The following is a 112,480-nucleotide window of genomic DNA, read 5'->3' as shown; positions in this document are numbered from 1 at the left end:
GACGATGCAGCCTGAACGCATGTGGGCATGAGCGTCGAACGCACCCTTCACCACTTCCCCCTCGACCCGGCCTCCCGCCAGGTTCGCCTCGTGCTGGGCGAAAAGCGGCTGCCGTTCGCCGAGGTGCAGGTGCGCTACTGGGAGTCGCCGCCGGACTTCACCAAGCTGAACCCGTCGGGCCTGACGCCGGTGCTGGTCGAGACCCGCCACCAGCGCACCGCCGTGGTCTGCGAGAGCCGCGCGATCCTGGAGCACATCGAGGAGCAGGAGCCCGAGCCGGCGCTGCTGGGCCGCGAGGCCGGCGAGCGCGCCGAGGCGCGCCGCCTGATGCAGTGGTTCGACCGCAAGTTCGACAACGAGGTCAACGGCTTCCTGCTGCACGAGAAGATGGAGAAGCGTCTCCTGCGCATGGGCGCGCCGGACCTGTCGTCGCTGCGCCGCGGCCGCGACGCCCTGCGCGACCATCTGGGCTACATGGAAAGCCTGCTGCAGGCCCGCGACTGGCTGGCCGGCCGCCGCATGAGTCTCGGCGATTTCGCCGGCGCCGCGCACCTGTCGGTCATCGACTATTTCGGCGACGTGCCCTGGAAGGACTTCCCGGCGGTGCGCACCTGGTACATGAAGCTGAAATCGAGGCCGTGCTTCAGGCCGATCCTGGCCGACCGCTGGCCCGGCCTCGCGCCGGCCGCGCACTATGACGACCTCGACTTCTGACCTGACCCCCGAGACGATCAAGGACGAGATCCGCCGCGAAGCCCTCGCTCTGGGCTTCGACGCCTGCGGCTTCGCGTCCGCCGCCGACGCCTGGCCCAACGGCGACTGGCTGCGCCAGTTCGTGGCCGAGGGCCTGCACGGGGCCATGGGCTGGATGGAGGAGACGCTCGAACGGCGCAGCCACCCCACCGCCATGTGGACCGATGCGCTGAGCGCCGTCGTGCTGGGCGTCAACTACGGCCCCGACATCGATCCGCTGACCCAGCTGGAGCACCCGGACCGCGCCGCTATCAGCGTCTACGCCCAGGGCGACGACTATCACGAGGTGGTCAAGAAGCGGCTCAAGCAGCTGGCCGGCTGGATGCACCGGCGCTGGGGCAATGAAGTGAAGGTGTTCGTCGACACCGCGCCGCTGATGGAAAAGCCGCTGGCCCAGCGCGCCGGCCTCGGCTGGCAGGGCAAGCACACCAACCTGGTCTCGCGCCAGTTCGGCTCGTGGCTGTTCCTGGGCAGCGTGCTGACCACGCTGGACCTGCCGCCGGACGCCGCCGAAATCGACCGGTGCGGCTCGTGCAGCGCCTGCCTGGACATCTGCCCGACCGGCGCCTTCCCCGCGCCGCACCGGCTGGATGCGCGGCGCTGCATCTCCTACCTGACCATCGAGTTGGCCGGGCCGATCCCCGACGAGTTCAGGCCGATGCTGGGCAACCGCATCTACGGCTGCGACGACTGCCTGGCCGCCTGCCCGTGGAACAAGTTCGCCAGCCTGTCGGCCGAGGCCAAGTTCCACGCCCGCGAGACGCTGAAGACCCCGCCGCTGGCGGAGCTGGCCGTGCTGGACGACCCGAGCTTCCGGGCGCTCTTCTCCAAGAGCCCGATCAAGCGCATCGGTCGCGACCGCTTCGTGCGCAACGTGCTCTACGCCATCGGCAACAGCGGCGACGCCGGATTGATGAGCGTGGTCGCGCCCCTGCGGGCCGATCCCGACGCGACCGTGCGCGACGCCGCCGACTGGGCGGCGTCGCGGCTGGGCCGGCCCGCTAGCTAGAGCCGTTCAGAGCGCGTTGGTTCCGTAGGTGTAGGGGCTGACCAGGTCGGCCAGGACCGGCGCGGCCGCATCGCGGGCATTGGCGCTGAGCACGGCCTCCGGCAGGGTCCAGTCGATGCCGATAGCCGGGTCGTTGAAGCGCAACGTGCCCTCGGCCTGCGGCGCGTAGTAGCCCGTCACCTTGTAGAGCACCTCGCACTCGTCGGTCAGGGTGCAGTAGCCGTGGGCGAAGCCTTCCGGCACCAGCAGCTGCTGGGCGTTGTCGGCCGACAGTTCGGCCCCAACCCACTGGCCGTAGGTCGGCGAGTTCACGCGGATGTCGACGGCGACGTCGAAGATCGCGCCGCGCGCGCAACGCAGCAGCTTGGCCTGGCCGTGCGGCGGCTTCTGGAAGTGCAGGCCGCGCACGATTCCGCGGGTGGTCGAGCGGACGTGGTTGTCCTGGATGAACACCCCGCCGGTGAAACCCGCCTCCTCGAGGGCCGACTGGCGGAAGGTCTCGGAGAACCAGCCACGCTCGTCGCCATGGCGCGCAGGCGTGATAAGCAGGACCTCGGGAATCGCCGTCGGTGTGACCTTCATTTCAACAACCCTTCGAAAGTGAGCAGGCACGCATGGCCCGATCCACGGTCGCTGACAAGGGCGTCGCGCCGCTGTTCACCGTCATCGTGGTGGCCTACGAGAGCGGCCCGACCCTGCAGCGCTGCCTGGAAGGCCTGGCGGCCCAGACCTTCGGGGACTTCGAGACGCTGCTGGTCGACAACGCCTCGACCGACGGCGCACCGCAGGCGGCGGCGAAGGCCGACCCGTCGATCCGGCTGGTCGAGCCGGGCGCCAACACCGGCTTCGCGGTCGCCAACAACCTGGCCGCCCGCCAGGCGCGCGGCCGCTGGCTGGTGATGCTCAATCCCGACGCCTATCCGCGCCCCGACTGGCTGGCGCAGCTGGCGGCGGCGGCGCGGCGCCATCCCGATGTGCGCAGCTTCGCCTCGCTGCAGCTGGTCGCCGACGAGCCCGGCCTGATGGACGGCGCCGGCGACGTCATGACCTCGGCCGGCATCCCGTTCCGCGGCGGCTATCGCCGCAAGGAAACGCCCAAGGTGTTCGAGGGCGAGGTGTTCTCGGCCTGCGGCGCGGCGATGATGGTCGAGCGCGACCTGTTCCTGGGCCTCGGCGGCTTCGACGAACGCTTCTTCTGCTATTGCGAGGACGTCGACCTCGGCTACCGCCTGCGGCTGGCCGGCGAGCCGACGCTGCTGGTTCCGGACGCCAAGGTCGAGCACGTGGGCTCGGCGACGCTGGGCGTGCGCTCGGACTTCGCCCTCTTCCACGGCACGCGAAACCGGGTCTGGACCTTCCTGAAGAACACCCCCTCGCCGATGCTGTGGTGGAGCGCGCCGCTGCATTTCGGCGTGACCGCGGGCCTGTTCCTGCTGCACCTGCGCCGCAAGGACGCCGGGCCGGTGTGGAAGGGTTTCAAGGCCGCCTTCGTCAAGGCCGACCTCGATCCGATCCTGGCCTCGCGCCGCGAGATCCAGGCCGCCCGCAAGGCGCCGGCGATCGACATCCTGCGGGCCATGGCGCTGGACCCGGTGGCCTTCTTCGGCCGCCGGATCGTGATCAGGCAGTGGCGAGGTCGTCGATCATCCGCCGCATGAACTGGGCGCCGCGCTCCATCTGGGCGATCTCGACATATTCGTCGGGCTGGTGGGCCTGGTCGATCGAGCCGGGACCGCAGATGACGGTGGAGAAGCCCGCCCCCTGGAACTGCCCCGCCTCGGCGGCGTAGGGCGCCACGCGGGCCGGGCCGTTGTCGCCGGCCATGCGGCGGGCGAAGGTCTCGGCGACCCCGTCCTTTTCCGGCGCGAAGGACGGCGTCAGCGAGCGCACCTCGACCTTGACCCCGCCCTCGGGAGCCTTGGCCTTGACCTCGGCGTCGAGCCGCCCGGCCAGGGCGAAGAAGTCGGCCAGGATGGCGTCGGGATCCAGACCCGGCGGGGTGCGCAGGTCGAAGACGAACACGCACTGACGCGCCAGGATGTTCACCGCCGTGCCGCCGTTGACCTGGCCGATGGTCAGGGTCGCGCCCTTGGGCAGGAACGGCGAGGCCGGGTCGGCCTCGCGCTCCAGCCGCTCGGACAGCGCCACGAGGTGGCTCATCAGCTTCACGCCGACCATGTTGGCCGAGACGCCCAGGTGGGTGAGACTGGAATGGGCCTCGCGGCCGGTCACCGTCACCCAGTAGCTGGCGATGCCCTTGTGAGCCTGGACGGCGACCATGTCGGTGGGTTCGCCCACCACCACCAGGGCCGGGCGGGGCACGTCGCGGGCGATGACCTCGATCATGTCGGGCGCGCCCAGGCAGCCGATCTCCTCGTCGTAGGAGAAGGCCAGGTGCACGGGACGCTTCAGGTCGGACGCGACCAGGTCCGGCGCGGCGGCCAGGGCCAGGGCCAGGAACCCCTTCATGTCGCAGGTTCCACGGCCATAGAGACGGCCGTCGCGCTCGGTCAGCACCCAGGGGTCGCTGGACCAGGGCTGGCCGTCGACCGGCACCACGTCGGTGTGGCCCGACAGCACGACCCCGCCCTCGACGGCCGGGCCGATGCTGGCCATCAGGTTGCTCTTGGTGCCGTCGGCGTTGGGGACCCGCCGCGAGGCCACGCCCAGGTCGGAAAGATAAGCCTCGACCCATTCGATCAGGGCGAGGTTCGAGCCGCGCGAGGTGGTGTCGAAGGCGACCAGCTTGGCCAGGATGTCGACGGCGCGGACGGAAAGCGCTTCAGCGGAGGAAACCATGGCCAGAGCCTAGGCCGCGCCGCCCCGCTCCGCCAATCCCAAGTCGGCGATCAGGCAGGATCATGCGGCCTTGCGGAAAAACCTCGCGCGCCACGCAAGAAACGTCCCTGTCAGCGGCTTTCCTTCGCCCAGGCTAGGCTTTAGAGGAAGCGGACCATGATCCTGTCCCTCTCCTGCCCCGACCAGCCCGGCATCGTCGCCAAGGTCTCGACCTTCCTGTTCGAGCGCGGCTGCAACATCCTCGACGCCCAGCAGTTCGACGACCAGGAGACGGGCGACTTCTTCATGCGCGTCGTCTTCGATCCGGACGGCAGCGACCGCGACGCCCTGCGCGCCGAGTTCGAGGCGCTGGCCAAGGGCTTCTCGATGCGCTGGACCCTGCGCGACCCGGCCGAGCGCTACCGCGTCATGATCCTGGCCAGCAAGTTCGACCACTGCCTGGCCGACCTCGTCTATCGCTGGCGGATCGGCGAACTGCCGATGGACGTCACCGCCATCGTCGCCAACCACGCGGCCGAGACCTACACCCACGTCGACCTGTCAGGCCTGCCCTTCCATCACCTGCCGGTGACCAAGGAGACCAAGTTCGAGCAGGAAGCCGCGCTCTGGAAGCTGATCCAGGAGACGCGCACCGACATCGTCGTGCTCGCCCGCTACATGCAGGTGCTGTCGGACGGCCTAGCCGCGAAGCTGGCCGGCCGCTGCATCAACATCCACCACTCGTTCCTGCCGGGCTTCAAGGGCGCCAAGCCCTACCACCAGGCCCACGCGCGCGGCGTGAAGGTGATCGGGGCGTCCGCCCACTACGTGACCGGCGACCTCGACGAGGGTCCGATCATTGAGCAGGACGTCGAGCGCATCAGCCATCGCGACACGCCCGAGGACCTGGTCCGCAAGGGCCGCGACATCGAGCGCCGCGTCCTGGCCCGCGCCCTGCGCTGGCGCCTGGAGGACCGGGTGCTGCTGAACGGTCGCAAGACCGTGGTCTTCACCGACTGACGGCGGGCCGCGCATGAACCTCGACCCCGCCGTTCCGCCCGAGACCGGCCGCGGCCAGGTCCTGGTCTACATGCCCGATCGCGGCGTCGGCGACCTGACCTGGCACCTGCCGACCCTGCGCGCCATCGCCGCCACGACGCCGGAAAAGACCGTGCTGCTGGCCGCGCGACCGTCGAGCCGGGCACGCGACCTCTTGGGCGCGGAAACCTGCGTCACCGCCATCGACTATCTCGACTACCGCTCGGGGACCTGGAAGAACCTCCAGGAGATCGCCGACTTCCGCCGCCTGTGCCGGGCCCGCCGGCCACGCGCGGTGTGGATCCTGGAAAAGATCGACCGCCCGGCCATCGGCGCGGCCCTGGCTGGCGTGCCGGAGCGACGGGGCTTCGGCCTGGGACACGGTCAGCAGCACTGGCTGACCCACGGTCCCTACCTGCCCAAGGCCATGCGTCCGGCCCACCGCATCGACAAGCTGGCCGCCTTCGAGACGGCCCACGGCCTGGAGGTCGCCAGCCGCGAGCCGGCCCTGGTCCCCACTCCGGCCGCGCTCGATGTCATCGAGGCCCGCTTCGGCGCCCTGCCGCGTCCGTGGATCGTCTATGGCGTCGGCGCCAGCGAGGCGCGGCGGATGTGGCCGCTGGCTCGCTTCGCGGCCCTGAGCTCGGCGCTTTCCGACCTCGGCGGAACCCGCTTCTGGCTGGGCGGCTTCGAGGACAAGGCCCGTGTCAACGCCCAGTTGGCCGAGGGCTCGCCGGCCGGCGTCGCCGAGGTCAATGTCTGCGACCTGAAGTTCGACGTCGGCTCGGCCCTGATGTCGCGGGCCGACCTGTTCGTCGGCAACGATTCCGGGCCGATGAACCTGTCGGCCTCGGTCGGCGCGCCGACCCTGGGGCTGTTTGGTCCAGGACCGGTGCTGGACTATTCGCGCTTCCTGCACGCCCAGGCGACCGAGGATCTGGCGACGCTGGAGGCCGAGACGGTCGCCGCCCGCGCCCGCGTCCTACTGGCCTGAGGCCGGCTGTCCTGACGCTGGTTGGCCGGCGGCGATCCGCGTCAGGGTCGCCTCCATCCGGTCGCAGGCGCGATCCCAGGTGAACTGGGCCAACACCTCGCGCACCGCGCCGTTCAGCCTCGCGCGCAGCTCGGCGTCGGCGACTAGGCGCAGCAGGTTGTCGGCCAGGGCGCGGGGATCGCGCGGCGCGCTCATCAGCGCCGTCTCGCCGTCGACGGCGAACTCCCGGTGGCCCAGCACGTCGGTGATCGCCAGGGCCGCGCCGCACAGGGCCGCCTCGCACGGCGGCAGGCCCCAACCTTCGTTGTGGCTGGCCGACAGGAACACGGCCGAGCGGTTGTAGAGCGCCCGCAGGTCCGCGTCGGTGGGCGAGGCGTGATAGGTCACGTAGGGCGGCAGGCCTTCGGGCGCGCCGGGGCCGTACATCTCGACGGTCAGGCGCGGCTCGGCGGCGTGGGCCAGGGCGAGCGCCTCCAGGGCGTCGGAAAAGCCCTTGTAGCTGGCCCGCTGGTGGATCATCGCCACCCGCCAGGGATCGCGCCCGGCCAGCGGCGTGTCGAGGCCGAAGGTCTCGAACGCCAGGCCGTTGGGCACGAGCGCCGCCTCGACGCCGCGCTCGGCCGCCTTGGCCCGGATCGAGCGGGCGATGACGATCTTGGGCATCGGCGCGGACCAGGCGCGTTCGACGCCCTCGGCGTCGCGCTCGAAGCCGAAATCCCAGTGCTGGGCGAAGAAGACCTTGGCGCCATGGGCGGCGGGCAGGCGATCGACGGCCTCGACGGCGCTCCACACCGTCGCCACCACGACGTCGCCGGGCGGCGTCCACTTCGGCGAGAGGTCGAGGGTCCACAGCACGCGGACCTTGGGCGAGATGCTGGCCCAGGTCGGCCGCCAGCGGCCGTCGCGCTTCCACCGGCGCCAGCGCAGCCACAGGCGCACCTTCTTACCCAGGCGCGCGGCCGGCTTTTGCGCCGCCGGCAGGACGACGGTCACGTCGTGCCCGCGCTCGGCCAGCCGATTGGCGTGCTCATAGACGACACGCGTTCCGCCCACCGGGCGAAGGCTCGCCCCAGGCTCCACGAATACGATTTTCACGCGCCCCCCTGGCGGCTGGTCGTCGCGCCGGGTCCGAACGGACAGGCCGGCACTCTATTACAGCTTCAGCCCTTCGGCGCCTGCAGCTTGCTGCGCAGCACGTCGATCAGCTCGATCTTGAAGACAAGGGTGCTGCCCGGCGGGATGTCCGGCCCGGCCTGCATGTCGCCATAGGCCAGGTCGGCGGGCACGTAGAGCATCCACTCGTCGCCCGGACGCATCAGCTGCATGGCCTCGACCCAGCCCGGGATCAGGCCGCGCAGCTGGAACGAGGCCGGCACGCCGCGCTCGTAGGAGCTGTCGAACACCATGCCGTCCAGGCGCTTGCCTTCGTAGTGGACCTTGACCTCGTCGATCGGGCGCGGATGCAGGCCGTCGGCCGGACCCGAGCGCACCACCTTGTACTGCAGGCCGCTGGGCAGGGTGACCACGCCCGGCTGCTTGGCGTTTTCGGCCAGGAAGCCCACGCCGGCGGTCTTGTTGGCCGAGATCGCGGCCTGCTTGGCGGCGAGGTCTTCCTTCGACGGCCCACACCCGGCCAGGGACAGGCCGGCCAGGACGGCGATGACGAGGAACCGAGCACGCATGTGAAGTCTTTCCGAGGGCGAAACCGCGCCCTGAGCTAGCAGGCTTGGCGCGAACATCAATCATTCCATGCTTGGAACGCTTTCCAGACACCGTTGTCACGCAACGGTGGTGGCGCGTGCGGCTCCGAGCCCTTAAGACGCATCCATCAAGACGTAAAACGAGGCGTTCATGAAACCTGTCCGCAAGGCCGTTCTTCCCGTCGCGGGTCTTGGCACCCGGGTCCTGCCCGGCACCAAGTCGACGCCGAAGGAACTGCTCAACGTCGTGGACCGGCCGATCCTGTCCTACATCGTCGAGGAAGGCCGCGCCGCCGGCATCGAACACTTCGTGTTCATCACCGGCCGCGGCAAGGGCGCCATCGAGGACTATTTCGATCACCAGATCGAACTCGAGATGCAGCTCGAGGCCAAGGGCAAGCTCGACATCCTCAAGCAGCTGCGCGACGAGCTGCCCAAGCCGGGCGAGATGAGCTTCGTGCGCCAGATGGCCCCGCTGGGCCTGGGGCATGCGGTGTGGTGCGCCCGCGACATCATCGGCGACGAGCCGTTCGCGGTGCTGCTGCCCGACGTCATCGTCGATGCGCCGCAATCGGCCCTCAGCCAGCTGATCGAGGTCTATGACAAGGTCGGCGGCGGCAACATCATCGGCGTCGAGGAAGTGCCCGAGAGCGAGACCCACAAGTACGGCGTCGTCGCCCCGAGCAAGGTCGAGGGGCGCCTGGCCACCATGAGCGGCATGGTCGAGAAGCCCGCCAAGGGCACGGCCCCGTCGAACTGGGCCATCGCCGGCCGCTACATCCTGCAGCCGGAGATCTTCGACCTGCTGGCCAGCCAGGAAAAGGGCGCCGGCAATGAGATCCAGCTTACGGACTCGATGGCCAAGCTGATGCAGGACCAGGCCTTCCACGCCTATGTCTACGAAGGCGACACCCACGACTGCGGCGACAAGATCGGCCTGCTGAAGGCCAATGTCGCCCTGGCCCTGAAGCGTCCGGACCTCGGCGAAGCCGCGCGCAAGGCGATCACGGCGCTGCTGTAGGGTTCTCGGAACAAGAAACAAAAAGGCCCCTCATCACGCGATGAGGGGCCTTTTTCGTATCGCAACCCAACCTCGTCATCCCGGCCGCAGCGAAGCGGAGAGCCGGGACCCAGGGGACTGGGCGCGGCGACCGGGTCAAGCGCCCGGTGGTGGCGACTGCTGTGCGGCCGCCCCTGGGTCCCGGGTCTACGGTCCGCTGCGCGGCCCTTCGCCCGGGATGACGAGCTTTGGGAACCTTATGTGTCGCCTCACACCGTGCGCGGCGGGTAGCCGTGTTCGCGCAGGGCGTTCATGACTTCCTGGGTGTGCTGGGCGTCGCGGGTCTCGATGGTGATGTCGAACTCCGCGCCCTTGGCCGGCACGTCCAGCGCCAGGCGGTTGTGGTTCACCTCGATGATGTTGGCGCCCATGGTCCCGATCACGCTGGCCACGGTCGACAGCAGGCCCGGGCGGTCGTCGCCGACGATGCGCAGGGACACCAGGCGCTGGGCGCGCACCAGTTCGCGGGTCAGCACCGAGGCCAGCAGGCGGGTGTCGATGTTGCCGCCGCACAGGATCAGGCCGCACTTCTTGCCGCGGAAGCGTTCCGGATAGGCCAGCAGCGCCGCCAGCGAGGCCGCGCCGGCCCCTTCGGCGATGGTCTTCTCGACATTGCAGTAGAGCGAGACCGCCTGCTCCAGATAGGGCTCCTCCAGCAGCAGCACGTCCTCGATCAGCGGACGGGCGACGCTGTAGGTCAGTTCGCCGACCTGCTTGACCGCGACGCCCTCCGCAATCGTCTGGCCGCCGCAGTGGGCCTGGACGCCGCGCATCTTGGCGGTGAACGACGGATACATCGCCGGCTCGCAGCCGATGATGCGGATGTCGGGATTGATCGCCTTGGCCGCCGTGGCGACGCCGCTGATCAGGCCGCCGCCGCCGATCGGCACCGGCAGGATCTCCAGGTCGGGCACGTCTTCCAGCATCTCCAGGGCGATGGTGCCCTGGCCGGCCATGATGTCGTAGTCGTCGAACGGGTGGACGAAGGTCAGGCCCTGCTCCTCGCGCAGCTTGCGCGCATGGGCGTTGGCGTCGTCATAGGTTTCGCCCTCGATGACCACGTTGGCGCCGAAGTCGCGGGTGTGCTGCACCTTCACGAACGGGGTGGTCTTGGGCATGACGATGGTCACCGGCACGCCGAGGCGGGCGCCGTGATAGGCCAGGCCCTGGGCGTGGTTGCCGGCGCTGGCGGCGATGACGCCCTTCTGCTTCTCGGCGTCCGACAGCAGCAGCAGCTTGTTGAGCGCGCCGCGCTCCTTGTAGGCGGCGGTGAACTGCAGGTTCTCGAACTTCACCCACACCTCGGCGCCGGTAATCTTCGACAGCGTCCGAGAATAGCGACAGGGCGTGCGCTCGATATGGCCGGCGAGGCGGTCTGCGGCGGCGCGGATGGTGGTGATATCGAGGGTCATGGGTAAATGGGCCTGAACACTGCTTGATCTAGGCGTCGCCGACCACGGCGACGGATTGTTCGGTAAGGGCGTCGATCCCCGCGGCGTCGAGCACGTCGCGCATGACGCGCACGCCAGCCTCGACCGTGCTGGTCCGGCGGATGAAGTCGGTCCCGGCCGCCGACAGACGCGCCCACAAGGCCGGGTCGCCATGGACGCCCAGGATCCGGGCGCACAACGCCTCGGGCGTATCCGCGACGAGCACTTCGTCTTCGTACCGCAACCCCATGCCCTCGACCCCGATCGTCGTGCTGACGACCGGTACGCCATGGGCCATGGCGGAATAGATCTTGCCCTTTACCCCCGCTCCATAGCGCAACGGCGCCACGAAGACCCGCGCGTTCTCGAACATCGGGGCAAGATCGTCCACTCGACCCGGCACCACCACCCGATCGGAGGCCAGGGCCAGGATCTCGGGCGTGGGGTTGGCGCCAGCCAGGATCAGCCGGCCCGACTTCAGGCGGGCGCGCAGGCTGGGCCACAGGGTCTTGGCCAGCCAAAGGGCCGCATCGACGTTCGGGCTGTGCCCGAAGCCGCCGAGGAACACGACATCGCCGCGCTCGCTCCACGGGGCCGTCGGCGCGTGGTTGTCGACCATGAACGGCATGACGAAGACCGGCGGCCGCAGGGCCTCGGCGGCCAGCAGGTCGGCTTCGGTGCGGGAGGGCACGCAGACCACGTCGGCCTGGGACATGGCCTGCAGTTCAAGCTGCTTCAGCGCCGTCGCCTGCCGGACCAGCTGGGCCGATCCCTCGACCTCGCCCTGGCGCTCGATCCGCAGATAGTGCAGGTCCATGTTGTTGAAGACGATCTTCGCCTGCGGACAGTATCGGCGGATTAGGGCCTCGCATTCGCGCAGGACCGAGAACCGGAAGACATGAACGACCTCGAACTCGCGCCCCCGCGCCGCGAGCAGCGCCTCGATCCCCGGGAAGTACGGCGCGTAGAAGCACTCCACGCCGCGACGCATCAGGTTGGCCGTGTAGACCGGGTCGAACAGAAAATTATCGACCGGCGCGAAGCAGGCCTTGTAGCCCAGCGCCTGGAACACCTCGATCACCTTGACCGTCGTGACCGAGCCGGCGTCCTGGTCGGGCGTCGGCGTGGTCGCGTCGAGCACCAGCACCCGCCGCGAAACCGACCGCTCGCGTTCGAGGGCCGGGCTGTCGCCGTTCTCGCGGTGGGCGGCCAGGACCGAGCGCCAGCGCTCCAGGAACCGGACCTGGTTCGTCACCTGATAGGCCTTCACGCCCCGGCTGGTGTCCGTGCCCGAGGTCTTGCCCTCATAGTGGATCACCCGCGACAGCGGCTGCATCCAGACGCTCAGCCCGTTGCGTCGCACCCTGAAGGCCAGGTCGGAGTCTTCGCAGTAGGCCGGGGCGAAATGGTCGTCGAAGCCGCCAAGCTCGGTCCAGACCCGGCGGGTCAGGGCGATCGAGGCGCCGGAGATGTAGTCGACCTCGCGCGCGTGAGTGTATTGCGGGCGATTGGGATCGTCGTTGCGGCCGTAGTTCCAGGCCGAGCCGTCGCGCCAGACGATGCCGCCGGCTTCCTGCAGCTCGCCGTCGGCATAGAACAGCTTCGAGCCCGTCAGTCCGGCCCCGGGCAGGTTTTCCAGGCCGTCGCACAGCTCGTCCAGCCAGCCCTCGACCACGCGGGTGTCGTTGTTGAGGAAGACAAGGACCTGGCCGCGCGCCGCCTCGGCGCCGGCGTTGCACGAGGCGATGAAGCCGCCGTTGACCGGTCGCCGCAGGTGGATGACGCCGCCGATGCGGGGCAGCCAGCGAGACGTCTCGTCGGGCGAGGCGTCGTCGACCACGATGATCTCGAAAGTCCGGGTCGAGGCGTGTTCGACCAGGGAGTCCAGGCAGTTCAAGGTGAAGCCCAGCGCGCCGTAGACCGGGATGACGATCGAGACGACCGGGCTCGCCGGCGCGGCCGACAGCCGCCGCCCCAGGTCCGCCGCGGCGGCCTCGAAATCGGGCCGGCGGCCCAGCAGGTCGTAGGTCTGCAGAAAGGCTTCGCCTCGCAGGCCTTCGTGGATCACCGCGTCGTCGGGACGGCGGTCGTAGGGGTCGAGCGCGCCGGCGTCGAGGGCGGCCGACCGCGCCAGCGGCCAGGCGGCCAGCGGATCGCGCAGATCATCGGGGTGGCGCGGATCGGGGCGAACCTGGCCGGGACGCTGCACGCCGCTGCCGAACGCGCGGCGGCGCAGGCGGCGTGAAAAGGTGGCGCGGCGGCCCTCGTCGCGACCGGCCGCGATATAGTGAGAGTAAGCGTCGCTTCCAGCGGCCGCGACGTCGCCGTAGCGCTGGAAATAGGCCGCGGTGGAGAAGTCGGGCGTGGGATCCAGCCCCTCCGCGGCGCCGAACCGCAGATAGTGCTGCAGCGGATCCATGCTCATTCGCGCCAGGTCGGCGCGCTGGCTGACATAGAAGTCCGGATCGAAGTCGCCGCCGCGCCGGATGCGCCAGGCGGCCAGCAGAAGCCGCGCGGCGGCCTTGACGCCCAGGCCCGTCCGCATCGCCTGGAGCGTCGCCGCCAGATCGGTCGCCACGCCGCCGACCAGCCCGCCCCACCGCGCGATCGCCGTCGGCGCCGGCCGGGCCGCCGAGGTCAGGGCCAGGACCATCGCCGTGGACTGATCCATCTGGGCGACGAGTTCTTCCTCGAGAATGCCGACCCGGCGGCGCAGTCGTTCGATCTCGCCGTTCAGCGCGTCCAGGGCGGCCGCTTGCGCGGTCGGTTCGGCGACCCGTTCACCGGATGTCGCAGCCGCGCTTTTATCCGACGTATCCCTGCGCCGGCGCGACGAGGTCGTCGGCGATTTTCGCGTCTGATCAGCAGAAGACATGCCGCGTCCTATAAGCCGCGCGCACAGGCGCGTCGATGGCAGTTCAGGTTGAGCTTGCCAAGCCATACTCGCGGCGTCTTTAAACGCTGCATGTTCGCCTCACGCGTCACCCCGGGCCTCGCCAGGCCGCCCTTCCGCGCAAGCGCCTTCGCCACAGTCCAGGAGTGGACCGACCTGGAAGGCGCGCTGGAAAGGATCCTCGCCCGGCGACAGGCCATCGACGCCTTTCATCTCGAGGGCCCCCAGCCCCTGCTGATCGACGGAATCTGCCAGGCCTGCGGCGCGCCGCGACGCTTTCGCGCCGAGCCGCCGCAAGGGAGCGCCCTCACGGCCAGCGACTGGCCCGGTCGGCTGCGCTGCGTCGCCTGCGGCCTCGACACGCGGCAGCGCGCCTGCATCCACTTTCTTCTGGCCGAGACCGGGCGCGACCCGCGGGCCAGCGTCGTCCGTGTCGCGGGCGACGCGGCCCTGGCCGATTGGCTCGACGGTGTTCTGGAGACGGCGACCGCGCCGCGGCGGCCGTTTTCGGACGTGCTGATCTGCCCGGCGCCGACCCCGGACGCCGTCGCGCCGGACCTCAAGCAACTGCGTCCAGGCGGGCGATTGATCGCCGCGGTCGACGACGTAGAAGCGGCCTGGGCGCTCAAGGGCGTCCTGGCCAATCATGGCCTTGCCGACTGGCGAGGCCATCTTTATTGGAGCGAGGAGTTCGGCTATCTCGGGCGCAGCAACGTGCTCGTGACAGCCTCATTTCGTTAAAGCCTTCCTGGCCCGTCGAAATGATAAGTGATTAGGGTGAAGTTACTCAATTGCACTTCAGACGTTCCGCTCACTGACGCTTTGGGCCCTGCCCACTGGACAGCCGCAATGTCGGTTCAGCGTTAAAATACAGGTAGGGACACGTGAAAATCATCGTAACCGGCGGCGCTGGATTTATCGGTTCCGCGCTCTGCCGGCTGATCATCGACGAAAGCCAGGACAGCGTCGTCAACGTCGACAAGCTTACGTATGCCGCCAGCCGCTCTTCGCTGGCCTCGATCGAAAGCAGCGATCGCTATCACTTCGAGCAGGTCGACATCGCTGACGCCGAAGCCGTGGCCGAGGTGCTCAAGCGCCACCAGCCCGACGCGATCATCCACCTGGCCGCGGAATCGCACGTCGACCGTTCGATCTCGGGCGCGGGTCCGTTCATCCAGACCAACGTCGTGGGCACCTTCGTCCTGCTGAACGCCGCCCTGGACTACTGGCGCGCCCTGCCCCAGGAAAAGCAGGCTAGCTTCCGTTTTCAGCATGTCTCGACCGACGAGGTCTATGGCAGCCTGGGCGCCGAGGGCCTGTTCCGCGAAGACACGCCCTACGATCCGCGCTCGCCCTATTCGGCGTCGAAGGCGGCCTCCGACCACCTGGTCAGCGCCTGGTGGCACACCTACGGCCTGCCCACGATCATCTCGAACTGCTCGAACAACTACGGCCCCTACCACTTCCCCGAAAAGCTGATCCCGCTGATCATCCTCAACGGTCTGGAGGGCAAGCCCCTGCCGGTCTACGGCGACGGCTCCAACATCCGCGACTGGCTTTACGTGGAAGACCACGCGCGCGCCCTGCGCCTGATCCTCGACAAGGCCGCGCCCGGCTCGTCGTACAATGTCGGCGGGCGCAACGAGCGGACCAACCTCGAGGTCGTCGAGACGATCTGCGACCTGCTGGACGAACTGGCCGGCCCGCTGGACAGCGGCCCGCGCCGCGACCTGATCTCGTTCGTCACCGACCGCCCCGGCCACGACCAGCGCTACGCCATCGACGCCACGCGCATCGAGCAGGAGCTGGGCTGGCAGGCGCGCGAGAACTTCGAGTCCGGCTTGGCCAAGACGGTCCGCTGGTATCTGGACCGCCAGGACTGGTGGGAGCCGCTTCGCACCCGCTACGACGGCGAGCGTCTCGGCCTGACCGCGAAAAGCGAGGCGTCTTGACCTCCAAGCCCCTGCTCGTGATCGGCGAAAGCGGGCAGGTCGCCCGCGCCATCGCCGACGCCGCGCCGACCGGCTTTTCGGACCCGACCGGCTTTTCGGACGTCGTGTTCGCCGGGCGCGCCAAGCTCGACCTCGAAACGGTCGACGTGCGCGCCTTCGTCCGCGACCTCGCCCCCGCCGCGGTGATCAACGCCGCGGCCTATACCGCGGTCGACCGCGCCGAGAGCGAACCCGACGCCGCGGAACTGCTGAACGCCCGGATGCCCGGCGCGGCCGCGGCCGCCTGCGCCGACCTGGGCGTTCCGTTCGTCCATATCTCGACCGACTACGTCTTCGACGGCTCGAAGGGCGCGCCCTATGTCGAGACCGATCCCCTGGCTCCGCTGGGCGTCTATGGCGCGACCAAGGCGGCCGGAGAGCGGGCGGTCGAGGACGCCGGAGCGGTTTGCGCGATCCTGCGCACCTCGTGGGTCTATGGCCCGCACGGCGCCAACTTCCTGAAGACCATGCTGCGGCTCGCCGAAACCCGCGACGAGATCGGCGTCGTCGCCGACCAGCACGGCGCCCCGACCCGGGCCGAGGAAGTCGCCGAAGGCGCCCTGCGTTCGGTGCGCCGCCTGCTCGACGGCGATGCGGCCGCCCGGGGGATCTTTCACCTCGGCGGCGGCGGCGAAACGACCTGGGCGGGCTTCGCCGAGGCGATCTTCGAAGAATCGGCGCGTCGCGGCGGCCCCGCCGCCCGCGTGAAGCCCATCACCACCGAGGAATATCCCACGCCGGCGCGACGCCCCCGGGATTCCCGCCTCTCTACTGACAAGTTCTTCGCCATACACGGCTGGCGCCCCGGCCTGTGGCGAGACGGCCTCACAGAACATATGACTCGGACAGGATTCTGATCGATGAAAGGTATCATCCTAGCCGGCGGCTCCGGCACGCGTCTCTATCCGGTCACGCGCGCCATCTGCAAACAGCTGCTGCCCGTCTACGACAAGCCGATGATCTACTACCCCATCAGCACCCTGATGATGGCCGGTATTCGCGAGATCCTGATCATCTCGACGCCTCGCGACATCCCGCTGTTCGAGCAGATGCTGGGCGACGGGTCCGAATGGGGCGTGAAGTTTGAATACGCCGTGCAGGAGGTTCCGCGGGGCCTGGCCGACGCCTTCATCGTGGGCGAGGAGTTCGTCGCCGGCCAGCCGGTCGCGCTGATCCTGGGCGACAACATCTTCTTCGGCCACGGCCTGTCCGACCAGCTCAAGCAACTGGCCCAGCATGACGACGGCGCCATCGTGTTCGCCTATCGCGTCAGCGACCCCGAGCGGTACGGCGTCGTCGAGTTCGACGCCGACGGCCAGGCGCTGTCGCTCGAGGAAAAGCCCACCCAGCCGAAGTCGGACTACGCGGTGACCGGGCTATATTTCTACGACTCGCAGGTCACCCAGATCGCCCGCAAGGTGAAGCCGTCGCATCGCGGCGAAATCGAGATCACCGACGTCAATCGGATCTATCTCGAGCAGAAGCAGTTGACCGTCACCCAACTGGGCCGAGGCTATGCCTGGCTGGACACCGGCACGCACGACTCGCTGTCGGAAGCGTCGGACTTCATCAAGGCGATCGAACACCGCCAGGGGCTGAAGATCTCCTGCCCCGAGGAAATCGCCCTGGCGAACGGCTGGATCTCGGCCGATCACGTCGAGGCGATCGGCCGCTCGATGCTGAAGACCGAATACGGCCGCTACCTGATCGAAATTGCACGTGAGCACCGCCTGCAGGACTCCCAGGCTTAAAAACCAGCTCTCTCGAGAGACGGGATCTCCTCCGGAACCAAAAATGCAAAAACAAGTATCCAAAGCCGTCAACGACGTCAGCCGCGCCCTGAAGGCGTGGCACATCTGGATTTTCCTGTCCTGGCAGGACGTCATCTCGAAGTATCGGCGGTCGATCTTCGGGCCCCTGTGGATCGCCGGCGGCATGATCGCCACGTCGCTGGCCCTGTCCCTGACCTTCGGCGCCATCTCCGGCCAGCCGCTGCACGACTTCCTGCCGTTCGTCATGGCCGGCCTGCTGGCCTGGAGCCACTTCATCGGCATCAACCTGATCGAGGCGCCCGAGCTGTTCGTCGGGATGGCCGGCTCGATCCGAAACCATTCCTTCCCGTTCACCTTCTACGTCTTTCGCTTCACCAGCCGGCAGCTGATCCTGTTCGCCCACAACGTGGTGGTGTTCTTCATCGCGGCGGTCCTGGTCGGCGGCTTCAAGATCCCCCACTGGCAGGTCCTGCCCGCCCTGGTGGTGCTGACGCTGTTCTCGATCACCATGGGTCCGCTGATCGGCATGGCGTCGGCGCGCTTCCGCGACCTGCGCTTCATGCTGCCCTACCTGGCGCAGATCCTGTTCTTCGTGACGCCGGTGTTCTGGAACCCCGACTCGATCCACGGCCGCCGATCGATCATCGTGTCGGCCAACCCGCTGTTCCACCTGATGGAAATCCTGCGCGAGCCGCTGCTCGGCCGCCCCGCCCCGGTCCATTCCTGGGTCGTGTCACTCACGCTCCTGGGAAGCGTCATCGTGATCTGGTTCGTGAGCTTCGCGGCCTTCCGCCGTAAAATTCCGTTCTGGGTCTAGTAGAGAAAAGATCGACTATGTCTTCTCCTCTGATACGGCTGGACAACGTTCAGCTCATCTACCCGATCTATTCGGTACGGGCCCAGTCGCTTCGCCACGCCGCCATGAACCTGGCGGTCGGCGGGCGGATGATGAGAGGCGGCAACGACGTCGTTCACGTCAACGCGCTCGAAGGCGTCAGCTTCGAGCTGCGCGAGGGCGACCGCCTCGGCCTGGTCGGTCACAACGGCTCGGGCAAGACCACCCTGCTCAAGGTGCTGGCCGGGGTCTACGAACCCACCCGCGGCTCGATCGACGTTCGCGGCGACGTGTCCTCGATGCTCGACATCGGCCACGGCATCGACTGGGAAGGCACCGGCGTCGACAACATCCGGATCCTGTCGCGACTGCGCGGCCTGCGCGGCGCCGAGATCAAGGCCCGGATGGACTCGATCATCGAGTTCTCCGAGATCGGCAGCTTCGCCCACCTGCCGATGAAGACCTACTCGGCCGGCATGGCCACCCGCCTGATGTTCACCCTCGCCACCAGCTTCAAGTCGGACATCCTGATCCTGGACGAATGGCTGGGCGCGGGCGACGCGCAGTTCATCAACAAGGTCAGCACGCGGATGAGCGGCCTGGTCGACCAGGCCCGCTGCGTGGTCGTGGCCTCGCACAACTTCTCCCTACTGGAAGCGGTCTGCAACAAGCTGCTGGTGCTGGAGAAGGGCCGCGTGCGCTACTTCGGCCCCGTCGCCGACCTGCCCCCGGCGCTCCGTCCGTAAGAAAAAGGGCCGCCCGACCGGGTGACCCTTCGCGAAAGACGAAAAGGCCGCGCCCCCTGGGCCGCGGCCTTTTTTCTATGGCCGGCGCCCGTCGCCGCGCGGCGACGGGTCGAGCAGGCGATCGACCCCTTCGGCCAGCAGCTCCATGTCGACATAGAGCTCGACATGCTCGCCGCGGTCGGCATTGGAGAAGCACTCGCACCAGACATAGCCGACCGACTGCCCGCCCGCCGCGCCCATGCCCATGTTCAGCGAATAGACGGAGTCGTTGGGGTGCAGGATCAGCACCCCCGCTCCCTCGGGCGAGAACACCATGTTCGAGATGTTCGAGCCCATGCCGGCCACCACGTGCCGCGCCTCGGAAAACGCCACGACCTGGTCGGCCCACGACATTTCGCCCGGCCGGATCTCACGGAAGCCGCGCCGCTCCAGATAGCGGGCGACGTCGTTGACGTTGTGGGGGCGGCGGCGGTCCTTGGGAACCTCGCGCCGCAGCGTGAAGATCCTGTCGCCGAACTGCGCCGTCGAGACGCTGCGCGCCCAGCGGTAGACCTCGGAATAGAAGGTCCGGGTTTCGGGCGAGACCCAGTAGGCGAAGTTGTTCAGCGGATGCGGCGCCAGCAGCCTGTCGACCCGCACGCCCTTGCCGTGCGGCATGCGCACGAAGCGCTCGGGCCCCAGGCCGCTGGCCTGGCGGCAGATGTCGATCGCCCAGTCGGGCATGTCGGCGTTGATCAGGATCGGGGCGTCGGCGAATTCGGCCCACGCCTCCGAACGCACCGCCTCGAGCATCACGCGCAGGCGCGGCGCGATATCCAGCAGCACGTGGTGATAGTTGCCCGGGGCGGCCCGGGCGATGCTGATCGCCATCGGAAAATGGTCAGGCTCGGCCCGCAGGGCGGCGCACTTGTAGGCGCCCGGCTCACCCGACGGCTGCAGGTCCAGCTCGGTCCAGGGCGCCAGCAGCTGCGACTCCCCGCCGCCCACCGGAACCTGGCCGTGCAGCACCCGGTGATCGCTGGTGAAGATGATGCCCGCGCCGCAGACCGTGGCCCCGTCGAAGCGGTCGATGCGGATCTCGGGAACGAACAGCTTCTCCTTGACGAACACCTCGCGGGCGTTGTCCGGGATCGCGCCCTTCCAGAAGAAGGGCTCGATGCCGTCGACGACCACCTTGGGAAACACGTCGAACTGGCCGACCCGCTGGTCCACCCCCGCAACGTAGGTTTCGTAGTCTTCGCCGATCCAGTGCTCGATCCTGATCATTCCGCCTCTCAAGCCAGCGCCTGGCAGACGCAGATCGCCCACGGGCCTTCGGCGCGCTCGAAGCGGCGGATGCTGATCCGCATCTCCCCGAAGGCGTCCGTCATGTGACTGGCGAAGGCCTGGACGTCCTCGCCCTGGCCCATCGCGACGATCAACGCGCGCGGCGCCAGATAGGCCTTGTTGTGGCTGAGGTGAAACGCCCAGACCGAGGGTTCGGCGACGTTGTGGATCGCCACGACGCCCAGGCTTGCGCCGTCGGAGGTCAGGCTGCGCGCGCGGCTCCAGCGGACCGGGAAATGATTGTCCAGCCAGGCCCGCAGCGGGCGCTGGCCGCGGCCCAGCCCCTTGACCCAGCGCCGCAGGCCGTCCGCGCCGAGCGCGATCAGGACGTTTTTCTCTTCGTTGCCCGCCAGGGCGGGCTCCACCGGCCCGGCCGAGTCCGCGAAGACCAGGCCGCGCTGGGCGTGGCTCATGACGTGGAGGGCGAAATTGACGACGACGCCCCAGCCGAGATCGTTCTCGCTGGGACCCGAGCGCCAAAGAAACCGCCGGGGAGCGCCCGAAAAGCTTTCGACATAGCCGGATATCGATCGCACCGGGTGCCCAAGGACGGGAACGCGACGCCAACCGCGGTCAATCGTTTCGACCCGGAGGCCGTCGAGAAAGCCAAATATGTCCATGTTCACTTTAGCTTGCGACCGCGCTCAATAGACCTAGCGCATTTGGCCAAGTGTCGCTTTAGCAGCCGCTCGCCTTACGGATCAAGACGCCGCCAACTACAACCGAAAAGCCTTGCGCCTCCCGCGCGGTCTGGCTAGAGCAAGCCTAGTCGCAGGCCGTCCTAGAAGCCGTCAGGCGTCCCCTCGTTGGACCAAGATCAGCCTGGCCTCGCCAGGATTGCCTGCTCGACTCCTGGGCTTGCGGGGGCTTTAACAGCGCATGAGTATTTCGGTAGGTCGCTTGAAATCTCTGGCTAAACGGGTGCTGCGCAAGCTCGGCTCGACGCGCGCCCGACCGGCCGTGGACCCTGCATCCCTGCATCCGCTCTTCGATCTTCAATGGTACGCCGCCAAGTACCCCGAAGCCCGGAACAATCCCTGGGAACACTACAACACCGTGGGCTGGAAGATCGGCTACGATCCCAGCCCGCTGTTCGCCACCCAGTGGTACCTGGGCGAGAACCCTGACATTCGCGCCGCCGGCGTGAACCCCCTCGTCCATTTCGTGCAGTCCGGCTCCGGCGAAGGCCGCAGCCCCAACCCCGCCTTCTCGTCGCGCTGGTATCAGCGGCAAGTCTACAACGTCATCGACGGCAACGACTTCTGGGGCCACTACATGCGCGTCGGCGGCGCGATGGGCCTGAGCCCGCACCCGCTGTTCGACGGCAAGTGGTACGCGGCTCAGAACCAGGACGTCATCGGAACGCTGAACCCGCTCGTCCACTACCTGCATTTCGGCGCGAGCGAGGGCCGCGATCCGCGCCCCCTGTTCGACACCGCCTGGTACCGGACCAAGGCCGACATCCCGCAGGGCATGAGCCCTCTGACGCACTTCGCCATGCACGGCGAGCGCCAGGGTCTGGATCCCAACCCGCTGTTCCGCTGCGCCTGGTACCTGGAGCGCCACCCCGACGCCCGCGACACCGGCGGCGCCATCGCCCACTATGTCGACGGCGCCGTGCAGGACACCTTCCCGACGCCGCTGTTCGACAGCGGCTGGTATCGCCGCGTGCACGGCGATCTCGACAACTGGACGCTGACGCCGCTCGAACACTACCTGCTGCATGGCGGTTCCGAGGGCCGCTGGCCAAGCCCGCTGTTCGACGCCGCGCGCTATCTCGACCTCTATCCCGGCGTTCGCAAGGCTAACCGGGCGCCGCTGCTCGACTACGTGCTCGAAGGCGCCGACCTGGGCCGCAACCCTTCCGAACATTTTGATTCGGCATGGTACCGCCGGTCGTACATGGTGAGCGACGAGCTGCTCGTGACCCCGCTGGAGCATTTCCTGACCAAGGGCTGGTCCCTGAAGTACCGCACCGCGCCCTAGGCGCGCCGACGCGTAGACACCATCGACGACCTCTTCACTTTCGACCAAAGGCCAGCATGCGCGACTGTATCGTAATCACCGGCGGAGCGGGTTTCATCGGCTGCGCGCTTTCCGAACGCCTGCGCGACTGGGGCCTGGACGTCGTCGCCGTCGACAACCTGCACCCCCAGGTTCACACCGAGCCGGGCCGCCCCGAACGCCTGCCCGACTTTGTCGAACTGGAAGTCGCCGACGCCCGCGACCGGGCCTTCTGGGACAAGTTCCTGGTTTCCAACCGGCCCAAGATCCTGATCCACTTCGCCGCTGAAACCGGCACGGGCCAGTCGCTCACCGAATCTACCCGTCACGCCAGCGTCAACGTGGTCGGCACCACCGAGGTGCTCGACGCGATGACCGCCGCCGGCGTCAAGCCCGACCACATCCTGCTGTCGGCCAGCCGCGCGGTCTATGGCGAGGGCGCCTGGGCCGCCGAGGGCGACGCGCCGTTCTATCCCGGCGTCCGCTCCCATGCGGCGCTGGCCGAAGGCCGCTGGGGCTTCCAGAACAGCGCCGGCCAGGAAGCCGCCCCCCTGCCGCATCGCGCGGCAAGCGTTTTCCCGATGCCGACCAGCATCTACGGCGCCACCAAACTGGCCCAGGAACACGTTCTGCTGGCCTGGGCCGCGGCCATGTCGGTGCCGCTGACCAGCCTGCGCTTCCAGAACGTCTATGGCCCCGGCCAGTCGCCGTTCAACGCCTACACCGGCATCATCAACATCTTCCACCGGGTCGCCCGGGCCGGCGGCGCCATCGACATCTACGAGGACGGCCAGATCGGCCGTGACTTCGTGTTCATCGACGACGTCGTCGACGCCTGCGTCGCGGCGCTCGAAAAGCCGCCGGTCACCCATCGCATCCTCGACGTCGGTTCGGGCGTGGCGACGACCATTCTCGAAGCGGCCCAGGTCATCGCCGAAATGCACGGCGCGCCCAAGCCCGAGATCTCCGGCAAGTTCCGCAACGGCGACGTCCGCTGGGCGGTCGCCGAAACGGCCGATCTGCGCGACCAGCTGGGCGTCGAGGCGAAGGTCGACTTCGCCACGGGCGCGCGGGCCGTCGGCGACTGGCTCGTCTCCAAAGGCTTCGCCTGATGCCGGAAGGGGCGGTTGAACTTTCGGCGCCCCCCGCCGCGTCTCGCGACGCGGGGATCGTCGCGGTTTGCCGCCCGTCCACGCGGGCCGAGCGGCAAGCCCAGTTCGACGCCTGCCTGGCGCTGAGCGGCGTCGCCCGCGTGCTCGCCGCCACCTCGCCCGGCGCCAAGGGGCCGGGCCTGGCGCTTGAGGTCGAGCGAGCCCTGGCCGCCGGCGCCGAGCAGGTGCTGATCGCGACGGACGCCTTCGAGGCGCCCGCCAACCTGCTCGAGCGGGCGCGCGCCTGGATGAACGGCGACCCGCGCCTGGGCGTGACCTGCTTCCTGGCCAACGAGGCCGGGTCGCTGAGCCTCGACGTCGATCCCGCCGCGAGCGTGGACGAGATCAATGAGCGCCTGGCCGCCATCGGAGCCGATCGCCGCCCCGTTCCGATCGCGGCGACCGAAGGGTGCCTGTTCCTGATCGGCCGCAGCGCCCTGATGGCGGCCGACGGCCTCGCCCCAGACCTCGACTCCGATCCCTATCTTTCGGTGTGCGAGTTCGCCTTGCGCGCCTCGCGTCGCGGCTTCCACACCATGCTCGACGGACAGGCCTTCGTCCGCCGCGCCGGCGAGGCCGGCGAGCGGTCGCTGAAGTCCGACGAGGTCCTGCGGCGACGGCTGAACGCCGAGCACCCGTTTTTCCCGGCCCTGTACGACCTTCAGGCCTCGACCCCCTCCGAACCGTTGGGCGAGGCCCTGGCCCTGGCGCGCGCCGCCGGGCGCGGCCTGCGCCTGGCCATCGACATCTCCGCCGTCACCGATCGTTCGATCGAGGCCTCCGAGCAGGTGACCGCGCTGGTCCGCGCGATGACGGCCAACGCCAAGGTCAGCTGGCTGGGCCTGGTCACCGACCAGGCCGAGTCCGAACTGGCGGGCCTTGCCAGCGCCGCCAAGATCGAGGTGGTTCCGGCCGACATCGAAGCCCTCCAGCGGCGCGACATCGACGTCCTGCACGTGCCCAGCACGATCGCCTCGACCAAGCCGTGGTGGACCTGGCGCCCGGCCGCCCGCCGCACGGTCATCACCCTGGACCACGCCCCCTCGACGGCGGCCCGCACCTCGCTCGCCGCCGACCTGATCATCGCGGCCGGCGACGGCATGGTGGCGCAGCTGCGTCAGGCCCGCGCGCCCTTCCCGCTCGAACGGGTGGTGGTCATTCCGCCGGTCGCCCCGCGCCAGGTCGCCGCGCGCGTGCCCGCCTCGGTCAACGAGCGTGGCTGGGTCGCCGAACGCTTCGCGCTCTGCGTCACCTCGCAGATGAACAGCGGCCCCGTCCTGGCCGCCCAGAAGATCCAGGGCGCCCTGGTCGAGAACCGTCCGGGCCTGCGGCTGATCGTGATCGACGAGGACGCCCTGCTGCCCGCGCGCCGCGCCGACCCCCATCCCGACGCGCGCTCGCGCGACAACACCCTGCTGCTGGCGCCGCAGCTTTCACACGCCGAACGCACCTGGCTGCTCAGCCATGCCGAGTTCGTCCTGATCGATCCGAAACTGGCCGGCCAGGCTTGGCTGAGCGAGGCCCGCGCGCCCGTCTTCCCACTGGAACCCGCCCTGGACGCCTCGCATATTCTGGCCGCGATTTCCGACCCGGCGGTCGCGCGCCGCCTGTCCGGCGCGGCCGCCGGCGCGACCCTCTCGCCCGAGCCGACGTCGCTCTATCCCGTCTACCTGGACGCCCTGGCGCGTCCCCCGCGGAGAATCTGAAATGGCCACCACGCGCCGCTCCAAGCCCGCCGCCGCAACGCCGGCCCCCGCTCCCGCGAAAGCCGTCGCCGCCAAGCCGGTCACCGCCAAGGCGACCACCAAAGCCGCCGCCGCGCGCCTACAGCCGGCGACGACCCAGGCCGCCGTCGACGCGATCTCGCTCGCCCAGGCTCTTCTCGACGTCGAGGCCGCCAATGCCCGCGTCATCGACCTGACGCGCCGCCTCACCGCCATGAACCAGGAAATCATCGAACTGCGCCAGCAACTGGCCCGCGGCCCGGCCGGACGCGTCAGCGACCACGGCGCGGCTCGCGACCTGTTCGAAGCGCGGGCGGAGATCGCCGCCCTGCGACTGCAGTACTGCCAATAAGCCGGGTTCCATCTCGCTCTACTGGACATTGTCATGCCCAAGCCCCGCGTCCTTCATTGCATCACCGTCTACAACGGACGCGAGATCGTTCCCCGCGCCATACGCAGCGCGCTTAGGATGGACAGCTCCGTCGCCGACATCGACGTGCTCATCCTGGACGACGCCAGCCCTGAACCGGGCTGGAGCGAGGAACTGCGCGCCCTCTGCGAGGAACTCGGCGCGCTCTACTATCTGACGCCGCGCAACCTCGGCATTCCGCGGAACGTGACCCTGGGGCTGAAGACGGCGGTCGAGCACGGCTATGACTACGTCACCATCAACAATTCCGACGTGATCTTCCCCGAGAACCTGATCACCGGCATGATCGGGGCGATCCGGTCGAACGACAACGTCGGGTCGGTGACGGCCTGGTCGAACAACGTCTCGATCTACTCGGCCCAGAACGACGATCCCGACGCCCACATCTCGACGCAGGAGATGGTCGACTGGCTCTCCGAGGTCACCGACAAGGCCTTCGGCCACACGGTGCTGGACATCCCGGCGGGCATCTCGTTCTGCATCATGATGCCCATCGACGTGGTTCGACGCGTCGGCTTCATGGATCCGGTGTTCGGGCGCGGCTATTGCGAGGAAACCGACTGGAGCCTGCGCAGCCTGGCCATGGGCTATCGCCTCTGCCTGGCGCCCGGCGTCTTCGTCTATCACCAGGGTCGCGGCTCGAACCTGGCGGCCGGGCTGGTCTCGGCCGGGCACACCACCGTGCCGGAGAACGAAGCCATCATTGACCTGCGCTACCCCGAGTTCCGCAAGCAGGTGGACGAGTTCTTCCAGCGCGATCCGATGCACTGGCACCATTCCAAGCTGATCCACGACGTGATCGACCGCGCCGCCGAAGAAGGCGGCCTGCAGATCGACCTGGGGCAGCTGTCCTCGCCCCCCGCGGACGGCATCCTGGTCAATATCCAGCCCGAAGGCGAGAACGCCCGCACGACGCTCTCCTATCGCGGGTTCAAGCAGGTCTTCTGGGGTCGCTACGCCTCGGCCGCGCGCGAAATCATCAACCGCTTCCCAAACAGCCAGGCCAGCATCAACATGTACGACGCCTGTCCTCTGCATGAAGAACTGACCAAGGCCTACGGCGCCCAAACCAACGACTTGACCCGCGGCTATCCCTCCCGGGTCTAGCCCGCGGGCGCCTGATCGGCGCGGAACCGCCGCCAATGATCAGGCGCTGATACTGCGACAAGACGACACTTTCGATACCATCGTTATCCGTCGCCCCTATACTGAGCGGCGTCGAAAAATAGCCTCAATAAAGGTTGTTTCAGACGTCTAGTGAGATTTGGACACAAGGACCCATAAGGCAGCATGAGAAAGATCGCAGCTATCGTTCTGGGTCATAGCCACCTGTCCTCGGTCATCAACCATCTCATGGATCGCCAGGGCGAGTCTGGCGGAAAAGACAATTCCATTCAGTACTATATGTTCGACACTTTTCGGTTGGGCGCCGACTTTCAGTATTCTGTCGACCAGGACGGCGACTTCGTACTGAACCCAGTGCTGAACGAGATCGTCGAACGCCGCGTGCCCAAGGACAGGGAGCGCGTCTACGTTTCGATGTTCGGCGGCAACGCGCACAACGCCCTGACGCTGCTGGAACATCCGCGCCCGTTCGACGTGATTCTCTCCGAGAATCCCGGCTTGCCGCGGCTAGAGGGGACGGAATTGATATCCGAGGCGCTGCTCAAGCGCTTCATCGCCTATCATGCCCAAGTCTATCTGCTGAACATGACCACCCTTCGGCAATCGACGACCGACCCGGTGCTGCACATCGAGTCGCCGCCGCCGATCGGCGACAACAGCTTCGTTCTCTCGCACCTGGAGCGGTACTTCCAGGACCAGCAGAGCGACCCCCGCGTGGCGCCCGCCTGGCTGCGCTACAAGCTCTGGCGCGTGCACAGCGCGATCGTGCGCGGCTCGTGCGAGGCCAACGACGTTGCCTTCATCCCGAGCCCGCCCGAAGCCGTGGACGGCGACGGCTTCCTGCTTCCCGAGGCCTATGGCGGCGACTCCACGCACGCAGGCCCGTGGTATGGTGGCCGCATCCTTCGCCAGCTCGAGGAGCGCTTCAGCGCCTACTACGACGGCTGGGACTGGCTTTACTGACAAGGCCCGGCCAAAGGCGCGGCTTTCGCTTTCGAAACGCGCTCCAGGCCCGTCAGGGCGGACCGTCGGGCGCTGCGGCTTGATCAATCAGGCGATTTCGACGTCGCCGCGCTCTAAATGTTTGAAATGGAGCGCGTTCATGCGTTCCTGATGATCCAATCAGGAACGAACAGGCTCTAGCGGTAAGAGGCCTCTATGGCGAAACATCCCTACGTCCTGCAGCCCGGCACCGCCCGGTGGGCCAAGTCCGTCGCCGGCGTCAGCTATCCCGACCTTGACCCGGTCGTCGGCTTTCCGTTCCGGATCACCCCGAGCCAGAAGGTCGCCACGGCCGGCAGCTGCTTTGCGCAGCACATCGCCCGGCACCTGAAGAACAACGGCTTCAACTACTACGTGGTCGAGGAAGGCCATCCGTTGACGCACAGCGTCAGCGGCATCCTCGACGACTTCAACTACGGCACCTTCTCGGCCCGATACGGCAATCTCTATACGGCCCGGCAACTGCTTCAGCTCTTCAAGCGCGCCTTCGGGACCTTCACGCCCGCCGAGGCGCCATGGCCGACCAACGACGGCCACCTGCTGGATCCGTTCCGCCCGACCATCCAGCCCTCGGGCTTCTCTTCCGAGGCCGAACTGCTCGCCGACCAGGCCCAGCACCTGGCCGCGGTGCGCCACATGTTCGAGACGCTCGACGTCTTCGTCTTCACCCTGGGGCTGACGGAGAACTGGTTCTGCAAGGCCGACGGCGCGGCTTTGCCCGTCTGCCCGGGCGTTTCGGGCGGGGTCTTCGACTCCGAGCGCTACGGCTTCGAGAACCTCACCACCACCCAGATCATCGCCGACATGACCGAGTTCCTGTCCCTGCTGGCCGGCGTCAACAGCCAGGCCAAGGTGGTGCTGACGGTGTCTCCCGTACCACTGGCGGCCACGATGACGGACGTCCACGTGCTGGCCGCGACGACCTATTCGAAATCGGTGCTGCGCGTGGTCTGCGAGGAGCTCAGCCGCGCCCACGACCACGTCGCCTACTTCCCATCCTACGAGATCATCACCGGGTCCTATAACCGCGGCCGCTATTTCGCCAAGGACCTGAGGTCGGTGACCGAGGAGGGCGTGAGCCACGTCATGCGCCTGTTCCTCAAGCACGCGGCCGACACCACCGCGCAAGCCGCCCCGCCGGCTCCCGCCGCCCAGGACGAGTTCCTGGCGCGCATGGGCCATGTGGTGAAGACCACCTGCGACGAGGAACTGATCGAAGCTTCGCTGAAGTAGCGGCGCGGAAACGCCGAACCGCGTCGGCGGCGATCTCGCCGCCCGACGCGTCGTGGGCCTTCGTGGAAGACGTCATCGGTTTCTGGCGGCCAGAAACCGATGACCGGACCCTCAGGCCACCGAGACCTCTTTCCACACCGTGCCCGGATCCGGCGCGTGGCACACCGTGCGGCCGTACATGTCGAGGATGTCGTCGAACAGCACGTTGCCCGCCCGCATGCTCGAGAACGTCTCGCGGACATAGCGGCACAGCTCGCCGCTGCGGTCGTAGTCCGACACCCGCCGATCGTAGGCAGCCTGCAGGGCGCCGTACCAGTCACCGCCCTCGCGCACGATCGCACCGAAACCCGAGCGCTTCACGTGCGGGACATAGTCGGGGATGTGGCTGACGATCACCGGCACGCCGCGGGCGCCGGCTTCCATGAACTTCGTGCAGGACTTGCCGTAGTTGAACGTGCTGCGTTCGAACGGGGCGACGACGCAGTCGTGCTCGTCGATCACCTTCAGCATTTCCTTGTAGGGCAGGCGCCCCTTGAACCGCACGCGGTCGAAGCCGCGGAAGTCCTTGATGTTGACGTCGCCGAGCACGGTCAGGGTGACGTCCTCGCGCTCGTTGACGAAGCGCGCCAGCGCTTCCTTGACGACCTTGAAGTCCTTGCCGTGGGTCGGACTGCCGGACATGTACAGCAGGCGCCAATGCTCCTTGTCGACGGGCTGGCGACGGCGGATGCCGATGTCTTCCTCGTCCATCCGGAACGGCGCGTTGATCGTCTTGAACCCGTGGGTCCGATAGATCTTTTCCATGAAGCCGTTCGAGGTGATCACCGCGTCGGCCAGGTTGGCGGACACCATGCGCCCGCTCAGTTCCGCGACGAAGGCCGGATCGGTCGCCCGGCGGAAGCCCGAACGGATCGAGCCCATCTCCTCGACCAGGTCGGGGAAGGTGTTCAGGTCGTCGGTCTCGTAGAGGATCATCGAGCGGTTGACGCGGGCCCGCAGGATCGCGTTGACGATGTCGCCCGTGGCCGGAGCGCGCTGCAGGACGATGATGTGGAAGTTGTCGAACGAGTCCGGCTTGATCTCGGACTTGTCCATGATCACCACCTCGGCGCCGGACTTCCAGAGGACGTTGGAATGCAGGGCGGCGCGATAGTGCCGCGAGGCGTTGTTGGTGTCCTTGGTGTCGGTGACGATCAGGGCGCGGATGCCGGCGCGGCCGAAGAAGATGGCGTCCAGTCGACGGACATAGGGTCCCTCGATGGTGACCAGCTGCAGCTCCGTGGGAGCCAGGCGGTTGCGGAGCGGCAGCGGAACCGCGAAGCCGAACCGGCCGTCGCCATAGCCGGCGTCGGCCACTTCGCCGCGATAGCCGCAGGCCAGTTGGCGCGACACCAGGCGAGCACCGTCCCACAGGCCGACCACGGCGCGATGGTTGGTCGACCGCGGCTTGACCCAGCCGTAGACGTGATCGGTGCGCACGTGGTCGACGACCGCGGCGGCCGGCTTGCGCTCGACCAGCACGTGGCGCTGAATGTGCACGGGCTCGGCGCCATCGGCCCGGATCTCCAGGACGAAGTCATGCACGGCGTCGCGCCGGACGCTGTCGGGGATGGGGATGCGCCAATTGTAGTTCTTGACGCCCGAGACGCCCTCGGGCTCGCCCACCAGGGTCGCCGGATAGGCGCCGTGCGGCGCGCCGCCGATCGTCAGGAAGACCGTCGGCGTTTCGTCGCCGCTGAAGTTCGCCCAACCGACAAGAACCTTCTTGTCGATGCTGGAAAGATCGCCGCGAAGTTCGGTCATTGGACGCTAGCCAGAGAAGAATAGATTTGAAATGCGGTCAGGACTTCGTCTTCCTGGCCTTGGCGGGGCGGCGCGGTCGTCTTGGAGCCAGGCGCCGAGAGGCCCACGGCCGCGGCGAAGCCGACGGTGTCGAACTGCTTGGGCAGGCCGCTTTCGAAGCGCGCCGTCGGATCCCCGCTCAGGGCGCGCCGCATCAGGGCTACGGCCTGGAGGGGGCCGCGCGACAGGGCGCATTGGGCGAAGCCGTCGACGCTGCGCGCCAGGCGGCGGCTATGATGGGTGACGCAAGGCACCCCCGCCTGCTCGGCGTCCAGCATGGCCGTGGACACCGACGAGAACACCGCGTCCACACCGTCCAGGAAGTCCTCGACCGGCTGGGCCGAGATTTCGTCAAACGACAAGATCCTGAGGTTGGACTTCACGATGCCCAGCGAGTCGAAGGGCAGGAAGTGGCGGGCCTCGGCGTGGAACTTGTATTCGGCCGGGTGGGGCCGCCAGACGAACTCGTATTCGGGGAACTCGCTGGCCAGCGTCGCCACCGACCGCAGGAAGTTCGCCCGCTCCTTGCCGTCGTAGACATGCCAGTGAAGATTGCTGGAGATGCCGATCTGATAGTTCCGCGCCTCGGCCCGCTTCTCTTCGAAGGTCTTGCGGAACGGCAGCACCGGGCCGAACGCCGCCATCGAGATGGCCTTGTCGGTGAAGATCGTCGCGTCGACGATCTTGCCGTCGATGAACTCGTTGTAGCCGGACAGGATCAGGCCGTGCTGCACGTCGAAGCGCGGCTTGCCGAGCTTGCGGAACACCATCGACAACGAGAACGACAGCTGGTGGGCGGGGTGGTCGCCGGCGCCGAAGGTGATCATGCGATCGAACTTCGGCGTGTTGATAAGAACCTCCCGAATGTCGTCGAGAAGCACGAGATTGCCGAGCGCGGTCGCCGCCGCCCGGTGCAGATCATGGTAATAGCCCGAGATCTGATAGAATTGCTCGTGCGGGTAGCGCCGAACAAGTTCAAGAACCTGCCCATGGCCGCCCCGAGAAGGGGTTACGATCAGAGATGCCACGATATGTTCTTCTGAATTAAGCTGTGAAAATTTGGATGGACTGTTGAGCGTGCTCGTAAATGCTGAACGTCGTTCGAGCCAGTTCTTGCGCGTTCGCGCGCAGATCGTTCTTGGCTTTTACGTCGTTGATCAGGCGATCGAGCGAAGCCGCCCACTCCTCGACGTCGTCGGTCTCGCAGAAGGTGACGGCGCTCTCGGGCAGATCCTGATACGGATAGAACTTGGCCGCGATCGTGCTGATGCCCGCGCAGGTGTATTCCACCCACTTGGTGTTGGCCTTGCACTGATTGTAGGCGATCGGCCGCAGGGGGGCCAAGCCGATGTCCCAGTGCAGTCCGTTCAGCTTCTGCCGGAAGCCCATGTAGCTACCCGCCGACGGCGTGAGCGACCTCACGCGCGAGCCGTACTTCTTGGCGACCGGATTTTCGCTCCAGTCGAAACCGAAGACGGTGAAGGTCGCATTGGCGTTGTAGGTCAGGGCGCTGTCGATCGCTTCGCTGATGAAGTCGAGATCGTGCTGGTGCCAGCGACTGGCCATGTAGCCGATCCGCACCATGCCGTCCGGCTCCGGCCAGGGCGTGATCTCGCCCATGGTCGTCGAGCAATAGATCGGCGTGTGAGTGATGTCCCGGTGCGGATAGGCCGACAGCTGCCGCCGCAGCGCCGAGGTGGAGGCCACCACGCAATCGCATTCAGCCAGGGTGGTCAGCATCGCCTCGCGCCGATCGGGCTGGTTGTAGATCGCCGCGGCGTTCCCCCCCAGAATGTCGGGCACCTCGAGAAGATTGTCGTCCAGGAACACACGCGTCGGAACCGACCGTACGCGCGCGAACTTCAAAATATCCGACCAATAACTTCCGGTATAACGGCTGAAGACGATTGAAGCGATTTCAATGTCTTTGGTTATCCGGTCCATCTCGCGCACGCGAGCGCTAGAACTGATGTTCGAGAAAATCCGAAGAAGGTCGTTGTGGCTAAAAATCAGAAGCCCAAGGCCATAATCCTTCAACACATACCGCGACGGCCGGTAGAAGGAAATCTCTTGAGTCGGGTCGTACTGATCCGTGACAATAACGATAAACTTATTGCCATTCTCGGGCATCACCCGAACAACAGATCTTGGTAGCAAGGAATCCATATTTCTCGGCAATTCTTACGCGCGCAAACATAGACCACCTGCCAACACTATGGATCGACGAGAGGCCCCAACAGCTTTACAGCAACAACCTTTAGGATTTCCACGCTAAAGAGTAGAGGGGGCCACGTCAACCCTCGCCCCCGTTTGCTGGTCGCATAGCGCCGGTCAGCCGCCTTCGTTTAGCAATTCGTCGCAGATTATCTGCGTTCCGGCGCGCATTTCGCCCCGCAACGCCTCTTCGCTGCTCCGCGCCGCGGGCGCGACGCCCGCCGGCGCCTCGGGGCTCCCGCCCTCGCCCGCGTATCGCCGGAAGAACACGCCCATCACGTGCTCCACGCCCTCGGGCTTCACGTTGCGCAGGTCGCTTTCGAAATAGAGCCCGCCGCTCGAGGGCGCGGTGATGATCTCGTAGGAGGGGAAGTAGTGCACCTGGCCATTGCGGCGCGCGCACTGCTCTGCGGCGACCCTCAGCACCGACTTGCTGTAGGTCGTGGCGGCCAGGACGTGGCTGTCGGTATAGGTGGCGATCAGCGGCACCGGAGAGACCGTCAGGATGATCTGCGCCTTCGGATTGACCCGTTCGAGCGCGGCGACGAAGGCGGCCAGGTCGGACGCCACCTCGTCGACCTCCAGATTATGGAACTCGTATCCCTCCTGGTATTCGGGCCCGACCAAGACGCCGGGCGCCACGGGCGTGGCCAGGCCGTCGGCCTTCGAGCGCCAGATCTCGGTGAGGCCCAGGGTGAACACCATCACCTCCAGCGTCTCGAACATCGTGCGGACCGCCGCGAAATGGCGTTCCCGATCGTCCAGAAGCTCTTCCTCGGTCAGGAAGCCGCCCTCGACGATCTGCGGGCGCAGGGCGTCGATGAAGCGCCCGTCGGCGTTGAGCCAGACGTCCTGCACCGGCTTGAACTCGCCATAGGCGCGTTGGAACAGCTGGATCAGCTGCCGCGAGGAATAGATGTTGCCGTATCGGGCGCTGAACTGGCTGGCGTTCTGGTAGACCTCGGCGCGAACGTCTCCAGGCCGGATCGTATCGGTCACCATGTAGGTGTAGCCGCGGCGCTTCAGATTGGCGGCGATGTGCTGGGCGAAGCAGCTGCCGGCCGTGGCGATCCGCGTCGCGGGCGTCAGCCGCAGCGAAACGTCCGAGGTCGGATCGACCGCCGACGGTTCGGGCCGCGCGACGCTGCGGCTCCAGAAATGGCTGTCGGAAAGGTTCCGATACGGGTTGGCGGTCGCCGCCTGGCCGGAACGCGGCCGGAGCGGGCGCTCGCCGAACGTCAGGGCGGCGACGTCGTTGTAGCGGGGGTCGGCCAGCCGGCCGAAAACCAGCCCGGCCCCCGCCGACTGCTCATAGATCTCGAAGCTCTCGGCCACATAGGCCTCCAGCCCCAGACGCCGGGCCGGCTCGGCGGACCCCTGCGGACGAACCAGCCGGAACGAATAGTCGCCCTGCATGCCGAACCGCTCGGCCAGGCCCGGATAGAGCGGCCAGCCGATGAGGCGCTCGAACGGATCGGGCACGGCGGCGCCGTCCGGCAGGGCGGGATCGATACCGATCTGCCGCGCCAGACCCTCCGCCAGCGCCCGCAGCATCTTCGGCTTGGGGTGGTTGGGCGTATGAAGGAAGGGTGTCTCGGCCAGCCAGGTGGGGAAGGCCTCTTCCAGCGCAATGCCGCAGCTCTGGCCATGCTCCAGCAGCATCCTGCGGGCCATGTCGAAATGGTCGAAATAGCCCAGGTGCTCGAAGACCCGGGCGTTGAACAGCTTCACCGTGTCTTCGACGGTATAGCCTTTCATCCACCCGAACACCGCCAGGGCCGAATGGTTGGTGCCGGTCGGCGACAGGGCGCGGACCGCTTTGGGATCGGGATCGGGGTCGGGATAGACGGTGTCGGGGTGGTAGCCCGAGAAGAACACGGCCGGATAGGGCCGCACCTCGACCGGCCTGCCGGGCAGGCGGCCGGGCTGGTTGAAGTAGTCGAACGTTCCGCCCTGGGCCGCGAAGACGTGGGTGATATCGCCCTCGGGGGGCGACAGGTCGACCCCGTCCTGGATCAGCTTGCCGTAGTCTATCTCGTGCACGGGCACGCTCGGCGCCATGAGGCGCAGCCAGGCGGCGACGACCTGAGCCTGACAATTCCCTGCGACAAGGATGGCGGTCATGCGGCGGAAGCTCCTCGTGACTTACGTCCAGGCCTCGGCGCCGCCCGAAGGCTACGCTGAAGAACAAGGAACGCCACAAGCCCGGTTTCGAGCCGACCGCCCCCTGTTTCGAAGATTCGGAAACGACCGAACACAACCCTGGGCTGACAAGCAATCGTGCACGGGGCCGCCGCCGCGATCAAGTCACGGCGAGCCGAAACCTTCCAGAACCGCTCCGGCCGCCTTTTCGGCGCGCCTGAACCGGCCTCAGCCCGGGTTCGGAATCTTGCTCAGCAGGCTGAAATAGGCCTCGACCGACTTGGCGGCGGTGCCGTCCCAGGTCAGGTCGTCGAGCTTGCCCAACGTGCGCTGCACGGCCTGGCGGGCGAGGTCAGGATCGCTGATCAGCCGATCGCCGCGCTCGACCAGGGCCTCGATGTCGTAGGTCCGCGGCGCGTCGGGATCGTCGATCAGCTCGGCCAGCGGCCCGAAGGCCACGTAGAGGGCGGGCACGTCGAAGCGCGCGGCCTCGAACGGCAGCTGCCCGAACCCTTCGGCCGAGGTCGGATACATGACCAGGCTGGTCTTGGTCATGAGCCAGTCGCGCTCCGGGCCCGAGATGTCGGGCAGCTTGAGCACGTCGGCTTCGCCGGCCAGCAGGCGGGCCTCTTCGTAACGGGTCGATCCGCGCGGCACGTTCGCGCCGGCCAGGATCAGCTTGTGCGGATGGCCCCGCCTCCTGAGCCCCTGCCAGACCTTGATCGCAAGGTCGCGGTTCTTGTGGGAATAGGTCGCGCCCAGCACGAAGAAGAACGGCGCCTCTTCCCAGCCGCGCTCGACCACCGCCGGCGGCGGCCGCTTGAGGCCGCCCGGGTCGCGATAGTCGATGCCGTTCTCGATGACGAAGAGACGGTCGTCGGACACCTTGAGCCGCTCTTCGCGGATGGAATCGACGACGTCGTAGCTGATGCTGGCCACGCCGTCCGCCTGCGAGACCTGGGCCGCCAGGTTGGCGCGATAGCCCAGCCACTCGTGCGGCGACATGAAATAGGCCCCGTTCCGATAGGCGATCAGGTCCTGGATGGTGACCAGGCTGCGCTTGCCGACCGCCTTCCACCGATCCCAGGGGATCGGATGGTCGGGCTGATAGGGCCGGTGGATGACGTCCATGTTGTGGGCGCCGGGGAACTGCATGACGTCCGACGGCACCAGGCCGATCTTGGACAGCATGCGCACGTCCTGGACATAGGGCGGCAGGTTGTTGGGATCCGGAACCGCCAGGCAGACGGCTCGCACGTCGTGCCGGCGCGCCAGCGCCTTGGTCAGGGCCATGACCAGCAGCTGCGTCCCCATCTCCTGCGGACCCAGGCACGATCCGTCGATGAGGATGCGAAGCCCCTCGGCCTTGGCGCGCGCCAGGTCGAGCGCCTGCGAGACCGGCGCCACCAGCGACGAGCGATCGTCCGCGTACATGTCGGCGAACGACGCCTGCCTGTCCGACAGCGCCCGGAGCTGGTCCGGCGACAGGCCAGAGGCGGGCGGCCGCTCGGCCCATTCCCAGGGTTGGGCGATATAGGTTCCGGCGTCGAGGCAGTTGGAAAAGCCTTCGGCCGCCGCCGTCACCGCGAATTCGGCGACCGCCATGGCCGCGTCGGCGCCAGCCGACCCGGCCAGGCCGCCCGCGTGGCGCAGAACCAGACCCGACAGCAGCACGGCCGCGCCGGCCGGGACGGTGATCGGCACGGGTCCGGAGTCGGGCTGCTTGGTCCGCAGCGCGTCGGTCAGGGTGTTTTCGTCGTGCCCCTGGATGCCGTACGGCACCGGGGTGTTACGGTGGGGCAGGCTGAGATGGCCGGCGCTGTTGGACAGGAACGACACCGTCGCCAGGCGCAGGTCGCCAGCCAACCAGCGCGAGGCTCGCGACAGCATTCCGCGCGGCGCGGCGATCGGCGCGGTCACGACCAGGATCTGGTCGAAGCCCTCGGCCAGCAACTCGCCGACGGCCTCGCTCGGAGAGCTCGCGGCGGTGCGCGTCACCAGCGGCCCGGCCATGGACAGGCGCTGGAAGGCGGTCGCGTCGGTCGCCACGCGAACCGCGGAAACGCTGCCGGACGCCGACAGCGTCTGCAGCGTTTCCTGCCAGGCGCGCGCCGGCCCGCTCACCCATACGAGCGCGACGACGTCGGGCGCCGGCTGCGCCTGGGCCTCGAACGCCTTCGCGGACGTTTGCGCGCTACCGGTCATCATGGCTCAGGTCGCCATCCACGACGTGACGCCGGCGCCGGTGAAGCCGACGACATCGGCGTGTCCGCCCTCGTTCTCCAGGGCCACGATCAGGCGGCGACGCGCCTCCGGCGGCACGAGGAACATCATGAAGCCGCCGCCGCCCGCGCCCGACACCTTGCCGGCCAGGGCGCCGTGGGACATAGCCACGTCGTAAAGCCGCTCGATGAGCGGATTGGAGACGCCCGAGGCCGTCTTCTTCTTGGCTTCCCAGGACCGGCCCAGCACGCGGCCCATGCCCTGGACGTCGCCCCGCAGGAAGAAGCCCTTCATCTCCTGGGCGTCCGCCTTCAGCTGGTGCATCGCGGTCATCGCCGCGGCGCTGGCGTCGCTCTGGTTAGTCATGGCGCTGGTCTGCTGGACGATGATGTCGTGCGAGGCGCGCGACTGGCCGGTGAAGCAGATCGCCAGCGAGGCCTCGACTTCTTCCTGAGCGCCGGTGCTCAGGCGCAGCGGATTCACGATCACGCGGTCCTGGGACAGGAACTCGATGTAGTTCACGCCGCCGAAGGCCGCCGCATACTGGTCCTGGCGTCCGCCGGCCAGCTTCAGGTCGTTGCGCTCGATGTCCCAGGCCAGGTGCGCGATCTCGTAGCGGCCCAGCGGCAGGTCGAGATAGGTGCGGAACGCCTCGACCAGCGCCACGACCAGCGCCGACGAAGAGCCCAGCCCCGATCCGGCGGGCGCGTCCACCGTGCTGCGGACCGAAACCGGCAGCGGCCGGCCGCCGAGATAGTCGCGAACGATGCGCCGATAGACGCCCTGGTGCAGCACCAGCGCGGCCGGCTCGACCAGGGCCTGCTCGGCGTCGAAGGTTTCGATCTTGCCGATGTCCAGCGCCTCGAACACCACCGCGCCGTCGTCGCGCGGCGTCAGGAAGGCGAAGGCGTGCCGGTCGATCGTCACATTCAGCACCGCGCCGCCGAACTCGTCGCAGAATGGAGAGAGATCGGTGCCGCCGCCGGCGATGCCAAGCCGCAAAGGGGCCCGCGCCCGAACAGGACGGCCACTCGGATTCGCGCTCATAGCCCCCCTCTTGGGCGCACGTCGCGCCCCATCAGAAATCTCGCCACCCCTAGCGCTTGTGCCGATTTGATCCAAGCCGACTGCGGTGTCAACGACCTCGCGTCGGAGGCGAGAAAGTCATATTCCACTTGTCCTGGTCGCGCTCCCGGAGCATCTCGAAAAACATGATTCGCACGATCAGATTCGACGACGTCCACCGTTGGATTCAACGAGACGCCCTGCCGTTTTGGACGCAGAACGGGGTCGATCGCGCCCGCGGCGGCTTCGTCGAGCACCTCACCCTGGCCGGCGACGACGGCGGCGCGCCCTTCAAGCGTATCCGCGCCCAGGCGCGGCAGGTCTACTGCTTTTCGCACGCCGCGCTGCTGGGCCTGTCGGCCGACGCGGCCGACGTCGCCGACCACGGCTGGCGCTTCCTGACCGCCCGCGGCCGCCGCGCCGACGGCGCATGGCTGCGGCGGGTGGCTCCGGACGGCGCGACGCTGGACGCCACGTGCGACGCCTACGACATGGCCTTCGTGCTGTTCGCCCACGCCTGGCGCTATCGCCTGAGCCCCGACGCCGAGGTTCTGGACAGCGCCCTGGCGACCGTCGACGCTCTGGATCGCATCCTGGCCCACCCCAACGGGCTGGGCTGGCTGGCCGAGGAGGGCGACGCCGGGCCTCGGCAGCAGAACCCGCACATGCACCTGATCGAGGCGGCGATCGAACTGGCGCAGGCGACCCGCCACCAGCGCTTCTTCGAACTGGGCCTGCGGATCAGCGACCTGTTCAACAGCCGGATCCTCGATCCCTCGACCGGCGCCCTGCGCGAGTTCTTCCAGCCCGACTGGTCGCCGATGGCCGGCCCCCAGGGCGCCCTGGTCGAGCCCGGCCACCAGATGGAGTGGGTCTGGATCCTGCATCACGCCCAGACGACGTTCGGCGCCGACCAGTCGGCCCAGATGCGGCGGCTCGACGGCTTCGCGGAGGCGCACGGCGTCGCCGCCAACGGCCTGACCGTCGATCAGATCGACGTCGACGGCGCCGTCGTCTCGGCGCGCAGCCGCTCCTGGCCCCAGACCGAGGCGCTGAAGTCGAACCTGGCGATGTTCGAACGCTTCTCGCTGGACCGGAGCGACAGGATCGCGACCTGCGTCGATAACCTGCTCGACCGCTACCTCGCCCCAGCGCCGCGCGGCGCCTGGATCGACCAGCTGGACGCCGACGGCCGGCCCGCCGTCGACAAGATCCCGTCGACCACCTTCTATCACCTGCTGCTGGCCTTCACAGAGTTGCTGCGCCTGCGCCCGCAGCTGGAGGCCGCGGGCGTCAAGGTCGCCTGAGGCGGCCCGTCAGGTCGAACCACGGCCCGTGAGCGCCGAGCGCCATCGCGAAAGCCGCGAAGGCGGCTCGCGCTCGACCAGCCCGTCGACCATGTCGGCGATCAGCTTGGCCGGCAGCAATGCGCGGTCGCGATGCTCGGGACGGCAGGCCACCCAGTTGGACACCGGGCAGCGGTCGCTCGCATAGAGGTCGCCGGCCAGCTGGTGCATCACATAGCCCGCGCTCGACAGCAGGTTGACGATCTCCGAGGTGTGGCCCTCGTAGACGATCACCGGCGCGCAGCGCTCGATCAGGCCCATCATGCCCTTGAGCGCCTGCAGCTCGTAGCGTTCGACGTCGATCTTCACGAAACTGGCGGTCACGATCTCGGGCAGCAGATCGATCGCCACGACCGGTACGGTGTGAGGCTCGGTCGCGCCGAACATGGCCGTCTCGACCAGCGACGCGACCTGATCCAGCCGGGGACCGACCGGCACGTGCAGGGTCGCCAGGCCCAGTTCGGCCCCCACGGCCACGGGCCACAGGCGAACGTTCGGCCAGCGGTGCAGCAGCGGCCAGAGAGCGGGGTTGGGCTCGAAGGCCTGGACCTTGCCCGCCTCTCCAACCAGCTCGGAAAACAGGTTGGTATGATAACCAACGTTGGCGCCCAGATCCAAGACCGTGTCGCCCGCGGCGACGACCTGCTTGGCCGTCTCCGCCGTCAGATACTCGGTGAGCAGATGCAGCTGCGCGTCGGAGAAGCCGTCGATGATCTTCTTCAGATCCATATCGCCTCGCGCATTGACCGACTGGTTCGGATGACCCGACCCTAGCCTCGTCGTCAACGCCCGACAATGACTCATGGTCGAGCGGCGGGGCGAGCACTTGCCTTATGGGTGCGGCCGCCCTTCTCCTGAACTGCGGCCCGGATCCCGCCTTCGCGGCGATGCTCGGTCAAAAACGGCCGCAAGCGCCGGAATGCCGATCCGGCCTAGGCCTTCAGCGCGGCCAGGTGCGGGGCGAGCACGTCCTTGAGATTGCCGCCCTCGTACAGCACCCCGGGAACGCCCGCCGCGGCGGCCGCCTGGACGTCGGTCTCGCGGTCGCCGATCATCACCGTCCGGCCGGCGTCGACGTCGAACGCGCCCAGCAGCTTCAGGATCATGCCGGGCTCGGGCTTGCGGCAGTCCGAAGCCCGCGCATAGCCCTCGACGCGGCCCTTTGGGTGATAGGGCGAATGGGCGAAAGCGTCGATCTGGGCGCCGTGCAGGCGCAGCACCGCATTCATCCAGCCGTGCAGCTCGTGCACGGCGGCCTCGTCGTAATAGCCGTGCGCGACGCCGGCCTGGTTGGTCGCGACGAAGGCGAAGAGCCCCGCGTCGTTGACCGCCTTGACCGCCGCGATGGCGCCCGGCACCCAGTCGATCTGCTCGGGACGGTGCGCATAGCCGATGTCGTGGTTGAGCACGCCGTCACGATCGAAGATCACCGCGCCGCGCCGCTGCATCGCCGGCACGGCCGTCTGGGCGCGATCGAAGTCCTCCGGAACGCCGATGTCGATGAACGGCCGGTCGTAGACCCGCCCCCTCAGCACGCCTTCGGCCGCCATGGCCGGATAGACCTCGCGCTCGATCGACACCGCGCCCTCGGCGGGGATCCGGGCCAGGATCTCCCGGCTCAGCACGCCGACGCCGCCGTTGATCAGGCCCGGGCCGCTGGTCGTGGGCCGCTCGGCGAAGTGGACGATGCGGTCGCCCTCGATGCGCGCGGGACCGAACCGCGACACGTCGGGCACCGGCCGAAGGGCCAGGCAGGCTTCCGACCGTCCCGCCGCCAGGGCGAGATCCCACAGATTGACGTCGAAGAGAGAGTCGCCGTTGAGGAAGAAGAAGCGCTCGGCCAGATGGTCCGCCGCGAAGCGCAGGGCGCCGCCCGTGCCCAGCGGCTCCGGCTCGACCAGCACCCGCACGTCGGGCCCGGCCAGCGCCTCCAGCTTTTCGGCGCGGAAGCCGGCCAGCAGCAGGATGTCCCTCACCCCCTGGCGGCGCAGTTCGTCGATCAGGCGCGCGAGAAAGGGCTTTCCCCCGACCTCGAGCAGGGGCTTGGGGGTTTCCCGGGTCAGGGCGCCCAACCGGGTGCCCAGTCCGCCGACGAGGACGACGGCCTGATGGATGGTCTGGGTCATGCGTTCTCTCGTCGTAGGCGCGGGGGCTCCAACGAAGAGACCCCGGATCGCGCGCCCCGTACGCGCGATCCGGGGTTTATGGAACGGCGTCAGCCCGCGGCGGCGGCCACGGCTTCGGCGGTGATGCCGAACTCCTTGTAGAGACGCTCGAACGGGGCCGAGGCGCCGAAGCCCGTCATGCCGACGAACTTGCCGTCCTCGCCGATGAAGCGCTCCCAGCCCTGGCGGATGCCGGCCTCGACAGCCACGCGCACCGGCGCGTCGCCGATCACGGCCTTGCGGTAGGCGGCCGGTTGCTGGTCGAACAGCTCCCAGCACGGAACCGAGACCACGCGGGTCGGCTTGCCCTGGCCTTGCAGGATCTCGCGGGCGGCGACGGCCAGGCCGACCTCGGTGCCGGTGGCGAAGATCGTCACGGCCGCTTCGCCGTCGGCGGCGATCAGCTCGTAGGCGCCCTTGGCGACCTGGTTCTCACCAGCCGAGGTGCGCACGTGCGGGGTCTTCTGGCGCGACAGGCACATCACCGACGGGGTGGTGTTCTGCTGCAGGGCCACCTGCCAGGCCTCGGCGGCTTCCACGGCGTCGGCCGGACGGAAGACCAGGAGGTTGGGGATGGCGCGCAGGGAGGCCACCTGCTCGACCGGCTGGTGGGTCGGGCCGTCTTCGCCCAGGCCGATGGAGTCGTGGGTCATCACGTGGATGACCTTGGCCTGCATCAGGGCGCCCAGACGGATCGCCGCGCGGCTGTAGTCGGCGAAGGCCAGGAAGGTGCCCGAGTACGGGATCACGCCGCCGTGCAGGGCCATGCCGTTCATCGCCGCGGCCATGCCGAACTCGCGCACGCCGTAGTGGACGTAGCGGCCAGCGTAGTCGGGCGTGTCATAGGCGCCCATGCCCTTGACCAGGGTGTTGTTCGAGCCGGTCAGGTCGGCCGAGCCGCCGATCATTTCCGGGATGGCCGGGATCAGCTGGTCCAGGGCCGAGCCCGAGTGGACGCGGGTGGCGTTGACGGGCTTGTTCTCGACGGCGGCGGCGATGTGAGCTTCCAGCTTCTCGAAGGCGTTCGCCGGCAGTTGGCCCTTCACGGCGCGGGTCAGTTCGGCGCCCTTGTCCGAGGCGGCGACGGCGGCTTCCCAGGCCTTGCGGACGCGGGCGCCGCGGCGGCCGACGCTCTTCCAGGCCTTGGCGATGTCGTCCGGCACGGTGAACGGCGCGGCGTCCCAGCCCATGGCGGCGCGGGCGGCGACGATCTCGCTGTCGAACAGGGTGTAGCCGTGGCTGTGGGGGTCGCCTTCCTTCGGACCGGCGCCCTTCGAGATCAGCGTCTTGCACGCGATCATGGTCGGACGGTCCTGCTTGGTCGCCCAGCGCAGGGCGGCGGCGATCTTGCCGTGGTCGTGGCCGTCGACGACCTTCACGGCCCAGCCGGCGGCCTTGAAGCGGGCGACCTGGTCGCCGGTCTCGGAGATGGTGGCCACGCCGTCGATGGTGGTGTTGTTGTCGTCGAACAGCACGGTCAGCTTGGACAGCTTCAGGCGGCCGGCCAGGCTGATGGCTTCATGGCTGACGCCTTCCATCAGGCAGCCGTCGCCGGCGATCACCCAGGTGCGGTGATCGACGAGATCCTTGCCGAAGCGGGCCGCAAGGTGGGCTTCGGCCATCGCCATGCCGACCGAGGTGGCCAGGCCCTGGCCGAGCGGGCCGGTGGTGGTCTCGACGCCCGGGGTGTGGTGCACCTCGGGGTGGCCCGGGGTCAGCGAGCCCCACTGACGGAAGTTCTCGATCTCCTTCATCGTCACGGCCTTGTAGCCGGTCAGGTGGAGCAGGGAGTAGAGCAGCATCGAGCCGTGGCCGGCCGACAGCACGAAGCGATCGCGGTCGGCCCAGTCGGGCTTGCTGGCGTCGAACTTCAAGAACTTGCTGAACAGCACGGTGGCCACGTCGGCCATGCCCATCGGCATGCCCTGGTGACCCGACTTGGCCTTGTGCACGGCCTCCATCGAAAGGACGCGGATGGCGTCGGCCATCTTGATCGGCGAGACGGGCATGGGCTCTGGCTCTTCGGCTTTATATGTCTGTGGACGGCGGGGGGCGCCTGCGCGGCCCGCACGTGACATGCGAGGCCGCCAGGGTCAAGCAAACGGGACGCAACGCTTCGGAGTGCGGCCGCTATGCAACGGCCGGCGGAACGGCTATAGCAGGATCCAGACTTATGCTCATTTTCAGCATAACCTCGAAAGGTCGACCTCTTGGGTAGCCCGTCGTTCTTCTCGCCCTATCGCCACGGCTTCGTCCGGGTCGCCGCGGCCGTTCCCAAGGTGAAGCTGGCCGACCCGGCCGTGAACGCGCAGAGCGTGTTCGACCTCGTCCGCCAGGCCCACGACCAGGGCGTGGCGGTCATCGCCTTCCCGGAACTGGGCCTCTCCGGCTATTCCATCGACGACCTGCTGCAGCAGGACGTGCTGCTGGACGCCGTCGAGGCGGCGATCGCCACCTTGGCCGAAGAGAGCAAGACCCTCGCCCCGCTGTTCGTGGTCGGCGCGCCGCTGCGCGACGCCGGCCGGCTCTACAACACCGCCGTCGCCATCCAGGGCGGGCGGGTGCTGGGCGTTGTTCCCAAGAGCTTCCTGCCCAACTATCGCGAGTTCTACGAGCGCCGCTGGTTCACGCCGGGCGCCGGGGTGACGGACAGGACCCTGCGCCTGGCCGGTCAGGACGTCCCGTTCGGAACCGACGTGCTGCTGCGAAGCGGCGGCGAGAGCCCGTTCACGGTGGGGATCGAGATCTGCGAGGACGTCTGGACGCCCAATCCGCCCAGCACCGCCCAGGCCCTGGCCGGAGCCGAGATCCTGCTGAACCTGTCGGCCAGCAACATCACCATCGGCAAGTCGGAAGCCCGCCGCCTGCTGTGCGCCAGCCAGTCGGCCCGGGCGATCGCGGCCTATGTCTATTCGGCGGCCGGGGCGGGCGAGAGCTCGACCGACGTCGCCTGGGACGGCCACCTCGACATCCACGAGATGGGCGCCCTGCTGGCCGAAACCGAACGCTTCGCCACCGGCCCGACCTGGACCTTCGCCGACGTCGACGTGATGCGCATCCGCCAGGAGCGCATGCGGGTTGGCAGCTTCGGCGACGCCATGGCCCTGGCCCCGCCCAAGGTCCCGTTCCGGGTGATCCCGTTCGACTTCCAGCCGCCGGCCGGTGATCTCTCCCTGGCGCGGGCGATCGAGCGCTTCCCGTTCACGCCGTCGGATCCCGCCAAGCTGCGCGAGAACTGCTACGAGGCCTACAACATCCAGGTTCAGGGCCTGGCCCGCCGCATCGAGGCGACGGGATCGAAGAGCCTTGTAATCGGTATCTCGGGCGGCCTCGACTCCACCCACGCCCTGATCGTCGCCGCCAGGGCCATGGACCAGCTGGGCCGGCCGCGCTCGGACATCCGCGCCTACACCCTGCCCGGCTTCGCCACCTCCGACCGCACCAAGAGCAACGCCTGGGCGCTGATGCGGGCCATGGGCGTGACCGCCGAGGAGATCGACATCCGCCCGGCCGCCCGGCAGATGCTGGCCGACATGGACCACCCCTTCGCGAAGGGGGAGGCGGTCTACGACGTGACCTTCGAGAACGTGCAGGCGGGCCTGCGCACCGACTACCTGTTCCGCCTGGCCAACCACCACAAGGGCATGGTGGTGGGCACCGGCGACCTGTCGGAACTGGCCCTGGGCTGGTGCACCTACGGCGTCGGCGACCAGATGAGCCACTACAACCCCAACAGCGGGGTGCCCAAGACGCTGATCCAGCACCTGATCCGCTTCGTCTCGCACTCCGGCGACGTCGATGCGGCGACCACCGCCCTGCTCGACGACATCCTGGCCACCGAGATCTCGCCGGAGCTGGTGCCGGGCGAGGCGGTGCAGGCCACCGAGAGCTTCGTGGGCCCCTACGCCCTGCAGGACTTCAACCTCTACTACATGACCCGCTACGGCATGGCGCCGTCGAAGATCGCCTTCCTGGCCTGGAGCGCCTGGCATGACGCCAAGCACGGCGCCTGGCCGGTCGGTTTGCCGGAGGCCGCGCGCCGGGCCTACGACCTGGCGGAGATCAAGAAATGGCTGGCGCTCTTCCTGCGCCGGTTCTTCAACAACCAGTTCAAGCGCTCGGCCCTGCCCAACGGCCCGAAGATCTCGTCTGGCGGCGCGCTTTCGCCCAGGGGCGATTGGCGGATGCCGTCGGATGCTGGGGCCGGCGCCTGGCTGGCGGAGCTGTCTGCGAACACGCCAAGCTAAATCTTCGCGCCAAAGGCCAAGTCGTCACCATCCCGCCCTAAAGAGGCGGGGAACACGGTTTTCTTCTGTTGACTGTACGGCGCTGACAGTGCCCAACGCCATAACGGGAAAACCGTCTTCCTGTATGTGTTTCGACGGTGACGCGTGGCGCGAGGACCAAGTGACGAAGCTTTATCCAGTGATCCTGTGCGGCGGTTCCGGTACTCGCCTGTGGCCCGCCTCGCGTCTGGACCGGCCCAAACAGTTCCTCAAGTTGCTCGGCCCGCATTCCAGCTTTCAGGAAACCCTGCTGCGCGTGCGCGACCTGGCCGCCGACCAGGAGATCATCATCGTCACCGGCGCGGCGATGATCGGCTTCGTTCGTGAGCAGGCGAGCGAGATCAACGTGCCGATCGTCGTCCTGGTCGAGCCCGAGGCGCGGGATTCCGCCCCGGCCGTGGCGGCAGCGGCCGCCTATATCGAAGCCGTCGATCCCGAGGCCGTCGCCCTGATGCTCGCCGCCGACCACCATGTCGGCGAGGTCGAGCTGTTCAAAGACGCCGCGCGCCTCGCCGCCCAGGCGGCCGATCAGGGCTTCATCGTCACCTTCGGCGTGCGCCCGACCGGCCCGGCCACCGGCTTCGGCTACATCCGCCCTGGTCCCGCCATCGACGCCGAGGGCGTCTTCAGGGTGGCGGCCTTCGTCGAGAAGCCGGATCTCGACCTGGCCAAGGTCTATGTCTCCGAGGGTTATCTCTGGAACAGCGGCAACTTCGCCTTCAAGGCCTCGACCATGTTGTCGGAGCTGGAGACCTTCGAGCCGACCATCGCCGAGGCGGCGCGGGCCTGCGTAGCCAAGGCCCGCGATGACGGCGCCTGCCTGCACCTGGACGCCGAAAGCTTCGCCGGCGCGTCCAAGAAGTCGCTCGACTACGCCGTCATGGAGCGCACCGACAAGGCCGCGGTGGTTCCGGCGGTCTTCGCCTGGTCGGACCTGGGCGCCTGGGACGCCATCTGGGGCGCCTCGCCGCAGGACGGCCACGGCAACGCCGCCCAAGGCGACGTGACCCTCATCGACTCCCGCGGGGTGCTGGCGCGGTCGACCGGCCCGTTCGTCGGCGCCATCGGCGTGTCGGACCTGATGATCGTGGCCGAACCGGATGCGGTGCTGGTCTGCCGCCGTGACGACGCCCAGGCCGTCAAGACCCTGGTCGATCGGCTGAAGGCCAATGGCCGCGACCTGGCCCAGCGCCACCCCGTGACCGAGACCGGCGGGATCGAGCGCCGCGTGCTGATCCAGTCCCCCCAGGCCCGGGTCGAGATGTGGCGCTTCCAGGCGGGCGCCACGATCAAGGTCCGCCAAGGCCAGGTGCAGGTGCTCCACGGCCTGCTGGCCACGCGCGACCGCGGGGTGGCCCAGGGCGACTTCATCGTTCAAGCCGCCGGACAGACCCTGTCGGCCGTCGAGCCCTCCACGGTGCTGGTCACGACCTTTTCGTGACGACCCGATCCAGTTCGAGGATGGCGCAGACGATGTGATAGAAGGAACTGGCCGGGGCCGCTTCGTCCACGAAGGTCCCGTCAGCCTGATACTTGTCGCGCCACAAGCCGGGCGACGCGACGTCCAGGTACTTCAGCAAGGCCTCGGCGCCGTCGGCGGCCACCTCCAGCCAGGCGTCGTCGTCCGCGGCCTCGGCCGCCAAGGCGCCGGCCTTGATCCATTCGGTCTGGGCCCACAGGCGCGCGACGTCGTCATGCACGCTCATGTCGTCGAGCAGGGCGAAGATCGCCACGCCGCGAGCCGGATCCACGCCCGGCCCCTTGCCGATCTCGATCAGTCGGAAGGCCGCGGCCTTGGCGTCTTCGCGACCCGCCAGCGCGCCCCAGCGCAGCAGCAGCCAGGCCCATTCGAACTGGTGGCCGGGCTCGACGATGCGGCCAGCCACGCCTTCGGCCGGGTTCCAATCACCGTCATAGTATTCGCGCAGGCCGCCGCTGACCGGGTCGATGAACTTCGCGAGCGCCAGTTCGGCGATCTCGTCGGCCATGGACCGCCAGCCCCCATCGGCATTGGCGTCGCCGCCCGCCTCGACCCAGGCCAGGCTGGCCTCGAACATGTGCATGTGCGGGTTGGACAGCAGCGGCAGGGTGCGCGGGACGCTCTCCTCGAAACCGGCCACGGGATGCTTCAGCCGGGCGTGAAGCGCCGCGCGCAGTTCCAGGGCGATGCGCGGCAGGTCCTCGCGCTCGGGCAGGGCCTGGCTGGCCAGGGCCAGGCCGAACAGGCCGAACGCCTGGTCGTAGAGGTCGACCTTGTCGTCCAGCGGCGCGCCGTCCGACGCCACCAGCGTTCGGAAGAAGCCGTCCGGACGGCGATAGCGCGCCAGGTAGAAATCCAGCCCGTGCTCCAGCGCCTCGCGCCAGGGGCCGTCCCAGCCCAGCATGCCGGCGGCGGCGTAGGAATAGATCTGGCGCGGCTGCACCCGGGCGCGACGCGGCGCCTCGACCGGCGTTCCGTCCTGGTCGATCTTCTCGAAGAAGCCGCCCTTCTCGTGATCCGCGCCGACGTTCCACCACAAGGGGAAGGCGTCGTTCAGCGCCCAGGCCTTGAGCTGGTCGCGAAGACGGACGATGCGGGCCGGAACGGTCATGCGGTTCTCCAATGGGATCGAGCGTTTCTAGCGGCCGCCGGCCGCCGCGCAACCCTCGGCTTGTGACGGGTGGGGCCGTCGCGTAATGGCGTGATGCGATGCTTGATCCCAGACCCCTGAAGGCCGTCTTTTTCGACCGCGACGGCGTCCTCAACGTCGATCACGGCTATGTCCAAGACCCGGCCGACCTGCAATGGATCCCGGGCGCGCGCGAGGCGATCGCGGCCCTGACCGCGGCGGGGGTGCGCTGCATCGTGGTCACCAACCAGTCCGGCGTCGCCCGCGGCTATTACGGCGAGGACGCCGTCCACGCCCTGCACGCCCACATGCAGGGGGAGCTGGCCGGCCTGGGCGGAGAAATCACCGCCTTCTACCACTGCCCATTCCACGAGGACGCGGTCGTCGCGGCCTATCGCTGCGACGACCATCCCGACCGCAAACCCAATCCCGGCATGATCCTGCGCGGTCTGGCCGAGAACGGCCTGTCGGCGGAGGACTGCGTGCTGGCGGGCGACAACGGCAGCGACGTCGAGGCGGCCCGCCGGGCCGGCATGGAGGGCTTCCTGTTCTCGGGTGGAGACCTGCTGGCCTTTCTGAAAGCGCGGCTGGGGTCACGCTTCCCCACGCCGGTCGGGGGCGGGCCGGCGGCGTGATCCGCATCCTGCAGTTCGGCGCGACCGGCCAGACGGCCCAGGCGATGATCGCCACGGCCGCCGGCCGCGCGCAGCTTCGGGCCCTGTCCCGGCAGGACGTCGATCTGACGGACCTGCCGGCCGTCCAGCGCGCGATCGCCGGCGCCGACTGCGACCTCGTCCTCAACTGCGCCGGCTTCACCCAGGTCGACAAGGCCGAGAGCGAGCCGAAGGCCGCGCGGGCCGTCAACGCCCTGGCGCCGGCCGCCATGGCGCGGGCCTGCGCGGCGCGGGGCCTGCCGCTCGTGCACCTGTCCACCGACTGCGTGTTCGACGGAACGCTGGGCCGCCCTTATCGCGAGGACGACCGGCCCAACCCGCTTTCGGTCTATGGCCGCACCAAGCTGGACGGCGAGACCCCGGTCCTGGCCTGGGAAAAGGGCGTCGTGCTGCGCATCTCGTGGGTGTTCTCCCGGTATGGCCGCAACTTCCTGCGCACCATGCTGCAGCTTGGACGCACGCGCGACGAACTGCGGCTGGTCGCCGACCAGTACGGCTGCCCGACGGACGCGGTCGCCCTGGCCGACTTCGTGCTTGGCGCCGCGCCCCGGTGGGCGACCGCCGGGGCCGGCGATCCTGTTTTCGGCCTCTTCCACTTCAACAACGGCGAAGCGACCTCTCGTCACGACATGGCGCTCGCCGCCCTGGCGCGCGATCCGGCCATGCGAGCGCGGGTGCTCCCGGTCGCCAAGGCCGATTTCCCGGAACCCGCGGCGCGTCCGCTGAACGGCGTGCTCGACAGCGGCAAGGTGGCGACGGTGTTCGGCTGGCGTGCGGAACCGTGGGCGCCGGCGGTGGCGCGCGCGGCCGACCAGATCCTCGACCAGGGCGTCTGAAATCCTGGCGCGGACCGCCCCGAGCGGCTAAACCGACCGCAACCCCCTCCACGAAAAAGACCCGCGCAGAGCCATGCAGATCTTCCTCGACAGCACCGACACCAAGGTCATCGCCGACGCCGCCGCCACCGGCCTCGTCGACGGCGTCACCACCAACCCGACCCTGATCGCCAAGGCCGGCCGCCCGATGCTCGAGGTGATCGCCGAGATCTGCGACCTCGTCCCCGGCCCGATCAGCGCCGAAGTGGCCGCCACCACCGCCGACGCCATGATCGCCGAAGGCACGAAGCTGGCCGGCATCGCGCCGAACGTGGTCATCAAGCTGCCGCTGACCCGCGACGGCCTGATCGCCTGCAACCACTTCGCCAACGAAGGCGTCAACACCAACGTCACCCTGTGCTTCTCGCCGACCCAGGCCCTGCTGGCCGCCAAGGCCGGCGCGACCTACGTCTCGCCGTTCATCGGCCGCCTGGACGACTACGGCTTCGACGGCATGGACCTGATCCGCGACATCCGCACGATCTACGACAACTACGGCTACGAGACCGAGATCCTGGCCGCCTCGGTGCGCAACGTCGCCCACGTCAAGGAAGCCGCGATCGTCGGCGCCGACGTCGTCACCATCCCGCCGGCGGTGTTCGCCGACCTCTTCAAGCATCCGCTGACCGACAAGGGCCTGGAACAGTTCCTGAAGGACTGGGCCGGCACCGGCCAATCCATCCTGTAGTTGGGGCGATCCTGTAGGACAGCGATTTCTTAAGGGTCAAAAACCCTTATTTCACAAGGCGCGGCCCTGGATTCGTCCGGGGCCGTTCTTTTTTGCAACTGCGAAGGTGGTTCGCAAACGCGAACTCGTGCGTTAGGGTCGGGAAACCTCACACGAGGAGCGCGCCCATGAAAGCCGCCGATATCGCCGTCGACATCTGCCTGGCCTCCGCCGAGGAAGCCGTGCGGTTCTCCCGCTTCGTGCAGAGCTTCCTGGCCAGCAACGGCTTTCCCTTCGTGATGATCCACAACGCGCCCGAGCTCGAGGGCGAGCGCCGCAAGGTGGTGTTCGAGGACGCCGGCGTCGGCCGCAAGTTCGCCCTCGAATGGCGCATGGACCGGCTGGCCTCCAGTGGGGCCTGAAGCTGGAGCCTGAAGCCGAGGCCCGAGCCCTGCGGCCAAGCTTGAAGAACGACGTTTCCCGTTTCTGATTTTGCGCGTTAGACAGGATATCCTTTCTTCCTGTCGCGGAGTCGCGCCATGAACGACCCCAAATCCGCCCTTCCTCCGGTCGCCGGTTCCGCGCTCGACCTGATCGGCCGCACCCCGATGCTGGAGGTCCGCAACCTCGACACCGGCCCCTGCCGCCTGTTCCTGAAGCTGGAAAGCCAGAACCCTGGCGGCTCGATCAAGGACCGCGTGGCCCGCTCGATGATCGAGGCGGCCGAGGCCGACGGCTCGCTGAAGCCGGGTGGGACGATCATCGAGGCCACCGCCGGCAACACGGGCCTGGGCCTGGCGCAGGTGGCGGCGCTGAAGGGCTACAAGCTGATCCTGATCGTCCCCGACAAGATGGCGCGCGAGAAGATCCTGCATCTTCGGGCCATGGGCGTGGACGTGCGCCTGACCCGCAGCGACGTCGGCAAGGGCCACCCCGAATACTACCAGGACATGGCCCAGGCCCTGGCCCAGTCGATCCCCGGCGCGATCTACGCCAACCAGTTCGAGAACCCGGCCAATCCGCGCGCCCACTATGTCGGCACCGGTCCGGAGATCCTGGCCCAGATGGACGGCGACGTCGACGCCGTGGTCGTCGGGGTGGGTTCGGGCGGCACGCTGACAGGCGTGGGCCGCTACATGGCCGAGCAGTCGCCGAAGACGAAGATGGTGCTGGCCGATCCGGTCGGCTCGATCCTCTGCGACTACGTGGCGACCGGAACCTATGGCGAGGCCGGCTCGTGGATCGTCGAGGGCATCGGCGAGGACTTCATCCCCGACAACGCCCAGATGGACCTGGTCTCCAAGGCCTATTCGATCAGCGACCGCGAAAGCGTCGACACCGCCCGCCTGCTGCTGCGCAAGGAAGGCGTGCTGGCCGGCTCGTCGTCGGGCACCCTGCTGGCGGCGGCCCTGCGCTACTGCCGCGAGCAGACCGAGCCCAAGCGGGTGGTGACGCTGGTCTGCGACACCGGCGCCAAGTACCTGACCAAGATGTTCAACGACATGTGGCTGGCCGCCCACGGCTTCGACCAGCGCGAACTGCACGGCGACCTGCGCGACCTGATCGCCAAGCGCTACGCCGACGGCGGCGTCATCGCCATCGGGCCGGAAGACACCCTGCTGACCGCCTACAACCGCATGCGCTCGTCCGACATCAGCCAGCTGCCGGTGGTCGATCACGGCCGGCTGGTGGGCATTCTCGACGAGAGCGACATCCTGGCGGCCGTCGAAGGCGGCGACGACCATCGCGGCGCTCGCTTCAAGACCCCGGTCGCCGAGGCCATGACCCGCCGGATCAACACCCTGCAGGCCCACCAGGGCGTCGAGGCCCTGCCCGATGTCTTCGAGCGCGACGAGGTGGCGCTGGTGGTCGACGGCGAGGAGTTCCTGGGCGTCATCACCCGGGTGGACCTGCTCAACCACCTGCGGCTGGAGGCGTGAGGGCGTTGCGGAAATGTTCTCAGAGAGTCATGCTGTGTGCGAGATCGAGATGAGGGTCGCATGACCATCCAGGTGAAACTGACGCCCGCCTTGGAGAAATTCGCCGAGGATTGCGTGGCGGAGGGACGCTTCGGCGACCTCAGCCAAGTCGTCGAGGCCAGCCTGCGCCTGCTGCAAGAGCAAGAGTTGAAGCGGCAGGCCTTCCTCCAGTCGCTCAAGGACGCCGAGGACGAGGCCGACCGGGGAGAGGTATTCACGCTCGAAGAGGTCATGGCGGATATCGACGCCATCATCGAAGCCGCAGAAGCGCACGCCGCCGAGTAGATGCCGCCCGCCACGCTGTCAGCCACGGCTCGCCGCGACATGATGGCGGCGGCCAACTGGATCGCCGGGGACAGCCCGAAGGCGTCACGCCGTTTCCAAGTGGAATTGAGGGAGGCGCTGACCCTGCTGGGGAACTTCCCTCTGACCGGCGCGGCGCGCCCGGAGCATGCACCAGAGCCTTATCGCTTCTGGCTCCTGCCGGGCTTTCCCCATGTTCTCGTTTACAACTGTCGGCGTAGTCCGCCGGTGATCATGCGCATTCTGCATGGATCCCAGGACTTGCCCGAAAATCTGAGCACGCTGCCGTCCGCTGACGGCAGCGCCCCATGAAAGTCCACTCATGACCGACATCCCCGGCAAGAACCGCCTGGCCTTCGCCACCCGCACGATCCACGGCGGCCAGTTCCCCGATCCCAGCACCGGCGCCGTCATGGTGCCGATCTACGCCACCTCGACCTACGTCCAGTCGAGCCCGGGCGAGCACAAGGGCTTCGAGTACAGCCGCAGCCAGAACCCCACCCGCTTCGCCTTCGAGCGCTCGATCGCCGACCTGGAGAGCGGCAGCGCCGGCTTCGCCTTCGCCTCGGGCCTGGCGGCGGCTTCGACGATCCTGGAGATCCTCGACAGCGGCGCCCACGTGATCGCCAGCGACGACCTCTACGGCGGCTCGTTCCGGCTGTTCGAACGGGTCCGCAAGCGCTCGGCCGGCCTGAGCTTCAGCTTCGTCGATATGGGCAACGTCTCGGCGATCGAGGCGGCGATCCGGCCCGAAACGAAGATGATCTGGGTCGAGACGCCCACCAACCCGATGCTGCGCCTGGCCGACCTGGAGGCCATCGCGGCCCTGGCCAAGCGCCGCGGCCTGATCACCGTGGCCGACAACACCTTCGCGTCGCCTTATGTCCAGCGGCCCCTGGAGCTGGGCTTCGACATCGTCATGCACTCGGCCACCAAATACCTGAACGGCCACTCCGACGTGGTCGCGGGCGTGGCCGTGGTCGGCGACAACCCCGAACTGATCGACAAGCTGAAGTTCCTGCAGAACGCCGTCGGCGCGGTGCTGGGGCCGTTCGACAGCTTCCTGGCCCTGCGTGGGGTCAAGACCCTGGCCCTGCGCATGCAGCGCGCCTGCGACAGCGCCCAGGAGATCGCCCAGTGGCTCTCCACCCGCAAGGACATCGAGCGGGTGATCTATCCGGGCCTGGAGACCCACCCCCAGCACGCCCTGGCCCGCCGCCAGATGCACGGCGGCTACGGCGGGATCATCTCGGTGGAGCTCAAAGGCGACGAGGCGACGGCGCGCCGGATGCTGGAGCGCACGCGCCTCTTCACGCTCGCCGAAAGCCTGGGCGGGGTCGAGAGCCTGATCGAGCATCCGGCGATCATGACCCACGCCTCGATCCCCGCCGATCAGCGCAAGGCGCTGGGGATCAGCGACACCCTCATCCGGCTTTCGGTGGGGATCGAGGACTGCTCGGATCTGATTTCCGACCTCTCCTCGGCGCTTTCAGCTTGAACAGGTGATGGTCCTTGTCGCCGGGCATGGCCGGCGACGGGTCCGGAGCCTTGGACGGGCGCGGGGGCGGCAGCACCCGCGTCGGATCCTCGGCCCACAGGTGGGCGGCCAGCATCAGGTCGGTCTTGACCGGGCCGAAGTCTTCCTTGGCCGTCCACACGCGGATGGCGGCCTGGGCGAACACTTCGGAGAGGTCGACGACCTCGATCATCGGCGCGGGATCCTTGCGCACCCGCGGATCGCTCTCGGCCCGCTCGCGCATCTTCTGCAGCACGACCACCAGGTCGGTCTTCAGCGGCACCTTGAACAGCACGTCGGCGCGGCGGTTGCGGTGGGTCGAGTAGTTGAGGATGACGTCGCCGAACACCTTGCTGTTGGGGATCATCACCTTGACGTTGTCGGGCGTGGCGATCTCGGTGAACAGCAGGTCGAGCGACTTGACCGTGCCCTGGCGGGTGGCCGTCTCGATGACGTCGCCGACGCGATAGGGACGGAACAGCAGGATCATCACCCCGGCCGCCACGTTCGACAGCGCGCCCTGCAAGGCCAGGCCGATGGCCAGCGAGGCCGCGCCGAGCACGGCGATGATCGAGGTCGCCTGCACGCCCAGCTGCTGCAGCACCGCCACCAGGCCGATGGCGACCACCGCGTAGCGCACCAGCGACGAGACGAAACTCTCCAGCGTCGGGTCGGGATTGGTGCGATGCACCCGGCTCAGCGCCCGCTTGGCCATCCCGGCCAGCCAGCCGGCCGCCCAGAAGGTGACGAACAGGATGAGGGCGGCCACGACCAGATTGACGGCCACCTTGCCCAGCCAGTCGAGGAAATGCCCGAACATGGTCTCGTCGGCCTTGATGTTGGCGATGGACGGCAGGTTGAGGTCGGCAGGTACGGTACTGGGCTTGCTCATAGGTCTCTCGATGGCGCCCCCGCGCCGGCCGGTCAACGAAGCGCGGTAAAGGTTCGTTCCGTCGGCCTTCGGCCGCCACCTTCTCCCGCAAGGGGAGAAGGATCCCAGGACAGACAGCCGAGAAACAGTCGGTTACATCAATTGGCTCGAAACCGAACCGCCCCGCCTCTAAGAGCCCGCCCATGAGCATGCCCTTCATCGACCTCGCCGCGCAGCAGCGCCGGATCCGCGACAAGATCGATGTCGCCATCGCCAAGGTGCTGGACAGCGGCGCCTATGTCATGGGCCCGCAGGTGCGCGAGTTCGAGGCCCAGCTGGCCGCGTTCGGCCAGGCCAAGCTCGCCCTGTCCTGCGCCAACGGCACCGACGCCATCGCCCTGCCGCTGATGGCCTGGGGCGTGGGCGCGGGCGATGCGGTGTTCTGCCCGTCCTTCACCTTCGCCGCGACGCCGGAAGTCGTGCCGTGGGTCGGCGCCACGCCGGTGTTCGTCGACGTGCTCCCGGACACCTTCAACCTCGATCCCGCCAAGCTGGAAGCCGCCATCGCCGGCGTGAAGGCCAAGGGCGAGCTGACGCCGAAGGTGGTGATCGCCGTCGACCTGTTCGGCCAGCCGGCCGACTATCCGGCCATCAAGGCGATCTGCGACCGGGAAGGTCTCAAATTGATCTCCGACAGCGCCCAGGGCTTCGGCTGCACCCTGGACGGCAAGCACCCGCTGCACTGGGCCGATGTGGCCACCACCAGCTTCTTCCCGGCCAAGCCGCTCGGCTGCTACGGCGACGGCGGGGCGGTGCTGACCAACGATCCTGTGCTGTGGGACCTGATGGACAGCTACCGCGTGCACGGCAAGGCGGTCGGTCCGGACCTCGAAGGCAAGACCTTCGACCACGACCCGAAGTACCTCAACACCCGCATCGGCATGAACTCGCGCCTGGACACCATCCAGGCGGCGATCCTGATCGAGAAGCTGGCCATCTTCCAGGAAGAGATCGACCTGCGTCAGGGGGTGGCCGAACGCTACGCCGAGGGCCTGAAGGGCGCGGTGCTGGCGACCCCCGCCGTCATCGACGGCGGCGTCTCGGTCTGGGCGCAATACGTCATCGAGCACGAGAACCGCGACGGCCTGGCCGCCCACCTGAAGGCCAAGGGCGTGCCGACCGCCGTCTACTATCCGGTGCCGATGCACGTGCAGGCCCCGTACGCCGCTTTCCCGCGCGGCGAGGGCGGCCTGGCGGTGACCGAGGCCAAGGCCGAAACGGTGCTGGCCCTGCCGATGCACCCCTATCTGGCCGAGGCTGACCAGGCCGTGATCATCGAGGCGATCCGCGGCTTCAACGGTTAAGCTGAGCCTCATTGAGGCCTCAACTTACGGCATTGCTCCACGCGCAAGTCCCTGCCAGAAGGCCCGCATGCACGATCCCGTCACCAGCTTCGTCGTCACTGTCTTCAGCGCGCCGAGCGCGGCCCTGATCATGGCGGGGGCGATCCTCGTCCTGGCCATCGGCCTGATCTTCCATTCGGGACACTTCGAATACGCGCCGCTGCGCGACGACCTGCAGCGGCGCAGCGACCTGCTGTCGGAGCTGCGCGGCGCCGATCTCCAGAAGGCCTTCGCCGAGGCCTTCCCGCAGCTCGACAAGCGCCTGGGCGGAACCGCCCACCCGGCGCTGGAGCTGGGCTGGGCCAACTATCGCGGCCAGCTGGCCGAGGACGGCGACGGACGCCTGGCCTCCTCGATCCACGCGGCCGACGCCTTCGAACATGCCGACTCCCCGGCCCGTAGCCTGGAATGGTGGGCCAACCTGATGGTGGCCATCGGCCTGGTGATCACCTTCATGGGCATCGTCGCGGCCCTGACCGAGGCGGTCGACGCCATGCAGCGCCAGGGCGGCGCGGGCATGCAGACGGCCCTGATGGGCCTGCTGGCCGTGGCTGCGACCAAGTTCTGGACCTCGATCGCCGGCGTTCTGAGCTCGATCGTTCTGCGCCTGGTGGCCCGTCGCCGCCGCCAGTCCATCGAGTCGCTGGAAGCCCACTTCTTCGCCCTGCTCGACGCCTGCGTTCGTTTCGCGCCGCCCGAGAAGGTGATGCTGGAGCAGCTGGCCGTGCTGGCGCGGATCGAGGCCGCCCTGACGGGCTCGCCCCGCGTCGTTCCCGCCGCGTCGAGCCTGGCCTGATGGCCCTGGCCCGCGCCCGCCGGCGCCGCACGCCCGACCTCGAGGAAGGCGAAAGCTACTACGTCTCGATGACCGACATGATGGTCGGGGTGATCTTCATCTTCATCATCATGCTCAGCTATTTCGCCCTGGAGTTCCGGCAGTCGACCAAGGCGCTCACCGAGGCCAAGCATCCCGAGACCGCCGCCCTGCTGCAGAACGCCAGCGCCCTCACCCCGCGCGACGTCACCGTCGAGATCGACGAGAAGGCCCGCGTCCTGTGCGTGCCCGAGACCGTCATCGGCGGCGCGAGCTCGGACCGCCGCTGCTTCTCGTTCGCGCCGCCGACCAAGACCACCGGCCTGGCCGTCGCCGCCAGCGACGCCCAGCGCGCCCTGATGGGCTTCCTCGACGCCGATCTGCGTGACGCCGGCGCCCCCCTGGCCGGCGACACCGCCGGCGGCGCCCTGTCGTTCCGGGCCGAGCAGCTGTTCGAGCCGGGCTCGGCCACCCTGTCGCCCGGCGGCCGGAAGATCGCCGGCGACGTCGCCGCTTCACTCGCCAAGCGCCTTCCGTGCCTGGCCTATGGCGGCGCGGCCAGCACCACCTGCCCCGAGGGCGAGGCCAAGCTGGCCATCGTCAACGTGGTGAGCCAGACCAACCTTGACGCCTTCACGGCCGAGGGTCAGCAGGCCGCCAGCCTGGCCCTGCAGCGCTCGGCCGCCTTCCACCAGGCCCTGACCAGCGCCCAGCCCGTGCTCGGGCTGCTCCGCAACGCTCCCGCCGGCCAGTCCGGCTCGCAGCCGCTGCTGCGCGTGGCCAGCGTCGGCCAATCGCAGGAGGGGGCCTCGCAGGTCGGCGCGGATCAGACGGTGAGCATCCAGTTCCAGATGGCGCAATAGACGCGATCGGGGCGGTCGCAAGGTTGGCGCGACCCGCCCGGGGGCCTATATCCCGCCCGTTGCGTTTCGCGCCGGCCGGCGCCTCGCGCGTTCACGGCCGAAGAAAGTCCGCGTCATGCCCCGGGACATCCCCGCCCCCGCCCCGTCCCAGACCTCGCTCCAAAGCTCGCCCCACCCGGGCATGGGCTTTATCCAGTTCGTCGCCCTGATCGCGGCGATGATGGCCACCAACGCCCTGGCCATCGACTCCATGCTGCCGGCCCTGCCGCAGATCAGCGCCAGCCTGGGCCTGACCGGCGAAAACGAGCGCCAGTGGGTGATCACCGCCTATCTGCTCGGCTTCGGCGTCGCCCAGATCGCCTACGGTTCGCTGGCCGACCGCTATGGCCGCAAGCCCGTGCTGCTGGCCGGGCTTTCGCTCTACGTGCTGTTCAGCCTGGCCTGCGCCCTGACCACCTCGTTCGAGATGCTGCTGGTCGCCCGGGCCCTGACCGGCGTCGGCGCGGCCGCCACCCGGGTGCTGGCCGTCTCCATCGTCCGCGACTGCTATTCGGGCCGCCGCATGGCCCAGGTCATGTCGCTGTCGTTCATCGTCTTCCTGGCCGTGCCGATCCTGGCCCCCTCGATCGGCCAGGCCATCGTGCTGGTCGCGCCCTGGCGCTGGATCTTCGGCGTCATGGCGCTGTTCGGCGGGCTGGTGATCGCCTGGACCGCCGTGAAGCTGCCCGAGACCCTGCATCCGGAGGACCGCACGCCGATCTCGGCCAAGGCCATCCTCTCGGCCTTCCGCCAGGCCCTGACCGAGCGGACCGCCATCGGCTACACGATCGCCGCCACCCTGGTGCTGGCGGGCCTGTTCGGCTTCATCAACTCGGCCCAGCAGGTGTTCGTCGACGCCCTGGGCGCGGGCGAGTGGTTCACCCTGATCTTCGCCGGGATCGCCGGCGGGATCGCCGTGGCCTCGCTGGTCAACGCCCGCATCGTCGAGCGGCTGGGCATGCGCAAGGTCTCGCACGGCGCCCTGCTGGGCTTCATCGCCTTCGCCGGGATCCACGCGATCGTCGCCCACACCGGCCACGAGACGGTCTGGACCTTCGCCCTGCTGCAGGGGTCGATGATGTTCTGCTTTGGCCTGGTCATGTCGAACTTCGGCGCGGTGGCCATGGAGCCGCTGGGCCACATCGCCGGCGCGGCGGCCTCGATCCAGGGCTTCATCACCACCATCGGCGGGGCGCTGGGCGGCTTCATGATCGGCCAGCTGTTCGACGGCACGGTCGGGCCGCTGACCCTGGGCTTCTTCGGCTTCGGCCTGGCCGGCCTGCTGGTCGTGCTGGTCACCGAGAAGGGCAAGCTGTTCCAGACCGGTCCCGGCGGCGGCGCGCCAGACATGGCCCACTAGCCGGTCCTCTAGCCCCGGGCGCGCTCCAGCGCCTCGTACAGCCGCCCGATGTCGAGGGGCTTGGCCAGCCAGTCGGTCATGCCCGCGGCGCGGCAGGCCTGGACCTCCTCGTCGGCGACGCCGGCGCTGAAGCCGATCACCGGCACGTCGCGATTGGCGCTGTCGCCGGCCCGCAGGCGGCGCGTGGCCTCACGGCCGTCGAGGCCGGGCATGTTGACGTCCATCAGCACCACGTCGAAGGGCTCGGCCTCCAGCCGCTTCAGCGCCTCCAGCCCGTCCGGCGCCGTGGTCAGCACTACGCCCAGCGGCTCCAGCACCAGGGCCAGGGTGCGGCGGTTCACCTCGTGGTCGTCGACCGCCAGGACGCGCAGGGCCGTGACCTCCGGCGGGGCCGCGCCCTGGTCGTTGGCGGCGGCGACCTTGGTCTCCTCGGCGCCCTGGGGCAGGGCCAGGGTCAGGCGGAAGATCGCGCCCTTCGGCTCGCCCGGACGCGCGTCGAGCTCACCGCCCATCAGCCGCGCCAGCTGCCGGCTGACGGTCAGGCCCAGGCCGGTGCCGCCATAGGTGCGGGCCGTCTCCAGCGAGGCCTGGGTGTAGGGCGTGAACAGCCGCTCCATGGCGTCGGGAGCGATGCCCGCGCCGTTGTCCTGCACCTCGATCTCGACCTTCACCCAGCCTTCGTCGGCCGGAACCGCCAGCAGGCGCAGGGTGATGGCCCCGTCCTCGGTGAACTTCACGGCGTTGGAGAGCAGGTTGTTGAGGATCTGGCGCAGGCGGAACGGGTCGCCCCGCACCCAGACGGCCGGCTGTTCGGCGGGCGGCTCGCGCAGGGTCAGGCCCTTGGCCTTGGCGCCGGCGGTCCAGAAGCGGGTGGCGTCGCGGATCGCCGCCAGCAGGTCGAAGTCGCGCGCCTCCAGGCTCATGGCCCGGGCCTCGATCTTGGCCTGGTCGAGCATGTCGGTCAGCAGGCCGGTCATCAGCTGGCCGGCGTCGACGATCAGGTCGGCGGTGACGCCGGTCTGGGCCGGATTGACCCCGGCGCGGATCAGGTGCGCCCCGGCCAGGATCGCCGACAGCGGCGTGCGCAGCTCGTGGCTGACGATGGCGGCCATGGCGGCGCGGTCGGCAACGGCGTCCTCGGCCTGGATGCGACGGCGGTCGGCCTCTTCGCGGGCGGCCATCACGGCGCGGCGAGCCTGGTGCACGCGGCTCCAGATGGCGTGGACGACCAGCAGGAAGAACACCGCCGTCACCGCCAGGATCAGGATCATGCCGTGCGGCTGGCCGCCCCAGAACCAGAACGGCATGGCCGCCAGGCTGACGGCGTAGGGGATGGCGCCGGTGTAGAACATCGGCCGGCAATCGACGCCCGAGGCGACGTTGTTGAGCATGCCGCCGGCCAGCACCAGCAGGCTGATCACCACCAGCGGCATGGCCCCGTTGGTCCAGATCAGCGTCACCACCGCGGCGTGGGCGAGCGCCATCACCGCCATGGCGACCATGGCCAGGGCCGCGTGGAAGCGGACGTTGCGGGTCGGGAAACGGCCCTTGGCGAAGGGACGGACGGCGACGAACTCCAGCCCCTGGACCAGGGCGCTGACGCCCAGCCAGGCCGGGATCAGGCTCCCATGCCCGGCCAGATGCAGGGCCCAGCTGAGCAGGCCCGTCAGGCCCAGGCGGATGACGATCTGCCTGTAGCGCTCGTCGGCGTTGGCCGGCAGGTGGGGCAGAAGCGAGTCTAGAAACTTCACCATGCCCCCTCGCCTATCCCCGATAGGCGAAGGATCGGTGAATCCTGGACCCGTCAGTCCAACATCCGCTCCAGAGTCGCCAGTCCGTCGGCCTCCCGCGACGGTTTGTCCCAGCGGATGCGGTTGATGCGGGGAAAGCGCATGGCCACGCCCGACTTGTGGCGGGTCGAGCGCTGCAACCCTTCGAACGCCACCTCGAACACCAGGCCGAACTCGAGGTCGGCGCGCACCGAGCGCACCGGCCCGAACCGCTCGACGGTGTGGTCGCGCACGAACTTGTCGATCTGCTTCAACTCCTCGTCGGTGAAGCCGAAATAGGCCTTGCCCACCGGGGTCAGCTTGCGCTCGCCGGTCTCGTCCTCGCGCCAGACGCCGAAGGTGTAGTCGGAATAGAAGCTCGACCGCTTGCCGTGGCCGCGCTGGGCGTACATCAGCACCGCGTCGACCAGGTGCGGATCACGCTTCCATTTGAACCACGGCCCCTTGGGACGGCCGGGCTCGTAGGAACTGTCCCAGCGCTTGAGCATCAGCCCCTCGGCGATGGCCGGATCGCCGACCGGCGGATCGGCGCGCAGAGCGGCCAGTTCCTCCCAGGTCGCGAAGGGCTGGAGCGGAGAAAGATCGATCCGCGACGTCTTCAGCCCGCCGACGAAGGCCTCCAGGCGCTGGCGGCGCTCGACGAACGGCAGGCTCCGCAGATCCTCCTCGCCGTCGAGCAGCAGGTCATAGGCGCGGATCCCGGCCGGATGGGCGGCCATCAGCTTGGCGTCCACCGTCTTGCGATTCAGGCGCTGCTGAAGATCGCCGAAGCTGGCGATCGCGCCGCCCCGCATGACCAGCAGCTCGCCGTCCAGCGCGCCCTCGAAGTCCAGCGCGTCGAGCACGTCGGGGAAGGTCGCCGAGATGTCGTCGCCGGTGCGAGTGTAGAGCCGGCGCTCGCCGCGCTCGCTGACCGCCTGGACGCGGATGCCGTCCCACTTCCATTCGGCGGCGTAGGCGGCCGGATCGAGCTTGGCGAAATCCACCGCCTCGTCGATGGCCTGGGCCAGCATCACCGGCCTGAAACGCCCTGGCGCGTCGGGCGAGGGCCGCTCGGAGCGCCCCTCCAGCCAGGCGAAGAGGTCGCCATAGGGCGGCTCGATCGCGTGCCAGACCTCCTCGATCTCGCCGATCGGCACGCCGCCGAGATTGGCGCAGGCCTGCTTGGCCAGGCGCGACGACACCCCCACCCGCAGCCCGCCGGTCATCAGCTTGAGCAGCGCCCAGCGACCGTCGGCGTCCAGCGCGTCGAGCCAGCCCTCGATCAGTTGCTGGGCCTGGGCGCGCGACGTCGTCTTCAGCGCCTCGACCACCTCCGACAGCTCAGGCTCGCGATTGGCGCCGGGCTGCTCGGGCCAGACCAGGGCGACGGTCTCGGCGAGATCCCCGACATAGTCGTAGGACCAGGCGAACAGCTGGGCGTCCATCCGCGCCTCGACGGCCTTCCTGATGAAGGCCGGCTTGGCGGCGTCGAACGACAGCGCCCCGGTCAGGGCCGCCAGGGCGTAGCCGCGATCGGGATCGGCGGTCCCGCGCAGGAAGTCCTCGATCAGGGTCAGCTTGGCGTTGCGCGAGGCCGTCAGCGACAGGCGGTCGAGAAGGTGGGCGAAGGCGCGCATGGAAAGAGAATGTCGCGCCCGGACGCAGGTTCAAGCCGTGGCGCGGCTTGCACGCAATTCAAACATTCGTTTAACTCCAATGGAGAGCCTGGCCCCGGAGACGACCATGACGTTCCAGCCGCCCGAACCCTTCGTCCCGCACACCCGCGCCAGCCCCCTGACCGCGCCCTGGGAGCCGATCTACGCCGACGTTCGCGACGACCGCTGGGTGCTGGGACTGGAGGCGCGCGAGGTCCACGCCAATTCGCGCGGCGGGCCGCACGGGGGCCTGATCGCCGCCCTGGCCGACAACGCCATGGGCCTGTCGTGCGGCGTTCGGATGCGCCGCGAGGGCCTGGCCTTCAACGGCTTCGTCACCGTCTCGCTGGGGGTCGACTATCTGGCCGCGCCGAGCCTTGGCCAATGGCTGGCGTTCGACACCGACTTCATCAAGCCCGGCAAGAGCCTCTGCTACGCCGAGGCCACGGTCCTCGCCGACGGCAAGCCGGTGGCGAGGGCGCGGGGCACGTTCAAGGTGGTGTGAGCCTCAGGCCTTCGCCTCGTCGAGCTGGCCCAGGATCATGATCTTCTGCCAGATCTTGCGGCCGAGGTCCGAGGTCAGGGTCTCGATGTCGTTGACGGCCGCCAGGATCGCTGGGTCGTCGTTCTCGCCGGCGTAGAGGGCGGCCAGCTTGGCGGTCAGGGCCAGCATCTCGGCGCAGTAGTCGAGATAGCGGGCCAGCTCGAAGCGGCTCATCTCGCGGGCCGGCGAGGAGGCCGTGCGCGGCCCCATCACCAGGGTCGGGTCCTTGGTCAACTGGTGCATGTCGACCACGTGGGCGAAGGAGCGCAGTTCGTGCAGCGCCTTGTGCACGCGGGCGCGCTTCCAGCGGGCCTCCAGCGACAGCAGGAACCACACCGCGCCGGCCGACAGCAGGGCCAGGTTCACCGCCGGCTCCAGGCCCTCGGCGGCGTGCAGCACGTCGGTCCCGCGAAGGCCGGCCAGCCAGTCCGTCCGGACGATCAGCCAGGTCGGCAGGGCCAGGGCCGCCAGGACGATCGCCGCCACCGGCAGGCGCAGGGCCAGATAGGGTCGCGACAGCCGCCGCGCCCGCCGGGCCGTCTCCCGCGCCGTCGCCGTCAGCCGCGCGCACACCCGCGAAAGGCCGGAAGCCGGAAACCGTTCGGAGATCCGCGCGTGCAGGTGATCCAGCGTCGTGACCACCTCGCCCGCCTCGAGCCTCATCATGCCCTTCGCCATGGTCCCCCTCCCCTTGCCGACGCCCGCGGCCCGGCTATAGCTAAGCGCTAGTACGTTCGGGGGAACAATTCATGCGTCATTTCACGACCACCGCCGCGGCCGTCGCCTCGGTCGCCCTGCCCGCCGCCATTCTGCCGGCGATCGTCCTGCCCACGGCCGCCCTGGCCGCCGACCAGGAAGTCGTCGCCGGCAAGCCGGACATCAGCTGGCAGGACAGCCTGCCGCGTCGCACCGGCAAGGTGGCGCTGAGCGAAGGCAAGGCCTCGCTGGACCTGGGTCCGGACTTCTACTTCCTCGACGCCGCCGCCGCCCGCCGCGTGCTGACCGAGGGCTGGGGCAACCCGCCGGACGTGGCCGACGGCGTTCTGGGCATGATCCTGCCGGCCCGTTTCAAGCCGCTGGACGACGAGTCGTGGGGCGTCATCGTCACCTATCAGGACGTCGGCTACGTGGCGGATGAAGACGCCAAGACCACTGACTACGACAAGCTGCTGGTCGATCTGCGCCAGGGCGAAGACGAGGAGAACGCCTCGCGCGAGAAGGCCGGCTACAAGACCATCCACCTGAACGGCTGGGCCGAGCGGCCGAGCTATGACGCCGGCAAGCACGTGCTGATCTGGGCCCGCGACCTGGAGATCGGTGGCGGCGAGGCCCACTCTCTGAACTACGACATCCGCGTGCTGGGCCGCAAAGGCGTCATCAGCCTCAACGCCGTGGCCGCGCCCGAGGCCCTGCCCGAGCTGCACGCCATGGCCGGCCGCATCGCCGCCACCGCCCAGTTCGACCAGGGCTCGCGCTATGCCGACTTCAAGCAGGGCGAGGACAAGGTCGCCGAGTTCGGCGTCGCCGGCCTGATCGCCGCCGGCGCGGGCGTGGCCGCGGCCAAGAAGTTCGGCCTGCTGGCCCTGCTGATCGCCTTCGGCAAGAAGGGCTTCGTGCTGATCGTGGCGGCCTTCGGCGGTCTGGTGACCTGGTTCCGCAACAAGTTCGGCGGCGGCGGCAAGAAGGCCAAGAGCGACGCCACGCCGCCGGGACCCGACCTGATCTCCTGATCCCGACGTCCTATTCCCCGTCGTCCTCGTCATAGCCGACGAGGCGCAGGGCCCGGGCGGGGATGCCCTCCAGGGCGCACCAGCGCTCCAGGGCCTCCTCGCGGCCGTGGGTGATCCACACCTCGCCGGGCCGCAGCTCGGCCAGGGTGTCGGTCAGCTCGTCCCAGTCGGCATGGTCGGAGATGATCAGCGGCAGCTCCACGCCCCGTTGCCGGGCGCGGGCCCGCACCCGCATCCAGCCGCTGGCGAAGCAGTCGACCGGATCGGGAAAGCGGCGGCTCCAGCGGTCGGCCAGGGCCGAGGGCGGGGCGACGATGATGCTTCCCGCGAAGTCGCCCGTCTTGCCGCGCTCGGTGGTCGCCGGCGCCAGGGGGCCAAGATCGACGCCGTGGGCCTCGTAGAGCCGGTTGAGCCGCTCCATGGCCCCGTGCACGTGGATCGTCCGGTCCCAGCCCGCCTCGCGCAGCAGGCTGATCACCCGCTGGGCCTTGCCCAGGGCGTAGGCGCCGACGATGTGGGCGCGCTCGGGGAACTGCTCGACCGATTTCAGCAGGGCGGCGATCTCGCCCCTGTCGTCGGGATGGCGAAAGACCGGCAGGCCGAAGGTCGCCTCGGTGACGAAGACGTCGCACGGCACAGGCTCGAACCGCGCGCAGGTGGGATCGCGGCGGCGCTTGTAGTCGCCGGAAACGACGATGGTCAGGCCCTTCCAGCGCACCACCGCCTGCGCCGAGCCCAGCACGTGGCCGGCGGGGACCAGGGTCACCTCGACATCGTTGTGAATGATGCTCTCGCCGTAGGGAACGGCCTGGCGGCTGACGACGGCGAAATCCTCGCCGTAGCGCTCGGCCATGATCGCCAGGGTTTCGGGCGTCGCCGCCACATGGCGATGGCCGGCGCGGGCGTGATCGGAATGGCCATGGGTGATCACCGCCCGGTCCACGGGACGGACCGGGTCGATATAGAAGTCGCCGGGCGGGCAGTAGAGCCCGGCGGGCTTCGGACAGAGAAGATCCTGCGGCTTGATCACGGCTGGATAAGACAACGCGCGATCCTGTAAGCCTATCCCTCCAAGACTAGAGAGCGGCATGAGCGAGACGGATCTGAACGAGCAGCACCGCCTCATCGCCAAGGCGATGAACGAAGGCAGTCCCCAGGCCAAGGCCCTGGGCTTCACCACCCTCGACATCGGCGACGGCGTCGCCGTGCTGAAGGTCCCCTATCGCACCGAGCTGGTCGGTGACCCGGAGACCGGGGTGATCGCCGGCGGGGTGGTGACCACCCTGCTCGACCACGCTTCGGGGCAAGCGGTGCACGCGGCGATGAGCACCTGGACCTCGATCGCCACCCTGGACCTGCGCATCGACTACATGCGGCCGGCCGAGCCGGGGAAGGACATCCTGGCCCGCGCCCATTGCTACAAGCTGACCCGTTCGGTCGCCTTCGTGCGGGCCGTGGCCTACGAGAGCGATCCCGAAGACCCGATCGCCGCCGCCCAGGCCGCCTTCATGCTCGATTCCAGCGCCGGCAAGAAGGCGGGCGCCAACCTCAGGCCGCCTGGTTCCAGCCAGAAGGAGGCCGGCCAATGAGCGAAGCCCAAGACCGCCTGGTCGCCGTGCTCGGCGCCATCCCCTACGCCCGCTTCATCGGCATGACGGCCGAACTGGCCGGCGACGAGATGACCGCCATCCTGCCGTTCTCGCCCGACATCGTCGGCAACCCGATGCTGCCGGCCATCCACGGCGGGGTGCTGGGAGCGTTCATGGAGATGACCGCCCTGGCCCAGCTGTCGATCGCCGAGACCCTGAAGCGCCAGCCGCGCACCATCGACGTCTCGATCGAGTACCTGCGCTCGGGCCGGCCGCTGACGACCTACGCCCGCGCCCAGATCAAGAAGGTCGGCCGGCGGATCGCCAACGTCCATGTCGAGGCCTGGCAGGAGCAGCGCGCCGCCCCGATCGCGGCCCTGCGCGGCCACTTCCTGCTGACCGGGGCCGAGGACTGATCCGCCCTCCAGGCGGCGGCGCGGCGCAAGACGGCGCCACGTCGCCGCCGGCCAAGATAGCAATAATCATCCAGGTAACTGCCAATTCGCGCCGACATTAATCCCGCGTAATGCACATTACACGCGAGATAGTTTCTTAAAACGGCGTCATGACGCATAGGTAACGGGTGTTCATCCCTCGCCCGGCCTATACCCCTTTTCACCGGACGCGGACGTCGCGCCGGGAAACAAACTCAGGGATCAGAACAATGACCTTCTCGAACAACGCCTTCGCTTCGCTGGCCAGCCTGGTGCTCGCCGTCCTGCCGCTCGTCATCGTCGCCGGCTCGCTGTCGCCGAGCTTCTGAGTGAGCGCCGCGTAGCTCCGCCGGCACAAACCCGGCGGGGCATGGCGCAATATTCAGCGCCATAGAATAGATTCGAAATAAACTGATACTTACCTATTTCTGCAAATATCGAACCGTTTCTTTTGCATCATCGATGCAGCAATATCGCCGGTTTTCGACCCCATATTCGCTCAAATATCGTCATCAAACATTGAATTACGGTCTCTAAAAGTCTCGATCCCGCAAGGACTTACTTTGCACTTCGCAAAAGTTGCCGCGGGCAAGGGGATAATCTTAGAGATGAACAAGACCAAGCTGGCCTGTCTGGCCACGACGGCGCTGTTCAGCGGCCTGCTTTCGGCCGCCGGCGCCTACGCCCAATCCACCGCCACCACGGAACTCGACGCCGTCGTCGTCACCGCTTCCAACGGCCCCAAGACCATCGACGGCGCCATGGTCGCCGAGACGGCGCCGAAGGCGAAGTACACGATCACCAACGAGTTCCTGAACCGCCAGCAGGACGGCCAGACCGTGCTGCAGTCGCTGAACCTGGTGCCCGGCGTCGTGTTCTCGAACAGCGACCCGTACGGCTCGTCGGGCGGCAGCATCCGCCTGCACGGCCAGGACGGCGCCCACATCGGCTTCCTGGTCGACGGCGTGCCGCTGAATGACGGCGGCAACTACGCCATCTATTCGAACCAGCAGGTCGACGCCGAGCTGATCCAGCAGGCCAACGTCAACACCGGCTCGACCGACGCCGACTCCGTGACGGCCTCGTCGACCGCCGGCGTCATCAACTACACCACCCTGAAGGCGACCAAGGACGCCGGCGTGGTGATGAAGGCTGGCGTGGGCACCGACAACTATCGTCGCGTGTTCGGCCTGGTTCAGACCGGCGAGTTCGGCCCGCTGGGCACCCGCGCCTGGGTCTCCGCCAGCTACCAGAAGTACGACAAGTTCAAGGGTCCGGGCACGCTCGAGAAGAAGCAGATCAACGCCCGCATCGAGCAGGACCTGGTCAAGCCGGGCGACTTCATCGCCCTGAACCTGAACTACAACGAAAACCGCAACAACAGCTACTATGCCCCCTACCTGACCAACGCGACGGCCTCGGTGGCCGGCGACGTGGCCAAGTACGGCGAGGACTACGACTACAACACCACCGCGGGCTCGTCCTACAACTACGCCCTGCGCAACAACCCCTCGAACACCGGCACGATCCGCGGCCAGTCGCGCTTCACGATCCTGCCGAACCTGAAGCTGACGGTCGACCCGTCGTTCAACTACACCCTGGCCAACGGCGGCGGCTCGACCAGCCTGTCGGAAACCTCGCTGCAGCTGATCAACTCGACCGGCTCCACCGGCGTCGACCTGAACCATGACGGCGACACCAGCGACAGCGTTCTGGTCTACTCGCCCAGCAACACCAACACCCGCCGCTACGGCCTGAACACGTCGCTGATCTGGGACATCAACGACCATCACCGTCTGCGTTTCGCCTACGCCTATGACGAGGCCCACACCCGCCAGACCGGCGAGTACAGCGTCCTCAACAGCGACGGCTCGCCCGTGAACGTGTTCAGCGGCAAGGACGGCTACGGCACGGCGATCCTCAACGCCGACGGCGAGATCGCCCAGAAGCGTAACCGCGCCTCGGTGGCCACCTTCAAGCAGTTCAGCGTCGAGTACCGCGGTGAATTCCTGGACGACAAGCTGACCGCCAACCTCGGCGTCCGCCTGCCGACCCTGGACCGCGAACTGCACCAGTACTGCTACTCGCTGGCGACCTCGACCTCGACGGTCTACTGCACCTCGCGCACCCCGACGACGACGGCCGCCCTGGCCGACGGCGCCGTGGCCCAGGTGGTGACCTTCGGCAGCTCGACGACCAAGTACCTGACGCCGTTCGACGCCAACCGCAGCTATGACGCGGTGCTGCCGAACCTCGGCCTGTCCTATCGCGTCAACGAAACCGGCACTGTATACGGCAGCTACTCCGAACAGCTGTCGGCGCCCAAGGTCGATAACCTCTACAGCCTGACCCAGACGGGCCAGCTGGGCTCGGCCGAACCGGAAAAGGGCCAGACCTTCGAGCTGGGCTACCGCTTCCGCACGCCGTCGGTGATGGCCTCGGCCAGCATCTACCACACCGACATCCAGAACCGGATCGTCACCACCACCGACCCCGACGACGGCAGCAACATCGACCGCAACGTCGGCGACGTGGAGATCAAGGGCTTCGACGGTCAGGTGCAATGGCGCATCGACGAGAACCTGACCACCTACGCCTCGGTGGCCTACACCGACGCCCAGCTGCAGGACGACCTCTATGTCAGCAGCAGCGTCGGCTACGCCAAGACCGCCGGCAAGCAGGTTGTCGAGACCCCGAAGTGGACCTTCGCCGGCCGCCTGACCTACGACATCGGCAAGTTCCAGATCGGCGTGCAGGGTAAGTTCGTCGGCGAGCGCTACATGACCGACGTCAACGACCTGAAGGTGCCGCACTACACGGTGTGGGACGCCGACATCCGCTACGACCTGGGCGGCGACGGCTGGAAGAAGTCCTACGTCCAGCTGAACGTCACCAACCTGTTCGACAAGTTCTACTACGGCAACCTGTCGGGCACGACGACCAGCGCCACCCCGGGCTCGGCCGGCTACGCCCAGCCCTACGCCTATGTCGGCGCGCCGCGCGCCGCGGTGCTCAGCCTGCGGACCGCCTTCTAAGGCGTCCGCAGTTCAGTACGCGTAAGGGAGGGGCGGCTCGGCGACGGGCCGCCCCTTTTCTTTTGCGGTCGTCCCTTTCGGGGCCAGGGCCGCGGCCGTGCGGTGCAGGAGGGCGTGGCGGTCGGCCAGGCGGTCGAGGTCGGGGTCGTAGCCGCCGCCGATCACGCCCACGACCGGGATCTCGCGCGAAAGGCAGGCCCCCAGCACCCGCGCCTCGCGGGCGGCGATGCCCGCGTTGGTCAGCGACAACCGGCCCAGCTTGTCGTCCGCATGCGGATCGACCCCGGCGTTGAAGAAGACGAGGTCGGGCGCCACCCGCGCCAGCAGATCCGGCAGGATCGCGTCGAGCCGGGCCAGATAGGCGGTATCGTCCGTCCCGTCGGGCAGCTCGACGTCGAGATCGCTGGCGGCCTTGCGGTGGGGAAAGTTCTTCTCGGCGTGCATCGAGAAGGTGAAGACGCTGGGATCGTCCTCGAAGATCCGCGCCGTGCCGTCGCCCTGGTGGACGTCGAGATCGACGACCAGCACCTGGCTCACCCGCCCCTCGGCCTGCAGCAGCCGCGCGGCCACCGCCACGTCGTTGAACACGCAGAACCCGGCGCCGGAAGCCGCCTCGGCGTGATGGCTGCCACCGGCGGTGTTGCAGGCGATCCCATGCTGAAGGGCCAGACGCGCGGCCAGGATGGTGCCGCCGGTGGCGGCGCGGGCCCGGGTCGCCACGCTATCGCTGTTGGGCATGCCGATGCGGCGCACGATGTCGGGCGGCAGGGAAAGCTCGACCACGCCACGCACATAGTCGTCCGTATGCACCAGGCGCAGGACCTCGAGCGGCGCGAACTCCGGCTTGTGGAAACCCTCCGGCCCCGGCAAGCCCTCGGCCTCCAGCAGGCTGGCCAGCTTCGAGAACTTGTCCATCGGGAAGCGGTGCCCAGGCGGCATTTCGGCCCGGAAGGCGGGGTGATGGACGATAGGCGGCATACGCAAAGCATGGGCGCCGCGACCATGCGGCGCAAGGCTGACGCTATGGGCAGCCTTGCCCTATCGGTCCGTGAAGCTTATCGCAGCGCACCATGCAGACGCCCGAGAACCTCGCCGAAATCCTCAGCCTCGAAGCCATCGAGGTGAACCTGTTCCGCGGGATCAGCCCCAATGACGGCTTTCCGCGGATCTTCGGCGGCCTGGTCATCGCCCAGGCCCTGACCGCGGCCTACAAGACCGTGCCCGACCGCGTCTGCCACTCGCTGCACGCCTATTTCATCCGCCCGGGCGACGTGAACGCCCCGGTGCTCTACGAGGTCGAGCGGGCCCGCGACGGCGGCACCTTCACCACCCGCCGGGTGGCCGCCATCCAGCACGGCGAGCAGATCTTCAACCTGGCCGCCTCGTTCCAGACGCCGGAAGTCGGACTGGAGCACCAGTTCGAGGCCCCGGACGTGCCCGCGCCCGAGACCCTGCCGACAGAGGCCGAGTATCTGCGCAGCCTGGGCGACCAGATCCATCCCAAGATGCTGGCCTTCATGGAGCGCCCGCGCCCCGTGGACCTGCGCTGGATCGATCCGCAGAACCCGGTGAAGCCCGAGAAGAAGTCGGGCGAAAAGCAGGTCTGGATGCGCGCCGTCGCCCCGCTGGGCGAGGATATCCGCATGCAGCAGGCCGCTCTGGCCTATGCGTCCGACATGGCCTTCATGGAAAGCGCCCTGCGCCCGCACGGCCTGGTCTGGACGACGCCGGGCCTGCAGGCCGCCAGCCTCGACCACGCCATGTGGTTCCACCACCCCTTCGACTTCAACGACTGGACCCTGTTCGCCCAGGACAGCCCGAGCGCCTCGCAGGGCCGCGGCCTGGTGCGCGGCCAGATGTTCAGCCGCGACGGCAAGCTGGTGGCGTCGGTGGCGCAGGAATGCCTGATGCGGATCCGGAAGTAGGCGCTTAGCGCCTACCCCCGCCCGGTCACCGAAGCCAGGGCCCGGGCGATCTGGTGGACGTTGTAGGGCTTGCGCACGATCGGGGCGTCGAAGCCCATCGGGGCGGCCTTGTCGGCATAGCCCGTGGCGAACACGAACGGCCGGCCTTCCCTGCGCAGCACCTCGGCCACCGGGGCGACCGACTGGCCGTTGAGGTCGGCGTCGAGCACGGCCGCATCGAACTCCTGCTCGAGCATCGCCAGGGCCTCGCCCAGTTCGGCAGCGCAGCCGACCACCTCGACGCCGCTGTCCTCCAGCCCCGCCTCCAGCTCCATGGCCAGCAGCAGCGAGTCCTCGACGATCAGCACCTTCAGGCCGGCGATGGCCCCGGCGCGGAAGTTCTCGTCGCCGCCGCCGATGGTCTCGACGATGCGTTCGGGCTCGGCCTCGACCGGTTCCGGCTCGGGACCGTCGGCCAGGGCGGCCGGCGCGGCGTGGATCATCGCCGACACGCCGCTGCGGCGGTAGTCGATCTTGGCCTCGCCGCCCAGCTCGCGGCCGACCACGTCCTCGACCAGGGTGGCGCCGAAGCCGCGCGTGGTGGGCGGGCTGGTCGGGGGGCCGCCGGTCTCGAGCCATTCCAGGCTAAAGCCGCCGTCGGGCGATCGGCGCCAGACGATCTCGACCCGGCCGCTCTCGGTCGACAGCGAGCCGTACTTCACCGCGTTGACCGCCAGTTCGTGCAGGGCCAGCGACAGGGCGGCGGCCGCGCGCGGCGTCAGGAACAGTTCCGGCCCGTCCCAGCGGGTCTGGTTGGGGGCCAGGCCGCCCAGTTCAGCGGCGGCGATCCGGCCCAGGGTGGCCCCGCGCCAGCGGGCGGCGCTGATCAGGTCGTGGGCCGAGCTCATCGACTTCAGCCGCGCGGCGAAGGTCTTGAGGAAGGCGTCCAGCGACGAGCTCTTGCGGGCTGACTGGGCGGCCACCGACTGCACCACCGCCAGCAGGTTCTTGATGCGGTGGTCAAGCTCGGCCACCAGGTTGTCGCGCCGCTCGTCGGCCTCGCGCTGGTCGGTGATGTCCTGCACCACGCCGATCAGCAAATCAGGCTTGCCCTCGCCGTCGAGCACCATGACGCCGCAGCCGCGGCTCCAGCGTTCGCGGCCGTCGGGACTGGCGGCGCGGCGATACTCCACCTCGTAGCGGCCACCTTCGTGCAGCTGCGCCCGCAGGTCGTCGCGGGTCATCTCGCGGTCTTCGGGATGGACATAGGGCCAGATGGCCTTGCCCTCTTCGGCCGGCATTTCACCGGCGGGCACCCCGCTGATCCGCGCCATCCGCTCGCTGATGCGCAGGTGGTCGGTCTTGATGTTCCACTCGAACTCGCCCAGGCGCGCGGCCGTCAGGGCCAGCGCCAGGCGTTCGCCGTCGAGCAGGCGCTCGGCCTCGGCCCGCGCCTGGTCGGCGCCGCGGATCAGCTCCTCGACCGCCAGGTCGGCCAGTTCGGAGAGGGATTCCAGAAGCTCGGGCGCAGCCTCGCCACGCGGCGCGTCGTCCTCGACCGCCAGCACGCCCACGACGAAACCGCGCGGATCACGCAGCGGCGCGCAGGCCAGGAAGCCCGCATGGGCGAGGTTCGCGTGCTGCGACGAGCGGCTGCAGCGCAGCACGATATCGGCCAGCGGCGTCTGTCGGGAAATCGTCGGATTGGCGTGGCCGACCCGTCCAGCCAGGCGGATGTGGTCGACCTCGATCAGCAGCAGGGCCGCGCGCGGGGCTTCGAACAGCCGCGCCGCCAGCCGGGTCAGACGCGAGAGACGCGGGTCGTCGGCATCCTTCCACGCTTCGGCCAGAGCCGTCGCCGCCCGCAGTCTACGGGCCTCCTGATCCGATGCTCGTTCTGCATCCGCGTCCGCCATGATTCGAACATAGACCGCCTTCCCGTCACGCGCGAGCGGCGATCACCCCGGATTGGGGCGTTCACACGCGATCTTCTGTGGTGAAGCTTTCGCGGTGACGCTAAGATGGGAACTGGCCGCACGGGCTCCGCGTTGACGGGGCGCAGCTTGATGCTGCATTCCCGTACAGCCTGCCGCGAACCGGAGACGAGATCATGCCCGCGAACGCCTTGAATCCTGCTCTCAAAGAAGCCGACAAGGCGCAGGCCGCCGCCGGCGTGGCCGCCGAGCACGCCGAACGCAGCTTCGCCGAAGCCGCCTCGGCCGCGAAGGCCAGCTTCGCCGACGCCGCCAAGCGCCTCGAGAAGAACCTCCTCGAAGGCTTCGACACCCTGCGCGCCCAGAGCCGCACCTACACCGACACCGCCGGCGCCCAGCTGGAAGACGCCCAGAAATACGTCTCCGAGCGCGTGCGCGAGCGTCCGATCACCGCCACCCTCGCCGGTCTCGGCGTCGGCGTTCTCCTGGGCCTCCTGCTCGCGGGCGGCCGCAGCCACAACAAGTGATCTTCGAAAAGACCCTGATGACGCTGGCAGCGGCCGCGGCGATCGCCGCGGCCGCTGCCGTGAGCGTGTTCGCCGCCGCCTTCGCGCTGTTCGCGGTGCTGGCCCCGTTCCTGACGCCCGCCGGCGCGGCCGCCGTGGTCGCCGCGGTGACGGCCTTCATCGTCGCCGTGGCCGGCCTGATCGCCGCCAACCGGGCCGAGGCCAAGCGCGTACGCCACACCCCGACGCCGGAAGTGAACGGCTTCGCCGAACGCATCGTCGACATCGTCAAGGACCGTCCGATCCTGTCGATCGGCGCGGCCCTGGCGGCCGGAGTCTTCGCGCTCAGGAACCCGACCTTCACGGCGGCCGTCGCCCAGGCCTTCATGGCTTCGAGACAACCACCGCCCCGGCGCTGAAACTTCCGCTGAAGTTTTTTCCGCGCCGCCGTCTAGCTTTCAACCGCCCCCGGCCCATTTCCCGGGGGCGTTTCGCCATGGAGCAACCATGTTCAAGCTGCCCGACCTGCCCTACGCCTACGAGGCGCTTCAGCCGACCATCTCGGCCAACACGCTGCACTTCCACCACGACAAGCACCATGCGGCGTACGTCAACGCCCTGAACGGCCTGCTGCCGGAAGGCGACACCCGCTCGCTGGAAGCCGTCATCGCCGACGCCGGCCCGGGCAAGGTGTTCAACAACGCCGCCCAGGCCTGGAACCACGCCTTCTTTTGGGACTGCATGAGCGCCGACACCCAGGGTCCGGGCGAAGCCCTGGCCAAGGCCATCGACGAGACCTTCGGCGGCCTGGCCGGCCTGAAGGAAAAGTTCGTCGCCGAGGGCGTCGGCCACTTCGGTTCGGGCTGGGCCTGGCTGGTCGCCGAAGGCGCCAAGCTGTCGCTGATCTCGACCCACGACGCCGACGGCGCCATGACCAAGCCGGGCGTCACCCCGCTGCTGGTCTGCGACGTGTGGGAGCACGCCTACTACCTCGACCACCAGAACAACCGTAAGGGCTTCCTGGAAGCCTGGTTCGACGCCCTGCCCAACTGGGCGTTCGCCGACGCCCAGTACGCCGCGGCCCAGGGCCAGGGCGAAGCCTGGAAGTACCCGGTCTAAGCCGCAACTTAGGGCCGACCTTGAGAAGGGCGGGATCGCAAGGTCCCGCCCTTCTTGCGTTCAGGGGGCTTTGCAGTTGGGCCGACGGTTCACCGCCCAGGTGCGCCAGACCACGAAGCCGGTGCGCTCGAAGGCCATGGCGGTGATCCGCATCTCGGTCGCGTCGGCCTCGATGATGTTGAAGCTGGGCGGCACGCCGCGCTCGCGCACCGACAGCGTGCCCGAGCCCACTGCCTGGGTGCAGCCGCCGGCATAGGGATAGGCGTGCACGAACGGGGCGTGGATATGCCCGGTCAAAACGAGATCCGCCCCGGCGTCGGCGAAGGCCTGGGCCGCGGCCTCGCCGCCGCGCACCTTGGCGGTCATCGGCCCGCCCATCATCTCGATCAGCGGGTGGTGGCAGACCACCACCTTCAGGCGGCCAGGCGGCTCGGCCTGCAGGCGACGGGTCACCGCCCTGGTCTGGGAGCGCGACACCGCCCCCTTCGACCAGTTCCAGCGGATCTGGGCGCCGCGCGCCGAATTGAGCGTGAACACCGCCGCCCGCTCGTCGCGGAAGGAAAGACCATCTGCGTCGCCGAACCGCGCCTCGTAGCGCCGCCAGGGCGTCGCCAGCCGCTCCAGGATCTCGACCGGCCCCTTGAACGGGGTGTCGTGATTACCCGGGGCCAGCAGCTGCGGCTGGGGCAGGCGCGCGAACCAGGCGCAGGCGGCGTCGAACTCGACCTGGGCGCCGTCCTTGGTCAGGTCGCCGGCGCCGATCACCAGGTCGGGCCTGGCCGCATGGATGCACTCGACCGCCGCCTCGACCGCCTGCGGGTGCTCGCCGCCGAAGTGGACGTCGGAGACCTGGACCATCTTGAAGATGGGTGAAACCGGCCCTGTCACGGGGCGTCGTCCTTCAGGGCCAGGGCGCGGAAAGCCTTGGGGCGGAAGCGGATCGAGACGTGATCGTCCAGCCGCACCGGCTCGCCGTCGAGGATGGCGGGGATCCGCCCGCCGGCCCAGGCCCGGCCGATCCGGCAGCGCTGGACGCTGACCGCCGGGTCGTTGCGCCAATCGCCGGTCACCGTCTTCACGCCCAGGCGGAAGATGTCGAGGGCGTTGGTCGGATCGAGGGCGGCGGCCTCCAGGGCCCGCTCGTCGGCGTCCATGCCGCTGGAGACCAGCGGGCACATCAGGGTCAGGGCCTCGGCCTTCTCCTTGGGCCGGCCGTCCAGCACGTAGCGCAGGCGGCCGGAGAAGGCCCGGCGCAGGGCCCGCTGGGCGCGCATGATCGCAAGGTCCGCCCGACCCTGGCGCGCGGCCTCCCGCGCCTCGGCCCACAACGCGGGGCTGCCCAGGATGGCGGCGACGAAGAACAGGCGGCCAGCCACCTCGCCGCCGGAGATCATCCGCTCCTCGCCATGGGTCAGGCAGGCCTTCAGGGCCTGGGGCCAGGCGCGCTCGCCATAGAGGGCGCGGGGCAGCATGTTCATGGTGCCGCCGGGCAGGGGCGCGACCAGCGGCCCGTCGGGACCGGCCATCTCGGCCGCCGCCCGGGCGGTGCCGTCGCCGGCCAGCACGAACAGCACGTCGGGCTTGCGGGCCAGGGCTTCGCTCAGGCACGGCTCAAGCTCGCCGCCGGCCGGCGCATGGACCCTGGCGTCGACGCCGTGCTCGGCCAGGATGGCCTCAGCCTGGGCGGGTCCGTCCCGTCCAACCGATCCCGAGGCGCTGTTGGCGACCAGTTCGACGCGCATGGAGGCTCCCGACGGCGCGGTCCCGAACGGCCGCCGTCCGGAGCTAACGGCGGCGCTTGGCCAGGGTTCCCCCGGAGTTCCCCCGGAGTTCTCAAGGCGACCGTCGAGCGGCTCGCCGGAACTTCCGGTGGTGGTGCTCCGTTTGACTGGCCGGGACACGCTCGAACGGAGAGCCACGATGAAAACCACAATGATCGCCTTGGTCGGCGTCGGCCTGCTCGCCAGCGCCTGCACCGCCACCGGCAACACCGAACGCAACGCCGCCGGCGGCGCGGCACTCGGCGCCCTCGCCGGCGCCGTGATCGGCAACAATGTCGGCGCGGGCGACGCAGGCACGGGCGCGGCCATCGGCGCGGCCATCGGCGGCACCGCGGGCGCCGTGAAGGGCTGTCGCGAAGACGGCGGCTGCGGCGCCACCAACGTCAATCGTCGCCAGTACTATGACGAGCGCGCCGGACGGTATTACTACTACGACTCGCGCAGCGGTCGTTATTTCTGGGAAGACGGCAGCCCCCGCTGAGGCGGCGTCGTCCAACAGGGTTTCGAAGGCGGTCGACGCGCGTCGGCCGCCTTTGGCATGTTCGCGATCGGCGGGTTTCACGAAGAGGGGCTACGCATGAACAAGGCTGGCGTCTGGATCGCGGCTGCGGCGATCGGAGCAACGATGACGGGGTGCGCCACCGGGCCCTGGCCCAAGTCGCGATCGCAGATCGAGGCCTTGCCGGCCGCCTGTGACGACTTCTCGGTGTCGATCTATTTCGACCGCGATTCCGCGGCGATCACCCGCGAGGCCCGGCAGGTGCTGCGCGGCGCGGCCGACCTGGCCAAGGGCTGCACGGCCAAGAACGTCCACGTCGTGGGCCTGGCCGACGCGGTCGGCGCGCCCGACGCCAATCTGGCCCTGTCGCAACGCCGCGCCAGCGAGGTCACCGCCGCCCTGGCCAAGGTCGGCTTCCGCCAGGTGTCGTTCGAGGTCTCGGCGGCCGGCGACGCGGGCGCGATCACCCGGGACGGCGAGGCCCGGCCCCTGCGCCGCCGCGCCGACGTGCGCATCGATCTCGAGGCGCCGCCCAAGCGCTGACGCCAGGTCCATCGCACCGCGCATGAAGAAAGGCGGGCCGGTGGTCCGGTCCGCCTGAGGCATGACAGAAAAGGGGGGTGCGGAGGCGACAGGCTGGCTTTCACCAGCCTCAAGTCGGGGGGGCGTCGCCGCCTCCGCAAAGAGTAAACGACCTCCCCCAGGCGGCGTTCCCAACAATCCGAAATATTTTTCGCCTCCTCGGCGAGCGGATATTCCGCCCCATCGACGATCGCCTCGGCTGGAACATGGCCGTGCGCGGAACGTTGTTTCTTCGACCCGCGACATCGCGGGCGAATGGGGAGCGACGTGATGATCCGCGCCTATCAAGCCGCGCATGGCGGACTGGTCTTCGAAACCCAGCGTCGACGCAAGCAGGCCCGGAGTTCGCGGCTGCTCGCCCTGGCGACGGTGCTGGGCATGGCGCTGGCGGTCGGCACCGTCCAGCATTTCGCCACCGCCTGGCTCGACGCCGACCACGCCGCCTCGAAAGGCGCGGCCTGGACCGTCGCGAATTAAGTCAGGAGGTCCCCATGGCGACCGACATCAATACCGAACACAGCCCCACCCTGAAGGCCACGCGCGCCCGCCAGGGTCGCTGGGGCCGCCACATCTTCTGGGTGCTGGTGATCTCGACCGTCTTGGCGGCCATCGCCCTGTTCGGCGCCTGGGGCATGCGCTCGGGCGATCTGGCCTCGGTCCAGCACAACACCGGCGCCGACACCCCGGCCGAGGCCGCCCAGGGCACGACCGTCCAGACCGCGCCCAAGCAGACCCCGGGCGAGAAGACCGCGCCCGCCCACTGAGCCCTTCGCGCTCTCGACAAAGAAAAGGCCCCGGCGATCGCTCGCCGGGGCCTTCGTCTTTTTCAGCTTCGCGTGTCAGGCCGCTTGGCGGGTCCGGCGCGGATGGAAGAACAGCGCCTGGCCGATGGCGGCCTTCACCGTTTCCGGCTGGAACGGCTTGGTGATCAGGAAGGTCGGCTCCGGACGCTCGCCGGTCAGCAGGCGCTCGGGGAAGGCCGTGATGAAGATCACCGGCACGTCGAGACGAGCCAGGATGTCCTTCACCGCGTCGATGCCCGACGAGCCGTCGGCCAGCTGGATGTCGGCCAGAACGAGGCCCGGGGTCTTGCGGGCGACGGCGTCGACCGCTTCGCCGCGAGTGGCGGCGATGTCGATCACGTCGTGACCCAGCTCGCGCACCAGCGCCTCGATGTCGGCGGCGATGACGGGCTCGTCCTCGATGATCAGCACCTCGGTGGCCAGTTCGGCGTCGATCTCGCTCTGGGCGTCGGCGATCAGCCGCTCGACCTCGCCGAAGTCGCAGTCGAGGATCTGGGCGGCCTCGGTCGGCGTGAAGCCTTCCAGGGCCGTCAGCAGGAACGCCTGGCGCGACCGCGGGGCGATGCGCAGCAGGCGCTGCGAGGCGTCGTCGGAGAGGTCGTCGCGACGCGCTTCCAGCTGGGCGCCCGAGGACAGCCAGATGGCGTGGAAGACGCGATAGAGCGCCACGCGCGGCGACAGCGCCGCGTCGAGCGAGCGTTCGCCGGCGGCCAAGGCCTCCAGCGCGACGCGGACATAGTGATCACCGGTGGTCTGATCCCCGGTCAGCGCGCGGGCGTAACGGCGAACGTAGGGCAGGTGCGGCGCCAGTCGGGCAAGAAGACTCATGACCCCTCCCGTAGAGTGTCTTCGAAACAAAAAAGGTCGTCCATCACGGCAAAGCTATGCCGTTCGATCGGGAGCATAACGTGCCCTGCGCGACGACGGTTCCGCAGCAACTCGATTTTTGGCACTCTACGCTCAAGCTTATGGAACCCGATGCGGAATCTGGCGTTGACCTCCAGCATTTATAAATTCGGCCGCAGGGGGCGGACGCTGCGCACAACCGGCGTCGAGGACATGATCGAACACGTACCCATGGAAGATCAACGCAAGGGATCCGCCTCTCTCGACGAGGCGCGGCTTCGTCAGCAGGCCATCGGCGTCAAGCTTCGCCAGATGTTCGACGAGGTGGTCAACGAGCCCATCCCGGACGAATTCCTCGACATTCTGCGCAAGGCTGAAAAGCCTTCGGGAGAGCGTTGAGCATGAGCGAAGCGCAAGTCGGCCGGTCGCCCATCGATCCGGTCCGTGACGAGACCTTCAAGAAAGAGCTCGTCACCCTCATTCCGCACCTGCGGGCCTTCGCGCGCACCCTCACCGGTGATCCGACGGCCGCGGACGACCTGGCGCAGGACGCCATGATGAAGGCCTGGGACGCCCGGGCCAGCTTCCAGCTGGGCACCAACATGAAGGCCTGGACCTTCATGATCCTGCGCAACCAGTTCTATTCGGAGAAGCGTCGCTCCTGGCGTCAGAGCCAGCTCGACCAGGAGGCCGCCGAGCGGACCCTGGTGGCGGTCGATGATCCGGAAGCGCCGGTGGCGCTGGACGAGCTGCGCATGAGCCTGGCCATGCTGCCGCCGGAACAGCGCGAAGCCCTGATCCTGGTCGGGGCCGGCGGCTTCGCCTACGAGGAAGCGGCCGACATCTGCGGATGCGCGGTCGGCACGGTGAAGAGCCGGGTCAGCCGGGCCCGCCGGGCCCTGCAGGCCATCCTCGAGTCGGGCGGCTATGAGCGTGACGGCGCCGCCGCCGGCGACGCGATGCACGCCATCCTGGCCGATGCGGAGCGTTTGAGCACCCAGCGGTGAAGCGCGTGTATGGCCGCGCGGCGGAGGTCGTCGGCACCATCCGGGTCCGCCTGCTGCTGACCCTGACGCTGGCGCTGCTGCCGGTGCTGCTGATTGGCGCGCTGCAGTCGGCCCTCGTGTTCAAGCACGAGGGCGACGCCCGGCGGCAGAGCCTCGAGCTCGCCGCCGGCCGCAGCGCCGCCATCGCCCGCGCCCGCATCGAGGCGGCCGGCGTGCTGCTCCAGACCCTGGGTCCCGGCTCGGTGGGCCTGGAGTGTGCGCGCCGGCTCGACGCGGTGAAGGCCCGCCTGCCCGGCTACGCCAACCTGATCCGCTTCGACGCCTATGGCCGCGTGGCCTGCGCGGCGGGCACCACGCCGCGCGACCCCGAGCGCGCCCATCGCCCGTGGTTCCTCGACCTGGCCGCCGGCGCCCACCTGGCCGTCGCCCCGACGCCGGGCGCGATCTATTCGGGCGAGCCTTCGGTGCTGACCGCCGTCCGCGCCGAGGACTCGTCCGGCGTGTTCGACGGGGCCATGGCCGCGGTGCTGACCCTGTCCAGCCTCAAGCCCGAGACCGCCAACCGCTTCCTGCCCGACGGCGCCGAGATCGGCCTGGCGGACTCGCGCGGCCAGGTGTTCTCGGCGACCACCCCCGGCGCCTTTGGCGAGCCACGCCCGGGCCTGCGCGACGAGATCGACCAGGGCCGCACGGTGCTGTGGTCGGGCAAGGACGCCCAGGGCCGCCGGCGGCTGTTCTCGGCCGCCTCGCTGGTCGAGGACGACGTCTTCGTGATCCTGTCGGCGCCCGCCCCCGGCATCGTCTCCTGGGCCTCGCTGAACCCGATCTCCAGCATGCTGCTGCCGCTGCTGGCCTTCGCCCTGGCCCTGCTGGCGGTGTTCTGGGCCACCGAGCGCGAGGTGATCCGCTGGATCGTCTATCTGCGCCGGGTGGCGGCGATCTACGCCAAGGGCCGCTTCACCGTGCGCCCGGTGCAGGCCTCCGAGCGGGCCCCGCCGGAGATCCGCGAGCTGGCCAAGACGCTGGACGACATGGCCGTCGGCATCGTCCAGCGCGACGCCTCGCTGCGCGACAGCCTGGCGGAGAAGGACTCGCTGATGCGCGAGATCCACCACCGCGTGAAGAACAACCTGCAGATCATCACCTCGCTGCTCAACATGCAGCAGCGGGCGCTGACCGACCCGGCGGCGCGCACGGCGATGAACGACACCCGCCAGCGCATCACCGCCCTGGCCCAGATCTATCGCGCTCTCTACCAGGGCCCGGACCTCAAGCGGGTCGACCTGCGGCCGTTCCTGGAGGAGCTGACCGCCCTGCTGCTGGCCGGCGACATCAACGGCCCCGGCGCGGTGCGCACCGAGGTCCACGCCGACCCGCTGGTCATCGACCCCGACCGCCTGGCGCCGCTGGCCCTGTTCGCGGTCGAGGCCATCACCAACGCCCAGAAGCACGCCCTGGCCGAACGCGGCGGCTCGCTGACGGTGGACTTCTTCGTGCGCGGCGAGGAAGCCGAGCTGGCCATCGGCGACGACGGCCCCGGCGCCCCGTCCGGTCCCGGCGAGGGGGTGGGCCGCACCCTTATGACCGCCTTCGCCCGCCAGCTGCGCGGCACGGTGAAGTTCGACGTCAGCCCGATGGGCGGACTCCTTGTGCGGCTTGTGTTCCCCACGCCCCAGGCCCTGCCGGCGCCCCAGCATCAGGCCGGAACCTAGACCGCGCGGCCACGTTTGCTCTGGGCGATCCATCATCCGCCCACGAGGGCGAAAAGCGGAGAACCTCCCCCATGCGCAAGCTGATCATTTTCGCCGCCCTGGCGGCCAGCCTGACCGTCGCCGCCTGCAACACCGTCGAAGGCGCCGGCAAGGACGTCTCGTCGGCCGGCAAGGCCGTCACCGACACCGCCCGCGACGCCAAGAACTGATCCCGTCGCCTCGACTGGATGCGAGGGGCCCGTCTCAACCCTGAGGCGGGCCCCTTTCCATTCGGATCGCCACGTTACGCAGACGACGTCCAGAAACGGGCGCGGCGCTCGCCCACGCATCAAACTTTGCAATACCGACACAAAAGGCCCGGATTTTCTGTCTTCGGGGAGATAACCAGGCCAAGTCCGCAAGCCACGCTGTTGGCATGTCGGTTCCGGTCGCTTCCCTCGATTCAGCCCTTCCCCCCGTGTTCGTGCACAGCGGCTGGCGCTGCTCGAGCACCTACATCTGGAGCCGGTTCCGCGCCCTGGCCGGCGTGCGGGCCTATTACGAGCCCTGGCACGAACATCTCGAGACGATGACCCACGAGATCATCGCCCGCGAGACGCCCGAGCACACGCGGCTGCGCCATCCGGGCGGCGACCGTCCCTATCTCGCGGAGTTCTCGGACCTGATCACCCCGCACGGCGGCGTGGCCGGCTATCACGAGCGCTTCGCCCTCGACGGCTATCGCCTGGCTCCCGAGCAGGACGATCCCGAGCAGCAGGCCTATGTCGCCGGCCTCGTCGATCACGCCCAGGCCCAGGGCGAGGTGCCCGTGCTGGCCTGCTGCCGCACCCTGGGCAAGATCGAGTGGCTGCGGCGCCGGTTCGGCGGCTTCCATATCGTGCTGATCCGCGACCCGCTGCAGCAGTGGCTGTCGTTCTACTCCCTGCGCAAGCGCCCCCGGCCGACCTATTTCGAGATCTGCCAGTACGTGCTGATGGCGGAGTTCGCCGAGGCCGACAGCCTGCGCGGCGATCTGAAGGTGCCGGATTCCCGCGGCCACGGCTTCGCCGGACGGCTGGCGGCGGTGCGGCGGCGGCTGAAGCGCGCGCCGGCCAAGGTGTCGTTCGCCGCCTTCCTGTCGATCTACATCCTGTCCTACCTGCAAGCGCTGCCCGAAGCCGACCTCGTCATCGACGTCGACCGCCTGGGCCGCGACGCCGACTACCGGGCCGCCGTCTCGCAGGCGATCGAGGCGGGCTGCGGCCTGTCGCTCGACTTCTCGGACTGCCGCACGCCCGAGCCGCGCGAAACCGCCCCGCCCGTGCGCTACCGGCAGATGTCGCGGCGGGTGGTCGAGCGCCTGGACACCCGCGGCGCCCTGGCCGCGCCCGGGGCCACGGCCCTGCTGTTCGGCAAGCTGGCGCGCGCCATGGTCGACGCGCCGGAACCGCCGCCGTCGGCGTGGCGGACGCTGGTGTCGTGGCTGCGCGGTCAACGCGACGGCATGGCCCAGGCGGTCACGCGGCCGGCGCCCCGCCTAGGCTGAGGTTCAGCTGAAAATCAGGCCGCGACGGCGCGATAGGCCGGATCGCGGGCGAACACGCCCGGACGGCCGGCCACCGGATGCAGGGCCTCGGTCACGCCGGCCAGGCTCTCGGCCTCGCCCAGCACCAGCAGCCCGTCCTCGGTGAGGCGCGCGGCGAGGTTCTCGATCAGGCGGCCGCGCACCGACGGGTCCAGGCCCGGCAGCACGTTGCGCAGCATGACCAGATCGAAGGCGCCCATGCCCGACAGGTCCGACATCAGGTTGATGCGCCGCCAGCGCACGGCCTGGCGGATGCGGGGCGAGATCGCCCAGGTCTCGTCGTGGTTCTCGAAATGCTTGATCAGCAGCCGGATCGGCAGGCCGCGCTGCACCTCGAACTGGGTGTAGAGCCCGCTCTGGGCCTTCTCCAGGCAACGCTCGGACAGGTCCGAGGCGAAGAATTCGAAACGCACGCCCTGTTCAAGATTGCGCGCCTCGTCGGCGGCGATGGCCAGGGAATAGATCTCCTGGCCGGTCGAGCAGGCCGCGCTCCAGATCCGCACCGAACCGTCCTTTCGACGGCGCGACAGTTCCGGCAGCGCCGTGTCGCGCAGGAAGGCGAAGGTGGCGCGGTCGCGGAAGAAGGCGGTGTCGTTGACGGTCAGGGCCTCGACCACCGCCCAGATCAGCCGCTCCTCGCGCTTGGCGCGCAGGGCCGCCACCAGGGCCTCGATCGAGGGATAGCCTTCACGGCGCGCCAGCGGCGCCAGGCGGCTTTCGACCACGTAGTGCTTGTCGGTCTCGACCTTCAGGCCGGCGCGGGTGCGGCCCAGGGCCGCCAACAGGTCCATGTCCTCGGGGGTCATAGCAGGCCCGCCTCGGCGAACTTGGCGGCGATGATCTCGCCGTCGAAGGGTTTCATGATGTATTCGTCGGCGCCGTGATCGAGGGCCAGGCGGATGTTCTCGACCTTGTTCTCGACGGTGCAGAACACCACCACCGGCGCGTCGCCGCCCGGCTCCTCGCGCAGGCGCTGCAGGAACTCCAGGCCGTTCATCACCGGCATGTTCCAGTCGAGCAGGACAGCGTCGGGCATGGCCGCGCGACACCAGGCCAACGCCTCCATGCCGTCGGCGGCCTCGGCGATGTCGAAGCCGATGTCTTCCAACGCACGGCGGGCGACCTTGCGGATCACCCGGCTGTCGTCGACGACGAGGCAGGTCTTCACGGCACGCTCCAAATCGTAGAGGAGCAGGATGACGTGGTCCGGGTTAAGGAGCGGTGACGGCGCCGAAAAACGTACGGTTCAGTCGGCGGGGGTCCAGGCGGCGATGCTGACGCGCTCCTCGGCGATCTCGACGCCGAGCTGGCCGCCGGCGGCGCGGACCACCGCGTAGAGATAGGCCGCCTGCACCCAGGGACCGCCCAGGCCTTCGCCCAGCGGCTCGCCCTTCAGGCCGGCCAGCACCTCGGGGCGCAGGCGGGCGCGGGGGCCGACGGCGTCGGCGGTGATCGCGGTGCGGCCGTCGGCGACGACGGCGCGCAGCGTCGCCACGCCGCCGGCCGGCAGGGCGCTGGCGGCGATCTGGGCGATGTTGAGCAGGGCGCGCGAGGCGGCCTTGTTCAGCGACTGCGGCGCTATGTCCCAGGTCAGGTTGGGGCGCACGTGGGCGAAGACGCCCTGCTGGGCCAGCTTTTCCAGTTCGCGGGAGTCGAAGCTCTCGGCCGAGGCCGAGGCGCCGAAGGCCACGCGAGTGAACTGCAGCAGGTCGGCCAGCTTGCGGGCCGAGCTGGTGATCAGGCTCATGGCGTCGTCGCGCATGTCCTGGGCGCTGGGGTCCTCCAGCAGGTCCAGGCCCGAGACGATGGCGCTGGCCGGGCTGATGAAGTCATGACACAGGCGCGCGGCCACCAGGGCGGCGAAATCCGGGCCGTTGACGTCAAGCGTGGCGGCGGGCGCGGGCGAGGCGGTGGCTTCGGTGTCGGTCATGGGGCGATCTTTGGCGTGATTTGGGACTTTGGCAAACGGGACCGCCAGGCCGCAACGACGACTTTTAGGGCGTCTGGACGCCTAAAACCGCTCCCGCTTTGCGCCGCCAGCCTCTATCAGGTGCGTGTGATGGATCCCTTTCTCGAACCCGGCGTCCTGGTGCGCCATCCCGGCCAGCCCGACTGGGGCCTTGGCCAGGTGCAGTCCGTGACCGGCCATCGCGTCACCGTGAATTTCGAAGAGGCCGGCAAGCAGACGATCGACGCCCGCGTCGTGACCCTGGACTTCGTCGGCGACGACCCCCGAGGACAAGCATGAGCTCCGCCCCCATTCCGGCGAACATCGGCCGCGACCTGGCCCGCATCGTCGAGGCCGCCGCCGAGGTGATCCTGCCGTTCTGGCGGACCGAGCTGGATGTGGTGCGCAAGGCCGACGAGAGCCCGGTGACCGAGGCCGACCGCGCCGGCGAGAAGGTGATCCTGGCCCTGCTGGCCCAGCAGTTCCCCGACATCCCCGCCATCTCCGAGGAGCATGCCTGCGAGTACGGCACGCCCGACCAGATCGGTCCGCGCTTCTTCCTGGTCGACCCGGTGGACGGCACCAAGGCCTTCGTCCGCGGCGATCCCAACTTCACCGTCAACATCGGCCTGATCGACAATGGCGTTCCCGTCGCCGGCGCGGTCTGCGCCCCGGCCACCGGCGAAGTGTGGTTCACGGCCGACGGCGGGGTGCTCAAGCGCGAGGGCGCCGACGGCGCCGAGACGCCGGTGCGAGCCCGCGCCTGGCCGCAGGGCGAAGCCCTGGCCCTGGTCAGCCACACCATGAAGGAAGACAAGGCCACGGCCCTGGCCGACCAGTACGGCTTCAGCCTGCGCGCCCCGATGGACTCGTCGATCAAGCTGGCCCGCATCGCCGAGGGCGCGGCCGATATCTATCCGCGCCATGGCCCGACCATGGAGTGGGACACCGCGGCCGGCCACGCCCTGATCGTCGCCGCCGGCGGCCGCTTCACCACCCCCGAGGGCGAGCCCTTCCTCTATGGCAAGGCCGACCAGGGCTTCCGCAACGGCTGGTTCGTGGCCCGCGGCGCCTGATACCAAGGCGAAACGTTGCAATATGGTCACGGTCGCCGCGCGCAGCGGCGACCGGGCTCATCCTGCGACTGATTATTATTGCACCCCAGCAAAGGCGTAACTAATAACGCCTCGCAATTTCAGGACAGGGGCCGCGGATCCTTCCCTCCGCGACCCGAGCTGGGGTCTCACTAAAAGATGCAAAAGCCTTCCTCGCCCGCCGCCGCCGGCGTTCGCAGCCACGCCCGCCGCGCCCTGGGCGCCGCCGCCGTCGCCGGTGTCGCCGGCCTGGCCATGGCGCCCGCCGCCTTCGCCGCCGACGCGGTGGACGCGGCTCCGGTCGCCACCGCCCCGGCCTCGGCCCCCGCGCCGAACGCGGCCGACGTGCAGGAAGTGTCCGGCATCGCCGTCGACGCCCGCAAGGCCACCGACATGCAGTCGGGCAAGTACACCGCCCCGCTGGTCGACACTCCGCGCTCGATCACGGTGATCTCGTCGCAGATCATCGAGCAGACCGCCTCGACCTCGCTGCAGGACATCCTGCGCACCTCGCCGGGCATCACCTTCGGCGCCGGCGAAGGCGGCCAGCCCCTGGCCGACCGTCCGTTCATCCGCGGCCAGGCCTCGGGCAACAACATCTTCGTCGACGGCATCCGCGACAGCGGCGGCCAGTCGCGCGAAGTCTTCGCGCTGGAGCAGGTCGAAGTCGTCAAGGGCGCGGACTCGGCCTACGGCGGCCGCGGCTCGGGCGGCGGCAGCATCAACCTGTCGACCAAGACCCCTAAGGCCCAGGATTTCGTCCGCGGCGGCCTGGCGGCCGGCACCGACAACTATTTCCGCGGCACGGTCGACGCCAACTATGCGTTCGCCGAGAACGCCGCCTTCCGCCTCAACCTGATGGGCACGCAGGGCGACACCCCCGGCCGCGACAGCGTCGACTTCAAGCGCTGGGGCATCGCCCCGTCGCTGGCCTTCGGCATCGGCACGCCCACCCAGGCGACGCTGACCTACTACCACCTCGACACCGACCAGGACCCCGACTACGGCATCCCGCTGGCCAGCAAGCGCACCTGGGGCGTGGCGGGCACCGACAGCCGCACCCGTCCGGCCAACGGCATTCTCGACGTCTCGCGCGACGCCTATTACGGCCTCGACCGCGACTTCCAGAAGACCAGCACCGACATCGGCACCTTCATCATCAAGCACGAGATCAACGACAACCTGACGGTCCGTCAGGCCGTGCGTATCGGCCAGTCGGTCAACGACTACCTGGTGACCAACCCGGGCGACGGCGGCGCGGCCCAGTTCGTCGCCGGCGAATGGTGGATGAAGCGGGGCACCAAGTCGCGCTGGAACGAGACCACTACGGTCGCCTCGGTCACCGACCTGAGCGGCAAGTTCGACCTCGGCTCGCTGAAGAACAGCTTCAACATCGGCCTGGAAGTGTCGCGCGAGGTGAACGACAACGCCTCCTACGTGATCTACACCACCAAGGGCTCGACCTGCCCGACCGGCTTCACCAACAACGTGACCACGGCCGGCGTCGGCGACTGCACCCGTCTCTACGCCCCCAACCCGTCGGACGCCTGGGAAGGGATCATCACCCGCGGCCCGTCCTCGCGCTCGGTGACCAAGACCACCGCGCTCTACGGCTTCGACACCGTCAACCTGACCGACAAGCTGCTGCTGAACCTCGGCCTGCGCTACGACGAGTACGAGACCAACGGCTACAACGCCACGGCCGCCTCCTCGAACGGCGTGATCACCGCCGTCACCTACACCCACCTCGCCGCCGCCAAGTGGGACTTCGTCAACTACCAGGTCGGCCTGGTCTACAAGCCGACCCCGAGCAGCAGCGTCTACGCCTCCTACGCCACGTCCTCGACCCCGCCGACCATCTCGGGCGGCGACCAGAACACCGCTTCGGGCTCGGGCACCGGCAACCTGGCCAACGAACTGCTTGATCCCGAAGAGTCCACCAACGTCGAACTCGGCGCCAAGTGGAACCTGTTCGGCGACCAGCTGGCCCTGTCGGGCGCGATCTTCCGCACCGAGCGCAAGAACGCCCAGATCCTGGTCGACGCCACGACCAGCACCTACGAGCAGGCCGGCAAGACCCGCGTGCAAGGCGTTGAGCTGGGCGCTTCGGGCAAGGTGACGCCGAAGTGGCAGGTGTTCGCCGGCTACACCTACATGGACAGCGAGCTGGTCCGCGGCGCCATCACCAGCGTCAACATCGGCGACCCGCTGGCCAACACGCCCAAGCACTCCTACAGCCTGTTCACGACCTACCGCGTCCTGCCGCAGATCTCGATCGGCGGCGGCGTCTACGGCGCCTCCAAGAGCTTCGGCGGCAACCAGGGCGGCGCGGGCGGCGGCGCGACCGGCGTCTTCGCCCCGGCCTACACCCGCTACGACGCCTTCGCCTCGTGGAAGGTCAACGACAAGGTCGACCTGCAGCTCAACGTCCAGAACCTCAGCGACGAGCGCTACATCCTGCGCACCAACGGCGTGCACCACGCCGACCCGGCGCCGGCCCGTCAGGCCCTGCTGACCCTGAACGTCCGCTACTGATCCTTCTCGTCTTCACCGGCGAAAAGCGCATGAACCCCGCCCGGAGCGATCCGGGCGGGGTTTTTCGTTGAGCGCGCGGAACGGGATCAGGAAATATTCGCCTGACGCGAGCCGGCGCCAACCTAAAGTTTACCCTTGGGCGCGACGATCCGCCTCACCTTCCGCCGGGAGCTGGGATTGTCCTCGCCGCGCTCGCCAGACACGCCGCCCGCGCCGTTGAGCCAGGCCGAGAGCGCGCAATGGTTCTTCGAGAACGCCCACGACCTGTTCGCCGTCGTGGTCGAGGGCCGTTTCGTCACCGTCAATCCGGCCTGGACGCGCCTGACCGGCTGGACCGCCGCCGAGCTGATCGGCCAGCCGCCCCTGAAATTTATCGATCCCGAGCACCACGCCGAGCTGATCCAGGCCGGCGAGGTCATTCGCGCCATGGGCGGCACGGTCCTGCGCGTGCGCATGGTCTGCAAGGACGACCGCCGCGTCTGGCTTGAAGCGCATGTGCGCCAGGGTCCCGCCGGTGAGATGGTCGGCACCCTGCGCGACGTCTCGGCCGAGGTGGCCCGCAAGGCCGAGCAGGCGGTCTCGCGCCGCACCCGCGAGATGCTGGCCTCGGCGGCCGGCGTCGGCGTGTGGAGCTTCGATCCCGTCACCCAGCGCATCGAGTGGTCGAGCGACATCCTCAGCCTGACGGGCCTGCGCCCCGAGCAGGTCTCGACGCCGGAAACCTTCTACGCCCAGCTCGACGAGCCCGAGCGCAGCCGCGTGCGTTCGACCTTCACCCGCGCCGTGCGCACCGGCCAGGGCGGCACGATCGAGCACCACATGCGCGGCGCGACGGGCCAGAAGTTCTCGTTCCGCGCCACCTTCCAGACCGAGCCGCGGCCCGGCGGCGTCTTCGCCCTGCGCGGCATCTCGCAGAACATCACCGAGGTCGCCCGCGACCGCGACCTGGCCCGCTGGGGCGAGCAGAAGGCCCGCCGGCTGGTCGAGAGCGCGCCCTTCGCCGTGGCCCTCTACGACCGCGACCTGCGCCTGAAGGTGGTCAGCCCGCGCTTCCTGGAGATCTTCCAGGCGACCGAGGCCGAGGTCATCGGCAAGTCGCTGCAGGAACTGACCTATGGGGCGCGCAAGCGCTTCGTCGCCGCCGTCGAGCGCGCCCTCACCGGCCAGACGGTGGTGCGCCGCGAGGACAGCCTCACCGACGGCCAAGGGGTCGAGCACCGGCTGCGCTGGGAGGCCCGACCCTGGCGCGACGCCAGCGGCGCGATCGCCGGCGTCATCACCTACATGGACGACGTCACCGCCCTGGCCGACGCCCGCCGCGAGGCCCGCGCCAACGCCCGGCGGCTGAAGACCGCCCTCGGCGCCGCCCAGGCCGGCGTCTACGAGATCGACCACGCCGATCGCTCGTTCTGGGGCTCGCCCGAGTTCCACCGCATCCTGGGCCGCCGCATCACCTTCGAGGACGTGCGCCAGGCGATCTGGCCGATGATCCGTTCCGAGGACGTGGCCGCCGTCTACGCCGCCGGCGCGGTCGGCCGCTGGGGCGAGCGGGCCTTCGACGCCCGGGTCGTGCGCCCCAACGGCGAGGAGCGCTGGATCCGCCTGTTCCACGAGGTGCGCCGCGACGCCTCGGGCCGGGTGCGCAAGGCCTATGGCCTGGTGCTCGACATCGACGAGCAGAAGCGCGCCGAGCTGGCCCTGGTCGAGGCCGAACGCGCCGCCCAGGCCGCCAACGAGGCCAAGGCCCAGTTCCTGGCCAATATGAGCCACGAGATCCGCACGCCGATGAACGGGGTGCTGGGGATCATCCACCTGCTCAAGCGCCAGGGGCTCTCGTCGGAAGCCGACCACCTGCTGGGCGAGGCCCTGGCCTGCGGCCGCATGCTCTCGACCCTGCTGGACGACATCATCGACTTCTCGCGCATCGAGGCCGGACGCCTGGACGTGACGCCCGAGCCGATCGACCCGGCCGACCTGGTGCGCAGCGTCGCGCGCCTGCTGAAGGGCCAGGCCGAGCACAAGGGCCTGGCCCTGATCGTCGACGCGCCGGACGTCGGGATCGTGCTGGCCGACCCCACCCGCCTGCGCCAGGCGCTGTTCAACCTGGTCGGCAACGCCGTGAAGTTCACCCTGTCGGGCTCGGTGACCCTGCGCCTGCGCCGCGAGGGCGCCGATCGCCTGGCGTTCGAGGTGGCCGACACCGGGGTGGGCATCGCCCAGGACGCCCAGGCGCGCCTGTTCCAGCGCTTCCAGCAGGCCGACGCCAGCACCACCCGCCGGTTCGGCGGCTCGGGCCTCGGCCTGGCCATCACCCGTCGCCTGGCCCAGATGATGGGCGGCGAGGTCGATTTCTCCTCCGTCGAGAGCGAGGGCTCGACCTTCCGCCTGACCATCGCCGCGCCGTCGGTGGCCCAGCCCGCCCAGGGCGACGCCGTCGACGAGCAGATGCTGCAGGGCCTCAAGGTGCTGGTGGTCGAAGACAACCCCACCAACCGCATGGTCGCCCGCCGGATCCTGGAAATGCTGGGCGCCTCGGTCGAGACGGCGGAGGACGGCCTGTCGGGCGTCGAGGCGGCCGAGCGCGGCTTTGATCTGATCCTGATGGACGTGCAGATGCCCGGCGTCGACGGTCTGGAGGCCTCGCGCCGGATCCGCGCCCTGCCAGGCCCGGCCGGCGCCACGCCGATCGTCGCCCTGACCGCCAACGTCCTGGCCCACCAGCGCGCCACCTACCTGGCCGCCGGCATGAACGGCGTGGCCGCCAAGCCGATCTCGCCCACGGCCCTGCTGTCGGAGATCGTCCGCGTCGCCGAAGCGGCCGCCGCGGCCCAGGTCGCTGTCGCCTGACGACGTTCTCCCAAGGCTTCCCAGAGCGCCGCGTTCCGGGCTAATCCTCCGATCAATCAGGGGGATTTCCGAATGACGGAAACGGTATCGGGCGCGGCTCACAAGAAAGGCGCGTCGATGCGCACGGTGGTGGCGGCCTCGTCGGCCGGCACGGCCTTCGAGTGGTACGACTTCTTCATCTTCGGCAGCCTGGCCCAGGTCATCTCCAAGACCTTCTTCACCGGCCTGTCCGACACCGCCGGCTATATCGCCGCCCTGGCCCTGTTCGGCGTCGGCTTCGCCTTCCGGCCCCTGGGCGCCCTGGTCTTCGGCAAGATCGGCGACCAGGCCGGCCGCAAGGGCGCGTTTCTGGCCACGGTGCTGCTGATGGGCGGCGCGACCTTCGCCATCGCCCTGCTGCCCACCTTCAAGCAGGCCGGGATCATCGCCCCGATCCTGCTGATCATCCTGCGCTGCGTGCAGGGCTTCGCCCTTGGAGGCGAATATGGCGGGGCGGCGATCTACGTCGCCGAGCACTCCCCGCCGGGCCAGCGCGGCCGAGCGACGTCGTGGGTGCAGAGCTCGGCGTCCCTGGGCCTGTTCGCGGCGCTGCTGGTCATCCTGGCGACCCGCTGGCTGCTGGGCGCCCTCATCGGGCCGGCGGCCTTCGACGACTGGGGCTGGCGCATCCCCTTCGCCGTCTCGATCGGCCTGCTGGCGGTCTCGGTCTGGATGCGCATGAAGCTCAGCGAAAGCCCGACCTTCGCCCGGATGAAGGAAGAGGGCGCGGCGTCCAAGGCCCCCTACGCCGAAGCCTTCGGCCAGTGGAAGAACCTCAAGCTGGTGCTGCTGGCCTTCTTCGCGGTCATGTCGGCCCAAGGAGCGGTCTGGTACACCACCTTCTTCTACATCCAGACCTTCATGGAGAAGTTCCTCAAGGTCGCGCCCGGCACGATCAACGGCCTGATGATGGGGGCCGCGGCGGTCAGCGCGGTGCTCTACGTCGTCTTCGGCTGGCTGTCGGACAGGATCGGCCGCAAGCCGGTGATGCTGGGCGGCATGACCCTGGCGCTCGTTTTCTACTTCCCCGGCTTCCACATGCTGGAGCGCGCGGCCAACCCGGCCCTGGCCGAGGCCTCGGCGAGGGCTCCGGTCAGCGTCACCGCCGCCCCCGGGGACTGCGCCCTGCAGTTCGACCCCATCGGCAAGGCCGCCTTCGTCTCGTCCTGCGACATCGCCAAGAGCGCCCTGGCCAATGCCGGCGTCTCTTACGCGAACCAGACCGGCCCGGCCGGCGCCCCCGCCGTCGTCCAGATCGGCGAGACGCGCATCGTCTCGAAAAGCGCCGAAGGCCTGCCGGCCAAGGACGCCAAGGCGGTGAAGGCCGCCGGCGAGGCCGCGATCAAGGCCGCGCTGGCCAAGGCCGGCTATCCGACCGCGGCCGATCCCGCCCGGATGAACATCTGGGGCGTGTTCGGCGTCCTGCTGGTGTTCGTGATCGGCGCCACCGCCCTCTACGGCCCGCTGGCCGCGGCCCTGGTCGAGCTCTTCCCGACGAAGGTCCGCTACACCGCGCTGTCCCTGCCCTATCACATCGGCACGGGCTGGATCGGCGGCTTCGTCCCCTTCAGCGCCTTCGCCATCGTGGCGGCGGTGGGGAACATCTATGCCGGCCTCTGGTACCCGGTGATCTTCACCTTGATCAGCGTGCTGACCACGGCGTTCCTGCTGCCAGAGACGAAGGGGCGGAGCCTCGACTGAGGCGGCCTTGGGAAAACCTCTCCCGTGGGGAGAGGGTCAATTTAGTGATCCGCCGCTCTCGCCAGCTTCCACCTGATCTTCGCGCCCTTCTCGGCGCGGACCTGGCTCTTCAGGACGATCACCCCGGCCTGGCGGGCGTGGCCGTGGTCGAAGTGGGGGGCGGCCAGAACGGCGACGTCGGGCGCGTCGTTGCGCAGCCACCAGCCGATGTTGGACGGCCCCTTGATCAGCACGCTCTTGCCGTCGCGGGCCAGCGAGGCGCGGGCGTCCGGGTGCAGGTGGAAGCTGATCTTGAACGGATGATAGCGGCGCGGGCCGTCGACTTTCGCTTCCGCCATCGGGATCAGGCTGTCCTCGCCGCGCAGCTCGTCGGCGGCGATGTCGAGGAACAGGCGGCGGGCGTGCTTGAGACCCAGGCGCCGCCAGCCGTCATGGACGATGTCGAGCCAGACGCCCTGCTCGGCGTCGTGGCGGCGGGACTCGACGCTGGTCGCGCCGTCGACCAGCCAGGGGCCCAGCGCGGCGGCCCGAAAGCCCGACAGCGGCCGGCCGGCCGAGCCGCCGCCCACCGACACGGTCGAGGCGGCGTCGGACAGACGGAAGGCCTGGGCGTTAGCGGCTTCGGGGCTCCAGCCGCTGGAGGTGATCAGCCGGTCCTTGCCGCAGATGATCTCCAGGGCGGCCGGTTGGGCGCAGGCCGAACGGCTGAGCGCGCCCACGGGCGGGACGCCGGCGTCGGCCATCACCTGGATCGTGCCGCCCTGCATCTTCTGGAAGCCGGCGTGCGGCATGTCCATCGGCGGCTGGGGACCGTGGTCGTCGTGGGCCAGGGCGGCGGCGATGCGGGCCGGCTCGATGGCCTCGCCGCCATGGAAGGCCGCCAGCCGTCCGTCGGCCAGGGCGAAGAAACGCGCGCCCGACGACAGGCGGTCGATGGCCCGGCTCATCGCCTCCGGCGTCGGCCGGCCGCGCTGACCCAGGGCGTCGTCCAGGGTCAGAAGATCGAACAAAAGCTCCAGCCCGGCCTCGGGCGAGCGCGAGGCGTGGCCGCCGTCGGCCAGGACGACCGTGTCGAGGCAGCGCAGCACCCGGCGCAGGCCCTCTGCCATCAGGCGGTCGCTGGCCTTGCCGACCAGGGCCGTGCCGGCGATGGTCACCACCACCGCCCGCTCCAGGGCGCGGTCGGGGGCGTCGGAGGCCCGAAGCAGCTGGCGGGCGCCGCGGGCGATGTCCAGGGCGAGGGCCGTCGCCTCGGCGTCCGAGGCGCCCGGCGACAGGGTCTTGGCGGCGCAGGCCAGGTGGAAGGTGCGGCGTTCCAGGCACTCGCCCGACCACGAGAACTGGTTCCAGGTTCCGAACACCCGCCGCCAGTCCTGGATCAGCCGCAGCGCCCGCCGCGCGCCCTCGGGGCCCTGGGCCAGCAGGCCGGGCAGCCAGTCGAAGCGGTGCAGGGCGACGGCGAAGGCGCGCGAGGGGCTGGGGGTGTCGAAGGGATCGCCCTCGGCCCCGACCTTAAGGCTCTCGTCGTGCAGGGTCAGGACGCCGTCGAGCAGCTGGCGGCCGCGCTGGACCTGTACCGGACGGGGGTCATGCGGGCGGGCGGCCAGGCCGACGGGACGCGGCGAGGAGATCAGCGCCCGATGCGGCGGCGAGCCGAACCACTCGCGCTCGACGCAGGCGCGGACCGAGGCGGCGATCGACCGCGCCAACACGGATCCCCGGCGCACAGGACGTCCAAGGGGACGCCCGGCGGCCTGGGATGCGGAAGGCGTGTCGGGCGCGCCGGTCATGCGGTGGCGTCAGTCCCCTTTGAGGGCGCGGATGTTGGCGGCGTAGGCGTCCGGGCCGCCCTTGAACACCGCCGAGCCGGCCACTAGGGCCGTGGCGCCGGCGGCGACGCACTGGGGGGCGGTGACTGGGGTCACCCCGCCGTCGACCTCGACGATGACGTCCAGGCCCTGGGCGTCGATCAGCTTGCGCAGGGCCTCGACCTTGCGCAGCTGGCCGGGAATGAAGCTCTGGCCGCCGAAGCCGGGGTTCACCGACATGACCAGCACCAGGTCGACGTCCTCGAGGATCCATTCGACGTGGTCGAGGCTGGTCGAGGGATTGAACACCACGCCGGCCTTGGCGCCCAGCTGACGGATGCGCTTGAGCGAGCGGTGCAGGTGGGGGCCGGCTTCCGGGTGGATGCTGATGATGTCGGCGCCGGCCTCGCGGAAGGCTTCCAGATAGGGATCGGCCGGGCTGATCATCAGGTGCACGTCGAACGGGATCTTGGCGTGCGGCCGGATGGCTTTGACGATGTCGGGACCGAGCGTGATGTTCGGCACGAAGTGGCCGTCCATGACGTCGACATGCACCCAGTCGGCGCCGGCCGCCTCGATGGCGGCGACTTCGGCGCCCAACTTTGCGAAGTCGGAAGCGAGGATCGACGGGGCGATGATCGGCGCGGTCATGGTGTTCCTGGCTTACCGGGCAAAGGCTCGCGCTACAAGCGAGCGGTTGAGTTGCAGCCTTATGCGGCCTTGACGAAGCGGGCCACGAAGAAGCCGTCCTGGCCGCCTTCGCGGTGATGGGGCAGCAGGCGCAGGGTTCCGCGCGCCGTCAGGCTGGCCTGCGGCGCCCCGCCCTCGCCGGCGCCGATCGGGGCCAGCGTGAATTCCGGATGGCGGGTGAGGAAAGCCTCGACCTGAGCCTCGCCCTCTTCCGGCTCCAGCGAGCAGACGCAGTAGACCAGGCGGCCGCCGGGAGCGGTGCGCTTGGCCGCGCTGTCGAGCAGGGCCGACTGCACGGTGGCCAGGCTGGCGATGTCGCCCGGACGGGCGGCCCACAGCACGTCGGGGTGGCGGCGGAAGGTGCCGGTGGCCGAGCACGGCGCATCCAGCAGCACGGCGTCGAAAGTGCGTTCGTCGGTCCAGGTCGCGGCGTCGGCGGCCACCACCTCGGCCTGGAGGTTCATGCGGGCCAGGTTCTCGCCGACCCGCTTGAGGCGCGAGGCCGAACGGTCGACGGCCACGACCTTGGCGCCCGTGGCGGCCAGCTGCAGGGTCTTGCCGCCCGGGGCGGCGCAGAGGTCGACGGCGGTCTCGCCAGGCTTGACGTCCAGCAGGCGCGCCGGAACGGCGGCGGCGGCGTCCTGCACCCACCAGCTGCCGTCCTCGAAGGCCGGCCAGGCGGCGACGTCGCCGCGGCGGCGGGTGCGCAGGGTGTCGCCCGGCAGCACCTCGGCCTCCAGGGCCTCGGCCAGGGCCGCGACATCGGTTCCGGGCTTCAGAGAGAGATCGGTGGCTGGCTCCTCAGCCACCACGGCGGCCAGGGCGCGGGCGTCGTCCTGGCCCCAGGCGCCGACCCAGCGGGCGAACAGCCACGGCGGCGTCAGGTCGGACGGATCGTCGGACGGCGCGCCGTCGCGCAGCAGGCCGCGCAGCACGGCGTTGACCAGGCCCTTGAACGGACGGCTGGCCTTATTGGCGCCGGCCAGCTCCACGCTCGTCGCGACGGCGGCGAAGGCCGGCACCTCGAGATAGAAGGCCTGGGTCGCGCCCAGGCGCAGCAGATTGCGCACGCGGGGCGGCGGCTCCTTGCTGAGCTTGGCGGCGAGGGCCCGGTCGACGGGTCCCAGACGGCGCAGCGCGGCCATGGCCAGAGCGCGCGCGAAAGCGCGCTCTCGCGGCTCCAAGGCGCGGAAAGCGTTGGTCGTCGCGGCCTCGTCGAGGCCGCCGCGGCGCGAAAGGGCCGCGTCGAGTAGGGCGAGGGCCGCTTCCCGAGCGGGAAGGCCGTCGTTCAATTCCTGAGTCACCGCCCCGCCGTGCCCCGCAATGAGCGCGAGCGCAAGCCCCTTGGATGATCCATCGACGCTTGCGTGCTATGAAAGCGCATGTCCGACGATCTTTCTTCCCCGCTTTCCGAGGTTCAGGACCCGGAACTGGCCCGCCTGGGCGCCGCTCCCGGCAAGGACCTCAGCCCCGCCGCCCGCCGCGCCCTGGAAGAGGCCGCCGCCCGCCGCGAGGCCGAAGCGGCCGCGTCACTGCCGGCCGAACAGGGCGGCCGCAACGGCCCCGAGCCCACGCGCTTCGGCGACTGGGAGCGCAAGGGCGTAGCAGTGGATTTCTAGACCGGCGATCCTTCTCCCACCACATCCCACCTCTCCCATAGGGAGAGGGAGGGGCCCATGCGCAGCATGGGAGGGTGAGGGGTTAGGGACCTTTCCGGACAGGGCAGGGTCGAAGGGGATGTGACGTTAGACGTCTTACCCCCTCACCCTCCCACGCCTGCGGCGCGGGCCCCTCCCTCTCCCCATGGGAGAGGTTTTCCTTTTCTAGGCCTTCGGCTTACGCGGAGCGGCCGGCTTCTTGGCGGGAGCGGCCTTGGACGCGGCCGGGGCCTTGGCGGCCGGCGCAGGCTTTTCAGCCGCCGGCGCCGCAGCCGCCACCGCCGGCTTGGCCAGCAGGTCGCGGATCTCGGTCAGCAGCTTTTCTTCCGGGGTCGGGGCCGGCGGGGCTTCCGGAGCCGGGTCGGCGGCGTCGGCGCGGCGGATCTGGTTGACCAGCTTGACCAGCAGGAAGACCACGGCCGCGACGATGAAGAACTGGATCAGGGTGTTGATGAAGGCGCCGTACTGGATGGCGACCTTCTCGACCGCCTCGGTGGCCGGATCCTCGGGGCGCAGCACCCATTCCAGCTTCGAGAAGTCGAGCCCGCCGGTCAGCAGGCCGATCGGCGGCATGATCACCTGGTCGACGAGGCTCTTGACGATGCCGTTGAAGGCCGCGCCGATGATCACGCCGACGGCCAGGTCGATGACGTTGCCGCGGGCGATGAACTCGCGGAATTCCTTGACGATGCTCATGCGAAAATCCCTCTCGGCACATCCAACGCCGAGAGGCTGAAGCGGTTCGCCCGCAGGGGCAAGTGAGTCGGTTTCCCGACTATTCCGCGTTCAGGCGGGCGCGCAGTTCCTTGCCGCTCTTGAAGAACGGCACGTGCTTGGCGCGGACGTCGACGGTTTCGCCGGTGCGCGGGTTGCGGCCGGCCCGGGCCGGGCGCGAACGGACCGACAGGGCGCCGAAGCCGCGCAGTTCCACGCGGCCGCCGCCTTCCAGCGCGCCGATCATGCGTTCGAGGATCACGCCCACGACGCGTTCCACATCCTTCTGCGTCAGGTGCGGGTTTTCGTTCGCGAGCCTGGCGATGAGTTCAGACTTGATCATCGATGTCCCCTGCGCCGAGGGAGCGGCGCGCCGCGACCTTTGCCCAAGCGGCATGGAATCTTCAAGGAAAAGGTTGCAACCGGTTCCCAAAGACTGCGGGGGCGCCCGGAGTAACCGCAAAAGAAAAGCGGCGGCCGGATCGCTCCGGCCGCCGCTCTCTTCAGCTTACGCGGTTAGGCGAAAGCTTAGTCCTTCGTAGCGCGCTCACGCAGAGCGGCGCCCAGGATGTCGCCCAGCGAAGCGCCGGAGTCCGACGAGCCGAACTGCTCGATGGCTTCCTTTTCTTCGGCCATTTCCAGCGACTTGATCGACAGCGAGACGCGGCGCGCGGCCTTGTCCACGTTGGTGATCTGAGCGTCGACGCGGTCACCCACGGCGAAGCGCTCGGGGCGCTGTTCCTGACGATCGCGCGACAGGTCCGACTTGCGGATGAAGGCGGTCATCGGGGCGTCGTCTTCACCGAAGCGGACTTCGATGCCGCCCGAGGTGACTTCCGTGACGGTGACGGTCACGGTCTGAGCCTTGCGGAAGGTGTCGCCCGACATCGGGTCGCCGGCCAGTTGCTTGATGCCGAGCGAGATGCGTTCCTTCTCGATGTCGACGTCGAGCACCTTGGCCTTGACCAGGTCGCCCTTCTTGTAGCGAGCCATGGCTTCTTCGCCGGCGACGCTCCAGTCGATGTCCGACAGGTGCACCATGCCGTCGATGTCGTTGTCGAGGCCGACGAACAGACCGAATTCGGTCGCGTTCTTGACTTCGCCTTCGACGGTCGAACCGATCGGGTGAGCCTCGACGAAGGCTTCCCACGGGTTGGCCAGGGCTTGCTTCAGGCCCAGCGAGACGCGGCGCTTGGACGGATCGACGTCCAGGACCACGACGTCGACTTCCTGCGAGGTCGAGACGATCTTGCCGGGGTGGACGTTCTTCTTGGTCCACGACATTTCCGACACGTGCACCAGGCCTTCAACGCCGGCTTCCAGCTCCACGAAGGCGCCGTAGTCGGTGATGTTGGTGATGCGGCCGGTGAACTTGGCGCCGACCGGGTACTTGGCTTCGACGCCGTCCCACGGATCCGACTGCAGCTGCTTCATGCCGAGCGAGATGCGCTGGGTGTCCGGGTTGATCTTGACGATCTGGACCTTCACGGTGTCGCCCACGGCGAGCACTTGGCTCGGGTGGTTGACGCGCTTCCAGCTCATGTCGGTGACGTGCAGCAGGCCGTCGATGCCGCCCAGGTCGACGAACGCACCGTAGTCGGTGATGTTCTTGACGACGCCTTCGCGGATTTCACCCTCTTGCAGCTGCGACACCAGTTCGGTGCGCTGCTCGGCGCGGGCTTCTTCCAGGATGGCGCGACGCGAGACGACGATGTTGCCGCGCGGACGGTCCATCTTCAGGATGGCGAAGGGCTGTTCCTTGCCCATCAGCGGGCCGACGTCGCGGACCGGACGGATGTCGACTTGCGAGCCCGGCAGGAAGGCCGAGGCGCCGCCGAGGTCGACGGTGAAGCCGCCCTTAACGCGACCGACGATCGCGCCCATGACGGGTTCGTTCTTGGCGTAGACGCCTTCCAGGCGGGTCCAGGCTTCTTCGCGCTTGGCCTTTTCGCGGCTGATGACCGCTTCGCCCATGGCGTTCTCGAGGCGTTCGAGGAAGACTTCGACGGTGTCGCCGGTCTTGATGGTCGCCTTGCCGGCTTCGTCGACGCCGAATTCCTTCAGCTGGACGCGGCCTTCGGTCTTCAGACCGACGTCGATGATCGCGAAGTCCTTCTCGATCCCGACAACGACGCCCTTGACCACGGAGCCTTCGGCGAAGTCGCGGCCGCCCATGGAGTCGTTCAGGAGCGCTTCGAAATCGTCGCGCGTGGGGTTGAAGCTCATATCGTCAGCCATGCTGATCTTTGGTCTCTGGGTTGTGGGAAGCCCTGCGATGAGCGCCGCCAGATGACGGTTCTCGGGATTCCGGGTGAAGTGGATTTTTGATGCGATCCGGCGCTTCCAAAGCGGCGGCGAGGCGGGCGTTAGATTAGCCCTTGGGGTTTCCCCACCGGGCGCGCGCCGTCTCGACGATGCGGAGAGCCGCATCGAAGGCCTGGGATATAGTCATTTCCGACGTATCAAGCAAGGTGGCGTCCTGCGCCTGGGCCATGGGCGCGTCCTTGCGGCCGCCGTCGCGCTCGTCGCGCTTGTGGATGTCGGCCAGGATCTCTTCGAACGAGACGCTTTCGCCCTGGCCGGTCAGCTGTTTCCAGCGGCGATCGGCGCGGACCTCGGGGCTGGCCGTGACATAGAGCTTGGCCGGCGCCTCGGGAGCGATGACGGTGCCGATGTCGCGGCCGTCGAGCACGGCGCCGCCGCCCTGGCTGGCGAAGGTCCGCTGCAGGTCGAACAGGGCCGAGCGCACGCCCGGATGCACGGCCACGCGGCTGGCGGCCTCGCCGGCGGCGCGGGTGCGCACCTCCGGTCGCTCCAGTTCGGCAAGGTCGAGGCCCCGGGCCGAGGCCTCGGCGGCCCCGGCGTCGTCCAGGTCGCCGCCGGCCTCCAGCAGCCGCACCCCGACCGCCCGGTAGAGCAGGCCGGTGTCCAGCATCGGCAGGCCGTAGTGGGCCGCCAGGCGCGAGGCGATGGTGCCCTTGCCCGAAGCGGCCGGGCCGTCGACGGCGATCACGAAGCCCATGGATCAGGCCTCGACGATCGAGCCGCCCAGGCCCGTCATCAGCGACACGAAGCCCGGAAAGCTGGTGGCGATCATGCCAGGCTCGTCGATCTCGACCGGCTCCATGGCGGCCATGCCCAGGATCAGGTGGCTCATGGCGATGCGGTGATCGCCGTGGGTGATCACCTTGCCGCCGCCGCGCACCGGATGGTTGCCGCCGCGCGTGCCGACCACGGTCATGCCTTCCGGCTCTTCCTCGACCGTGACGCCGCAGGCCAGCAGGCCCGCCGCCGTCAAGGCGATGCGGTCGCTTTCCTTGACCCGCATCTCGCCGATGCCGCGCATGACGGTGGGACCATCGGCGAAGGCGGCCGCGACGGCCAGGATCGGATATTCGTCGATCATCGACGGCGCGCGCTCGGGCGGCACGACCACGCCCTTGAGTTGCGAATGGCGGGCGGTGATGTCGCCGACCTCCTCGCCGCTCTCGACGCGGACGTTCGAGATCACCAGATCCGCGCCCATCTCCTGCAGGGTCGTGAAGAGGCCCGTGCGCAGCACGTTGAGCATCACGCCCTCGACGGTCACTTCCGAGCCGGGGACGACCAGGGCCGCGACCAGCGGGAAGGCGGCCGAGGACGGGTCGCCCGGCACCTGCACGTGCGTGCCCTTCAGCTTCTGGCCTTCCGGCAGGCGCACGTGGCGCACGCCCTTTTTGTCCTCGACGATCACCTCCGCCCCGAAGGCGCGCAGCATGCGCTCGGTGTGGTCGCGGGTGGCTTCCGGCTCGATCACCTCGACGCCGCCCTCGGCGTGCAGGCCGGCCAGCAGCACGGCCGACTTCACCTGGGCCGAGGCCATCGGCAGGGTGTAGACGAGGCCGCGCAGGCCGCCGCCCTTCAGGGTCAGCGGCAGGCGGCCCTTGTCGCGGCCAAGCCACGTGGCGCCCATGCGGGCCAGCGGATCCAGCACCCGGCCCATCGGACGGCCGCGCAGCGAATGGTCGCCGGTGAAGGTGGCGCACATGGCGAAACCCGAGGCCGCGCCCATGATCAGGCGCACGCCGGTGCCGGCGTTGCCGCAGTCGATCACGTCCGAAGGCTCGGCGAAGCCGCCCTTGCCCTCGACGCGCCAGCGGCCGACGCCTTCCTTTTCGATGCGCGCACCAAAGGCTTGCATCGCCCGGGCCGTGGCCAGGACATCGTCGCCTTCCAGCAGTCCCTCGATGGTCGTGGTGCCGCTAGCCAGGGCCCCGAGGATCATCGAACGGTGCGAAATGGACTTGTCGCCAGGCGCCCGAACCGTACCGCGAAGGGCTCCGCCGGGCGTGCTCTTCAATCCAGCCGTCGTCATGCCGAAACCGGCTCCTTGCAACATAGGTGTTTCGCGAAGGGGTTTGCTTTTGACAGCGGCCCTTCGTCATGGCAAGTCAGCCGCCGCTTTTCCCATCAGGATCAAAGGGTCGCCACCTTGGCAAATCCCGACTTGGGCGCAAAACAAATCTGCCCCAGCTGCCAGTCGAAGTTCTACGACCTCAACCGCCGTCCGGCCGTCTGCCCCAAATGCGGTGAGCAGTTCGATCCGGAAGAGGCGCTGAAGTCCCGCCGCGTGCGCGCCCGCGCCATCACGCCGGACTACGACGCCGAAGACGAGAAGGAAGTCCCGGCTCCCAAGGAGCAGGACGGCTTCGAGGACGAAGTCGACGAAACCCCGGAAATCGACGAAGCGGCCGAGGCCGACGTCGTCGAGACCGATGACGAGGACGGTGATCCGACCGCGGCTCCGGCCCCGGGCGGCGACGACCTGGGCGTCGATTTCGCCGAGGACGAGGACCTCGCCGAGGACGAAGCCGACGACGTTCCGTTCCTGGAAGACGAGGACGACGACGATCTCGGCGACGAGATCGAAGGCCTCCCGGGCGAAGAAGACGACGACCGCTAAGCGGCGAATGCGCCGGGGTCGGAGTGATCCGACCCCGGGCTTTCGGGTTCTCCACAGCGTTTCGTCGCACCCCGAAAAAAAGTTCGTCGAGGGGGTTGATCCCGGAAAAACCTCGGCATAGGTTCCGCGCCTCTTCGGGGGGCAGCCACTCGGAACCGTCGAAGAGACTAAGGAATTCAGACGAAAGTCTTCGGATTTTCGGATGAGCCTTGGGGCTATAGCTCAGCTGGTAGAGCGCTTGAATGGCATTCAAGAGGTCAGCGGTTCGACTCCGCTTAGCTCCACCAAGACGGCCGCTTCCCTAAAGGGAGCGGCCGTTTCCATTTTCGGAGCCGTCCGAAGACTTGCCGGAAAACTTGAGCCTCGCCTTGCGGAGGGGGCTTGATCCCGGAAAGGCCTCGACATAGGTTCCGCGCCTTCCCGGGCGACCATCCGGGAGACCAAGGCTTTCAGGCCTCGGGGCTATAGCTCAGCTGGTAGAGCGCTTGAATGGCATTCAAGAGGTCAGCGGTTCGACTCCGCTTAGCTCCACCAAAACGGCCGCTTCCCTAAAGGGAGCGGCCGTTTCCATGTCTGCCTGGGTCCTTCTCCCCTTGCGGGAGAAGGTGTCATCCGCAGGATGACGGATGAGGGGTCTCTCGGATTTGAGCCGCCTCATCCAGCCGATCCGCCTTCGCGGCGGACAGGATCTTCAACCCCTCATCCGACCGCCTTCGGCGGCCACCTTCTCCCGCAAGGGGAGAAGGATCGCTATTCCGCGATCAGCGCGGCCAGGCGCCGCACGCCCTCCTCCATCTGCTCCGGCGGCAGCAGCGAATAGCTGAGGCGCAGGGTGTTGGCGGCGGGAGCTTCGGCGAAGAACGGGGCGCCGGGCACGAAGGCCACGCGGGCCTCGACCAGGGCGCGCTCCAGCAGGGCCTTGCCGTCCAGCCCCTCGGGGAGGGTCAACCAGACGAACATGCCGCCTTCCGGCGAGATCCAGGAGACGTCCTTGGGCATGTGGCGCTCGAGCGCCGCCAGCATGGCCCGCGCCTGGCCGCCATAGGCCCCGCGCAGCCGGTGCAGGTGCTGGTCATAGCCTTCCGACACCACGCGGTGGGCGACCATCTGGTTGATGGTCGAGACGTGCAGGTCGCCGCCCTGCTTGAGCAGGACCAGCTTCTCGATCGCCGCCTTGGGGCCGCAGATCCAGCCAATGCGCAGGGCCGGCGACAGGGTCTTGGACAGGGTGCCGCAGAACAGGGTGCGCGCGGCCTCGATCGAGCCCTTGCGGGCGATGTCCAGCGCCAGCAGCGAGGGGATGGCCTCGCCGCCGAACCGCAGCTCGCGATAGGCCGCGTCCTCGATCAGCGGGAAGTCCTGGGCGTCGGCGAGGTCCAGCAGGGCCTCGCGCTCGGCCAGGGTCAGGCTGACGCCGGTCGGATTGGCGAAGTCGGGCACGAAGTAGCCCAGGCGCGGTTCGCGGGCCGCCACGGCCTCCCAAGCCGCCGGGTCGCCGTCCAGCGCGCCCTCGGGCAGGTCGAGATAGGCCGGCTGGTAGGCGTTGAAGGCCTGCAGGGCGCCCAGATAGGTCGGCCGGGCCACCATCACGGTCGCGCCGGGATCGAGGAACAGCTTGCCCAGCAGGTCGAGCGCCTGCTGCGAGCCGGCGGTCAGCAGCACATTCTCGGGCTCGCACGGCATGCCGTCGCGGGTCATGCGCTCGGCGATCCAGCGGCGCAGCGGGCCATGGCCTTCGCTGACGGTGTATTGCAGGGCCTGGGCGGCCTGGGCGCCGTCGGCGAGGATGTCGCCATAGGCCGCCCGGATGGCTTCGGCGGGAAACAGGGCCGGGTCGGGAATGCCGCCGGCGAACGACAGGATGTCGGGCTGCTCCAGCAGCTTCAGCAGTTCGCGGATTTCGCTGGCGCGGATGCCGGCCATGCGCGCGGAAAAGCGTCCGGCCCAATCCTGGATGGCCGCGTCTTGGGTGTCGATGGTCATGGAGGTCGTGTTCTTCGTCGAGACTGATCTGTGCGGCGGCCCTGGTCGCTGTCTTGAAAGGGCCGCCTGTCTTTTTGAGCGCGGCGGCTGAGGCCGCCCGTCGGGCGCACGGAGGCGCCCCGCCTGATCCCTAGCGGTCAGGCGCTGCGTACGAGTCCGGTCGGTCCAAGGGAGCGGCGGCGCTGGAAGCGTCCCGGTCCGCGTTCGATCTCGATCATGGGCGCGACCCTAGCCAAACCGGACGCGGATGAAAACCCGCCCCGGACGCCTCGATGGTCGCAAGCCGCCTCAGCGCACGCCAGTCAGGCTGTCGGTCCAGTCCTCGGTGGGATCGGGCGGACCCCCGCTCGGCAGGCGCCATTCACCGCGGTAGGAGAAGTCCAGCGTGCCGCACAGCCGCGCCTGGCCCGGCGCGGCGGGATCGTCGCCGAAGGCCTGGATGCGCAGGTCCTGGCGCACGGCGATGCGGCTGAAGCTCAGCCACAGGCGCTTGGAGCCCGGGCAGAAGGCGCGGACATAGACCTTGCCCTGCTCGGCCTTGCCGTCGACCTCGTAGAGGGCGGCGTTGGCGTCGACGCCGCTCATGGCCGCCAGCCCGCCCTTGCCGAGGTCCTTTTCGCCGCCTTTGCGCAGCAGGGCCTGGGCCGGCACGCCGGTGGCCAGCACCTTGACCGGCTTGGCGCCCAGCAGGCTCTGGTCGAACAGCACGGTCAGGCCCGCCCCGGTCAGCCGCTTGGCGTCGGCCGAGATCGGATCGTACGAGAACATCCGCCGCTCGGCGGCCGCCGAGGGCCCCGCCAGGGCGCTCAGGAGCGCCGTGGAGGCCAGAAGCAGCGCAAACCCAAGCCTCATCGCTTGGCCCGCAGGTCGACGGCCTGGGCGTCGAATCCGGACAGCCGCCAGGCGCCGCCTTCGCGGGTGAAGGTCAGCAGGCACGGCCCGTCCTTCTTGGCGGCGCAGACCCGGCCGTCGCCGGCCGGCCGCAGGGCCGAGGCGATGGCGATCCGACCCGGGATCGGCCGGTCGGGCGTGTAGCCGTAGTAGTTGGCGGCGGCGCGGAACACTTCGGGGCGGATCAGGGCCTCGCCGGCGACATCGGCGGCGGGGCCGGCCAGGGCGATGGCGGCGGCCTGCCAGCCGCCCTTCAGGCCCGAACCGCGCGCCTCCTGCACCAGGCGGGTCTCGATCGCGCCCTTCAGGGCCTGGTGATCGACCAGGCTGTCGAACGTCGCCCGATCGTTGTTGCGGATCGACGTCAGCAGGGCGTGCACGTCGCCGGCCGCGTCATAGCGGTCGGCGGTGGCGCAGGCCGCCAGCGAAGCGGCGGCCGCGCTCAGGGCGATGAGGGCTCGAATACGCATGGACGAAGGGCTAGCGCTCAATTCCGGCGAATTCCAGTCCGGCGTGTATCGGTCGGTCAGCCGCGGCTCAACGAGACCACGTCATGGTCGGCCGCGCGCCACAGCCGCCGGGTCTTGCCGCCGACCAGCGGCTCCTCGACCCGCAGGGCGAAATCGAAGACCCCGGAGACATCGTAGCTTCCCGCCAGGTCGTAGGTCGCCGCCGTGGCGCGATCGGGGGCCAGGCGATCGATCGCGGCGCGCCAGTCGGCCTTGAAGGTCGCCTGCAGGGCGTCGAGCGAGACCTCGTAGCGCGTTTCGGCCGGCACCTCGATCTCGACGGTGATCTGGCCGCGGACGCCCACGGCGGCGCTGACGTCGGCGCCGAGCGCCAGCCCGGCCGGCGCGCCCACGAAGCGAGGCTCCAGCCCGCCGGACAGTTGCAGGCGCTCGCGGCGGAAGCTGGCGACCTCGTCGAGCTCGATCCGGCCGCCCAGGGCCGTCAGGCAGGCCAGGGCCTGTTCGGACCCCACGTCGGTGCGCCAGCGATGCTGCGCGACGCCTGAACCGCTCAGGGTGGCGCTGAACAGGCGCGGCGCCTTGCCGCCTCGGTTGTCGAAGGTCTCGACCGCCACGCGCTTGCTGTCGTTCGGCGCCAGGCTCCTGGTCCGATAGACGATCCGGGGGGCGCTGAAGCTTGGCCGGTAGGGCCGGAACCGCCAGGTCTGGTGATCGCGGTGATGCCGGTCGTACTCGTAGACGCAGACGCGACTGCGCTCGTCATAGGGACCGTTGCCGGCCACCTCCAGCAGCTGATCGCCCCAGGGCTTGGCCAGTATGGGCGTGGACGCCAGCGCGACGTCGACATCCCAGTAGAAGCCCTGGGCGTTCGGTTCGAACGGGACGACCCGGACGGGTCCCTGGCCCTGGACGCCGCTGAAGTGCAGGGCCCCGCCGACGCCCCCCGCCTCCGGATGCCGCAGGGCGACCGCCTCGAACCAGTACTTGCCGTCCGCGCCATGGCGCCGCCACAGCTGGTTGTCGCCGTAACGGGCCGGGGCGATGCCCACGCGGCAGTCCAGCCCGCCCCAGTCGCCGCCGGGACCGGCGCCGTCCGATCCGGCGGCCGTCAGCGCCCAGGAGCGCGACCAGTCGCGGCTGACTTCAGACAGGATGATGAAAAGGTCCTGCGCCATTGATGCCCCCAGGTGATGCGCCCAGGCGCGCCCCCGCGCCGCGGGCGTCACCCTTAGGGGTTGCGCCGTCCGCGTCCACCCGCCCGAGGGCTCATTTTGGGCGAGGCAAAGAAAAAGGGCGCGGATCCGAAGACCCGCGCCCTTCTCATTTTCGGTGACCCAGGTCGCCGGGCTCTTAGTCGAGCTGGCGCTTGATCTCCTCGACGGTGAAGCACTCGATGGTGTCGCCGACCTTGATGTCCTGGAAGCCGGCGAACATCATGCCGCATTCCTGACCGACCGGCACCTCGTTGACCTCGTCCTTGAAGCGCTTGAGCGTCTGCAGGGTGCCGAGTTCGAGCACGACGATGTCGTTGCGGATGATCCGGACCTTGGCGCCCTTGCGGACCACGCCTTCGGTGACCTTACAGCCGGCGACCTTGCCGATCTTCGAGATGTCGAAGGCCTGCAGGACCTCGGCGTTGCCGAGGAAGGTTTCGCGCTGGATCGGGGCCAGCATGCCCGAGAGCACGCCTTTGATGTCGTCCAGCAGGTCGTAGATGATCGCGTAGTAGCGGATCTCGACCCCTTCGCGTTCGGCCAGGGCCCGCGCCTGGGCCGAGGCCCGGACGTTGAAGCCGATGACCGGCGCGCCGGCGCCCTTGGCCAGCATGACGTCGCTTTCGCTGATCGCGCCGGCGCCCGACAGGATGATCCGCGCGCGGACCTCGTCGGTCGACATCTTGTCCAGCGAACCGATGATCGCTTCGGCCGAACCCTGCACGTCGGCCTTGATGACCAGCGGCAGTTCTTTCAGCTTCTTGTCCTGCAGCTTGGCCATCATGTCGGCCATCGAAGCGCCGGCGCCCACCGGGGCCATCGTCTTCTCGCGCTTCTGGCGGATGCGGTACTCGGTCAGCTCGCGGGCGCGGGCTTCGTTCTCGACCACGGCGAAGGCTTCGCCGGGCGAGGGAACGCCGTCCAGACCCAGGATCTCGACCGGCGTGGCCGGACCAGCTTCGGTCAGCTGCTCATTGCGCTCGTTCAGCAGGGCGCGAACCCGGCCGAACTGGCTGCCGGCGACGACGATGTCGCCGCGCTTGAGCGTACCGCGGTTGACCAGCACGGTGGAAACCGCGCCGCGACCCTTGTCCAGCTTGGCCTCGATCACAACGCCGTCGGCGGTGCGGTCGGGGTTGGCCTTCAGGTCGAGAACCTCGGCCTGCAGCAGGATGGCGTCGAGCAGGTCGTCCAGGCCGGTGCGGGCCTTGGCCGAGACTTCGATGATCTGGGTGTCGCCACCCAGGCTTTCGACGACGATCTCGTGCTGCAGCAGCTCGTTGACCACGCGGGTCGGATCCGAGCCCGGCTTGTCCATCTTGTTCACGGCCACGATGATCGGCACTTCGGCCGCCTTGGCGTGCTTGATTGCCTCGATCGTCTGCGGCATCACGCCGTCGTCGCCGGCCACCACCAGCACGACGATGTCGGTGATGTTGGCGCCGCGAGCGCGCATGGCCGAGAAGGCGGCGTGGCCGGGCGTGTCGAGGAACGTCACGCGCTGGCCGTCCTTCAGGCGAACCTGATAGGCGCCGATGTGCTGGGTGATGCCGCCGTGCTCGCCGGCCGCCACGTCGGTGGCGCGCAGGGCGTCGAGCAGGCTGGTCTTGCCGTGGTCGACGTGGCCCATGATGGTCACGACCGGAGGACGGGCCTCCAGGTGATCGTCGTGGTCCTCGGCGCCGATGAAGCCTTCTTCGACGTCGGCTTCCGACACGCGGCGCACGGTGTGACCGAATTCGGTCGCCACCAGCTCGGCGGTGTCGTTGTCGATGACGTCGTTGATCTTCAGCATCACGCCCTGACGCATCAGGAACTTGATGATCTCGACGCCGCGCACGGCCATCCGGTTGGACAGCTCCTGCACGGTGATGACGTCGGGGATCACGACCTCGCGGGCCACGCGGGCCTGCTCGACCGCGCCGCCACGGCGCTTTTCCTTTTCGCGTTCACGGGCCCGGCGAACCGAGGCCAGCGAGCGCATGCGGTCGGCGGACTCCCCATCACCGGCCACGGCCTGGATTGTCAGACGGCCTTCACGGCGCTGCGGAGCGCCCTTGGCGCGCGAAACGGCCTTGTTCGGCGCGTTGTTGGCCTTGCGGCGATCGTCGTCCTCGTCCGGACGGCGATCGGTCAGGCCGCCGCCGGGCCGCGGGGCCGAGCGGGTGGCGCGCTGGATTTCCGGGGTCGCCGGAGCCGAGGCGGGAACGCCGGGACGCGGACCGCGCGGACCACCGGGGCCGCCAGGACCACGGGGACCGCCGGGCGCCGGGCGCGGGGCCAGGGCCGAATAGCGGACGGTCTGCTGCGGACGGTCGCCTTGCGGACGATCACCCTGCGGGCGGTCGCCGCCCGAACGGTAACCACCGCCACCGCCAGCGCCGCCTTCCGGACGCGGACCACGCGGACGGTCGCCGTCCGGACGCGGAGCGCGCTGGTTGTACGGGCCGTCCTGACGGGGGGCGCGTTGATTGTAGGGACCGTCCTGACGCGGCGCGCGCTGGTTGAACGCGCGGTCGCCCTGCGGACGATCGCCTTGCGGGCGATCCCCTTGAGGACGGTCGCCGTGCGGGCGATCGCCGCCCGGGGTCGGGCGATAGGTCGTGGTCGTCGGACGATCGTCGCGGCGCTCACGGCTGGGTTCGTAGGTGCGGGTCTGGCCGGGCGACGCGGCGGCGGG

General features: G+C 68.9%; 103 protein-coding genes, 2 tRNA genes and 1 pseudogene. 62 read left to right on the top strand and 44 right to left on the bottom strand.

The genetic code is table 11. From position 1 onward, the window contains the following. Positions 1 to 27: 27 nt before the first annotated feature. Entirely contained in the window at positions 28 to 714 is a 687-nt protein-coding gene (fzlA, locus tag AC2YHT_RS07465; protein WP_110120455.1) for an FtsZ-binding protein FzlA, read from the top strand. Continuing rightward, positions 695 to 1,762: a tRNA epoxyqueuosine(34) reductase QueG gene (queG, locus tag AC2YHT_RS07460; RefSeq protein WP_487288944.1), complete on the top strand. Its 1,068-nt coding sequence runs from the start codon at positions 695 to 697 to the stop codon at positions 1,760 to 1,762. Before fzlA ends, queG begins: the two co-directional genes overlap by 20 nt. A gap of 6 nt (positions 1,763 to 1,768) precedes the next feature. Here the strand turns inward: queG and rfbC are convergent, their stop codons facing one another. Further along, positions 1,769 to 2,344 carry a dTDP-4-dehydrorhamnose 3,5-epimerase gene (gene rfbC / locus AC2YHT_RS07455; protein ID WP_487288943.1) on the bottom strand — a complete coding sequence of 192 codons (576 nt, stop codon included), beginning with the start codon at positions 2,342 to 2,344 and terminating at the stop codon, positions 1,769 to 1,771. Between the two features lie 32 nt (positions 2,345 to 2,376). Here rfbC and AC2YHT_RS07450 point away from each other — a divergent pair, with 32 nt between their 5' ends. Next, positions 2,377 to 3,420 carry a glycosyltransferase family 2 protein gene (locus AC2YHT_RS07450; RefSeq protein ID WP_487288942.1) on the top strand — a complete coding sequence of 348 codons (1,044 nt, stop codon included), beginning with the start codon at positions 2,377 to 2,379 and terminating at the stop codon, positions 3,418 to 3,420. On the opposite strand, the gene argE is transcribed toward AC2YHT_RS07450, so the two are convergent. Further along, positions 3,383 to 4,561 (bottom strand): acetylornithine deacetylase, encoded by a 1,179-nt coding sequence (gene argE, locus AC2YHT_RS07445; protein WP_487288941.1) that lies wholly within the window; start codon positions 4,559 to 4,561, stop codon positions 3,383 to 3,385. The genes AC2YHT_RS07450 and argE overlap by 38 nt on opposite strands. 156 nt (positions 4,562 to 4,717) lie before the next feature. Here argE and purU point away from each other — a divergent pair, with 156 nt between their 5' ends. Together purU and AC2YHT_RS07435 are read left to right on the top strand one after the other, a co-directional pair. Further along, positions 4,718 to 5,560 (top strand): formyltetrahydrofolate deformylase, encoded by an 843-nt coding sequence (gene purU, locus AC2YHT_RS07440; RefSeq protein ID WP_487288940.1) that lies wholly within the window; start codon positions 4,718 to 4,720, stop codon positions 5,558 to 5,560. A gap of 13 nt (positions 5,561 to 5,573) precedes the next feature. Beyond that, complete coding sequence (locus AC2YHT_RS07435) at positions 5,574 to 6,572, top strand: glycosyltransferase family 9 protein (RefSeq protein ID WP_487288939.1); 999 nt, start codon at positions 5,574 to 5,576, stop codon at positions 6,570 to 6,572. On the opposite strand, the gene AC2YHT_RS07430 is transcribed toward AC2YHT_RS07435, so the two are convergent. Together AC2YHT_RS07430 and AC2YHT_RS07425 are read right to left on the bottom strand one after the other, a co-directional pair. Continuing rightward, complete coding sequence (locus AC2YHT_RS07430) at positions 6,561 to 7,667, bottom strand: glycosyltransferase family 4 protein (RefSeq protein ID WP_487288938.1); 1,107 nt, start codon at positions 7,665 to 7,667, stop codon at positions 6,561 to 6,563. The two genes, AC2YHT_RS07435 and AC2YHT_RS07430, sit on opposite strands and share 12 nt — an antisense overlap. Before the next feature lie 65 nt (positions 7,668 to 7,732). Next, positions 7,733 to 8,254, bottom strand: coding sequence for an FKBP-type peptidyl-prolyl cis-trans isomerase (locus tag AC2YHT_RS07425; protein ID WP_110120564.1), 522 nt, complete (start codon positions 8,252 to 8,254; stop codon positions 7,733 to 7,735). Between the two features lie 169 nt (positions 8,255 to 8,423). On the opposite strand from AC2YHT_RS07425, the gene galU reads away from it, so the two are divergent. After that, positions 8,424 to 9,293: a UTP--glucose-1-phosphate uridylyltransferase GalU gene (galU, locus tag AC2YHT_RS07420; protein ID WP_487288936.1), complete on the top strand. Its 870-nt coding sequence runs from the start codon at positions 8,424 to 8,426 to the stop codon at positions 9,291 to 9,293. Between the two features lie 248 nt (positions 9,294 to 9,541). Here the strand turns inward: galU and AC2YHT_RS07415 are convergent, their stop codons facing one another. Then, a complete protein-coding gene (locus AC2YHT_RS07415) occupies positions 9,542 to 10,744 on the bottom strand; it encodes a threonine ammonia-lyase (protein ID WP_487288935.1) in 1,203 nt (400 codons plus the stop codon). Between the two features lie 28 nt (positions 10,745 to 10,772). Further along, on the bottom strand, positions 10,773 to 13,637 hold the full coding sequence (locus tag AC2YHT_RS07410) for a glycosyltransferase (protein ID WP_487288934.1): 2,865 nt from the start codon (positions 13,635 to 13,637) through the stop codon (positions 10,773 to 10,775). 90 nt (positions 13,638 to 13,727) lie between these two features. Between AC2YHT_RS07410 and AC2YHT_RS07405 the strand changes: the two genes are divergently transcribed. The 6 genes from AC2YHT_RS07405 (at position 13,728) to AC2YHT_RS07380 (ending at position 18,999) form a co-directional block, all read left to right on the top strand. Beyond that, positions 13,728 to 14,396, top strand: coding sequence for a hypothetical protein (locus AC2YHT_RS07405; RefSeq protein ID WP_487288933.1), 669 nt, complete (start codon positions 13,728 to 13,730; stop codon positions 14,394 to 14,396). A gap of 143 nt (positions 14,397 to 14,539) precedes the next feature. Then, the gene (gene rfbB / locus AC2YHT_RS07400) at positions 14,540 to 15,607 is read left to right on the top strand and encodes a dTDP-glucose 4,6-dehydratase (RefSeq protein ID WP_487288932.1); all 1,068 of its coding nucleotides are present in this window, start codon (positions 14,540 to 14,542) and stop codon (positions 15,605 to 15,607) included. Further along, on the top strand, positions 15,604 to 16,503 hold the full coding sequence (rfbD, locus tag AC2YHT_RS07395) for a dTDP-4-dehydrorhamnose reductase (RefSeq protein WP_487288930.1): 900 nt from the start codon (positions 15,604 to 15,606) through the stop codon (positions 16,501 to 16,503). Before rfbB ends, rfbD (AC2YHT_RS07395) begins: the two co-directional genes overlap by 4 nt. A 3-nt stretch (positions 16,504 to 16,506) precedes the next feature. Continuing rightward, positions 16,507 to 17,397 carry a glucose-1-phosphate thymidylyltransferase RfbA gene (gene rfbA / locus AC2YHT_RS07390; RefSeq protein WP_487288929.1) on the top strand — a complete coding sequence of 297 codons (891 nt, stop codon included), beginning with the start codon at positions 16,507 to 16,509 and terminating at the stop codon, positions 17,395 to 17,397. 43 nt (positions 17,398 to 17,440) lie between these two features. Then, a complete protein-coding gene (locus tag AC2YHT_RS07385) occupies positions 17,441 to 18,235 on the top strand; it encodes an ABC transporter permease (RefSeq protein WP_487288928.1) in 795 nt (264 codons plus the stop codon). A gap of 17 nt (positions 18,236 to 18,252) precedes the next feature. Next, entirely contained in the window at positions 18,253 to 18,999 is a 747-nt protein-coding gene (locus AC2YHT_RS07380; protein WP_487288927.1) for an ABC transporter ATP-binding protein, read from the top strand. A 75-nt stretch (positions 19,000 to 19,074) separates the two neighbouring features. Here the strand turns inward: AC2YHT_RS07380 and AC2YHT_RS07375 are convergent, their stop codons facing one another. Further along, positions 19,075 to 20,265 carry a glycosyltransferase family 61 protein gene (locus tag AC2YHT_RS07375; protein WP_487288925.1) on the bottom strand — a complete coding sequence of 397 codons (1,191 nt, stop codon included), beginning with the start codon at positions 20,263 to 20,265 and terminating at the stop codon, positions 19,075 to 19,077. An 8-nt stretch (positions 20,266 to 20,273) separates the two neighbouring features. Beyond that, positions 20,274 to 20,861, bottom strand: coding sequence for a hypothetical protein (locus AC2YHT_RS07370; protein ID WP_487288924.1), 588 nt, complete (start codon positions 20,859 to 20,861; stop codon positions 20,274 to 20,276). Between the two features lie 343 nt (positions 20,862 to 21,204). Here AC2YHT_RS07370 and AC2YHT_RS07365 point away from each other — a divergent pair, with 343 nt between their 5' ends. The 7 genes from AC2YHT_RS07365 (at position 21,205) to AC2YHT_RS07335 (ending at position 28,994) form a co-directional block, all read left to right on the top strand. Further along, positions 21,205 to 22,311: a hypothetical protein gene (locus AC2YHT_RS07365; protein WP_487288923.1), complete on the top strand. Its 1,107-nt coding sequence runs from the start codon at positions 21,205 to 21,207 to the stop codon at positions 22,309 to 22,311. Between the two features lie 56 nt (positions 22,312 to 22,367). Then, on the top strand, positions 22,368 to 23,441 hold the full coding sequence (locus tag AC2YHT_RS07360; protein WP_487288922.1) for an NAD-dependent epimerase/dehydratase family protein: 1,074 nt from the start codon (positions 22,368 to 22,370) through the stop codon (positions 23,439 to 23,441). Continuing rightward, positions 23,441 to 25,186 carry a hypothetical protein gene (locus AC2YHT_RS07355; RefSeq protein WP_487288921.1) on the top strand — a complete coding sequence of 582 codons (1,746 nt, stop codon included), beginning with the start codon at positions 23,441 to 23,443 and terminating at the stop codon, positions 25,184 to 25,186. The genes AC2YHT_RS07360 and AC2YHT_RS07355 overlap by 1 nt, the downstream gene beginning before the upstream one ends. Before the next feature lies 1 nt (position 25,187). Then, on the top strand, positions 25,188 to 25,556 hold the full coding sequence (locus AC2YHT_RS07350; RefSeq protein ID WP_487288920.1) for a hypothetical protein: 369 nt from the start codon (positions 25,188 to 25,190) through the stop codon (positions 25,554 to 25,556). A 33-nt stretch (positions 25,557 to 25,589) separates the two neighbouring features. Next, entirely contained in the window at positions 25,590 to 26,741 is a 1,152-nt protein-coding gene (locus AC2YHT_RS07345) for a glycosyltransferase family 2 protein (RefSeq protein ID WP_487288919.1), read from the top strand. Between the two features lie 183 nt (positions 26,742 to 26,924). After that, a complete protein-coding gene (locus tag AC2YHT_RS07340; RefSeq protein ID WP_487288917.1) occupies positions 26,925 to 27,722 on the top strand; it encodes a hypothetical protein in 798 nt (265 codons plus the stop codon). Positions 27,723 to 27,917: 195 nt separating this feature from the next. After that, positions 27,918 to 28,994 carry a GSCFA domain-containing protein gene (locus AC2YHT_RS07335; protein WP_487288916.1) on the top strand — a complete coding sequence of 359 codons (1,077 nt, stop codon included), beginning with the start codon at positions 27,918 to 27,920 and terminating at the stop codon, positions 28,992 to 28,994. 111 nt (positions 28,995 to 29,105) lie between these two features. On the opposite strand, the gene AC2YHT_RS07330 is transcribed toward AC2YHT_RS07335, so the two are convergent. The 6 genes from AC2YHT_RS07330 to AC2YHT_RS07305 all read right to left on the bottom strand — a co-directional run bounded on the left by AC2YHT_RS07330 (position 29,106) and on the right by AC2YHT_RS07305 (position 38,417). Then, positions 29,106 to 30,797, bottom strand: a complete 1,692-nt coding sequence (locus tag AC2YHT_RS07330) for a glycosyltransferase (protein ID WP_487288915.1) — start codon at positions 30,795 to 30,797, stop codon at positions 29,106 to 29,108. Next, entirely contained in the window at positions 30,794 to 31,864 is a 1,071-nt protein-coding gene (locus tag AC2YHT_RS07325) for a hypothetical protein (protein WP_487288914.1), read from the bottom strand. Before AC2YHT_RS07325 ends, AC2YHT_RS07330 begins: the two co-directional genes overlap by 4 nt. 16 nt (positions 31,865 to 31,880) lie before the next feature. Beyond that, positions 31,881 to 33,002, bottom strand: a complete 1,122-nt coding sequence (locus AC2YHT_RS07320) for a glycosyltransferase family protein (protein ID WP_487288913.1) — start codon at positions 33,000 to 33,002, stop codon at positions 31,881 to 31,883. A gap of 165 nt (positions 33,003 to 33,167) precedes the next feature. Next, complete coding sequence (locus AC2YHT_RS07315; RefSeq protein WP_487288912.1) at positions 33,168 to 35,174, bottom strand: GSCFA domain-containing protein; 2,007 nt, start codon at positions 35,172 to 35,174, stop codon at positions 33,168 to 33,170. Between the two features lie 246 nt (positions 35,175 to 35,420). Beyond that, positions 35,421 to 37,400, bottom strand: coding sequence for a glycosyltransferase (locus tag AC2YHT_RS07310; protein ID WP_487288911.1), 1,980 nt, complete (start codon positions 37,398 to 37,400; stop codon positions 35,421 to 35,423). 3 nt (positions 37,401 to 37,403) lie between these two features. After that, positions 37,404 to 38,417, bottom strand: coding sequence for a GHMP family kinase ATP-binding protein (locus AC2YHT_RS07305; protein WP_487288910.1), 1,014 nt, complete (start codon positions 38,415 to 38,417; stop codon positions 37,404 to 37,406). A 209-nt stretch (positions 38,418 to 38,626) separates the two neighbouring features. On the opposite strand from AC2YHT_RS07305, the gene AC2YHT_RS07300 reads away from it, so the two are divergent. Beyond that, a complete protein-coding gene (locus AC2YHT_RS07300; RefSeq protein WP_487288909.1) occupies positions 38,627 to 39,787 on the top strand; it encodes an AGE family epimerase/isomerase in 1,161 nt (386 codons plus the stop codon). A gap of 9 nt (positions 39,788 to 39,796) precedes the next feature. On the opposite strand, the gene AC2YHT_RS07295 is transcribed toward AC2YHT_RS07300, so the two are convergent. The 3 genes from AC2YHT_RS07295 to tkt all read right to left on the bottom strand — a co-directional run bounded on the left by AC2YHT_RS07295 (position 39,797) and on the right by tkt (position 44,000). After that, positions 39,797 to 40,555: an FkbM family methyltransferase gene (locus AC2YHT_RS07295; RefSeq protein WP_487288908.1), complete on the bottom strand. Its 759-nt coding sequence runs from the start codon at positions 40,553 to 40,555 to the stop codon at positions 39,797 to 39,799. Between the two features lie 203 nt (positions 40,556 to 40,758). Beyond that, positions 40,759 to 41,952 (bottom strand): HAD-IIIA family hydrolase, encoded by a 1,194-nt coding sequence (locus AC2YHT_RS07290; protein ID WP_487288907.1) that lies wholly within the window; start codon positions 41,950 to 41,952, stop codon positions 40,759 to 40,761. Between the two features lie 89 nt (positions 41,953 to 42,041). Beyond that, positions 42,042 to 44,000 (bottom strand): transketolase, encoded by a 1,959-nt coding sequence (tkt, locus tag AC2YHT_RS07285; RefSeq protein WP_487288906.1) that lies wholly within the window; start codon positions 43,998 to 44,000, stop codon positions 42,042 to 42,044. Positions 44,001 to 44,201: 201 nt separating this feature from the next. Here tkt and AC2YHT_RS07280 point away from each other — a divergent pair, with 201 nt between their 5' ends. After that, the gene (locus AC2YHT_RS07280; protein WP_487288904.1) at positions 44,202 to 46,238 is read left to right on the top strand and encodes an NAD(+) synthase; all 2,037 of its coding nucleotides are present in this window, start codon (positions 44,202 to 44,204) and stop codon (positions 46,236 to 46,238) included. A gap of 160 nt (positions 46,239 to 46,398) precedes the next feature. Continuing rightward, on the top strand, positions 46,399 to 47,718 hold the full coding sequence (locus AC2YHT_RS07275; protein ID WP_487288903.1) for a mannose-1-phosphate guanylyltransferase/mannose-6-phosphate isomerase: 1,320 nt from the start codon (positions 46,399 to 46,401) through the stop codon (positions 47,716 to 47,718). On the opposite strand, the gene AC2YHT_RS07270 is transcribed toward AC2YHT_RS07275, so the two are convergent. Beyond that, entirely contained in the window at positions 47,702 to 48,868 is a 1,167-nt protein-coding gene (locus AC2YHT_RS07270) for an AGE family epimerase/isomerase (protein ID WP_487288902.1), read from the bottom strand. The two genes, AC2YHT_RS07275 and AC2YHT_RS07270, sit on opposite strands and share 17 nt — an antisense overlap. A 98-nt stretch (positions 48,869 to 48,966) precedes the next feature. On the opposite strand from AC2YHT_RS07270, the gene AC2YHT_RS07265 reads away from it, so the two are divergent. The 8 genes from AC2YHT_RS07265 to AC2YHT_RS07230 all read left to right on the top strand — a co-directional run bounded on the left by AC2YHT_RS07265 (position 48,967) and on the right by AC2YHT_RS07230 (position 54,882). Then, entirely contained in the window at positions 48,967 to 49,521 is a 555-nt protein-coding gene (locus AC2YHT_RS07265; RefSeq protein ID WP_487288900.1) for a D-glycero-alpha-D-manno-heptose-1,7-bisphosphate 7-phosphatase, read from the top strand. Beyond that, on the top strand, positions 49,518 to 50,396 hold the full coding sequence (gene rfbD, locus AC2YHT_RS07260) for a dTDP-4-dehydrorhamnose reductase (protein ID WP_487288899.1): 879 nt from the start codon (positions 49,518 to 49,520) through the stop codon (positions 50,394 to 50,396). Before AC2YHT_RS07265 ends, rfbD (AC2YHT_RS07260) begins: the two co-directional genes overlap by 4 nt. A 73-nt stretch (positions 50,397 to 50,469) precedes the next feature. Next, the gene (fsa, locus tag AC2YHT_RS07255; protein ID WP_110118941.1) at positions 50,470 to 51,123 is read left to right on the top strand and encodes a fructose-6-phosphate aldolase; all 654 of its coding nucleotides are present in this window, start codon (positions 50,470 to 50,472) and stop codon (positions 51,121 to 51,123) included. Positions 51,124 to 51,290: 167 nt separating this feature from the next. Next, positions 51,291 to 51,524, top strand: a complete 234-nt coding sequence (locus tag AC2YHT_RS07250; protein WP_487288898.1) for a hypothetical protein — start codon at positions 51,291 to 51,293, stop codon at positions 51,522 to 51,524. Between the two features lie 117 nt (positions 51,525 to 51,641). Beyond that, entirely contained in the window at positions 51,642 to 53,042 is a 1,401-nt protein-coding gene (locus AC2YHT_RS07245; RefSeq protein ID WP_487288897.1) for a pyridoxal-phosphate dependent enzyme, read from the top strand. Positions 53,043 to 53,102: 60 nt separating this feature from the next. Beyond that, entirely contained in the window at positions 53,103 to 53,366 is a 264-nt protein-coding gene (locus AC2YHT_RS07240; protein ID WP_487288896.1) for a type II toxin-antitoxin system ParD family antitoxin, read from the top strand. After that, a complete protein-coding gene (locus tag AC2YHT_RS07235; protein WP_487288895.1) occupies positions 53,367 to 53,696 on the top strand; it encodes a type II toxin-antitoxin system RelE/ParE family toxin in 330 nt (109 codons plus the stop codon). A 10-nt stretch (positions 53,697 to 53,706) separates the two neighbouring features. After that, positions 53,707 to 54,882, top strand: coding sequence for a trans-sulfuration enzyme family protein (locus AC2YHT_RS07230; protein ID WP_487288894.1), 1,176 nt, complete (start codon positions 53,707 to 53,709; stop codon positions 54,880 to 54,882). Here the strand turns inward: AC2YHT_RS07230 and AC2YHT_RS07225 are convergent. Beyond that, positions 54,809 to 55,792, bottom strand: coding sequence for a mechanosensitive ion channel family protein (locus AC2YHT_RS07225; RefSeq protein WP_487288893.1), 984 nt, complete (start codon positions 55,790 to 55,792; stop codon positions 54,809 to 54,811). The genes AC2YHT_RS07230 and AC2YHT_RS07225 overlap by 74 nt on opposite strands. Before the next feature lie 182 nt (positions 55,793 to 55,974). Between AC2YHT_RS07225 and AC2YHT_RS07220 the strand changes: the two genes are divergently transcribed. The 4 genes from AC2YHT_RS07220 (at position 55,975) to AC2YHT_RS07205 (ending at position 60,250) form a co-directional block, all read left to right on the top strand. Next, a complete protein-coding gene (locus AC2YHT_RS07220; protein WP_487288892.1) occupies positions 55,975 to 57,135 on the top strand; it encodes a DegT/DnrJ/EryC1/StrS family aminotransferase in 1,161 nt (386 codons plus the stop codon). Positions 57,136 to 57,202: 67 nt separating this feature from the next. Continuing rightward, positions 57,203 to 57,970: a hypothetical protein gene (locus tag AC2YHT_RS07215; RefSeq protein ID WP_487288891.1), complete on the top strand. Its 768-nt coding sequence runs from the start codon at positions 57,203 to 57,205 to the stop codon at positions 57,968 to 57,970. Then, entirely contained in the window at positions 57,970 to 58,851 is an 882-nt protein-coding gene (locus AC2YHT_RS07210; RefSeq protein WP_487288890.1) for a hypothetical protein, read from the top strand. Before AC2YHT_RS07215 ends, AC2YHT_RS07210 begins: the two co-directional genes overlap by 1 nt. Before the next feature lie 181 nt (positions 58,852 to 59,032). Further along, on the top strand, positions 59,033 to 60,250 hold the full coding sequence (locus AC2YHT_RS07205) for a multidrug effflux MFS transporter (protein WP_487289018.1): 1,218 nt from the start codon (positions 59,033 to 59,035) through the stop codon (positions 60,248 to 60,250). Between the two features lie 8 nt (positions 60,251 to 60,258). Here the strand turns inward: AC2YHT_RS07205 and AC2YHT_RS07200 are convergent, their stop codons facing one another. Together AC2YHT_RS07200 and AC2YHT_RS07195 are read right to left on the bottom strand one after the other, a co-directional pair. Further along, entirely contained in the window at positions 60,259 to 62,004 is a 1,746-nt protein-coding gene (locus tag AC2YHT_RS07200; protein WP_487288888.1) for an ATP-binding protein, read from the bottom strand. A gap of 50 nt (positions 62,005 to 62,054) precedes the next feature. Further along, complete coding sequence (locus AC2YHT_RS07195; RefSeq protein WP_487288887.1) at positions 62,055 to 63,659, bottom strand: cisplatin damage response ATP-dependent DNA ligase; 1,605 nt, start codon at positions 63,657 to 63,659, stop codon at positions 62,055 to 62,057. A gap of 106 nt (positions 63,660 to 63,765) precedes the next feature. On the opposite strand from AC2YHT_RS07195, the gene AC2YHT_RS07190 reads away from it, so the two are divergent. Next, positions 63,766 to 64,182: a PaaI family thioesterase gene (locus tag AC2YHT_RS07190; protein WP_110118963.1), complete on the top strand. Its 417-nt coding sequence runs from the start codon at positions 63,766 to 63,768 to the stop codon at positions 64,180 to 64,182. A 3-nt stretch (positions 64,183 to 64,185) separates the two neighbouring features. On the opposite strand, the gene AC2YHT_RS07185 is transcribed toward AC2YHT_RS07190, so the two are convergent. After that, positions 64,186 to 64,899, bottom strand: coding sequence for a hypothetical protein (locus AC2YHT_RS07185; RefSeq protein ID WP_487288886.1), 714 nt, complete (start codon positions 64,897 to 64,899; stop codon positions 64,186 to 64,188). A gap of 71 nt (positions 64,900 to 64,970) precedes the next feature. Here AC2YHT_RS07185 and AC2YHT_RS07180 point away from each other — a divergent pair, with 71 nt between their 5' ends. Further along, complete coding sequence (locus AC2YHT_RS07180; RefSeq protein WP_487288884.1) at positions 64,971 to 65,951, top strand: DUF2167 domain-containing protein; 981 nt, start codon at positions 64,971 to 64,973, stop codon at positions 65,949 to 65,951. A 10-nt stretch (positions 65,952 to 65,961) separates the two neighbouring features. On the opposite strand, the gene AC2YHT_RS07175 is transcribed toward AC2YHT_RS07180, so the two are convergent. Then, positions 65,962 to 66,996 (bottom strand): ligase-associated DNA damage response exonuclease, encoded by a 1,035-nt coding sequence (locus AC2YHT_RS07175; protein WP_487288883.1) that lies wholly within the window; start codon positions 66,994 to 66,996, stop codon positions 65,962 to 65,964. Positions 66,997 to 67,039: 43 nt separating this feature from the next. Here AC2YHT_RS07175 and AC2YHT_RS07170 point away from each other — a divergent pair, with 43 nt between their 5' ends. The 4 genes from AC2YHT_RS07170 (at position 67,040) to AC2YHT_RS07155 (ending at position 71,009) form a co-directional block, all read left to right on the top strand. After that, complete coding sequence (locus tag AC2YHT_RS07170; RefSeq protein WP_487288881.1) at positions 67,040 to 67,540, top strand: PaaI family thioesterase; 501 nt, start codon at positions 67,040 to 67,042, stop codon at positions 67,538 to 67,540. Further along, positions 67,537 to 67,956: a PaaI family thioesterase gene (locus tag AC2YHT_RS07165; RefSeq protein ID WP_487288880.1), complete on the top strand. Its 420-nt coding sequence runs from the start codon at positions 67,537 to 67,539 to the stop codon at positions 67,954 to 67,956. Before AC2YHT_RS07170 ends, AC2YHT_RS07165 begins: the two co-directional genes overlap by 4 nt. 248 nt (positions 67,957 to 68,204) lie before the next feature. Then, positions 68,205 to 68,303, top strand: a complete 99-nt coding sequence (locus tag AC2YHT_RS07160) for a hypothetical protein (protein ID WP_233245198.1) — start codon at positions 68,205 to 68,207, stop codon at positions 68,301 to 68,303. Positions 68,304 to 68,582: 279 nt separating this feature from the next. Beyond that, positions 68,583 to 71,009: a TonB-dependent receptor gene (locus tag AC2YHT_RS07155; protein WP_487288879.1), complete on the top strand. Its 2,427-nt coding sequence runs from the start codon at positions 68,583 to 68,585 to the stop codon at positions 71,007 to 71,009. Between the two features lie 12 nt (positions 71,010 to 71,021). Here the strand turns inward: AC2YHT_RS07155 and AC2YHT_RS07150 are convergent, their stop codons facing one another. Then, positions 71,022 to 71,987 carry a histone deacetylase family protein gene (locus tag AC2YHT_RS07150; RefSeq protein ID WP_487289016.1) on the bottom strand — a complete coding sequence of 322 codons (966 nt, stop codon included), beginning with the start codon at positions 71,985 to 71,987 and terminating at the stop codon, positions 71,022 to 71,024. Positions 71,988 to 72,079: 92 nt separating this feature from the next. Between AC2YHT_RS07150 and AC2YHT_RS07145 the strand changes: the two genes are divergently transcribed. Next, positions 72,080 to 72,934 carry an acyl-CoA thioesterase gene (locus AC2YHT_RS07145; protein WP_487288878.1) on the top strand — a complete coding sequence of 285 codons (855 nt, stop codon included), beginning with the start codon at positions 72,080 to 72,082 and terminating at the stop codon, positions 72,932 to 72,934. Between the two features lie 11 nt (positions 72,935 to 72,945). On the opposite strand, the gene AC2YHT_RS07140 is transcribed toward AC2YHT_RS07145, so the two are convergent. Then, positions 72,946 to 74,829: an HWE histidine kinase domain-containing protein gene (locus tag AC2YHT_RS07140; protein WP_487288877.1), complete on the bottom strand. Its 1,884-nt coding sequence runs from the start codon at positions 74,827 to 74,829 to the stop codon at positions 72,946 to 72,948. A gap of 194 nt (positions 74,830 to 75,023) precedes the next feature. On the opposite strand from AC2YHT_RS07140, the gene AC2YHT_RS07135 reads away from it, so the two are divergent. The 3 genes from AC2YHT_RS07135 to AC2YHT_RS07125 all read left to right on the top strand — a co-directional run bounded on the left by AC2YHT_RS07135 (position 75,024) and on the right by AC2YHT_RS07125 (position 76,472). Continuing rightward, positions 75,024 to 75,374 carry a hypothetical protein gene (locus tag AC2YHT_RS07135; RefSeq protein WP_110118962.1) on the top strand — a complete coding sequence of 117 codons (351 nt, stop codon included), beginning with the start codon at positions 75,024 to 75,026 and terminating at the stop codon, positions 75,372 to 75,374. A gap of 17 nt (positions 75,375 to 75,391) precedes the next feature. After that, positions 75,392 to 75,772 carry a hypothetical protein gene (locus AC2YHT_RS07130; protein ID WP_110118964.1) on the top strand — a complete coding sequence of 127 codons (381 nt, stop codon included), beginning with the start codon at positions 75,392 to 75,394 and terminating at the stop codon, positions 75,770 to 75,772. An 88-nt stretch (positions 75,773 to 75,860) separates the two neighbouring features. Then, entirely contained in the window at positions 75,861 to 76,472 is a 612-nt protein-coding gene (locus AC2YHT_RS07125; protein ID WP_487288876.1) for a superoxide dismutase, read from the top strand. Positions 76,473 to 76,532: 60 nt separating this feature from the next. Here the strand turns inward: AC2YHT_RS07125 and AC2YHT_RS07120 are convergent, their stop codons facing one another. Further along, entirely contained in the window at positions 76,533 to 77,360 is an 828-nt protein-coding gene (locus tag AC2YHT_RS07120; protein WP_487288875.1) for a metallophosphoesterase family protein, read from the bottom strand. Then, the gene (locus AC2YHT_RS07115) at positions 77,357 to 78,214 is read right to left on the bottom strand and encodes a diacylglycerol/lipid kinase family protein (RefSeq protein WP_487288873.1); all 858 of its coding nucleotides are present in this window, start codon (positions 78,212 to 78,214) and stop codon (positions 77,357 to 77,359) included. Before AC2YHT_RS07115 ends, AC2YHT_RS07120 begins: the two co-directional genes overlap by 4 nt. Before the next feature lie 178 nt (positions 78,215 to 78,392). Between AC2YHT_RS07115 and AC2YHT_RS07110 the strand changes: the two genes are divergently transcribed. The 4 genes from AC2YHT_RS07110 (at position 78,393) to AC2YHT_RS07095 (ending at position 80,098) form a co-directional block, all read left to right on the top strand. After that, positions 78,393 to 78,734: a YMGG-like glycine zipper-containing protein gene (locus AC2YHT_RS07110; protein ID WP_110133347.1), complete on the top strand. Its 342-nt coding sequence runs from the start codon at positions 78,393 to 78,395 to the stop codon at positions 78,732 to 78,734. 96 nt (positions 78,735 to 78,830) lie between these two features. Further along, positions 78,831 to 79,295: an OmpA family protein gene (locus tag AC2YHT_RS07105; protein ID WP_487288872.1), complete on the top strand. Its 465-nt coding sequence runs from the start codon at positions 78,831 to 78,833 to the stop codon at positions 79,293 to 79,295. Positions 79,296 to 79,604: 309 nt separating this feature from the next. Then, positions 79,605 to 79,811, top strand: a complete 207-nt coding sequence (locus tag AC2YHT_RS07100; RefSeq protein WP_487288871.1) for a hypothetical protein — start codon at positions 79,605 to 79,607, stop codon at positions 79,809 to 79,811. Between the two features lie 14 nt (positions 79,812 to 79,825). Beyond that, on the top strand, positions 79,826 to 80,098 hold the full coding sequence (locus AC2YHT_RS07095; protein ID WP_110118971.1) for a hypothetical protein: 273 nt from the start codon (positions 79,826 to 79,828) through the stop codon (positions 80,096 to 80,098). Between the two features lie 75 nt (positions 80,099 to 80,173). On the opposite strand, the gene phyR is transcribed toward AC2YHT_RS07095, so the two are convergent. Then, positions 80,174 to 80,965, bottom strand: coding sequence for an anti-anti sigma factor/receiver protein PhyR (gene phyR, locus AC2YHT_RS07090; protein ID WP_110118972.1), 792 nt, complete (start codon positions 80,963 to 80,965; stop codon positions 80,174 to 80,176). Positions 80,966 to 81,196: 231 nt separating this feature from the next. On the opposite strand from phyR, the gene nepR reads away from it, so the two are divergent. The 5 genes from nepR (at position 81,197) to AC2YHT_RS07065 (ending at position 85,227) form a co-directional block, all read left to right on the top strand. Next, the gene (gene nepR, locus AC2YHT_RS07085) at positions 81,197 to 81,382 is read left to right on the top strand and encodes an anti-sigma T factor NepR (RefSeq protein WP_110118974.1); all 186 of its coding nucleotides are present in this window, start codon (positions 81,197 to 81,199) and stop codon (positions 81,380 to 81,382) included. A 2-nt stretch (positions 81,383 to 81,384) separates the two neighbouring features. After that, complete coding sequence (locus tag AC2YHT_RS07080; protein ID WP_110118973.1) at positions 81,385 to 81,990, top strand: sigma-70 family RNA polymerase sigma factor; 606 nt, start codon at positions 81,385 to 81,387, stop codon at positions 81,988 to 81,990. Further along, positions 81,987 to 83,702 carry a sensor histidine kinase PhyK gene (gene phyK / locus AC2YHT_RS07075; protein ID WP_487288869.1) on the top strand — a complete coding sequence of 572 codons (1,716 nt, stop codon included), beginning with the start codon at positions 81,987 to 81,989 and terminating at the stop codon, positions 83,700 to 83,702. Before AC2YHT_RS07080 ends, phyK begins: the two co-directional genes overlap by 4 nt. 71 nt (positions 83,703 to 83,773) lie before the next feature. Further along, a complete protein-coding gene (locus AC2YHT_RS07070) occupies positions 83,774 to 83,911 on the top strand; it encodes an entericidin A/B family lipoprotein (protein ID WP_110120447.1) in 138 nt (45 codons plus the stop codon). A gap of 248 nt (positions 83,912 to 84,159) precedes the next feature. Beyond that, complete coding sequence (locus tag AC2YHT_RS07065; RefSeq protein ID WP_487288868.1) at positions 84,160 to 85,227, top strand: hypothetical protein; 1,068 nt, start codon at positions 84,160 to 84,162, stop codon at positions 85,225 to 85,227. Positions 85,228 to 85,241: 14 nt separating this feature from the next. Here the strand turns inward: AC2YHT_RS07065 and AC2YHT_RS07060 are convergent, their stop codons facing one another. The 3 genes from AC2YHT_RS07060 to chpT all read right to left on the bottom strand — a co-directional run bounded on the left by AC2YHT_RS07060 (position 85,242) and on the right by chpT (position 87,196). Next, complete coding sequence (locus AC2YHT_RS07060) at positions 85,242 to 86,072, bottom strand: CheR family methyltransferase (protein ID WP_487288866.1); 831 nt, start codon at positions 86,070 to 86,072, stop codon at positions 85,242 to 85,244. Then, a complete protein-coding gene (locus tag AC2YHT_RS07055; RefSeq protein WP_487288865.1) occupies positions 86,069 to 86,446 on the bottom strand; it encodes a response regulator in 378 nt (125 codons plus the stop codon). Before AC2YHT_RS07055 ends, AC2YHT_RS07060 begins: the two co-directional genes overlap by 4 nt. Before the next feature lie 66 nt (positions 86,447 to 86,512). After that, positions 86,513 to 87,196, bottom strand: coding sequence for a histidine phosphotransferase ChpT (chpT, locus tag AC2YHT_RS07050; RefSeq protein ID WP_487288864.1), 684 nt, complete (start codon positions 87,194 to 87,196; stop codon positions 86,513 to 86,515). A gap of 126 nt (positions 87,197 to 87,322) precedes the next feature. On the opposite strand from chpT, the gene AC2YHT_RS07045 reads away from it, so the two are divergent. From AC2YHT_RS07045 to AC2YHT_RS07025, 5 genes are all read left to right on the top strand, one after another. Next, positions 87,323 to 87,514 carry a DUF3553 domain-containing protein gene (locus tag AC2YHT_RS07045; RefSeq protein WP_198575282.1) on the top strand — a complete coding sequence of 64 codons (192 nt, stop codon included), beginning with the start codon at positions 87,323 to 87,325 and terminating at the stop codon, positions 87,512 to 87,514. Further along, complete coding sequence (gene cysQ / locus AC2YHT_RS07040; RefSeq protein WP_487288863.1) at positions 87,511 to 88,290, top strand: 3'(2'),5'-bisphosphate nucleotidase CysQ; 780 nt, start codon at positions 87,511 to 87,513, stop codon at positions 88,288 to 88,290. Before AC2YHT_RS07045 ends, cysQ begins: the two co-directional genes overlap by 4 nt. Before the next feature lie 177 nt (positions 88,291 to 88,467). After that, entirely contained in the window at positions 88,468 to 90,843 is a 2,376-nt protein-coding gene (locus AC2YHT_RS07035) for a TonB-dependent receptor (protein ID WP_487288862.1), read from the top strand. 177 nt (positions 90,844 to 91,020) lie between these two features. After that, positions 91,021 to 93,690, top strand: a complete 2,670-nt coding sequence (locus AC2YHT_RS07030; RefSeq protein ID WP_487288861.1) for a PAS domain S-box protein — start codon at positions 91,021 to 91,023, stop codon at positions 93,688 to 93,690. A 72-nt stretch (positions 93,691 to 93,762) separates the two neighbouring features. Next, positions 93,763 to 95,430, top strand: coding sequence for an MFS transporter (locus AC2YHT_RS07025; protein ID WP_487288860.1), 1,668 nt, complete (start codon positions 93,763 to 93,765; stop codon positions 95,428 to 95,430). 41 nt (positions 95,431 to 95,471) lie between these two features. On the opposite strand, the gene AC2YHT_RS07020 is transcribed toward AC2YHT_RS07025, so the two are convergent. From AC2YHT_RS07020 to AC2YHT_RS07010, 3 genes are read right to left on the bottom strand one after another with little or no spacing between them, the layout of a single operon-like run. Beyond that, complete coding sequence (locus AC2YHT_RS07020) at positions 95,472 to 97,220, bottom strand: heparinase II/III family protein (RefSeq protein WP_487288859.1); 1,749 nt, start codon at positions 97,218 to 97,220, stop codon at positions 95,472 to 95,474. Between the two features lie 9 nt (positions 97,221 to 97,229). Beyond that, on the bottom strand, positions 97,230 to 97,889 hold the full coding sequence (rpe, locus tag AC2YHT_RS07015; RefSeq protein WP_198575287.1) for a ribulose-phosphate 3-epimerase: 660 nt from the start codon (positions 97,887 to 97,889) through the stop codon (positions 97,230 to 97,232). Between the two features lie 59 nt (positions 97,890 to 97,948). After that, a complete protein-coding gene (locus tag AC2YHT_RS07010) occupies positions 97,949 to 99,232 on the bottom strand; it encodes an RsmB/NOP family class I SAM-dependent RNA methyltransferase (RefSeq protein ID WP_487288858.1) in 1,284 nt (427 codons plus the stop codon). Positions 99,233 to 99,310: 78 nt separating this feature from the next. On the opposite strand from AC2YHT_RS07010, the gene AC2YHT_RS07005 reads away from it, so the two are divergent. Next, on the top strand, positions 99,311 to 99,547 hold the full coding sequence (locus AC2YHT_RS07005) for a DUF1674 domain-containing protein (protein WP_487288857.1): 237 nt from the start codon (positions 99,311 to 99,313) through the stop codon (positions 99,545 to 99,547). A 324-nt stretch (positions 99,548 to 99,871) separates the two neighbouring features. On the opposite strand, the pseudogene mscL reads toward AC2YHT_RS07005, so the two are convergent. The 5 genes and pseudogenes from mscL to aroA all read right to left on the bottom strand — a co-directional run. After that, positions 99,872 to 100,282, bottom strand: a pseudogene (gene mscL / locus AC2YHT_RS07000) (large-conductance mechanosensitive channel protein MscL); the annotation flags it as partial. Between the two features lie 79 nt (positions 100,283 to 100,361). Then, positions 100,362 to 100,643: an integration host factor subunit beta gene (locus tag AC2YHT_RS06995; RefSeq protein ID WP_110120436.1), complete on the bottom strand. Its 282-nt coding sequence runs from the start codon at positions 100,641 to 100,643 to the stop codon at positions 100,362 to 100,364. Between the two features lie 185 nt (positions 100,644 to 100,828). Continuing rightward, positions 100,829 to 102,538 (bottom strand): 30S ribosomal protein S1, encoded by a 1,710-nt coding sequence (gene rpsA, locus AC2YHT_RS06990; protein WP_487288856.1) that lies wholly within the window; start codon positions 102,536 to 102,538, stop codon positions 100,829 to 100,831. Between the two features lie 133 nt (positions 102,539 to 102,671). Beyond that, on the bottom strand, positions 102,672 to 103,322 hold the full coding sequence (gene cmk / locus AC2YHT_RS06985) for a (d)CMP kinase (RefSeq protein WP_487288854.1): 651 nt from the start codon (positions 103,320 to 103,322) through the stop codon (positions 102,672 to 102,674). Between the two features lie 3 nt (positions 103,323 to 103,325). After that, on the bottom strand, positions 103,326 to 104,654 hold the full coding sequence (aroA, locus tag AC2YHT_RS06980) for a 3-phosphoshikimate 1-carboxyvinyltransferase (protein WP_487288852.1): 1,329 nt from the start codon (positions 104,652 to 104,654) through the stop codon (positions 103,326 to 103,328). Positions 104,655 to 104,771: 117 nt separating this feature from the next. Between aroA and AC2YHT_RS06975 the strand changes: the two genes are divergently transcribed. From AC2YHT_RS06975 to AC2YHT_RS06965, 3 genes are all read left to right on the top strand, one after another. Further along, positions 104,772 to 105,242 carry a TIGR02300 family protein gene (locus AC2YHT_RS06975; protein ID WP_487288851.1) on the top strand — a complete coding sequence of 157 codons (471 nt, stop codon included), beginning with the start codon at positions 104,772 to 104,774 and terminating at the stop codon, positions 105,240 to 105,242. Between the two features lie 211 nt (positions 105,243 to 105,453). Beyond that, a tRNA-Ala gene (locus AC2YHT_RS06970) sits at positions 105,454 to 105,529 on the top strand. A 171-nt stretch (positions 105,530 to 105,700) separates the two neighbouring features. After that, positions 105,701 to 105,776 (top strand) — tRNA-Ala (locus AC2YHT_RS06965). A gap of 216 nt (positions 105,777 to 105,992) precedes the next feature. On the opposite strand, the gene AC2YHT_RS06960 is transcribed toward AC2YHT_RS06965, so the two are convergent. The 5 genes from AC2YHT_RS06960 to infB form a co-directional block, all read right to left on the bottom strand. Further along, positions 105,993 to 107,225 (bottom strand): aminotransferase-like domain-containing protein, encoded by a 1,233-nt coding sequence (locus AC2YHT_RS06960; protein ID WP_487288850.1) that lies wholly within the window; start codon positions 107,223 to 107,225, stop codon positions 105,993 to 105,995. 288 nt (positions 107,226 to 107,513) lie between these two features. Then, on the bottom strand, positions 107,514 to 108,077 hold the full coding sequence (locus AC2YHT_RS06955; protein ID WP_487288849.1) for a hypothetical protein: 564 nt from the start codon (positions 108,075 to 108,077) through the stop codon (positions 107,514 to 107,516). After that, a complete protein-coding gene (locus AC2YHT_RS06950) occupies positions 108,074 to 108,586 on the bottom strand; it encodes a DUF2939 domain-containing protein (protein ID WP_110132646.1) in 513 nt (170 codons plus the stop codon). Before AC2YHT_RS06950 ends, AC2YHT_RS06955 begins: the two co-directional genes overlap by 4 nt. 56 nt (positions 108,587 to 108,642) lie before the next feature. Further along, positions 108,643 to 109,761, bottom strand: a complete 1,119-nt coding sequence (locus tag AC2YHT_RS06945) for a hypothetical protein (protein ID WP_487288848.1) — start codon at positions 109,759 to 109,761, stop codon at positions 108,643 to 108,645. Positions 109,762 to 109,936: 175 nt separating this feature from the next. Then, a partial coding sequence (gene infB / locus AC2YHT_RS06940; RefSeq protein ID WP_487288847.1) for a translation initiation factor IF-2 occupies positions 109,937 to 112,480 on the bottom strand: 2,544 nt, incomplete at its 5' end.

It is taken from the genome of Caulobacter sp. SRI_008, assembly GCF_057586355.1.
This window is presented reverse-complemented; position numbering and strand designations above follow the sequence as displayed.

Coding starts and splice junctions, on each gene's coding strand:
- fzlA (WP_110120455.1), top strand. CDS start 28: ATGAGCGTCGAACGCACCCTTCACCACTTCCCCCTCGACCCGGCCTCC.
- queG (WP_487288944.1), top strand. CDS start 695: ATGACGACCTCGACTTCTGACCTGACCCCCGAGACGATCAAGGACGAG.
- rfbC (WP_487288943.1), bottom strand. CDS start 2,344: ATGAAGGTCACACCGACGGCGATTCCCGAGGTCCTGCTTATCACGCCT.
- AC2YHT_RS07450 (WP_487288942.1), top strand. CDS start 2,377: ATGGCCCGATCCACGGTCGCTGACAAGGGCGTCGCGCCGCTGTTCACC.
- argE (WP_487288941.1), bottom strand. CDS start 4,561: ATGGTTTCCTCCGCTGAAGCGCTTTCCGTCCGCGCCGTCGACATCCTG.
- purU (WP_487288940.1), top strand. CDS start 4,718: ATGATCCTGTCCCTCTCCTGCCCCGACCAGCCCGGCATCGTCGCCAAG.
- AC2YHT_RS07435 (WP_487288939.1), top strand. CDS start 5,574: ATGAACCTCGACCCCGCCGTTCCGCCCGAGACCGGCCGCGGCCAGGTC.
- AC2YHT_RS07425 (WP_110120564.1), bottom strand. CDS start 8,254: ATGCGTGCTCGGTTCCTCGTCATCGCCGTCCTGGCCGGCCTGTCCCTG.
- galU (WP_487288936.1), top strand. CDS start 8,424: ATGAAACCTGTCCGCAAGGCCGTTCTTCCCGTCGCGGGTCTTGGCACC.
- AC2YHT_RS07415 (WP_487288935.1), bottom strand. CDS start 10,744: ATGACCCTCGATATCACCACCATCCGCGCCGCCGCAGACCGCCTCGCC.
- AC2YHT_RS07410 (WP_487288934.1), bottom strand. CDS start 13,637: ATGTCTTCTGCTGATCAGACGCGAAAATCGCCGACGACCTCGTCGCGC.
- AC2YHT_RS07405 (WP_487288933.1), top strand. CDS start 13,728: ATGTTCGCCTCACGCGTCACCCCGGGCCTCGCCAGGCCGCCCTTCCGC.
- rfbA (WP_487288929.1), top strand. CDS start 16,507: ATGAAAGGTATCATCCTAGCCGGCGGCTCCGGCACGCGTCTCTATCCG.
- AC2YHT_RS07385 (WP_487288928.1), top strand. CDS start 17,441: ATGCAAAAACAAGTATCCAAAGCCGTCAACGACGTCAGCCGCGCCCTG.
- AC2YHT_RS07380 (WP_487288927.1), top strand. CDS start 18,253: ATGTCTTCTCCTCTGATACGGCTGGACAACGTTCAGCTCATCTACCCG.
- AC2YHT_RS07375 (WP_487288925.1), bottom strand. CDS start 20,265: ATGATCAGGATCGAGCACTGGATCGGCGAAGACTACGAAACCTACGTT.
- AC2YHT_RS07365 (WP_487288923.1), top strand. CDS start 21,205: ATGAGTATTTCGGTAGGTCGCTTGAAATCTCTGGCTAAACGGGTGCTG.
- AC2YHT_RS07360 (WP_487288922.1), top strand. CDS start 22,368: ATGCGCGACTGTATCGTAATCACCGGCGGAGCGGGTTTCATCGGCTGC.
- AC2YHT_RS07355 (WP_487288921.1), top strand. CDS start 23,441: ATGCCGGAAGGGGCGGTTGAACTTTCGGCGCCCCCCGCCGCGTCTCGC.
- AC2YHT_RS07350 (WP_487288920.1), top strand. CDS start 25,188: ATGGCCACCACGCGCCGCTCCAAGCCCGCCGCCGCAACGCCGGCCCCC.
- AC2YHT_RS07345 (WP_487288919.1), top strand. CDS start 25,590: ATGCCCAAGCCCCGCGTCCTTCATTGCATCACCGTCTACAACGGACGC.
- AC2YHT_RS07340 (WP_487288917.1), top strand. CDS start 26,925: ATGAGAAAGATCGCAGCTATCGTTCTGGGTCATAGCCACCTGTCCTCG.
- AC2YHT_RS07335 (WP_487288916.1), top strand. CDS start 27,918: ATGGCGAAACATCCCTACGTCCTGCAGCCCGGCACCGCCCGGTGGGCC.
- AC2YHT_RS07330 (WP_487288915.1), bottom strand. CDS start 30,797: ATGACCGAACTTCGCGGCGATCTTTCCAGCATCGACAAGAAGGTTCTT.
- AC2YHT_RS07320 (WP_487288913.1), bottom strand. CDS start 33,002: ATGGATTCCTTGCTACCAAGATCTGTTGTTCGGGTGATGCCCGAGAAT.
- AC2YHT_RS07315 (WP_487288912.1), bottom strand. CDS start 35,174: ATGACCGCCATCCTTGTCGCAGGGAATTGTCAGGCTCAGGTCGTCGCC.
- AC2YHT_RS07310 (WP_487288911.1), bottom strand. CDS start 37,400: ATGATGACCGGTAGCGCGCAAACGTCCGCGAAGGCGTTCGAGGCCCAG.
- AC2YHT_RS07300 (WP_487288909.1), top strand. CDS start 38,627: ATGATTCGCACGATCAGATTCGACGACGTCCACCGTTGGATTCAACGA.
- AC2YHT_RS07295 (WP_487288908.1), bottom strand. CDS start 40,555: ATGGATCTGAAGAAGATCATCGACGGCTTCTCCGACGCGCAGCTGCAT.
- AC2YHT_RS07290 (WP_487288907.1), bottom strand. CDS start 41,952: ATGACCCAGACCATCCATCAGGCCGTCGTCCTCGTCGGCGGACTGGGC.
- tkt (WP_487288906.1), bottom strand. CDS start 44,000: ATGCCCGTCTCGCCGATCAAGATGGCCGACGCCATCCGCGTCCTTTCG.
- AC2YHT_RS07270 (WP_487288902.1), bottom strand. CDS start 48,868: ATGACCGTTCCGGCCCGCATCGTCCGTCTTCGCGACCAGCTCAAGGCC.
- AC2YHT_RS07265 (WP_487288900.1), top strand. CDS start 48,967: ATGCTTGATCCCAGACCCCTGAAGGCCGTCTTTTTCGACCGCGACGGC.
- fsa (WP_110118941.1), top strand. CDS start 50,470: ATGCAGATCTTCCTCGACAGCACCGACACCAAGGTCATCGCCGACGCC.
- AC2YHT_RS07250 (WP_487288898.1), top strand. CDS start 51,291: ATGAAAGCCGCCGATATCGCCGTCGACATCTGCCTGGCCTCCGCCGAG.
- AC2YHT_RS07245 (WP_487288897.1), top strand. CDS start 51,642: ATGAACGACCCCAAATCCGCCCTTCCTCCGGTCGCCGGTTCCGCGCTC.
- AC2YHT_RS07240 (WP_487288896.1), top strand. CDS start 53,103: ATGACCATCCAGGTGAAACTGACGCCCGCCTTGGAGAAATTCGCCGAG.
- AC2YHT_RS07235 (WP_487288895.1), top strand. CDS start 53,367: ATGCCGCCCGCCACGCTGTCAGCCACGGCTCGCCGCGACATGATGGCG.
- AC2YHT_RS07230 (WP_487288894.1), top strand. CDS start 53,707: ATGACCGACATCCCCGGCAAGAACCGCCTGGCCTTCGCCACCCGCACG.
- AC2YHT_RS07225 (WP_487288893.1), bottom strand. CDS start 55,792: ATGAGCAAGCCCAGTACCGTACCTGCCGACCTCAACCTGCCGTCCATC.
- AC2YHT_RS07220 (WP_487288892.1), top strand. CDS start 55,975: ATGAGCATGCCCTTCATCGACCTCGCCGCGCAGCAGCGCCGGATCCGC.
- AC2YHT_RS07215 (WP_487288891.1), top strand. CDS start 57,203: ATGCACGATCCCGTCACCAGCTTCGTCGTCACTGTCTTCAGCGCGCCG.
- AC2YHT_RS07210 (WP_487288890.1), top strand. CDS start 57,970: ATGGCCCTGGCCCGCGCCCGCCGGCGCCGCACGCCCGACCTCGAGGAA.
- AC2YHT_RS07205 (WP_487289018.1), top strand. CDS start 59,033: ATGGGCTTTATCCAGTTCGTCGCCCTGATCGCGGCGATGATGGCCACC.
- AC2YHT_RS07200 (WP_487288888.1), bottom strand. CDS start 62,004: ATGGTGAAGTTTCTAGACTCGCTTCTGCCCCACCTGCCGGCCAACGCC.
- AC2YHT_RS07195 (WP_487288887.1), bottom strand. CDS start 63,659: ATGCGCGCCTTCGCCCACCTTCTCGACCGCCTGTCGCTGACGGCCTCG.
- AC2YHT_RS07190 (WP_110118963.1), top strand. CDS start 63,766: ATGACGTTCCAGCCGCCCGAACCCTTCGTCCCGCACACCCGCGCCAGC.
- AC2YHT_RS07185 (WP_487288886.1), bottom strand. CDS start 64,899: ATGGCGAAGGGCATGATGAGGCTCGAGGCGGGCGAGGTGGTCACGACG.
- AC2YHT_RS07180 (WP_487288884.1), top strand. CDS start 64,971: ATGCGTCATTTCACGACCACCGCCGCGGCCGTCGCCTCGGTCGCCCTG.
- AC2YHT_RS07170 (WP_487288881.1), top strand. CDS start 67,040: ATGAGCGAGACGGATCTGAACGAGCAGCACCGCCTCATCGCCAAGGCG.
- AC2YHT_RS07165 (WP_487288880.1), top strand. CDS start 67,537: ATGAGCGAAGCCCAAGACCGCCTGGTCGCCGTGCTCGGCGCCATCCCC.
- AC2YHT_RS07160 (WP_233245198.1), top strand. CDS start 68,205: ATGACCTTCTCGAACAACGCCTTCGCTTCGCTGGCCAGCCTGGTGCTC.
- AC2YHT_RS07155 (WP_487288879.1), top strand. CDS start 68,583: ATGAACAAGACCAAGCTGGCCTGTCTGGCCACGACGGCGCTGTTCAGC.
- AC2YHT_RS07150 (WP_487289016.1), bottom strand. CDS start 71,987: ATGCCGCCTATCGTCCATCACCCCGCCTTCCGGGCCGAAATGCCGCCT.
- AC2YHT_RS07145 (WP_487288878.1), top strand. CDS start 72,080: ATGCAGACGCCCGAGAACCTCGCCGAAATCCTCAGCCTCGAAGCCATC.
- AC2YHT_RS07140 (WP_487288877.1), bottom strand. CDS start 74,829: ATGGCGGACGCGGATGCAGAACGAGCATCGGATCAGGAGGCCCGTAGA.
- AC2YHT_RS07135 (WP_110118962.1), top strand. CDS start 75,024: ATGCCCGCGAACGCCTTGAATCCTGCTCTCAAAGAAGCCGACAAGGCG.
- AC2YHT_RS07130 (WP_110118964.1), top strand. CDS start 75,392: ATGACGCTGGCAGCGGCCGCGGCGATCGCCGCGGCCGCTGCCGTGAGC.
- AC2YHT_RS07125 (WP_487288876.1), top strand. CDS start 75,861: ATGTTCAAGCTGCCCGACCTGCCCTACGCCTACGAGGCGCTTCAGCCG.
- AC2YHT_RS07115 (WP_487288873.1), bottom strand. CDS start 78,214: ATGCGCGTCGAACTGGTCGCCAACAGCGCCTCGGGATCGGTTGGACGG.
- AC2YHT_RS07110 (WP_110133347.1), top strand. CDS start 78,393: ATGAAAACCACAATGATCGCCTTGGTCGGCGTCGGCCTGCTCGCCAGC.
- AC2YHT_RS07105 (WP_487288872.1), top strand. CDS start 78,831: ATGAACAAGGCTGGCGTCTGGATCGCGGCTGCGGCGATCGGAGCAACG.
- AC2YHT_RS07100 (WP_487288871.1), top strand. CDS start 79,605: ATGATCCGCGCCTATCAAGCCGCGCATGGCGGACTGGTCTTCGAAACC.
- AC2YHT_RS07095 (WP_110118971.1), top strand. CDS start 79,826: ATGGCGACCGACATCAATACCGAACACAGCCCCACCCTGAAGGCCACG.
- phyR (WP_110118972.1), bottom strand. CDS start 80,965: ATGAGTCTTCTTGCCCGACTGGCGCCGCACCTGCCCTACGTTCGCCGT.
- nepR (WP_110118974.1), top strand. CDS start 81,197: ATGATCGAACACGTACCCATGGAAGATCAACGCAAGGGATCCGCCTCT.
- AC2YHT_RS07080 (WP_110118973.1), top strand. CDS start 81,385: ATGAGCGAAGCGCAAGTCGGCCGGTCGCCCATCGATCCGGTCCGTGAC.
- AC2YHT_RS07070 (WP_110120447.1), top strand. CDS start 83,774: ATGCGCAAGCTGATCATTTTCGCCGCCCTGGCGGCCAGCCTGACCGTC.
- AC2YHT_RS07060 (WP_487288866.1), bottom strand. CDS start 86,072: ATGACCCCCGAGGACATGGACCTGTTGGCGGCCCTGGGCCGCACCCGC.
- chpT (WP_487288864.1), bottom strand. CDS start 87,196: ATGACCGACACCGAAGCCACCGCCTCGCCCGCGCCCGCCGCCACGCTT.
- cysQ (WP_487288863.1), top strand. CDS start 87,511: ATGAGCTCCGCCCCCATTCCGGCGAACATCGGCCGCGACCTGGCCCGC.
- AC2YHT_RS07035 (WP_487288862.1), top strand. CDS start 88,468: ATGCAAAAGCCTTCCTCGCCCGCCGCCGCCGGCGTTCGCAGCCACGCC.
- AC2YHT_RS07025 (WP_487288860.1), top strand. CDS start 93,763: ATGACGGAAACGGTATCGGGCGCGGCTCACAAGAAAGGCGCGTCGATG.
- AC2YHT_RS07020 (WP_487288859.1), bottom strand. CDS start 97,220: ATGACCGGCGCGCCCGACACGCCTTCCGCATCCCAGGCCGCCGGGCGT.
- rpe (WP_198575287.1), bottom strand. CDS start 97,889: ATGACCGCGCCGATCATCGCCCCGTCGATCCTCGCTTCCGACTTCGCA.
- AC2YHT_RS07005 (WP_487288857.1), top strand. CDS start 99,311: ATGTCCGACGATCTTTCTTCCCCGCTTTCCGAGGTTCAGGACCCGGAA.
- AC2YHT_RS06995 (WP_110120436.1), bottom strand. CDS start 100,643: ATGATCAAGTCTGAACTCATCGCCAGGCTCGCGAACGAAAACCCGCAC.
- rpsA (WP_487288856.1), bottom strand. CDS start 102,538: ATGGCTGACGATATGAGCTTCAACCCCACGCGCGACGATTTCGAAGCG.
- cmk (WP_487288854.1), bottom strand. CDS start 103,322: ATGGGCTTCGTGATCGCCGTCGACGGCCCGGCCGCTTCGGGCAAGGGC.
- aroA (WP_487288852.1), bottom strand. CDS start 104,654: ATGACGACGGCTGGATTGAAGAGCACGCCCGGCGGAGCCCTTCGCGGT.
- AC2YHT_RS06960 (WP_487288850.1), bottom strand. CDS start 107,225: ATGACCATCGACACCCAAGACGCGGCCATCCAGGATTGGGCCGGACGC.
- AC2YHT_RS06955 (WP_487288849.1), bottom strand. CDS start 108,077: ATGAGGCTTGGGTTTGCGCTGCTTCTGGCCTCCACGGCGCTCCTGAGC.
- AC2YHT_RS06950 (WP_110132646.1), bottom strand. CDS start 108,586: ATGCGTATTCGAGCCCTCATCGCCCTGAGCGCGGCCGCCGCTTCGCTG.
- AC2YHT_RS06945 (WP_487288848.1), bottom strand. CDS start 109,761: ATGGCGCAGGACCTTTTCATCATCCTGTCTGAAGTCAGCCGCGACTGG.